We start from the raw sequence: 112,083 nt of genomic DNA on the forward strand, positions 1-112,083 counted from the left end.
TCGTAGCTGTCCATCGTCCAAGTATCACGGGGAGGTGCGCAGCCCGGCATCAGCGGTCCAGCCTCCGAGAGCACAAGATCGTGTTACAAGCTCTAGGCGCTGGGCTTCTCATCCTCTGGTTCCTCGTGCCATACGATCTCGATGAACTCGGGATCGAATCGCTTTCCTCGCCCGATCGGATGGATAATTACGGATCGGATGCTCTGAGTCAGCCGAGCGCGCTTCTCCGGCATCGTGAGATCTTTCCAGTCCGCGAGAGCGTCCGGAGACAGCAGCTTCTTGCGCTTCTTCTGAAGTGCCAGATTTCCGCGCTTCCCCAGCAGTTCGGTGCGCTCCTGCTCCAACTCCTCGATGGCGTCCAAGGATTCGGACATCGAAATCCGCTTCTCCTTGCGGCGGTTTCTGACATCCTCCATCTCGGCCGCGATTTGGTTGAGTCGCGCATCGTGAATGGTCTCGTCAATCTCGTCGGAAGTCTTCTCGATGGCCTCACCGAGCCCTTGACGCGTACCCAGGAGGAACGCAGCCTCCACGAGGTCGTCAACCGGTGGACCCACACGCGTCACGCCGCCACAACCACCTTGGTTGGTGAGGCAGGCGTACCGGAAGCCGTATTTCTCGTATGACGACGTTCCAGCCGTGTAGGGGTTGGACCACATCGGACTCAGGCACTTACCGCACCGTGCGATCCCTGACAGGAAGTACTTGGCCGTCGTGTCGTGGGCCTCTCCCTTCGAGCCCTCGCGGCGAGCGTCTTTGCGTCGCTTGATCTCGCTGACGCAAGCCCAGTACTCGTCAGGAGTGCACGCAGCGTCCCACTCGCCGATGATCGGGTTTCCCTTGGAGTCCCTGACGATGGTGTCTGGTAGCCAGAGACGGCCCGAGGCCCGGCGTTCGTCCTGCGGGGCGTACATGCGGAAGCCGGCGTTGCGAGGGTTGGTGAGAATCGCTTCAGCGGTTCCGTGCTGGATCTCGCGTCGCCCCTCACCTGACCGCTTTGTCTTCCTGGGATCCCGGCCGAACTCGACAAGCTGCTTGCGGAACGTCCCGACCTTGAGGCCGCCAGGGACAGCCTTGATCGCCTTCAGCAAGAACGGGTGCTCGTCGGGGTGGAGCGTCTTTCTGTCCTCGTTCCACCCGAAGGGGCGCGGCGCCCCGTGCATCGAACCCTTGTTGGCGATACGGCGGTTGGTCCGCTTGGTTCGGCGCTTGATGTTGCCGATCTCCATGTTCCCCATGGTGGCCTGCATGACGAACATGCCGCGGCCCTCCACGGTGGAGAGGTCGACGCTGCCCTCTACTGATCGCCCGATGTAGTCGGGGTTCATCTCGAAGGCACGGCAGACGCGGGCCGCGTCGTAGACGAGACGAGCCAACCGGTCTGAGTGAAGGAAGAGAACGCCTCGGATCACCCCGGCTTCAAGGTCCCTGAGCAGGGCCTCGAAGTCGTCACGAACGATGAACGGATCTGATGCCGGCGTGTCGTTGTCGCAGTAGTCGCGAACGATGACTGCACCCCGACGCTTGAGCTCGGGGTCATGCTCTGCAAGGAAGCGAATCGCATCCTCTTGTTCCTTGACCTGCTCCGCAACCTCTCGCCACGTCGACTCAACGCCGTTCAGGGCCTTGTCGAATGAAACGCGACGGTACATGCCGAGCGGTATGCACGTGTCCGAGTGGGCGACGTGTCGCAGCACTACCACGTGATGTTCCCCTGCCTGCTCGCTGCGCGCTGACGCAGTTGTCCATGCTGGTCAGCGGCCTACGAGCAGCCTCCCGGAAGACAAGAGTCACACAGAGGTTCGATCGCCTCAAAGTGTTTCTTGCTTGTCTTCAGTCAGGCGAAGACGATCTTCCACTGACCCTCGTAGGTCTTGTGGTTGATCGTCTCGAACTCCTTGCCCTTCTCCAGCGAGACGCAGGCGGTCAGTTCGAACTCGGGGAACTTGTCACCGACAGTGAGCACACGCTCTCCTTGCAGCGAAGAGACACCTGTTCGGACAGGTGTCTCCCTTTGGGTTGGACCTTACCGATCCTGGCACAGGGTGCATTGATACGGGAAATAGCTACACTCGGTCAGGTTGATCGGAGAGTGCTATCAGTGACAGTGAGTAAGAGGAAACAGCCCAGCCTCGCCCAGCTACGCGCCTTCGCCGCCGTCGCCGAGCATCTCCACTTCCGGGACGCCGCCGCGATCGGCATGAGTCAGCCCGCGCTGTCCGGTGCGGTGTCGGCGCTGGAGGAGTCACTGGGAGTGACGCTTCTGGAGCGCACCACGCGCAAGGTGCTGCTGTCGCCGGCCGGTGAGCGGCTGGCGGTGCGGGCGAAGGCGGTACTGGTGGAGGTCGGGGCGCTGATGGAGGAGGCGGAGGCGGTCCGGGCGCCGTTCACGGGCGCGTTGCGCCTCGGGGTGATCCCCACCGTCGCGCCGTACCTCCTGCCCACCGTGCTGCGGCTCGTCCACGACCGTTACCCGCACCTCGACCTCCAGGTGCACGAGGAGCAGACCGCGAGCCTCGTCGACGGCCTCACCTCCGGGCGCCTGGACCTGCTGCTGCTCGCCGTCCCGCTCGGCGTGCCCGGGGTCGCCGAACTGCCTCTCTTCGACGAGGACTTCGTGCTCGTCACGCCGCTCGACCACGGGCTCGGCGGCCGTGAGGGCATTCCCCGGGAGGCGCTGCGCGAGCTGAAGCTGCTGCTGCTCGACGAGGGCCACTGCCTGCGCGACCAGGCCCTGGACATCTGCCGGGAGGCGGGCCGCGCGGACGCGCCGGTGACCACGACGGCGGCGGGGCTGTCCACGCTGGTCCAACTGGTCGCCGGCGGCCTGGGCGTGACCCTCCTGCCGCGCACCGCTCTCAAGGTCGAGACCAGCCGCAGCAGCCAACTCCTCACGGGATACTTCGCGGACCCGGCCCCCACCCGCCGCGTAGCCCTCGCCATGCGAACGGGCGCGGCACGCGGGGCGGAGTACGAGGAACTGGCCGCAGCGCTGCGGGAGGCGCTGCGGCCGTTGCCGGTGCGGGTGGTGGACGAGGATGGATGAGGCCGAGCGGGCGCAACGGTGCTTTCGAGGGCGGATCGACGAACTGCGTGCCCACGGGCAGGGGTACCTCGAAGTCGCGTTGCCTGGCGGTGAGTTCCCGGTGCTCGCCCTCGGCTTCCGGCACGGCCATGCGGTCGTCCACCTGTTCCGCGACGCGGAGAGGGTGTCCCTCCTGGTGGGTGACGGCTCCGTCCCGACCGATGCCGCGGTCGAAGTCCCGATCATGGACGGTCTCGCGGAGTTCACGGGCGACTTCGTCCTGAGCGTCGATCACGCGTGCGCGGTCGCGGGCACCTTCGTCCGGACGGGGACGGCCGACGGCCTGGGCCAGTGGTGCGACCTCTAGGCACTCGATATCGGGGCCCCTGGCCGGGCTGACGGCCGCAGGCCGCCCGGACCCGTGTGGTTCGGACGGCCTGCGGCCGTGGTCGGGTGCGCGCCGGAGCTACTCCGTACGCAACCCGTCAGGCCGCATCAGCCGCAGCAGCGGAGGCAGGCTGAGCAGGGTCACTGTCAGGACCACGCCCGCGGCGACGCCCGTCATGGACAGGACGCTCGGCCAGTGGACGACGACCGGGGTGTTCGTCATGCGGAGCAGGACCGCGCCCAGGGTCAGGCCCACCACCGAGGACAGCAGCAGGCCAAGGGTGATCGGGATCGCCGTCTGCCACAGGACCGACAGGCTCAGGGTGCGGCGCCGGGTGCCGAAGGCGACCAGGGACGACAGCAGCTTCTTGCGGTCGCGCAGTTGCTCCAGCTGGGAGACCAGCAGGCTGGCGCCGATCAGCATCATGACGCAGACGGCGCCGACGAACAGGCCGGTGCGGATGGTGCTGTAGCGGTCGGCCGTCCGGGTGGAGGACCATGTCATGGGGTACGAGAGCGGGTCCGCGGCCGTCGCCGTGGTCCGTACGCGGTCGTACACGTCCGGGACCGAGCGGTCGAGCTTGAGGTACACCTGACCCTTCAGCGCCGGCGCGGCGGCCGCGGGCAGGGCCTTCGGGGTGACGAGGAAGCCACCTCGCTGCCGGCCCACGAAGTCCTCCTGCGTCCGGGCCTCCTTCAGCCCCTTCGGCACGGTCCAGGCGATCTCCTGCCGTGGCGGCCCGCCGTCGTACGACGGGTCCAGATACACCGTCCGGCCCGGCTGCTTCACCAGCTTCCGGGTGTCCTCGTCGTACTCGGAGTTCGACACGTAGAAGATGTCGCCGTCCCGGCACGAGGGAAGCTCGGCCGTCTGGCGCAGCGACGCGCAGTCGCCGACGGTCATCTCGGCACCCATCTCCGGGTCCTTGCGCCGTTCGCCCAGATAACCCTCGGCGTACGCGTAGACCTGCTGGACGCCCTTGGTGTCCCGGAACTTCGCGACCGCCGGATCCAGCGGGGTGTTCCGGGACAGGGCCACCTCCATCTGCGCCCGCTGCGTGTCGTACCGGGACTGCTTCGTGTATTTGCTCTCCACCCCGGCGAACAGCATCTGCAACGCGACGGCCCCGGCGACCGCGACCGCGACGCCGTTCACCATGCGGGCCGCCGTACCGCTGCTCAACTGGAGCCTGCGAACCGCGAGTTGCCAGGCGACACCGCCCGAGCCGAGCCGGGCGACGACCGCCTCGACGATCCACGGCAGGAGGGTCGTCACGCCGATGAGCAGCAGGAGGACACCGCCGATCACCAGGTACTCGTTGAAGGTGCCGTTGTCGCTGCCCTGGCCGATCATCGGATAGAGCATCGCGAGGCCGCCCAGCGGCAGCAGCAGCCGCCACCACAGCCGGCGCCGCGAGGGCTTCGCCGTACGCACCACACCGAGCGGCTCGATCACCACGCCGCGCATCGCGAACAGCGTGACCACGACCGCCGCCGCCGGGACCGCGAGGCCGACCAGCAGGGCCAGCCCGGGGGAGGGGTTGAGGTAGCTCGGGAAGACGCTGACCTCGAACACCTCGACAGAGCCCGCGATCTGACAGCCGACCAGGAAGAAGCCGGTCCCGAAGACCAGTCCGAGCACCGCGCCCGCCAGCGCCTCGCCGGCCGCGATCCGCCGGGTCATCCGGCTGTCGGAGCCGACCAGCCGCAGCGCCGCGAGCCGTCGGTCGCGCCGCTCGCCACCGAAGCGCACGGCCGCGGCGATGAACACGGCGACCGGCATCAGCAGCACCACGAAGACGACGATGACCAGCAGGAGCAGCACCGGGTCGGTCGTCGCCTCGCTGGGGCTGGTGTCCCCGAACCGTTCGATACGGGCGACCCGGGCGCCGTCGATGTACGGCGCGAGGTGGTCGCCGCCCCGGAAGAAGGCGAGTTCGTGCGAGCCGATCAGCCCGCTCTCCCCGATGGTCCCGACGATCCGCTCCGGCAGCCGCTCACGCAGCAGCTTCGCCCCGTCCGACTCCAGCAGCCGCTTCAGCGCGGGGGAGACGACCATCTCGCCCACCGCCGGGAACTTCTCCAGGCCCGGCGGCAGCGGTGCGCGGGATCCCTCGGGCTCCAGTACCCGGCCGCGGATGTCCTTGTCCCCGAAGTCGGTGTCGACGTCCGCGACGATCAGGGTGGCGTCCGACCGCTTGGTCTCCGTGTAGCTGTAGTCGATGTCGGCGCGGGCGCTCTCCCGGTCGTGCCGGACCTGCTGCATGTTCGGGATCGCGGTCGTCAGCAGCAGCAGCGCCACGCCGAGTCCGACACCGACGGCGGTCAGCAGGGCCCGGACCCAGCCCTCACGTCCGCCGGCGAAGGCGAACCGCACCCCCATGGCCAGATCCTTGGCCCACTGAGCCACGCTCATACGACGCGCTCCATGTCCCGGGATTTGCCGTCCCGTACGACGATCTCGCGGTCGGAGTAGGCGGCCACCCGCGCCTCGTGGGTGACGAGGACGACGGCGGCGTTGGTCGACCGGGCGGCGTCCGTCAGCAGCTCCATCACGCGCTCGCCGTTGAGGGAGTCGAGCGCGCCGGTCGGCTCGTCGGCGAACAGCACGCGCGGGTCGGTGACCAGCGCGCGGGCGACGGCGACGCGCTGTCCCTGACCGCCGGAGACCTCACCGGGCCGCTTCTTGCGCAGGTCGTCGACCTCCAGCCGCTCCATCCAGGTGAGCGCCGCCCGCTCGGCTTCCTTGCGGGAGGTGCCGTTCAGCCGCAGCGGAAGGGCGACGTTCTCGACGCACGTCAACTCCGGCACCAGCTGGCCGAACTGGAAGACGAACCCGAACTCCGACCGCCTGAGCGCACTGCGCTGGGCGTCGTTCATGGTGGCCAGCTCGCGCCCGTTGTAGGTGATCGACCCCGAGTCCGGCGGCACGATCCCGGCCAGGCAGTGCAACAACGTCGACTTGCCGGAGCCGGACGGCCCCATCACGGCGACGACCTCGCCGGGGTGGATGGAGAACTCCGCCCCGTCGAGCGCGACGGTCGGGCCGTAGGCCTTGCGCAGCTCCTGGGCCGCGAGCAGGGAACCGGGAGGAGGCGTCACTTGACCACCACCTCGGCCAGCTTGTCGAGGCGTGCGGCCGTGAGCTCCAGCCAGCGCAGGTCGGCCTCCAGGTGGAAGAGGGCGTGGTCGCAGATCAGCTGGTCGGCCAGGTCCCCCTTCCGCTTGCGGTCGGTGAGGATCCGCATCATGCGCAGATGCTCGGCACGCTGGGTGTCGAGGATGTCGGCCGCGTCGCGCCGGGTGAGCAGCGCGAGGACGACCTTGGTGTAGAGGGTCGACTGGAGGTACGGCTCCGGCTTCTCCGGCGTCGCGAGCCACCGCTGTACGTCGGTGATCCCGGCGTCCGTGATGGCGTACCGCTTCCGCTCGGGCCCGCCGCCGGGCTCGATCCCGTCGACCTCGACGAGCCCGTTCTTCAGCAGCCGGGACATCGTCGAGTAGACCTGGCCGTAGTGCAGCGGCCGGTCGTGACCGAACTTCTCGTCGAAGGCCCGCTTCAGGTCGTAGCCGTGGCGTGGCCCGGACTCCAGGAGCCCCAAGAGGGTGTGACCGATGGACATGAGCAGGACTCTACACGGGGTGTATACGCGGCATGTATACGCCGAGTGCGGAGACCATGGCGGTGGGTGTGGAGGGCCAGGTGGGGGCCCATTGTCACGGTTCTGCTACTGCGACTCGGGGGGCTGCGCGGGAGGTCGGCCGCGCCGCGGGATCGGCTTGGCCTCACCCGGCAGCCGCCCCGCCTCCGCGAGGGCGCGCCGCAGCAGGAACTCGATCTGCGCGTTGGCCGAGCGCAGCTCGTCGCCCGCCCACCGGGCGAGCGCCTCGTACACCGACGGGTCGAGCCGCAGCAGGACCTGCTTGCGCTGCTGCGGCCGACGCCGAGGTGCCGACTCGGCGGAGTCGTCGAACGGATCGGAGGGTGCCGTCACTGGTAGAGCGTCCCGGTGTTGAGGACCGGCTGCGGGGCCCGGTCGCCGCACAGCACCACCATCAGGTTGGACACCATCGCCGCCTTGCGCTCCTCGTCCAGCTCCACGATGTCCCGCTCGGAGATCCGCGCGAGTGCCGCCTCGACCATGCCCACCGCCCCGTCGACGATCTGCCGCCGCGCCGCGACGACCGCCCCGGCCTGCTGCCGCTGGAGCATCGCGGAGGCGATCTCGGGAGCGTACGCGAGATGTGTGAAGCGCGACTCGATGATCTGCACCCCGGCCGCCTCCACGCGCGCGTGCAGTTCGACGGCGAGCTTCTCGGTGATTTCCTCGGCGTTCCCGCGCAGCGAGAGGCCGTCCTCGTCATGGGCGTCGTACGGGTACTCGATGGCGATGTGCCGCACCGCCGCCTCGGTCTGGGTGGAGACGAACTCCAGGAAGTCGTCCACCTCGAACGTGGCCTGCGCGGTGTCCTCGACCTTCCACACCACGACCGCGGCGAGCTCGATCGGGTTGCCGTAGGCGTCGTTGACCTTGAGGACGGCCGTCTCGTGGTTGCGGACCCGGGTCGAGATCTTCGTACGCGAGGTGAAGGGGTTCACCCAGCGCAGTCCGTCCTCCCGGATGGTCCCCCGGTAGCGCCCGAAGAGCTGGACGACCCGCGCCTCGCCCGGCGCGACCATGTTCAGTCCGCACATGGCGAGGATCGCGGCGATGCCGACCAGGACGCCGGAGATGATCAGCGCCGCCTGGCCACCGGCTCCGGACACCGCCGAGGCGCTCACGATCAGCCCCGCCCCGACCAGCAGCCCGGCGAGGCCGAGCAGCAGGGCGAGCCCGCCGCCGATGCTGTGCGCGGTGAACTCGCGGACGCGCGGGGCGGGCATCTCGGGGACGTCGGGTGCGGCGTCGGTCTTGTGGTGCTGGTCCTTCTGCATGAGTGGTCCCCCGTCTTCTCCCGAAGCCGCAGGGGCGGCCTCGTCTATCAGCAGTCTATCTAACCGATATCAGATTACCCATTCCGAGCAACCCTATGCACGCCCCAGTCGTCGGTTCCGTTGGGACAGGTGCTGATTGTCACGTCCCCAAAAGCCCGGATCGACAGGGCTTTGTCACAACTTCCGGTGTTAGCTTTCTGAGCTGACCTGAGCGGCGAACTCGTGTGGCAGCAGTGCACACAAGACCGAAGCGGAGCGGAACGGACCCATGGGACGAGCGGAAGACAGACGAGCGCGACAGCGCGGTGGCCGCCGCGCGGCGCCCCGGCGTCCGTCCGGGTCGCCGTCGGCCGCCGGGGGAGACCAGTCGACCACTGTCATCGGCACGCCGTCGGCCGCCACCGGCGGCCGGGCGGCGGCCCGGCGGGCGGCCAGGTCCGGGGGCAAGGGCAAGGGGGCTGACGGCAAGGGCCGAATACGCCGGCTCTTCACCTGGAAGAAGATCCTCGGCACGTTCCTCGGTACCTGCCTGCTCGCCATCGGTGCCTTCATTGCGCTGTACCTGTACGTGGACATCCCGACGGACAACGCCGCCGCCCAAGCCGCCCAGCGACAGAGCAACATCTACAAGTACAGCGACGGCTCGCCCCTGGCCCGCGACGGCGAGGTCAACCGCGAGATCGTGGACCTGTCCAAGGTGCCGAAGGAAGTCCGGAACACCTTTGTCGCCGCCGAGAACAAGTCGTTCTACAACGACAACGGCATCGACCTGAAGGGCACGGCCCGCGGTGTGTTCAACACGCTGATGGGCAAGGGCGCGCAGGGTGGTTCGACGATCACCCAGCAGTACGTCAAGAACTACTACCTCAGCCAGGAGCAGACGGTCAGCCGCAAGCTCAGGGAGATCGTCATCTCCTTGAAGGTCGACCGGCAGATGTCGAAGGACGAGATCCTCGCCGGCTACATCAACACCAGCTACTACGGCCGTAACGCCTACGGCATCCAGGCCGCCGCCCAGGCCTACTACCGCGTCGACGCCGAGAAGCTCAGCGTCGCACAGGGCGCGTATCTCGCCGCGCTGCTCCAGGCGCCGAGCCAGTACGACTGGCAGGCCGCGTCCGACACCGGCAGGAAGCTGGTCACGGCCCGCTGGAACTACGTCCTGGACAACATGGTTGAGGAGGGCTGGCTGGACAAGTCCGAGCGCCAGGGCATGAAGTTCCCGACGCCGAAGGAACCGAAGCCCGCCGCGGGCAAGGAGGGCCAGAAGGGCTATCTGATCGAGCTCGCCAACCGTCAGCTGGAGGACCAGCTGATGAAGGAGCAGGGCCTCACCCGCTCCCAGGCCGAGGCGGCGGTCGTCGACCAGGGCTGGACCATCACCCTGAACATCGACAAGAAGAAGCAGGCGCAGCTGGAGAAGGCCGTCAAGGCACAGCTCACCAGCAAGCTGGACAAGAAGAAGCGGCCGGTCGACGCGGACGTCCAGGCCGGCGCGGTCTCCGTGGACCCCAAGACGGGCAAGGTCGTCGCGCTGTACGGCGGCGTGGACTACTTCGAGCACTACACCAGCAACGCGACCCGCACCGACTACCAGCCCGCGTCGACGTTCAAGCCGGTGATCCTTGCCGCCGCCCTGGAGGAGGGCGCGCAGACCCGGTCCGGCAAGCCGATCACCGCGAACACGATCTACGACGGCACCAGCAAGCGCCAGGTGGTGGACGCCGACGGCGACAAGGTCGGCTTCGCACCGGAGAACGAGGACGACCGGAACTACGGCCCCATCACCGTCCAGACGGCGATGAACAAGTCCGTCAACTCCGTCTTCGCGCAGATGGGCGTCGACATCGGCATGAAGAACGTCATGGACGTGGCCGGCAAGCTCGGCATGGACATCAGCGACGAGCAGGCCGTACCCGCGCAGACGCTCGGCTCCATGGGCGCGAGCCCGCTTCAGATGGCCGGTGTGTACGCGACCCTCGACAACCACGGCGAGAAGGTCACCCCGAGCATCCTGAAGAAGGCCGAGCACAACAGCCGTAAGGTCGAGATCCCGAACCCGATCGGCGAGCAGGTCATCAGCCGTGAGGCCGCCGACTCGGTGACCTCGGTGCTGACGGGCGTGGTCGACGACGGTACGGCGAGCGCGTCCGTGGCGAACAACCCCAAGCGCGACGGCCAGAAGGTCGCCGGCAAGACGGGTACGTCCGACGACAACAAGTCGGCCTGGTTCACCGGCTACACGCCGGACCTGGTCACCTCGGTGGGCCTGTTCGGCGAGGACGACAAGCCTCCGCACCCGCAGGTCAAGATGTACGGCGCGGGCGGCGAGCCCCGCGTCAACGGTGGTGGCTTCCCGGCGCAGATCTGGGCGGCCTACATGTTCGGCGTGACGGATCCGGACGCCAGGTTCGACCTGAACACCGACCAGGGCGCCGCCGTCGAGCCGACCTGGACCCCGACCCCGACGCCGAGCCAGGAGCCGACGACCCAGGAGCCGACGGAGGAACCGACGACCCAGGAGCCGACGGAGACCCCGACGACGGAGGAGCCGACGGAGGAACCGACGACGGAACCGCCGACGGAGGAGCCGACGACCGAGCCGGCGCCGACGGTACCGACGGACGAGCCGACGGATCCGATCACCCTGGACCCGGGCAGACCTGGAAACGAGGAGTAGGAAAGCGCCCCGTCAGGGGCGCGGGACTGTGCTGAATCCGCGGCTCCGCCGCGGGGGCGCGGGCAACCACGATGCACCCGCATCCCGGCGACGCGCAGTTCCCCTACGGCGCTCAGCCGCGATTCAACTCGAACCAGACGACCTTGCCGGTGCTCAACCTGGTCGCCCCCCACCGCCGAGCCAGCCGGTTCACGAGGTACAACCCCCGCCCACCCTCATCCGTGGCCCGAGCCTGCCTGAGCCGCGGCAACTGCGGCACATCGTCCCCGACCTCGCACCGCAGCACGTCGGTCCGCAGCAACCGCAACGTCACCGGCCGCGAGGCGTACCGCACCGCGTTGGTCACGACCTCGCTGACCAACAGCTCGACGGAATCCGTCATTTCCTCCAGCCCCCAGCGGGCCAGCGCGCGCCGAGCCAGCCGTCGGGCGCGGCTCGGCGCCGCGTCCTCCGGCTCCAGGAACCAGTACGCCACGTCGCTCGGCGCGATCCCGTCGAAGCGGGCGGCGAGCAGCGCGATGTCGTCGTCCCGGTCGCCCGGCCCGAGCATGTCGAGCACCTCGTCGCACAGGGCTTCCAGCGGCGGCGGATGGTCCGGCCCGGTCAGCTGCGCGGTCGCGGCGAGCTTCTCGCGCAGCTGCTCTATGCCGGTCCACACGTCACGCAGCCGGGACTCGACCAGACCGTCCGTGTAGAGGAGCAGCGTCGCTCCGGCCGGCGCGTCCAGCTCCACGGCCTCGAAGTCGACGCCACCGACGCCGATCGGCGCTCCCGCGGGAACCCGCAGGACCTCCGCGCGGCCGCCCAGGTGCAGCAGGACGGGCGGCGGATGGCCGGCGTTGGCGATGGTGATGCGGTGCGAGACCGGGTCGTAGACGGCGTACAGGCAGGTCGCCATGCGGTCGGTGCCCAGGCGCTGGGCCTGCTCGTCGAGATGGTGCAGGACCTCCTGCGGGGGCAGGTCGAGTCCGGCGAGCGTCTGGGCGGTCGTCCGCAGCTGGCCCATGATCGCGGCGGACGTCATGGAGTGGCCCATGACGTCACCGACGACCAGCGCCACGCGGCTGCCCGGCAGCGGGATCGCGTCGTACCAGTCGCCGCCGACCCGGGCCGTCTCGGCGGCCGGAAGATAGCGGGAGGCGAGCCGTACGCCCGTCGGGCGCGGCAGCGTCTCCGGCAGCATGGTGCGCTGGAGTTCGTCGGCGATGTACGCCTCACGGCCGTACAGCACCGCCTTGTCGATGCCGAGCGCGCTGTGCGTGGCGAGCTGGGCGGCGACGAGGAGGTCGTCGGGCTCGAAGGCCAGGCGGTCCGGGCGGCGCAGGAAGACGGCGGCGCCGATGACCCGGCGGCGGCCGCGCAGCGGGGCGAGGATCGCGCGCTGGCCGTCCGGGATGATCAACTCGCCGTCCTCGCCCAGGAGTTCGGGCAGCGCGGCACGGGCGGCCGGGGCGTCGGCGAAGACAGGGCGTACACCGCGCAGCACCTCGGCGAGCGCGCCGCCGGGCCGTACCTCGCACAGTTCGGCGGTGACCGTGGACAGTTCGGCCAGCTCGGGCGGTTCCGGCTGCTGCGGTGCGGGCAGGAAGCCGCCGCTTTCGGTGTCCCGCTCCTCCGGGATACGGTCGGTGCGGCGCAGCCGCAGCACGACGGGACCCGTGGGCCGCTCGTCGCCGACCGGCAGCGGGTCGCGCAGATAGACGAGGATCGCGTCGGAGAAGGTCGGCACGGTCGCCCGGCACAGCCCCATCACGATCTCGTCCAGGTCGATGCCGCGGGCGATCCGCCGGGTGGCGGCGCCCACGAAGCGCAGCCGGTCCCCGTCCCGTCGCATGGGCGTGGGCCGGCCGGGCACGACGCCCTGTCCGGTGCGCCGCTCGGCGGACGACTGCGGCGGCTCGGTGCCGGGCTGCGGCGGGATGGCCTCGGGGACGGGCCGCGGCCGGTGCGAGTCGGGCTCGGCGGCGACGGAGGGCTGCGAGTGCTCGGGGCCGTTGCCGGCGATGTCTGAGGGCTCCTTGCTCGGGCCGGACGGTGCTGTGGTGCCCGGCGTGGAAGGGGTCTCTCCGGTGCGCGCCTGCGCGGGTAAGGGTGTCCCCCCGCAGGCGTCGCCGCCAGGGGTGCGTGGCGGCGTGGAGTGCGTCGTCGACGGTGTCGAGGTACGCACGAGCGCCCCGCGGGCCTCCGCGGGGTCGACGCCCGTCTCGGGGCGTTCGAAGGAGATCGGCTGCTCCGTCACGCCTTTCGAATCCATCCGTCCGGGGCTGCGCGCCGCGCGTGCAGTTCGTCCCGCCGAAACTCCGATACCCGGAATACGTGCCCCAGGAACGGAATTCCCGCGTGACCAGAGGCAGTTCCTGTGCCGCCGGTGGAGCGTCTGCTGCCCCCGGCGTCGCCCTGGTAACCCTCGCTCACGTCCTGCCGCCCCTCGGTGACGATCGGTCAAGCCCGGCGCGCACTCCGGTAGTTGCTGCGGATGCGCGCCCTTGCGGAGGACGATCCTACGTTTCTTGCCCGGGGGCGCATCAAGGGTCTCATGAGGACATGTGCGCGGGCGTGCGATCCCAGTCCTCAGGCAAAGAAGGTACAGCCCAGGCGGGATCCGGTCGCCAGTGCTGCCAGCCGTCGGCGAACGGCGGCCCCCAGGCGCGGATCACCTCGACCGCGTCCTGCCCCGCCTCCCGCACCCGCGCGGCGAGCCGGTCGTCCACCAGTCCGTCCCGCCGGGCCTGCGCGAACTCGTCCTCGTCCCGCCAGTGCCAACTGCGGTCCGGGTGCACGGAGATGTCGAGGAAGTGGTCCTCGGAGTCCACCCCGCCCGCCCAACGGGCCAGGGGCTCCTCAAGGTTCACGTACCAGTTCTTGAACTGCCACCCAGGCTCCCAGAACAGCCACACCGACCACGGCTCACCGGGCCGCGCCAACTTCAGCACGCCGGTCCCGAACCAGCGGTCGCGCTGGACGGTACGCGGCTTGGTGTAGCGCGTCTCCAGCGGTTCCTCGTGCACGGACGTCCCGTCGGCGAGCACGGGTTTCACACACTCCGTGCCCGGGGCGAGCCATACGGCGAGGATCTCGTGGTCGTCCCGGACGACGGTGACGGGACGCGCGATGTGGAAGCGGCGGCCCGCGTTCTCCCGGTACCGCCACAGGATCTGTGCCCCGGGCGCCCAGAACCCCGTCGAGTCTCCCGCTTCCACTTCCGTCGTCACCGCTCCACCGTCTGCCATGTACAGATATTAGGTGCCACAGGCATACGACGCTGCGGCGAGCACCACGGTTCACCGCACCGAGACGATCGCGCGAGCAGTCGTCACGGCCGCGTCATCCGCAGGACATCGAGAGCCTCGTCCAACTGCTCCGTCGTGAGGTCTCCCCGCTCCACATACCCACCCTCCAGCACGACTTGGCGGATGGTCTTCCGCTCCGCCAGTGCCTTCTTGGCGACCTTGGCGGCCTCCTCGTACCCGATGTACTTGTTGAGCGGCGTCACGACGGAGGGCGACGACTCGGCGTACTCCAGCGCCCGTTCGCGATGGGCGACGATGCCGTCGACGGTCCGGTCGGCGAGCAGCCGGGAGCCGGCCGCGAGCAACCGGATGGATTCCAGGACGTTCTTCGCGATGACCGGCAGCATGACGTTCAGCTCGAAGTTGCCCGCGGCGCCTGCGGTGGCCACGGTGGCGTCGTTGCCGACGACCTGCGCGGCGACCATGAGGACGGCCTCGGGGATGACCGGGTTGACCTTGCCCGGCATGATCGAGGACCCCGGCTGAAGGTCGGGGAGCGAGATCTCGGCGAGCCCGGTACGCGGCCCGGAGGACATCCACCGCAGGTCGTTGGCGATCTTCGTCAGCCCGACCGCGATGGTCCGCAGCTGCCCACTGGTCTCCACGATCCCGTCCCGGGCGCCCTGCGCCTCGAAGTGGTCCCGCGCCTCGGTGAGCGGCAGCCCGGTGGCGCGGGCGACCTCCTCGATGACGGCGGCGGAGAAGCCGGGCGGCGTGTTGATGCCGGTGCCCACGGCCGTCCCCCCGAGGGGGAGTTCCGCGAGGCGGGGCAGAGAGGCGTGGAGCCGCTCGACGCCGTACCGCACCTGGGCGGCGTACCCGCCGAACTCCTGCCCCAGGGTCACGGGCGTGGCGTCCATGAGATGAGTCCGCCCCGACTTCACGACGTCCGCGAACTCCTCGGCCTTGCGTTCCAGGGAGGCGGCGAGGTGCTCCAGGGCCGGGACCAGGTCACGGGTGACGGCGGCGGTGGCGGCGATGTGGATGGAGGAGGGGAAGACGTCGTTGGACGACTGCGAGGCGTTCACATGGTCGTTGGGGTGGACGTCCCGGCCGAGGCGCTCGGTCGCGAGGGTGGCGATGACCTCGTTGGTGTTCATGTTGGACGAGGTGCCGGATCCGGTCTGGAACACGTCGACGGGGAAGTGCTCGTCCCACCGCCCCTCGGCGACCTCGCCCGCCGCCTCCTGAATGGCCTCGGCGATGTCCTTGTCGAGCACCCCGAGCCGCGCGTTCACCTTGGCGGCGGCGCTCTTGATGCGGGCGAGGGCCTCGATGTGGGCGCGTTCGATGCGCTGGCCGGAGATGGGGAAGTTCTCGACGGCACGCTGCGTCTGGGCCCGCCACTTGGCGTCCGCCGGGACGCGGACCTCGCCCATGGAGTCGTGCTCGATGCGGTAGTCGCTCATACCGGCTATAGCGATCGGGCGGCCGGGGATGTTCCGCCCGTTGACCCACGCGTGTTCCTCGCCCCCGCCGCCCCTACTCGTCCCATCCCCAGGGGCTCCGCCCCTTCGACCCCGGGTCGTCGTTCGGGTGCGGGCCCGCGGTGGCTGGTCGCGCCCACGCGGCGGAGCCGCAAATTGACACAGCCCCGCGCCCCTTCTGGGGCTCGGCCCCAGACCCCGCTCCTCAAACGCCGGAGGGGCTGGGTTGTTCAGCCCGTCCGGCGTTTGAGGACGAGGCCCGAAGGGCCGACAGCGGGGGTCTGGGGGCGCAGCCCCCAGGGACGGGACGGGTAGGGGCGGCGGGGGCGAGGAACCGTGTCGTGCCGGAGTCGCTACGCCAGGCCCGGACCCCGTACCGGAATGGACGTGAACGTCGGCGCCGGTGCCGGGTCCTGGAAGAAGTCGTTGCCCTTGTCGTCCACCACGATGAAGGCCGGGAAGTCCTCGACCTCGATCTTCCAGACCGCCTCCATGCCGAGCTCCTCGTACTCGACGACCTCGACCTTCTTGATGCAGTCCTGGGCGAGCCGGGCGGCCGGGCCGCCGATGGAGCCGAGGTAGAAGCCGCCGTGCGCGTCGCACGCGTCGGTGACCTGCTTGCTGCGGTTCCCCTTCGCCAGCATCACCTTGGAGCCCCCCGCCGCCTGGAACTGCTCGACGTAGGAGTCCATACGGCCGGCCGTGGTCGGCCCGAAGGAGCCGGATGCGTAGCCCTCGGGCGTCTTCGCCGGGCCGGCGTAGTACACCGGGTGGTCCTTCAGGTACTGCGGCATCCCCTCACCCGCGTCGAGCCGCTCCTTGATCTTGGCGTGCGCGATGTCGCGGGCCACGACCAGCGGGCCGGTGAGCGAAAGCCGGGTCTTCACCGGGTACTTGGTGAGCTCCGCGAGAATCGAGTCCATCGGCTGGTTGAGGTCGATCCTGACGACGTCGCCGTCCTGCTCCAGGTGCTCGTCGGTCGTCTCCGGCAGGAACCGCGCCGGGTCCGTCTCCAGCTGCTCCAGGAAGACGCCCTCGGCCGTGATCTTCGCGACGGCCTGGCGGTCGGCGGAGCAGGACACGGCGATGGCGACCGGGCAGGAGGCACCGTGCCGCGGCAGCCGCACCACCCGCACGTCGTGGCAGAAGTACTTGCCGCCGAACTGCGCCCCGATCCCGATCTTCTGCGTCAGCTCGAAGACCTTCTCCTCCAGCTCCTTGTCCCGGAACCCGTGCCCGAGCGGCGAGCCCTCGGCGGGGATCTCGTCCAGGTAGTGAGCGGAGGCGTACTTCGCGGTCTTCAGCGCGTACTCGGCGGACGTACCGCCGACGACGATCGCGAGGTGGTACGGCGGGCAGGCGGCCGTACCGAGCGAGCGGATCTTCTCCTCCAGGAACTTCATCATGGAGGCCTCGTTCAGGACGGCCTTCGTCTCCTGGTAGAGGAAGGACTTGTTGGCGGACCCGCCGCCCTTCGCCATGAACAGGAACTTGTACGCGCCGCCGTCCGTCGCGTACAGCTCGATCTGCGCCGGCAGGTTGGAACCGGTGTTCTTCTCCTCCCACATGGTGAGCGGAGCCATCTGCGAGTAGCGCAGGTTGAGGTTCAGGTAAGCGTCGTAGATGCCGCGGGAGAGGGCTTCCTCGTCGCCGCCCTCCGTCAGCACGTTCTGGCCGCGCTTGCCCATCACGATCGCCGTGCCGGTGTCCTGGCACATGGGGAGCACGCCCGCCGCCGCGATGTTCGCGTTCTTCAGCAGGTCCAGCGCCACGAACTTGTCGTTGCCCGACGCCTCGGGGTCGTCGATGATCCGGCGCAGCTGCGCGAGGTGGGCGGGGCGCAGGTAGTGCTGGATGTCGTGGATGGCCTCCTCGGCGAGCTTGCGCAGCGCCTCGGGCTCGACCTTGAGGAACGTCCGCCCGTCGGCCTCGAAGGTGGAGACACCTTCGGAGGTCACCAGCCGGTACGGGGTGGTGTCCTCTCCCATGGGGAGCAGATCGGTGTACGCGAACTCAGGCATGTCGCCCATTCCTCACTAAACAGACAGCGCGGCTGGCCTCCGTTGGCAGCGTCCACCAGCGTAGAACCTGCCGCTGACGGCGAGCTTGTGAGGTAAGGCTCAGTTCGTCGGCCAAGGCGTCGGCCAAGGCGTCGTCCAAGGCGTCGTCCACAGGGGTATCGCGATCTATCGTGTTTCGGTACGCTGCTGCCGTGGACCTTCAGAAGCAGACCGAACCCGCTGCCGCCACCGAACTCCGTGCCTCCGACGCCGACCGCGACCGGATCGCCGACATCCTTCGCGAGGCCCTGGCCGAGGGCCGCCTCACCGCCGACGAGCACGCCGAGCGCGTCGAGGGCGTGCTGGCGGCCAGGACGGTGGGTGAACTGGATGTCTTCATACGGGACCTGCCCGCCGCCCACGTGCGCCGCGCACCCCACATACCCGCCCCGAGCAGGCCCGCAGTCGGCGCGATACCGCCCGACCCCGACGACAACGTGGTCGCGGTCTTCAGCAGCGCCGTCCGCAAGGGCCGCTGGCGCGCCGGCCGGCGCATCCACGCGTACGCGATCTTCGGCAGCGTGGAGATAGACCTCAGCGAGGCCCTCTTCGAGTACCAGCAGGTCGTGATCCGGGCGATCTCGGTCTTCGGCAACGTCGAGGTCCGCGTCCCGGAGAACGTCTCGCTGCGCGGCACCGGCGGCGGCGTGCTCGGCAACTTCGAGGTGGACCACCTCGACGCGGAGGACCCCCAGGCACCGGTCGTCCATGTCGACGGCTGGGCCGTGCTGGGCAACATCGAGGGCCGGCCGAAGCGGGGGAAGGTGGTCGCCGACATCCTCGACCGTGTCCAGCGCAAGGTCGACAGGAGTTTGCGCAAGCATCTGGATCGTTGACGGTTGTGAATCGGGCCGGCTTCCACCGCGCCTTTCGGCCGTTGCGGACGCCCCGGGCAAGCGTGCCGAACCCCCCGAGATCCAGCGGATCGGAACTCCCTGCATAGGCGCGCGCACAGCGGGTAGACCTTGCTGCATCGTCTCTCGCTCGCGAAGCCGTCGTCAGGAGTAGACCGTGCTGCAACCGCCGCATTCGTCCCTGCAGGTAGCTGCCGTTCCGGCCCAGCGGGTGCCAGTGCGAGACAGGGACCAAGACGCCCCATGGCACACGGAAGCCGTGTGCCGCCGCGACGAGGCCGGCCTGTTCTTCGCGCCTTCGAAAGAGCCCACCGCGGCCCGACTCTCCCGCGAGGAGGCGGCCAAGCGGGTGTGTGCCCGCTGCCCGGTCATGGTCGAGTGCCGCGAACACGCCCTTCTCCAGCCCGAGCCCTACGGCGTCTGGGGCGGCCTGACCGCGGCCGAACGCCGAGTGGTCCTGGCCAGGCGCCGCCGTCGCGAGATGGAACTGAAGAAGACGGCCAGGGCGACGACGAACCGCATAGCGCAGGCGGGCTGAGCGGCAAGAGGAAGGGCGCCCCCTCCGCACCGGGGGCGCCCTGTCGGCTGCGCGGTTCAGCAACGGGCGGGTGACCGCCCCTTGTTCACTTCGCCCTGTCGAAGTCGATCGCGCTGTAGGCCCGCAGCTTGCTCAGCCGGTGCTCGGAGTCGATCCGCCGCACCGTCCCCGACTTCGAGCGCATCACGATCGAGTCGGTCGTCGCGTTCTCGGACCGGTACCGCACACCGCGCAGCAGTTCGCCGTCGGTGATGCCGGTCGCGACGAAGAACACGTTGTCCCCGGCGACCAGGTCGTCCGTCAGCAGTACCCGGTCGAGGTCGTGGCCGGCGTCGACGGCCCGCTGGCGCTCCTCGTCGTCCTTCGGCCACAGCTTGCCCTGGATCGTGCCGCCCAGGCACTTCACCGCACAGGCCGAGATGATCCCCTCCGGCGTACCGCCGATGCCCAGCAGCATGTCGACGCCGGTGCCCTCGCGCAGCGCGTAGATCGATCCCGCGACATCGCCGTCGGAGATCAGCTTGATGCGTGCACCGGCATCCCGGATCTCCTTGATGATGCCCTCGTGCCGGGGTCGGTCGAGGATGACGACGGTGACGTCCTCGGGCGTGGACCGCTTCGCCTTGGCGACCCGGCGGATGTTCACGGACACGGGCGCGTCGATGTCGACGAAGTCGGCCGCGTCGGGGCCGGTGACCAGCTTGTCCATGTAGAAGACGGCGGACGGGTCGAACATGGCCCCCCGGTCCGCCGCGGCGAGCACGGAGATCGCGTTGGGCATGCCCTTCGCGGTCAGCGTGGTCCCGTCGATCGGGTCGACGGCGATGTCGACCTCGGCCCCGGTGCCGTCGCCGACCCGCTCTCCGTTGAAGAGCATCGGCGCTTCGTCCTTCTCGCCCTCACCGATGACGACGACGCCGTTCATCGACACGGTGTGGACGAGGGTCCGCATGGCGCGCACCGCGGCACCGTCGGCGCCGTTCTTGTCGCCGCGCCCGACCCAGCGGCCCGCGGCCATCGCCGCCGCCTCGGTCACTCGGACCAGTTCCAGGGCGAGGTTGCGATCGGGGGCTTCGCTGGGTACTTCGAGCTCGGACGGCAAATGATGATGATTCTCGGTCATCGGAGCGCACCTTTCTGATACGACGACGGCCGGATGAGGGTGACCGCCCTGACTCTATCCCCGGGCGCGCAGAATGAGCAGGGGGCCCCACGGATGAGCAGGCCAGGGCACCTGCGACGATAGGGGGCGTGGCAGGTTCCAACGGCAAGCAGAAGTCGGTCCGCAACATGGTCCTCTCCCTGGGAGTGACCGTGCTGGCGGCGGGAGTCATCTATCTCTTCGTTCCCCATGAGGACGGCGCTCCCGACCTCCCGCGGGTCGACTACCGCGTCGAGCTGCTCACGGCCCGCCGCGCGGCGTCCTACCCCGTGGTCGCGCCCCAGGGCCTGCCCGACAGCTGGAAGCCGACATCCGTCCGCTTCAAGGGCGCCGACTTCGACGCCTGGCATCTGGGCTTCCACACCTCGGCCGGGGAGTACGTCCAGGTCGAGCAGTCGGCCGAGAAGCCGTCGACGTTCCTGGAGAAGGCCACCCAGGGCGGGCGGGCCACCGAGGTCACCGAGAAGATCGGCGACCGGACGTGGACGCGCTACACCGGCGGCCGTTACGACGCGCTCGTGCACCAGGAGAAGGGCGTGACCACGGTGGTGGCCGGCACGGGGTCGTTCGAGCAGTTGACGCAGATGGCGAAGGCCCTGAAGGCGGAGTGACCGTCCACGGATGACGAAAGGCCCCCGGCATACCGCCGGGGGCCTTTCGTCGTGCGGGCCGGTTCAGCTCAGACCGTGGTGATGACCTGGTCGTACTCCAGGCGCGGGGAGCGCGGGTACCAGGCGTCGGCGCCCGGCTTGCCGATGTTGACGACCATCAGCGGGGTGTGGTCGTCGTCGAGGAACTCCTTGCGGACGCCCTCGAAGTCGAAGCCGGTCATCGGGCCGGCGGCCAGCCCGGCGGCGCGGACGCCGACGATGAAGTACGCGGCCTGGAGGGCGGCGTTCATGCCGGCGGCGTTCTCGCGGGCCGCGCGCTCGCTGAAGAAGACGTCCTTGGCCTGCCGGAACGCCGGGAACAGGGTCGGCAGCTCCTCGTGGAACTCGTTGTCCGCGGAAAGGATCGCGACCAGCGGGGCGGCGGCGGTCTTGGCCTGGTTGCCCTCGGCCATGTGCTGCACCAGACGCTCACGGGCCTCGGCCGAGCGGACCAGGGTGATGCGCAGCGGGGTCTGGTTGAAGGCGGTGGGGCCGTACTTGACCAGGTCGTAGATCGCCTGGATCTGCTCCTCGGTCACCGGCTCGTCGGTGAAGGTGTTCGCGGTGCGGGCCTCGCGGAACAGCAGGTCCTGGGCGGCGGGGTCGAGAACGAGAGACATACGGGACTTCCTAGAGTGACGCCTGGGTCCTTACCGGACCGCGGTCCGGATCGGCTTACGTCACGAAGGTACGCGAAGGAAGGTTGATGCTTCAACAATAACCGGGGTGTAGTGATCCGCTTCACAGCAGAACGTCACCCGTGCGGCTACTCGCCGCCCTCTTCCTCGGCCTCTCGCTCCTCGGCCAGCGCCGCGTCCAGCCGCGCCCGCGCCCCGTCCAGCCAGCGCCTGCACACCTTGGCCAGCTCCTCGCCCCGCTCCCAGAGCGCCAGGGACTCCTCCAGCGTCGTACCGCCCGCCTCCAGCCGCCGTACGACCTCGATCAGCTCGTCCCGGGCCTGCTCGTAGCCGAGTGCCTCTTCCACCTTGCTGGTCATCCGCCCACCCTATGCATCGCTTCGTGCGTCGCTCAGCGCGTCGCTTCGGTCATCGACTCGTACGGAGAACTCGCCCTCGGCGACGCGCGCCCGCAGCGCCTCGTCCGCCGTCACCTCACCCGGGTCCCGGACCACATGCCCGTCGGCCCGCTGGAGCACCGCGTACCCCCGCTTCAGGGTCGCCGCGGGGGAGAGGGCCACCACGCGCGCGTGCGTGTGGGTCAGCTCCGACTCGGCGCGGTCGAGGAGGTGGCCGAGGCAGCGGCGGCCGCGGTCGAGAAGCGAGGCCACATGATCGGCGCGCTCGTCGATCATCCGGTGCGGATCCTCTATCGACGGCCGCGCGAGGGCGTGCGCGAGCCCTCGCTCCTCGCGCTCGACGAACGCCTCGACGCAGCGCCGGGCCCGGTCGCGCAGCATCCGCACCCGTTCGTACTCCTCACCCACATCCGGTACGACCTTCTTGGCGGCGTCGGTGGGGGTGGAGGCGCGCAGGTCGGCGACGTGGTCGAGGAGGGGGTTGTCGGGCTCGTGCCCGATCGCGGAGACGACGGGCGTACGGCAGGAGGCGACGGCCCGCACCAGCTGCTCGTCGGAGAAGGGCAGCAGGTCCTCGACGCTGCCGCCGCCGCGGGCGACGATGATCACGTCCACGGCGTCGATCTCGTCCAGCTCCTTCACCGCCTGCACGACCTGCGGCACGGCGTGCACGCCCTGCACCGGGACGTTGCGGACCTCGAAGCGGACGGCGGGCCAGCGGTGGCGGGCGTTCTCCAGGACGTCCCGCTCGGCGGCGGAGGCCCGGCCGCAGACCAGGCCGACGAGCTGAGGGAGGAAGGGGAGCGGCCTCTTGCGCTCGGGCGCGAAGAGCCCCTCGGCGGCGAGTGACTTCTTCAGCATCTCCAGCCGGGCGAGGAGCTCGCCGACGCCGACGGGCTTTATCTCGGTGGCGCGCAGGGAGAGCTGGCCGCGCGGGGCGTACCACTCGGGTTTGGCGAGGACGACGACGCGGGCGCCCTCGCTCACCACGTCGGCGACGGCGTCGAACACCTGCCGGTACGCCGTCACGCTCACGGAGATGTCGTACGACGGGTCCCGCAGCGTCAGGAACACGACGCCGGCGCCGGGCCGCCGCGACAGCTGGGTGATCTGCCCCTCGACCCACACCGCCCCGAGCCGGTCGATCCACCCCCCGATGAGCCGCGACACCTCGCCGACGGGCAGGGGCGATTCGGGGGACGTGTTCACAGCCATGCGCCGAGCGTAACGGCCCCCACCGACAACCCGGCCCAGCCAACGGGGTCCCGTCCCTGGGGGCTGCGCCCCCAGACCCCCGCTTCGGCCCTGAAGGGGCCTCGTCCTCAAACGCCGGACGGGCTGAACAACCCAACCCCTCCGGCGTTTGAGGAGCGGGGTCTGGGGCGGAGCCCCAGAAGGACGGGACGGGTAGGGGCGGCGGGGGCGAGGAAGCCGAGGTCACGCGTCCTTGGTCCGGCGTCCGGACATCACGCCTCCGCAGGTCCGCGCCCGTCACTTCGTTTCGCACCCCTCACAACCCACGGTCAGCCTGTGCACCAAGCCGTCACCCGCGCGATCTTCAACCCGCCGAACGCACCCTTACGATGGGACGCATGACTGCTTCGCCTGGCCGCCGTGTCCTGCTCGCCGCCCCCCGTGGCTACTGCGCGGGTGTGGACCGCGCCGTGATCGCCGTCGAGAAAGCCCTGGAGCAGTACGGCGCTCCGGTGTACGTCCGGCACGAGATCGTCCACAACAAGTACGTCGTACAGACCCTGGAGAAGAAGGGCGCCGTCTTCGTCGAGCGGACGGAGGAGGTCCCGCCGGGGAACATCGTGATGTTCTCCGCGCACGGTGTCGCCCCCGTCGTCCACGAGGAGGCCGCGCGCAGCAGGCTCGCCACCATCGACGCGACCTGCCCGCTGGTCACCAAGGTCCACAAGGAAGCCGTCCGCTTCGCGAACGAGGACTACGACATCCTCCTCATCGGGCACGAGGGCCATGAGGAGGTCATCGGCACGTCCGGCGAGGCACCGGACCACATCCAGCTCGTCGACGGCCCGGGCGACGTCGCCAAGGTCGAGGTCCGCGACGAGTCGAAGGTCGTCTGGCTCTCCCAGACCACCCTCTCCGTCGACGAGACCATGGAGACCGTCGACGCCCTGAAGGAGAAGTTCCCGCAGCTCATCTCCCCGCCCAGCGACGACATCTGCTACGCCACGCAGAACCGTCAGCTCGCCGTGAAGCAGATGGGTGCCGAGGCCGAGCTGGTCCTCGTGGTCGGCTCCCGCAACTCCTCCAACTCCAAGCGGCTCGTCGAGGTCGCCAAGCTCGCCGGCTCCCGCGAGGCCTACCTCGTGGACTTCGCGAGCGAGATCGACGAGGCCTGGCTGGAGGGCGTCACCACGGTCGGCGTCACCTCCGGCGCCTCCGTCCCGGAGGTGCTGGTGGAGGAGGTCCTGGAGTGGCTCGCCCAGCGTGGCTACGGCGATGTGGAGCTGGTGAAGGCGGCCGAGGAGTCGATCACCTTCTCGCTGCCCAAGGAACTCCGCCGTGACCTGCGCGACGAGGCGGCCGCGCTGATCGCCGAGCGCACCGGGGCCACGGGCTCCGCCGACTCCGGGGAGTGACTGTCGGTCCCGCGTCGTAACGTAGGGCCATGCAGATCTTCGGCTTGGACATCGGTGGATCCGGGATCAAGGGTGCCCCGGTGGACCTCGACAGAGGCGATCTCGCTCAGGAGCGCTTCAAGGTGCTCACTCCGCACCCGGCCACGCCCGACGGGGTGGCCGACGGTGTGAAGCAGGTCGTCGAGCACTACGGCTGGACCGGGCCGGTCGGGCTCACCTTCCCCGGCGTGGTCACCGACGGATCCACGATCCGTACGGCGGCGAACGTCGACAAGAGCTGGATCGACACGGATGCGCGCGCGTTGTTCAGTGACCGCCTCGGCGGCCTCCCGGTGACCGTGGTCAACGACGCGGACGCGGCCGGCGTCGCCGAGATGCACTTCGGCGCGGGCCGCGACCGCCGGGGCACCGTGATCCTCCTCACCTTCGGCACGGGCATCGGCAGCGCGGTCTTCATCGACGGCCGCCTGGTCCCCAACACAGAGCTGGGCCACCTCGAACTCCACGGCCACGACGCGGAGAAGCGAGCCTCCAGCAAGGCCAAGGAGGACGAGGACCTTTCCTGGGAGCACTGGGCACACCGGGTCCGGAAGTACCTCGCCCATGTCGAGATGCTGTTCTCCCCGGAGCTGTTCATCATCGGCGGCGGGGTGAGCCGCAAGTCCCACAAGTTCCTGCCCTACATCGAGGGCATCAAGGCGGAGATCGTCCCGGCGCAGTTGCAGAACAACGCGGGGATCGTGGGCGCGGCGATGCATGCCGCGGAGAAGGACGGCTGATCGATGACGGGCCGTCGGTGGACGTGGCACCGACGGCCGACGGTCGCGGCCACGGTCGCGGCGACGGCCACGATCGCGGTCACGTTGCGCGTCGTCGGACCGCCGCCCTGCGTGCCACCAGGCGGACCCTTCGTACGAGCACGATGAGACCGGCGATCAGCGTTCCCCCGTACAGCCATCCGGCCTGTGTGGCCAGGGCGGTGAACAGCCCCATCAGGTGACCGCCGATCCCTCCGCCCTCGTCGGCCACCGGAACGAGCCCCACGGCGAACGCGATCGGCAGGACCACCGGCGCGGTCATCAGGTCGCCCCGGCGCACCCAGACCGCGGTCAGCACGCACACCGGCACGAACAGCACGCTGTACACCGTGAGTGACGACCCGAGCAGCAGCGCGTCCAGGTGACCGAGCAGGAACATCACGGCACCGCAGAACAGGCCGCAGCCCAGGCCCGTGAGCCGGGGGTTGGGAAACCGGCGTACCGCCTGCTGCACGGGCGGCGGCCCGAACCGCCGTACGGCCGCCGCCGGGGCCGCTGCGCTCGGGCGGCGCTGGGCGACGGGCCGGGTGGCGCGGACGGGCTGGGCGGACGTGGACGGACGGGAAGGCCGGCCTTCCGGGCCGGGGCCGGACGACCGGGAGGCCCAGACGGACCGCCCGCCGCCCGGATCCCTCCCCCCGCTCACGCCCCTCGCACGGCTCGCACCGCTTGCACCGCTCACCTCCGGGGCCCACCCGCCCCCGTTGCGCCTCGCACGCCCCTCGCCCCGCTCCACACCGTCCCCGTCGCCGTTCCCGTACGGCGCGAACCCGCGCTCACCCCGCCCCGCACCACCCCGCACCGCCTGCGGCGGCAACGGCGGCGGAGTACCGCGTCGCGATCCGAACCCGGCAGGTCGCGCCCTGTCTTGCTCCACCGGTCCAACCTAGGTCGGTTTATGTGGCGAATTCGCCATCGGACACACCTTGGGGCGGACCTTGGCCAGGTGTTCGATACGGCGCCCTGGGCCCGGCCCGGTACGCCGTAGACTGGTGGATCGGCCCGTACATCTGCGTCGTCGGCATCGTGTGCAGCATCTGCAGCGAAGATCGAGGAAGGACCGGGCCCCAGCCCAGCCCCCTGAAGTCCTCTCACGTACGGGAAGTCGCAACGTGTCGCTCACGATCGGAATCGTCGGTCTGCCTAATGTCGGCAAATCGACCCTGTTCAACGCCCTGACCAAGAACGACGTGCTGGCGGCCAACTACCCGTTCGCCACGATCGAGCCGAACGTGGGCGTGGTCGGCGTCCCGGACCCGCGGCTGGCGAAACTGGCCGAGATCTTCTCCTCCCAGAAGATCCTCCCGGCGACCGTCGACTTCGTCGACATCGCCGGCATCGTGCGCGGCGCCTCCGAGGGCGAGGGCCTGGGCAACAAGTTCCTCGCCAACATCCGTGAGTCCGACGCGATCTGCCAGGTCATCCGCGCCTTCAAGGACGAGAACGTCGTCCACGTCGACGGCAAGGTCTCGCCCAAGGACGACATCGAGACGATCAACACCGAGCTGATCCTCGCCGACCTCCAGACCATCGAGAAGGTCCTGCCCCGGCTCCAGAAGGAGTCGCGGATCAAGAAGGACATCGCGCCGAAGGTGAAGGCCGTCGAGGAGGCCAAGGAGATCCTGGAGAAGGGCGACACCCTGTTCTCCGCGGGCATCGTCCAAGGCTCCGGCAACGAGGAGCTCCTGCACGACCTGCACCTGCTGACCACCAAGCCCTTCCTCTACGTCTTCAACGTCGACGAGGACGAGCTGGTCGACGACGACTTCAAGGCCGAGCAGCGCGCCCTGGTCGCCCCCGCCGAGGCGATCTTCCTCAACGCCAAGCTGGAGGCGGACCTCGCCGAGCTCGACGAGGAGGACGCGCTGGAGCTGCTGGAGTCGGTCGGCGCCGAGGAGCCCGGCCTCGCCACCCTCGCCCGCGTCGGCTTCAACACCCTCGGCCTCCAGACCTACCTCACGGCCGGCCCCAAGGAATCCCGCGCCTGGACCATCAAGAAGGGCGCCACCGCCCCCGAGGCCGCCGGCGTCATCCACACCGACTTCCAGAAGGGCTTCATCAAGGCGGAGGTCATCTCCTTCGCCGACCTGGTGGAGACCGGATCGGTGGCGGAGGCCCGCGCGAAGGGCAAGGCCCGCATGGAGGGCAAGGAGTATGTGATGCAGGACGGGGACGTCGTGGAGTTCCGCTTCAACGTCTAGTCGATCTTGCGGAAGGCCGTCTGACCTGCGACGGAGTGGGTTGGGCGGCCTTTGCGGTCCGCACAGAGTCCGCAGCGTGCTGGATGAGTCCGGCGCGCGGGGAGCGGCTACGCCGCTTCGTCGACCGCCGTCTCGCCGTCTGCAGGGCAGTCCGCGTACGCCTTGTCTACGGCGGCCCGGGTCCGCTCCTCGGAGTCGGGCCACAGGTGGTGTAGATGTTCAGCGTCATGGCCGCGTTGGTGTGGCCGAGGCGCTCGGAGACGGTCTTCACCGACTCGCCGTGCTTGATCAGCAGGCTGGCGTAGTGATGCCGCAGGGCATGAGGTCCGGTGCCCTTCGCTATGCCGGCCTTCGCGCAGGCGGGCCGCCAGGACCCGTCCATGAAGTGCGTGTAGACCACGGGTCCGCCTTGCGGCGCCGTGAAGATCCAGCTCTCGGGCCCATCGGCGGGGAAGTCCCGCAGGTGGGCCTTCATCGCATCCACTGCCATGCGGGGGAGCGGAACCGTGCGGTGTGAGCGTGCGGTCTTCGGCGGTCCGACGTACACGCCGTGCTTGGCGGTCTGCTGGATCTGCTGCTCGACCGAGACGGTCGCGTGCAGCAGGTCCATGTGCCGGAGCTGGAGGCCGAAGAGCTCGCCGGGGCGGAGCCCTGTGGCCGCGCCGAGCAGCACGAGGCCCTTGTATCGGGCGGGTATCTCCTCGGACAGTGTCCGCACCTGCTCGACGGCCAGTGGCACGATCTTCTTCCGCGGTACCGAGGGCAGCTTCGCCTCGGTGCACGGGTTGTGAGGGATCATCCGGTCACGGACGGCCGCCCGGAAGACGGCGTTGACCGTGTTGAAGACCGTCCGCGAGGTGCTGGCGGCCAGCCCGTGCGTGGTGGTCAGGCTGGTGACCCAGCTCTGTACGTCGCCGGGCTTGATGGCGCCGAGTGCCCGCTTCTCCCAGGCCGGATAGACATAGCAGCGCAGGTGCTGGGCCACCGCCTTGGCCGTGGAAGGCCGGTGCGGCTGGATGGCCCGCCATTCCTCCGCGTACTCCTTGAAGGGCTTCTTCGCCGACCGCGGGTCGACGTACTGCCCGGTGACCACGCTGGCCGTGACCTCGTCGAGCCAGCGCTGGGCGTCGACCTTGCGCTCGAAGTGGCGTGCGTGCTCCTTGCCGTCGAGGTCGCGGTAGCGAGCACGCCATTTGCCGTTGGGGCGCTTCTGGATGTTCGCCAAGTGGCTTCTCCTTCGCGTCGGTTGTCAGTAGTGGCCGCCGTCCTCGATGTCGCTGCTGAGGGTGCGAGCGTCCCGCTCGTCGCCCATGAGGCGGAGGCACTGCTCGTGGATCGCCCGAGAGCTGTCGGGATGGGCCTTGATGTGGTCGGCGATGGCGACGACTGAGTGGTGGAGGCGGTCGCGCGCGTCTCGGGCCTCGTAGAACGCCTCGACGGCTTCTTGGACGAGCCGTCGACTGTCGATGTCGAGCCCCTCCAGGGGCGGGGACATGAGCTCTTCGAGGGGGAGTTCGAAGACGCGGGAGAAGGCGAGGGCCTCGTCGAGGTTGATGCGCCGACGAGGGGTGCCGTTCTCGATGCGCCAGACCGCTGTCTGGTTCATCTTGATGCCGGCTCTGGTCACCCGCTCGGCCAGCTCGGGCGCGCAACGAGGTGGTCCAGGACGAACAGACGACGCTGAAGACGCGGCTGCTGCGCGACGTCCGTCCCGTGTTCGAGCAGGAGGGCCGCAAGGAGGCGCTGCGCAGCCAGGACCTGCTCGCGGCCCTCGTCCAGGACGCCGAGGCGCCGTGGGCCGAGTACGGGACGAAGGGCCTGAACGCCTACCACCTGGCCAACCTGCTGCGCGACTTCGGCATCAGCCCGGCCAACCACCGTTTCGAGAACGGCAGGCAGGCTAAGGCGTACGCCCGCAATCAGTTCCTCGACGTGTGGGCCCGCTACTGCCCCGACCCTGCCCAGTCGGCGCCCGCAGCCGGGGAGGTCGCGCTCATACGGCCAACCCACGGCAAGCCGCCCGCCCCTCCCACCGGGACGCTGCCTGCCGCCCCGCCCGGTGGGCCTGCCGGCCCCAAGCCCACTCGCTGACACCAGCTCCGTGGCAATCCGTCGCATCCGTCCCCGCGCAGGTCAGCGCGGGGACGGAGTTCCTTGCCGATACGGATCACTCCGTACCTGCGACCGCCTCCGTACCTACCCTGACCAGCTACGGGACGGATGCGACGGACGTGACGAAGCCCCCCACACGATTACCGGGAGCACCACCATGCCCGAAACGAGCCCCGACAACGCCCCCACCCGCCGCCGCAAGGGATTCTTCGGCCTGACCTGCCGATCAGCAGCAAGCTGGAGCGAACGAGCCTCTAACGAGGCTTCGTCCGCGCTTGCCCCCGCCCCAGGGGTGGCGGAGGAGAAGGCCGAGCGCCAGGGGGCGCCCGAGCCGGAAGGGGGCATAGCCGAGACCAGCTGCCCGCCCGCAGCCGACTCCGTCATCCCGCGCACTCAGCCGCCGGGCTATGTCCAACCGCCCGCCGAGCAGCCATCCTGGCCGGACCCCGACGCCCCCGCCCTGCCCGCGCTGATGAACCGCAAGCGCACCGTGGAGAAGCGCGACCAGGAGAAGACCATCCGCTTCACGCGGACCGCAGTCAGCGTGATCAGCGCCGCCGCTCACCAGCGCGGTCAGAAGTTCGCCGGATTCGTGGGGGACGCCGCCCTCGCCGTCGCCCTCGGCAAGGCAGGGCTGGTCGGCAGCCCGGAGGACGAGCCTCTCCGCCCCCTGATCGAGGCCGTCGAGGCACACACCGTCGCGCTGAACCGCATCGGCGGCAACCTCAACCAGATCACCGCAGCCATCCACCGAGGAACAGTGCCCGAGCGCGCCGAGACGGTGCTGGACCGCGTCGACCAAGCGGCCCAGATCAGCTACCGACTGATCGACCAGCTCCTGGCGGAGGGCACCACGCATGGTTCCTGACGTCTCCACCGGTTCCGACACCCGCGGACTGATCGTCTACCTCTTTGGCCCCGGCCGCCGCGACGAACACACCGACCCGCACATCGTCGCCGCCTGGGACATGGCCGGCGCCCCCGACCCCGGCCGCGACCCGGCAGCCACCTACTCCCAGCTCGCCAAGCGCCTCGACCACCACGTCGACCTGCGCACCCGCGAGCTGGGCGGCAAGAAACCACCTCAGCATGTCTGGCACTGTCCGGTCCGCACTGCGCCCGGCGACCGCTACCTCACCGACACCGAGTGGGCCGAGGTCGCCCGCCGCATCGTTCACGCCGCCGGCATCGCCCCCGAAGGCGACGAGAAGGCATGCCGATGGATCGCCGTGCGCCACGCCGACGACCACATCCACATCATGGCCACCACCGTCCGCGCCGACGGACGCCGCCCGCGCACCCACCGCGACGGACAGCGGGCCCAAGCGGAGTGCCGGAAGATTGAGGCCGAGTTCGGCCTGCGCTGCCTGAAGTCCGGTGACCTCACCGCTCCTCGCACTCCCACCGGCGCCGAACACGCCAAGGCGGAGCGCCAGGGCCAGACGGTCACGGCACGGCAGTGGCTGCGCGAGCAGGCGTACGCGGTCGCCGCAGCCGTACGCAACGAAGCCGACTACTTCACCGTGCTGCAGTCCCTCGGCATCAAGGTCAAAACGCGTCTCGGCCCCGAGACCGGCGACGTGATCGGCTACAGCCTCGCCGCACCCGGCGACACCAACGCAGCCGGCGAACCCATCTGGTACGGCGGCTCGAAGCTCGCCCCCGACCTCTCCATCAACCGCCTACGCGAACGCCTCCCCGACCAGGAGGTGCCCGACCATCACCGGCATGGGGCGGACCCCGCCGAGCCATGGCGACACACCACCACCGCCATCCAGACGGCGCACACCGTCCTCGACTCTGGTGATGATGCCGCCGCCCAGGGCTACCTGGCCGCCTTCGGCGACGCCCTGTACAACATCGCCAGCGCCATGACCAGCCCACACCGGGCGGAACTGCGGGCAGCGGCCATGGCGTTCAACCGCGCCCGCCGCTCCGCCACCCGCGCCGACCACCAAGCCGCCACCGCCCTGCGCAAGGCCGCCAAGGAACTCGCCTACGCCTCCAGCGAGCCGGGCGGGCTCGCCATCGCCCTGCTCTTCGCCACCGTGCATCTGGCCCGCGCCGCCGCCAAGTGGCACGAGCAGCGCGGACACGAACAGCAGGCCGCTGCGGCCGAAGAAGCCTTCCGCCACCTCCAGGCGGGCTACCAGCAGGCCGCCCCACCCGTCTTGGCGGACCTGGCCCGCCGTGCACCGCGAGCCTCAACCGCCCACCGCTACGAGCAGGACGTTCGCGTGGCCCTCCCCGCCCACGCCGACCGGATCCTCGCGGACCCCGCTTGGGCCGCCCTGACCACATCCCTCGCCCACGCCGAGACCGTCGGCCACAACCCCCGGCGTCTCCTGACCGAGGTGGGCGCCCAGCGGGAGCTCGACAGTGCCGAGCGCCCCGCCGAGGTCCTCAACTGGCGCATCACCGCTCAGCCGAACCGGCGAATACAAGCGGCGCTCAGGCGGAGTGCGGTCAGCGGCACGTCGTCCATGTCCGCCACGCCAAACCCGCAAGCCACACCAGTGGCCGATCGATCCCAGCCAGACTCCCTACGAAGGGGCCGGTAATGCGGAGACCGCCGCACCCCGTGCGACATGTTCCCCGAAGGAACAGCCGACGTGTTCCGGCGGGGAAATGCCCGACTCGCTGTCAGGACCACGGGTCGTCGCAGTCTTCGACATCAGCAATGCCGGGGTGCAGCATGGTGCGCAGGCAACGGTGAAGGCCGGTGACCCTGGCGGTCTCGACCGCGCGCATCCACGGCAACGGTGCCATCAACCGAGCAGTCTCGTCGGTAGCGAGGGTGACCAGCATGGCGCGCCGTTCGTCCGGGATCGGCAAGTCGGTGAGGCACATCCACCCCAGCGCGGCGCTCACGCGTACCTCGGGCGGTCGTGCCGGGTCGGACCAGCGGGCCCGCATCCACACCACCGTCCCCTGGTCCTGGTGCGCCCGGGCCAGCTGCGCGATCGCCAGGACCAAGCCCGCGCGTGCGGCCGGGTTGTGCTCGGAGAGCAGGCGGGAGTGGAACGCGGTGAGGATGTCCTGCGCACGGTCGGAGGCGGCCGCCAGCGCGTATGCGGTGGCGGTGCGCACTGCGGGGTCGGGGTCGTCGAGCAGGGGCAGGAGAAGATCGGTGTCCGCCGCGATCGCCTCGCGGGCGGCCTGCACCGACCAGTTCTGCAGGTAGCCGGTGACCTCGAAGAACCATTCGTCATCGTCGTGGAACCGCAGCATGTCGGCACGTGTGCACACGCCCTGGTGCCACATGCGCGCCACCTCGCCCACCACGGTCAGGGCCTCGGTATGGTGGCGGTCCTCCGGATCGGTACCCATTCGAATCAGGAAAGGCACCGCCGGCGCGGCCGCGGCCCTCATATCGTTGGCGCACAGGCCGATCAGCGTGCCGAGCGCACTAACAACGGCGGCGGCGTCGCCCGAGCGCAACCGCTCCATGGCCTCGCGGACCCTGGCCCCCTCTGGGAAGCGGTCCCATGGCACCTCCTCAAGCAGAAACCCGTCCTTGGCGCCCGGACGGATGCCCGCCACCACCGCGCGAACGTCAAGGGGCCCACCCACCTGGTCGAGCGGATCCCCGTCCACGAACGCCCGAACCACCGCCCGGTACGCCGGGTCGCTTTCCCACGAATTCACCCAGCAACCTTTGCGACGGCTCCTACGGCCCGACGGAACGATGCTGGAGGAAGGAGTCGAATCACGCAGCTGATCATGCCAGTCGCCACATACAACACACCGCGGCCGGCCAGCCTGGATGTCCCGTTGATGGCGCTTCCGCGGGGTGCGCTCGGAGTGGGAAACGATCACGCCCAGCGTGGGAACAGACTTCGCTCAGCGCTTACATGAGCGTTGATCCCCACAGCGCATCAGGCGTCAGGCGGCGCGGGCTCTGAGGAGCTGCGAGGCCCACGTTGCGACCTCGGTCAGGTGCTTGGGCTGCAGCCCGAGGTGTGGGTCGGGCTGAACGAGGAGGGTCGGCGTTCCCTTGGCGGTGCGCTCCGTGGCCCAGGCGTGATCGAGGCTGGTGAAGTCGTCGTCGATCCAGATGGCGGGAGCGTCTGCCAGCCAGGCGTCGACGTGGTCGCGCTTCCAGAGGTAGCCGTTGGGGTGGCTGGTGGTGATCTGCGGGCGCGGCAGGTCGACGTGCGGCAGGTCCGGGAGGCCGAGGAGCGGTCCGATGAGGGTGGTGGCGTCCTGCCGCCAGCTGGTGCACCAGACGGGGGTGACCAGGTCGGTACGGATCACGTCCATGAGCAGACGGCCGTGGTCGGGGTGGAGCCAGACAGTGACCGGGTTGTCGGCGCTCCGGCCGGTGGGGACGACGTTGTGGCAGGCGTGGGTGGCCGGGGTCGAGCCGTCCGCGTTGGGGAAGGGTATGAAGACGCCGTCGATGTCGAGGAGCAGGTAGGGCGGGCGCATCAGTTCCTCCGGGGAAGCCGGGGCGAATGGCTGGTCAGAGCTTGCGAGCGCGGATCAGCAAGGTGGTGGGCCAGTGGCCCATGCGGGGGTCGTGGAACTCCTGGGCCGAGGTGAGCCAGAAGCCGGCCTGGCTGAGATGCCTCTCCCAGCGGTCGGGGTCGAACTCCCAGCGGGCAATGGGTAGCCGGGTGCGGTCGGGGAGGGTGACGAAGTCGCGGCGGGGTCGGTCGTCGCCCGAGAGGCTTCGGCCGCCACGCTGCGGGTGGGGGACGGAGAAGGCGAGCACCCGGCCGGGTGTGAGGCGTTGGGCGATGGCCGGCAGCAGGAGCTCAGGGGCGACGAGCCCTACTGCGCCGAAGACGGAGTAGATCGCGTCGAACTGCTCGTCGGAGGCGTGCAGGTAGTGCAGGGCTTGGCCTGCGACGAAGGTGAGGTTGTTCAGCCGTCCGTAGTGGGAGCGGGCGCGGCGGACCTGGAGGCCGACCAGGTCGACGCCGGTGACGTGGGAGCCGTGGCGGGTGGCGAGGTGGGCGGCGTTGTGGCCGGGGCCGCAGCCGAGTTCAAGCAGTCGCTTGCCGCGCAGGTCGGGGCCGAGGATCTCGGCGCCGGGACCTTGGCCGGGTCTCGTGGTCCATTCCATCCGGGCCGGTACGGAGAGAGGTTCGGCGAGTCCGGCGGCGGTGCGTTGGAGGGCGTGGGCGTGCCATGGGGATGCCTGAGTGAGCACGTCAGATCTCCAGGAGGTGGAGGACGTCGGTGATGTGGCGGCGGACGGCCTTGATGTAGGCGGGGTCGGTGGCCGGGTCGTTGATCCACCGGATGGACTGCTCCATGAACCACTCGACGGCCCACATGCGGTGCCAGCCCAGGGCCCAGTTCTCGGCGGTGAGCCCGCCGCGCGGGGCGAGGGCGTCGGGGGTGCCGCCGGCGGTGACGTACTGCTCCAGGAAGACGCGCAGGCGCACGGGGTGCGGGGGCTCGAGGGTGCCGTGCCAGCTGGCGAGGTCGAGCAGTCCGGGGCCGGTGAAGGCGCGGGCGAAGTCGAGCAGCCGCCACCCATGCTTGCCGATGTGGAGGCTGGTGGGGTGGAACTCGGAGTGCACCCAACCGAACGGCGCCAGCGTCGCTCCGGCCGAGCTGGCCTCGGCAGCCTGGGCGATACGGTCGAGCGCGTCCTCGACGTCCTCGGCGTCCTGCCACCGGTCGACCTTGCGTAGCTGTCCGAGATGCTCCAGCGCCCGGGCCGGCAGCGTGCGCAGCCGCTCCTGGTCGAGGACGGGCAAGGGCGGAGCCGTACGGGCTCCGTGCAGGACCACGGCCGCGGCAACGCCGTCGAGGTCGTCGGCCTCGCGGACGGTCGGTCCGAAATCCTCCATGAGCATGCCGAGCCAGCCGTCCAGGACGGCGGAGGCGTGGACCTGGGGGACGGGAACGCCGAGGGTATGGGCCAGGCGGAGGGCCTGGTCCTCGCAGTCGAACGGTTTCTTGGCGTACTTGAAGATGGCCGTGACACCGTCGGGGAAGGTCACGCGCTCGACGCCGGACATGGACCACACGCGCACCTCGTCCCGTACGGCGGTGGCCTGACCGGCCATGGTGAGCAGGTTGTCGAGGAGTTCGGCGCTGGGGTTCGTGGTCACGTGGGCGCTCCGGGGAGGGGTGGTGGCGTCCGGGCCGGGCGAGGGATGTCGGCCCGCCCCGGAGCCTGATCGGGTTGTGGGTTACGCGGCGGGGTTCACGCGGTGGGCGTAGACCTGCTCGATCCAGCCCGCCTTGAACGCGGCGAGGTCGTCACGGAAGTTGGCCATCGAGGCACCATAGGGCGCGACCACGCCGCCGGACTGGTCTGGCACGGACTGGCAGCCATGCACGAGCCGGCCACCGAGGGCGGCGTGGGCCTTGATGGACTCGATCCGGCGGTGCTCGTTGAACCAGCCACCGTGGTAGACCTCGTCGAGCATCCCGCCCATCTCGTCGTCCAGGTCGAAGACGACGGAGGTGGCGGCGGGGAAGAACCAGCACGGGCCGACGTTGGAGATGTGCCCATCCAGCTCGACCTTGTTGAGCGCCATGAGCGTGGCGGCCTCGCGGAGCATCCGCAGGTGGTCGGCAGTGATCTGCGGCAGGCCGAGGCCGGCCAGGTGCTCGTCGCGGAAGAGGTAGGCGTACACCTCGTAGGCGGTGGCCAGGACGCGGGCCGCGTTGGAGGTGGACTCGCCGTGGTGCTTGATGAAGTCGAGCGCGAGCTGCTCGACCGCGCTCTCGGTCGTCTCGTCCACGTCCAGGAGCTGGGCCTTGACCAGCTCCCAGTCGGCGACGAGCCACGTGTTCGACTCGAAGCGGAAGAAGTACTCCGCCGGGTCGAGGGTGATGCGCCGGCCGTCGACCTGGATGCCGGGCAGGCGGCTCCAGCGCGGGTCGAACGCCTCGGGCAGCTCGACCGTGATGGCCGTGGTGTCGATGGTGGTCACCGTGTCTCCGTCTCTGTTCGTCCGGACGCGGGCACAGGAATGCCCGAGCCCGGTGTGGGCGTACGGAACTTCGGGGTGCCGCCCGGACCAAGGGGGAGCCTGGATCACGATCGCGCCGTTCCGGGCGGCTGCTGATAAGTGAACCCGTGGTCACGCTCAGTGGGTACGGTGGAAGGCAGTTGAAGCGGTATACGCGGTTTACAGCTCCAGGGCGGAGGCGATTGTGGCGGCGCAGAGAGACACCAACTCCCGTCTGCGCGACGTCATCGACGCGGTCGACTGCACCTACGAGGCCCTCGCCCGAGACGTGCGGCGCATCGCCGCCGAGAACGGCGAGATCCTCCAGACCAACAAGTCGGCCATCTCGCACTGGGTGAACGGCACCCGCACCCCTTCGGGCCGGGTAGGTCAGTACCTCGCTGAGGCGCTGTCCCGCCGAGCGGCACGCACGGTCACCCAGACCGAGATTGGCCTCCAGGCCAGTGATGACGAAGCGCCGGCGGGATCCGATCCCGTCCTCGCGGTCACGGACCTGGGCCGGGCCGACGTCGAACGCCGCCGCTTCCTCGCCATCGCGGCCTTCACCACCGCCGGCGTCGCCATGCCACTCAGCCACGACGACGAGGCCACCGCCCGCATGCTCCGCGCCCGCACCGGCACGTCCCTGGTCGGCGGAGAGGACGTGGACGTCGTACGCCAGATCACCGCGGCCTTCAGCGCCGCCGACGAGCGCCTCGGCGGAGGGCACGGCCTGACCACCGTCACCGCGTACCTCGCCGACACAGCCGCCCCCATGCTGCGCGGACGCTTCCCCAGCGAAGCCTTACGTCGGGCCGCCTTCGGCGCCGTCGCCGAACTTGCCTACCTCGCAGGGTGGAAGCACCACGACCTCGGCCAGGAAGGTGCCGCCCAGCGCTACTACCAGGTCGGCTATCAGCTCGCCTGCGAAGCCGATCCTCACGGCCACGCCGCCTGGATGATGCGCGCCCTCGCCCATCAGGCCCTGAGCCTCAAGCAGCCTCACCACTGCGTCGACCTCGTCGAAGGTGCCCTGCGGCGCGGCCTCGGCCACGTCGACGGCCAGACCGAGGCCCTCCTCCACATCACCCATGCCCGCGCCTACGCCGCCACCGACGAGAACCCGTCGGCCGCACGCGCCCTGCTCGCCGCCGAGGATGCCCTCCTACGGGACGACGGCCCCCAGCCCAGCTACTCCCGTGTGAGCGGCCCCGCCGCCGGCACCGTGGCCAGCCACACCGCCCGCACCCTGACCGACCTCGCCGACCACATCGGCACCGAGCAGCAGCACCGGGACGCCCTCACCCGCTGGGACCCCGAAAAGTACAAGCGCGTCCACGCCCTCACCCACGCCGACCTCGGCGACAGCCTCGCCGCCCAGGCCCGCGCCGACGAAGCCGTCGCCGCCTGGACCCAGGCCCTGGTGCTCACGGAAGGCATGACCTCCGACCGCACCCGCAAGGCGATCACCTCGATCCGCTCCACGCTCGCGGTCTACCAGCGCCGCCGCGTTCCCGGCGCCGCCGATCTCGCCCGCCGCGCCCGCGAGGCCCTCGCCTAACATGCCAACAACCTGCCCGACGAAGGGAACACCGTGGCCCAGCAGACCGACGATCAGCCGAAGGCCCTCAAGCCCGCGCTCGAATCCATGACCCTGCTGGTCGCTGCGGTCATCATCCACGACAAGGCCACCAACCGCGTCGTCCTCCTCCAGCGCAGCGAGAACGCCAAGTTCGCCCAGGGCATGTGGGACCTCCCCGTCGGCAAGAGCGAACCGGGTGAGCCCATCACCGAGACCGCGGTTCGCGAGCTCTACGAGGAGACCGGCGTGACGGTGAAGCCCGAGTCCCTCAAGGTCGCCCACATCATCCACGGCGCCTGGGGCGTCGAAGCCCCCAACGGCTTCCTCACGGTCGTCTTTGCCGCCCACGAATGGACCGGCGAACCCGAAAACCGCGAACCTCGCAAGCACTCACAGGTCCGCTGGGTCGATGCGGACGCCATCCCCGAGGCGTTTGTGGAAACCACTGCCAGCGCCCTCCACCAGTACCTGAATGACGGCTCGGAGGTCTCGCTGGACGGCTGGTCGGCAGCGTGAGCATCACACTGCTTCACCTCATACCCAAGGATCCGCACTTTTCGCCTGCGTCGGCCGCGAGCGAGGCTGCGCAGGCCCAGCTACAGCAACTGGTTCCTGAGGCGCTGGGCGGTTATAACGTCTGGGACATCCCCGGCGCAGCCTTCATTGACCCCGGGGAGAACTGGTGCGGTGTTCGGTGCCCCGTGTGCGGCTCTGACATCGAAGACTGGTGGGGCAACGCGATGGACACGGCAGCCCTTCCAGACGGCTATTTCGACTCACTTGCCGTGACGGTGCCCTGTTGCTCTGCCCAGACGGACTTGAACGCCCTCGACTACGTCGAGGCTGCGGGTTTCGCCAGATACAGCCTCGTGACCACGGATCCAGAATGCGAGCTACCGCTGCCGCCAGCCACCGTCAGAGTACTGGGGGACCTTCTTGGCACGGACCTACGACAGGTCATCGCCAGGTACTGACGTCAAGCGCCGGCTTCGCTACGCAGGACCACTCGGGAACAAAAGCTCGTACGGCAGGTAATCGTCGTCCGGTACGCGCGGCACGTAGTCGGGGGCCGTGCGTGCAGCCACGGCCAGCAGCCGAGCGGCAGCCTCTTCCTCGGAGATGGGAGCAAGCCCGAGGGCGTGCAGGAGGCGGTCGCGCTCGGCGTCGAAGTCCGGGTGGTCAGCCCGAAGGTCCGACCCGAGTTCGCTGATCACGAAGCCCTTCGCCATGTCGCGCCAGAAAGGCAGTACGGCTATGAGCATGATGGCCTCGACGAGGTCGGCGCCGATCAACGTGGCCTGGCCCTCGGAATCGGCATATAGGACAGGCCGCTCCTCGGCCCCGGCTTCGCCGCAGAGGAAGTACGTGCCGCCGGCGCCGCATCCGGCTACTGGGTGCAGCGGCCTGCCAGATGGGAGTACAAGATCCTCGATGGGATCCCTGCGATCTATGTCGAAGTCACCTGGCCAGGCCAGCGCGGCAGCCAGCGACGAGTCTTGCTCGAGGCGGCGAAGCAGAGCGTCTGATGCGGTCATGGGCGGAAGGTAACAGCCCCCTCGGACAGTGCGTCTGGTTGCCATGCTGCGTGACGCCGAAGGCACGCTGTCATTGGCGTATGGCACAGTGCGGCCATGAGCTACGACCTGGCAGTCTGGGAAGGCGACAAACCCGCTGACAATGCGATAGCGCGAGAGGTCTTCACCCAGTTGTACGACCGCTACATCGATACGGACGAAGAGTTTCCACCGTCACCACGTATCGCCGAGTACGTAGCCGCGCTCCTGGCGCGATGGGTGGATCTCACGGAGGACGAGGAAGACACCTCTCCCTGGTCGACCGGGCCATTGATCGGTGAGGCGGCGGGCCCGTTGATCTACTTCCCGATGCGCTACAGCATGGCCGAGGAGGCTTCGGCCTACGCTGCGGACCTTGCGGCATCGATGGGACTTGTCTGCTTCGACCCGCAGGCAGGGGGGCTGAGGCCATATCCGTCCCAAGAAGCTCAAGCGTGCGTAAGGGTGGAGAGATGAGAGATTCCCTGCGGGAGGGAGCATCGTCACCGATCCGGGGCGTATACCCCTTCAACATGCCAGGCGAATCAGTTGTATTGTACGACGGCCCCATAGGTGGTGTTGAGGAGGAAGACGCTGCTGGTCGCGTAGAGCTGAGTTGCTCGCCCAAGCTGAGCCTCGACTGGAGCCTGACAGGTGAGTCGGATTTCTCCTTTGAGCTTCGCGACGAGGTGTCGCTGCAGTTGCTGCGGCCCTATGGTGTGGCTGCCCTACGTGTCAGCTTCCGTGGACAACGCGATGGATGGACTAACGGGGCAGAACTTGGCGATCCTGCCGTACCGTTGAAGCGAGTCGTTGCGCACTGGTTCAATTTGCCGAAGTTCCAGGGGCAGTATCACCTGACCGAGAGGACAGGTGAGGGCGAGCGGCTTTGGTCAGGTGGGCGCTGGCTGCATGAGATCGGTGACTGGAAGATCGTCATCGACGTGAGGCCCGATCATAAAGACATCTGGGTGGATCTCCATAAGGTTCATGCGTACGTAATGACGCACGTCATGGAACTAAGCCGGGTCGACGGCAGTACGTTCACTGCTGCTGAGGCAGAGCACATCCTTAGGGCTCTCCATGTCGGGCTGTCGTTTGGTCTCGGCCGATGGGTGGCACCGCTCCTCCCGGTTGGAATAGATGCACATGGTGAGGTTGCGTGGGAGGAATGGCGATCCCTCCTCTGCGACCCTGCGCGCAAGATCAGTTCGGGATGGTGGGTACCATTCGATTCCGAGGCTTTCGCCAGTCTCCTCGACGTGCTGATCCCTGCATTCGCTGACCCTGACAGAGCGGAGCCGCTCCGTTTGCAGATCAACTATGCGGTCACCGCCACAAACGACACGGGGTTCGTCGAGCAGAGGGTCATGATTGGGGCCGCTGGCCTTGAGCATGTGATGTGGGAGCGACTCGTCCTCAGTGGTCGTCTCACTCGGAACCAGTACAAGGCGCGCCCAGCGCATTCGCTGCTACGCGAGGTCCTGCAAGACGCGGGGATTCCGACGTCAATCGATCCGAAACAGCTGCCTGCGCTCACAAGATTGGTCAGCATGAGGAGGCAAGAGTCCGGGGCAGACATGGATGGGCCTGATGTCGTGACGTGGGTTCGGAACAGGTTGGTGCACCCTGCGGGGTCCCAAGACGTCGTTTATCGCGTACCGGGAGTTGTGATGGAGACCTGGCTACTCACGCGCCATTATCTTTCTCTGCTGATCCTGGAGTCTTTGGGGTACCGAGGGTCATATCGCAACCTGGCCAAGAGGGGTGGGTGGGTTGGCGAGGCCGAGAGTGTGCCCTGGGCATGACGCGAGGCCCGCTCTGGCGCGCCTGGCATGAGGTGGGTAGTAGGCACGTTGGACAAGGGGCAACAGAGCAACAATCCTCGACGCGTCTCGCAGCGCTCCTCAACGTCAAGGACGTGTCCAGCCGTTGGCGAAATCGCAGTGGAGGTCGGTCCAGCGGCGCTGCTCCTCGGGTGTGTAGGAGGGGTGGTCGCGGAGGTGGGCCAGGGCCCGGACCCACCGGTCCCAGAGGCCGTCGGGCTCCGTGAAGCGGGCGGCGTGGTGGGTGCCGAGGTGGGCGTCGAGGTGGAGGAGGGCGCCGAGGGCGGCGGGCTGGTCGTAGCGGAGGTCGGTGCGGGGGAGGTAGTAGGCGAGGTAGGCGGTGAGGATCTCGGCGTCTGCGTGGGTGCCGAAGCGGGCCAGGGCGAAGCAGTAGCCGCGCCCGGAGAAGCAGAAGTCGCTGGCCAGGAGCAGGTCGCCGATGCGTTCGCGGAACGTGGCTCGTCGGCCTACGCCGATCAGCCAGGCACCGGTGAGACGTGAGCGCCACTCGTAGCCGAGGAGGGCCTCCAACTCGGCGTCGGTGATCGTGGCCGCGTCGTCGATGAGGTGACGGGCGAAGCGTTCGGCGTGTGGCCACCCGGGCCGCAGGACGCGACCGCTTTTCAGGTCGCGGTAGCGCGGGTGATCCGAGTCCTTCCTCGTCACGTAGCGCTCGATCACGTAGCCGTAGCCGCTCTCCTCGGGATGCTGGAACGGCATCGGTCACCTCTCGGGGTACAGGTCGGTACGGTCGATCCAGGTGGGGGCGACGAAGATGTTGTCGCCGACGGGGGCTTCGGAGGCTTCCAGTAGGGACCAGGTGCAGGACTCTTCGACCAGGTGCTCCCAGGGCGCGGTCCAGTCGAGTTCCCAGTCCAGGCCGGTGCCGGAGATGCCGTACGTGCGGCCGGCGTCCACCCGCCAGAATTGGGAGTAGAGGATCACCTGGGCGTGGTCGGCCAGGTCGTTGATGATCTCGGTGAAGTGGGCCGAGGGCCAGCCGGGGGCGTCGTCCGCTGCGGTGGCTCGTAGGCGCGCGGTGAGCGGTGGGACGACAGGGGTGCGTGCGCCGAGTTCGGTCAGGGCCCAGCGGATGCCGCCCGGCTCGGTCCAGTCGGGCGGGGTCGCACGTTCCAGGCATGCGCGGTAGGCGGGGCGCAGGGGCTCGACCGCACCGTCGATATCCAGGCTTGCCAAGGCCATGGCCGCCCATTCGCGGACGGTCGGGTTGTCGCTTTTCAGCAGCCCGATTAGGGCTGGACCGCAGTGGGGATCGCCCACCTCCTCGAAGACTTCGATGGCGGTCAGCTGTCCGAAGCCGCCGAGGGAGGGCAGTCCGTCGATGACGGCGGGGATGGCGTCGGAGCCGATGTCGATCAGTTCTGCGCGTGCGTCGTACGACGGGCCGGTCGAGTCATCGAGCTGCTGGATGAGTCTCTCGATGTGGGTGGTCATGAGTGGTCCCGGCGCCAGAAAGTGGGGAGCCACCAGCAGAGCACCGAGCGGTCGTCGGGCCACGGGGCCCGAGCGTCGGCGTCCCAGTCCTCGAAGGAGTCGCGTGTCAGGTCGATGGGGCGCCAGGCGGGGTCGAGCGGCTCGTCCTCGGCTGGCGGGCGGACGTGCCGCCGGCCGTGCTGGTCGCAGGCGCCGAAGTCCTGGAAGTTGCGCTGGGCCTCGATCAGGGAGACCTTGTTCGCGCCGCCGGGCATGGCCGGCCAGCGGAACTGGACCCCGTCGTCCTCCCAGAAGCAGACGGGGCAGATCTCGTACGAGCCGGGCATGGCGTCGAGCACGCGGTGCCCACAGCAAGGGCAGGGGTAGCGGTTGCTCACCTGCGCAGTCTCGTTGCAGGTCCGGCCGGTGCGCCATGGATTTCTCGGCCTCCGCACGACCGGCCAGTCCGCAGCCAGTCCGCAGGACACCCGTAAACGGCCGTCGGGAGCCAACGCATGCCAACGAGGAAATACCAGGTCAGAGCCCTGGAGGAGGCTCCGCCGCAGGTCAGGATCTGGCTTCAGGCATTCCGCTTCAACGTCTAGGTGCAAATCCACCACGTCGGCTTTGTTTAATGCGCAGGTCAGAGGGGCTCGGCTCATCGGAGTCGAGCCCCTCGCTCATTCCCGTGCCGGGAAGGCGCTGGGTTTCTGACGGGCTCTCACTCATTTGACTCGCCTCGGGCGGAAGGGCAACGACGATCACGGGGCCATCGAGATCGTGCCCCAGCACGGCAACGCCGTGCTCGTCTCGGCCGAGGACTACGCGGCACTGCGTGAGGGCTCGTATCTGCTGCGGTCGCCGGATCTCTCAGCGGAGACCAACCCCGGCTGGGTCTTGGACCAGGAGCCTGGTTCGTCATCTGGTGGCGGTCTGGGCGGGCGGAAGCGGGTGCACGGGGGAGGACACGGCGCTCCGCCCGCCGCGGTGGGCTGCCAGGCTGCCGGCAGTGATCCCGTCAGCAGTGTTCCCGGGCAGCCTTGAGATCCGCTGGAGTGTTCCTGACCGTGTACTCGGCATCCGCTGAAGAGCCCGGCTCCTGGCTGTCCGCTGCTTCTCCAACGTCTCTCGAGGAAGGCCACCTAGCCTCGTCGGACCCGGACTGCCCGGGCTGTCGTGGGCGAGGCGAAAGGAAGCCGTCGTGTGGCCTTGGCGTACGTGGCTGCGGCTGGTGGGACGGGATCTGGTGACGGGACTGTCCGCACTGGGGCAGGCGTTCGGCGCCTTCACGGCCCCCGAGTGCCATGGCTTCGGGCCGGTGGACGGGGCGGCGGCCCTCGACGCCGGGCGCGCTCCCGGGCCGGGGCATCCCGAGCAAGTGGTCGACGTCCCCCTGTCGGCACGGTCCGATGCGGAGCAAGCGGTCTGGCGGCAGCTCGAAGACGTATGGGAGTGAGCCGCGCCGACGCTCAGGACGAGGCGATCACCACGGCGGAGGCGACGTCGGCGTCATGAGTGAGGGACAGATGCCATGAGCGGATGCCCTGCCTGGCCGCCGCCGCGGAGACGCTCCCGCGAACTCGCAGAGTGGGGCGGCCGGAGGGATCCGTACGGATTTCGGCGTCGTGCCAGCGGAGCCCGCCCGGTGCGCCCAGCGACTTCGCCACGGCTTCCTTGGCGGCGAAGCGCGCGGCCAGGGAGGCCGGACCACGTCGGGCACCTGAGGGAAGGGTCAGTTCGGCCGGGGTGAAGAGCCGGTCGGCCAGGCCGGGGTTGCGGTCCAGCGCGAGGGCGAACCGCCCGATCGCCGCCACGTCGATACCGACCGCCACGACCTGCGGCGGCGTCACCGACACCGGCGCGGAGAGCGAGGGTGAGGACGAGGGTGGGGAGAGGCGCGAAGGGGCGAGCAGGTGCGGCAAAGGCCGCGTCAGCCGTCGGCCGACGGCGGCCAGAAGGCCGCTGAGCCCTGCGCGTTGGGCGTCGCCGTTCTGCACGTGTCGAGATCGCATGCGGGAGAGCCTCGCAGGTGCGGCTCGACGCATGCTCGAAGAGTTCCCGAGAGGCGGGCGCCCGTCCTCTTCGGGCAGCCGGATCGCCCCTTCCTGCTGCCGGTGCGCCTTTCGGCAGGCCGCTGCCGGCGCCTTGTCGGGCAACCCGGGCGGCGAATCCGTACGTGAGTCGGATGGTGGATCCGTACGACACGCCCGTCGCCAGGATCACGCTGTGCGCGGCGACCGCCGAGCGTGCGCGAGTCGGATGGTGGATCCGTGCGCGAGCCCGACGGCGAACCCGTGCGCGAGCCCGACGGCGAATACGTCCGCGAGCCCGACGGCGAATACGTGTGCGAGCCGCGCGGCATCGGGTGTGGTGGGTGCGGCATTGCCCACCGCACCCGTTTGACCGATGCCCTGGTCGGCGCCGTTTTACGCGGCCGCCCCGCACCGCGTTCCTAGGCGGCCGACACCGGACTCCCTCCCGATTTGCCCGGTTCTTCAGGCCCGCCCGGCCCCCCTGGTCCTCCCGGTCCTCCCGGCCCGCGGGACTCCAGCCGGATGTCCTTCAGCATCAGTGCCAGCACCAGCCCGGCCAGGAGCACGGGTACGGCGGAGAGGAAGACGGTCGACAGGGCGTTGCTGTAGACCTCGGCCACCGTCGTCGCGGTCCCGGGGTCGAGGGCCGCCGACTGTGTCGGATCCAAGGTGCCGGCCACTACTCGGTCCGCCGTGTCCGGGGGCAGCAGCTCTGCCGCCTCGGTGGCCAGCCGGGCGTTGAGCAGTGAGCCGAAGACCGTGGCGCCGAAGGCCGTACCGAGGTTCCGGGAGAGGCCGACGGTGGAGGTGCTGACGCCGATGTACCGGCGGGGTGCGGTGCTCTGTGCGACCAGCGTGGTCACCTGGGACGAGAGCCCCACGCCGATGCCCATGACGGCGAGCAGGGCAGCCACGGTGGTGGCACCGGTGTCCTGTGAGGTCGTCGACATCAGGGCGGCGGCGACGGCGGCCAGTGCGGTGCTGGCCACCGGGAACCACTTGTACCGTCCGGTCTTGCCGATCACCTGACCGGCCACCACGGTCGCCACGGCCATGCCGATCATGGCGGGGAGGAAGAGCAGCCCGGTCCGGGTGGCACTGACGCCCTGCGCCGCCTGGAAGAGCAGCGGTACGAAGTTGACGCACCCGAAAAAGGCGAAGCTGACGGCGAACGCCACGACCACGCAGATGGTGAACGTCCGGTCCCTGAACAGCCCGAGCGGCACGACCGGTTCGGCCGCGGAACGCTCGTGCCGCACCCATACGGCCCCCAGCAGCAGGGCCCCGGCGCCGAGGGCGATGACAGCGGGGTGGCCCCAGCCGTTGCGGCCGGCCAGGTCGGCGGCGAGGACCACGCAGGCGATGAGTCCGGCCAGCAGTGCCGTACCGGCGTAGTCGAGGCGGGGCCGGGACTTGCCACGGGCGTCGGCCGGGAGCAGGGCGCGGATGCCCGCCAGGGCGAGGAGTCCGAGCGGCAGGTTGATGTAGAAGATCCAGCGCCAGCCGAGCTGGTCGGTCAGGACACCGCCGGCCAGCGGGCCCGCCAGGTTGGCGATGACCATGACACCGGCGAACCATCCCTGGTACTTGGCGCGCTGCCGGGGCGGCATCAGATCACCGAGCACGGAGAACGCGCTCACCTGCAGTCCGCCGCCGCCGAGTCCCTGGAGCGCGCGGAAGGCGATGAGCTGGCCCATCGATCCGGCGGTGCCGCAGGCCACGGAACCCACCAAGAAGATCACCACGGCGGACAGATAGACCGCGCGGCGCCCGAAGAGATCGCCGAGCTTGCCGTAGACGGGCATGGCCACGCTGAACGTGAGCATGTACGCGGTGAAGGTCCAGCTGTACAGGTCCAGGGCGCCCAGGTCTGCCGTGAGCTCGGGGCCCGCTGTCGCGACGATCGACTGGTCGAGCATCGACATCGCGCTCGTCAGCAGCAGGGCGGCGAGGAGTAGGGGGAAGCGAGGCGGCAGCGGGGCGGTGGTGGCGGCTTCCCGCGGAGCGCCGGGGCCGGGTCCGGGCATTCTGACTCTCCTTGCAAGGAGGCATATAGAGGTTACGCGCAAGTACATGCTATTCGCATATATAGATCTTGTGTAGCCTACGGTCGCGCTCACGAGAATCGCGCAGGTGTCGGCATGGTTCTGGTCCAGACCGCCAGTCCCCGTCGAGCGCCGCTCAAGCAGAAGTCAAGTAATCGACCGCACGCTCACGACGTGCACCAGGCTGCGAATGGTGCAGAAAAAAACGGGAGGGTCAGTGCTGAAGATCGGTCTACTTGGGACCCTGCAAGTCGTCCATCACGGCGTTCACGTCACGCCGTCCGCACCGAAGGTCCGACAGGTTCTCGCATTGCTGGCCCTGCGGGCCAACACCACGGTCGGGCTGCATCAACTGGTGGAGGAACTCTGGGAGGAGCATCCCCCGTCCAGCGCGGCCACGACACTCCAGACGTACATCTACCAGCTGCGCAAGCTGCCCGGACTGTGCGACACACAGCACCCAGACCCTTGTGGCCGAACCCACGCACTGCTGACGACCCCCGGCGGCTACCGGCTGTCGGTCCCTGAGAACTGCCTGGACACCCAGGAGTTCGCCGAGCTCGCCCGGTGTGGCCGGGAGGCCCTGGAAAGAGGCGAGGTGGCGGAAGCAGCGGGACTGCTCCAGCGGGCCCTCGCCGTGTGGCGAGGGCCCGTTCTCAGTGATCTCGCCCATGGCCCGGTCGTCGGCATCGACCGGCTCCGTCTGGAGGAACAGGGCTACGAGGTGCTGGAGGAGCGCATCAACGCGGACCTGCTCCTCGGCCGCCATCACCGGCTGATCAGCGAACTGACCGCGCTGGCCGCCGGCGACCCCACCCGGGAGGGGCTGCATGCCAAGCTGATGCTGGCGCTGTACCGGGCGGGCCGCAGACCGGAGGCCCTGGAGGTCTTCCAGCGCATCCGCCGTGTGCTCACCCGGGAACTCGGTCTGGAGCCCTGCTCCGAACTCCAGCGGCTCCACCAGCAGATGCTGGCCGGAGACCGGGGACTGGATCTGCCGGGCGGACGGACAACCGTGCGAGGCCCCTCGGGCGGTGAGCCACCGGTGATGCTTCCCTCCGACGTCCCCCTGATCGGACGAGACGCCGAACTCGCCCGCGCTGCCAAGGCGTTGACGGAGAAGACCGGCGAGGAAGGGCCGCGGTGCGTCGCGGTGGCGGGACCGCCCGGCGCGGGCACCACCGCCTTCGTGGTGAGTCTCGCCCACAGCCTGAGTGACGCCTTCCCGGACGGGCGGCTGTATGTGTCACTCGGGGATCCGGCCGAGCGCCGGGGCATCGAGGATGTGCTGGCCGACTTGCTCGAGGCGATCGGCCACCGGCGCGAGGAGCTGCCGGCCGACCCGGCGGACCGCTCCCGGATGTTCCGGGCCTGGGCCGCGGACCGCAGGGTACTGCTGGTCGTCGACGATGTGGCGTCGGCCCACCATGTCGCGCCCCTGATGCCGATGGGCACCCGGTCGGCCGTACTCCTGGCCGGCTACCGGCGCCTGTACGGTTCCCTGTTGAGAACGCGCGTGGACCTCCAGCGCCTCGGCTCCCACGCGTCGCTCGACCTCTTCCTCACCGCGCTCGGCCGCGCACGTACCCTGGGCGACAACTCCGGGATGCATATGCTGCAGCAGCTCTGCGGTGATCTGCCGGGCCCGATGCTGGAGGCCGTGGGGGTGCTCATGCTGCGCCCGCACTGGCGGGTACGGCAGCTCATCGACTGGATGGGCCGCGACCGTCGGGGCGGCGTGGTCCTGCAGCGGCCGCACCCCTTCCACCATGTGCTGCGGCGCTGCGGGGGACTCGACCGCCGGCTCCGTGACGCGCTGGTCAGGCTCGCCTGGGAGGCCGACGGCACGCTGACCGTCGAGCGGGCGGCCCTGGCCCTGGAGCTGGATCCGGACGAGGCCGAGGACATGCTGGAGGAACTGGTCGAGTTCTTCCTCCTGGAGGTGGACGTCGCCACCGATCCGTCGACCGGGCGGTGCTTCCAGTACCGGGTGCCCGCCTTACTGCGCAACGCGCTGCGCGGGACACGGGAGCGGACTTTCGCTTGAACGGTCCGAAGTGCGCCACATGGTGAAGGGGAGCCCGTGCGGGCTCCCCTTCGCCATGTGGCCGGATCACACCATGTGGCCGGATCACACCGGATGACCGGTGTCCGACCGGATCACAGCTGCAGGCTCACCCCGTGTTCCCGCAGCCAGGTGTTGACCTGCAACGCCATCTCGACGTTCATCCGGTGCAGCCAGTCCTGCGCCGCCGCCTCGCCCGCGGGCGTGATGACATGGCGCGCCTTCTGCGGATCCAGCAGCGGCAGGACCGGAGCGGCCGGGTCGGCCAGCATCTCGGCGAACTCCTGGTGCAGCGCTTTGGTGTAAGTGGCGTCCTGGCTCACCGGGAAGGGTGCCTTGGGCCGTTCGAGAACCTGCTCGGGCAGCAGGTCGGCCGCTGCGGCGCGCAGCAGGCTCTTCTCCCGGCCGTCGAACGTCTTCATCTCCCAGGGGATGTTGTACGCGTACTGCACCAGCCGGTGGTCGCAGAAGGGTACCCGCACCTCCAGCCCGGAGATCATGCTGAGCCGGTCGTTGCGGTCCAGCAGCCTGGGCAGCCAGTGCGTCAGATGGAGGTGACAGATCTCGCGGGCCCGGCGCTGCTCGGGATCCTCGCCGGGCAGTCGGGGGATCTCCGCCATCGCCTGAACGTAGCGCTCCGCGTAGTAACCGTCCATGTCGAGGCGGGACTTGAAGGCCGCGGAGAGCAGCCCCTGGCCCAGCCCCTCGCGGGTGCCCGGATGCCACTGCTCGAACCCGACCCAGGGGAACTGCTCCTGGTCCGCCAGGTCGGGTATGTGCACCCAGCTGTAACCACCGAAGATCTCGTCGGCGCTCTCGCCGGTCAACGCGACCGTGGAGTGCCCGCGTACCCCCGCGAACGCCTGGTAGGTCGAGGTGTCCATGTCGCCGAACGGGGCCGGGACGTCCTGGGCGCGCAGTACGGTGCGCCGGGCCGCCGTGTCGATCAGGTCCGCGGTGGTGAGCTCGATCTCCAGGTGGTCCGCACCGATGTGCTCGGCGACGGCTCGTGCGTACGGTGCGTCCGGCGCGCTGCGCACCAGGTCGGGCTGGAAGTTGTCGCTGTAGCCGCGGTAGGTGACGGTCGTGGTGCGTACCCGGCCGCCGCCCTCGCGGGCCAGGGCGCGGGCGGCGAGCGCGGCGACGGTGCTGGAGTCGAGGCCGCCGGAGAGCAGCACGCTCAACGGTACGTCGGAGACCAGCTCGCGGGCCACGCTGCTCTCCAGCAGCCCGCGCACCTTGCGGATCGTCTCGTCGAGGCCGTCCTCGTGCGGGCGGGCCTGAAGCTGCCAGTACCTGCGCAGCACCAGGCCGCCCGGACCGTAGGTCAGGGTGTGGCCGGGCGGCAGCTCGCGGATGTCGCGGTACACGCTCTCGCCGGGAGCGCGGGCCATGGAGAAGAGCACCCGCAGCCCGTCGAGGTCGACGACCGGGCGGACGGCCGGGTGGGCGAGCAGGGCCTTGGGCTCTGATCCGAAGACCAGGCCGTCCTGGACCCGCGCGTACGACAGCGGCTTGATGCCGAAGCGGTCGCGGGCGAGGAACAGCGTACGGCGGCGTACGTCCCACACCGCGAAGGCGAACATGCCCTCCAGCCGTTCCACGCAGTCCTCGCCCCACTCCAGATAGGCGTGGAGCACCACTTCGGTGTCGCTGCGGGTGCGAAAACGGTGGCCGAGGGCGGTCAGCTCCTCGCGCAGTTCCCGGAAGTTGTAGACCTCGCCGTTGTAGGCGAGGACCGCGGGCGGCTCCTGGTCGTCGGCCGGGCCGTCCGCCGGGGCGGTCATGGGCTGGCGGCCGCCCTCGATGTCGATGACCGCCAGCCTGGTCTGCATCAGCGTTGCCTGCCGGTCCGCCCACACGCCCTGGTCGTCCGGGCCGCGGCAGGCCATCGCCCGCACCATGCCTGAGGCGACTGCGGGGTCCTCCCGGGCCGGACCGCTCTCGTGGCGGGCCCAGCCTGCGATGCCGCACATGACGGGTCTCCTTCCGTGGCCTGTCGGTTCCGTGATGCGCAACGATCTCCTGGGACGCTCGAAGCCTCATGGAGACGTGCTGGACCGCGGGCGGTGTACGGAGCCGGGATCACGCCCGCGCGCCCTCGCGGCGGTAGGCGGGGATGAGGATCGCGCCGACCGTGAGGTGGAGCAGTACCAGGGTGATCCGGTTGCCCGCGGTCAGGCCCTGCGCGAACAGGGGCGCGAACAGCGAGAGGACGAGTACGGCCACGGCGACCCCCGTCCACACGGCCCGGCCGCGGCTGCTCCTGCGCTCCAGGAGGGCCAGCAGGCCCCAGCCCAGCAGGGAGACGACCGCCACCGAGATCGGCACGGCGGGGAAGACGAGTTCGGTGGTGGTGGTCGAGCCGGGGCCGTCGGGGGTGCGCACGTCGATGTCGAGCACCGAGTGGGCGATGACCCAGATCAGCGAGCCGGCGACGACGGCGCCCACGACGGCGAGGACTCGGGTGCGGGCCGTGCTCGCGGTGCGGGTGGCGGTGCGGTTCTCGGGCATGTCCGGCCTCCTGGGGTCCTGAAGGGGATGGCCATCCGACGCGGTCGCGACGGCGACGGCCATTTTAATGTTCAAGAGCATATGCATGACGTTCGCATATAATGGTCGCACGGCAAGGAATGCTGAGTCCACAGGAATGCTGGAACCACACGATGTCGAGTAACCTCGCAGTGTGAACGGTGCAGACACCAAGCAGGGCAACAGCCGTCAGGAGAGCGGTTCTGAGGGGCCCCGCGAGGCTCCTGTGGAGGCGGACGTGCTGAGCGCCGTCGAACTGGCGATGATCCGGATCCGGCGCCGGCAGGCCAGACGCAGCCTGGCCCGGCCCGTCGTGAAGGGCATGGCAGAGCCCGTGGACCTCAACACACTCAGTGTCATCGACGCGGTCGACGAGGGACTGAGCGAGCAGGGCGGCGACGTCACCGTGGGGTTCGTCGCGGACCGGCTCAGCATCGACCCGTCACGGGCCAGCAGGATCGTCGCCGACGCGGTCAAGGCCGGCTTCGTGCGCAGGGTCGCCTCACAGGAGGACGGCCGGCGCAGCTGCCTGGAGCTGACCCGGGCGGGCCGTGACGCCGTCGCCGCCGCGCACCGTACCCGACAGGCCTTCTACAGCACCGTGCTCCAGGACTGGGGCGGCGACGAGCAGCGGGAGTTTGCCCGGCTGCTCACCAAGTTCGTGAGTTCGCTGGACAACTCCGCGGCGGCCGGCTGAACCGGGCCGGCCCCGCCGTGGGCGGCACCCTTCTCACCGTCCTATCGGACTTCGAGTGACCTTCGAGCCCGCCCGGCCAGTCTGATCGCGCCAGAACCCCGCATACCGACGGCGCGTCAGAGCCCCGCTGCCGCGGGAGGTCCGCGCCTGTCCCGAAGGAGGCGCGACGGTGAGTGCGACAGACCGGACAGACGGGCGGCGAGCCCCGCACGCAAGCGGCGACCGACGGCCGCCCACGGACACGGTCCGCCAAGCCGCCGCGGCCACGGCGCCGGTGGGGCCCCCGCCCGCCGTCGGCTGGGCCTACGCCATGGTGATCGTGGCGACACTCGCCGCGATCGCGAGCAACGTCTTCGAAATCGCCCATCAGATCGAGACCGGCGTCGCCGGTGCGGCCACCACCGGCGATCTGGCCCTGACCATCGCCTTCTGCGCGCTGTTCGGCTTCTTCGCCGAGATGCTACGGGCGGGCCGCCAGTGGGGGCGGGTGCTGCTCACCGTGTTCACCGCCCTGGGTCTGGTGTTCACCGGTCTCGGTCTCGCCCAGCTCGGCGGACGGCCCCTGGTCGGGCCGCTGCAGGCGAGCCTCGCCGTCGCCAGCCTGGTGCCCTCGGTCATCGGCCTGGTCCTGCTGTACGTCCCCTCCGTCAACCGGTGGATGGGGCAGGTGCGCGGGCGCAACCGCACCATCTCGCAGCGGATGCGCAAGGCGGTGCTCACCGCCCATGTGGCCATCTCCGTCGGCTGGCTGGGGCTGGTGACGGGCATGTTCGCCATGTCGGTCTCCGGGGCCACCACGAGCGATGCCGAGCAGCAGGCCGCGGTGTACCGCATCATGTCCATGCTCGATGAGATCTTCCTCGGAATGACCAGCATGTTCGCGCTGATCACCGGGATCATCGTGGGCGCCGGCACCAAGTGGGGGCTGCTGCAGCGCAGGTGGGTGGCCGTCAAGTTCTTCACCACGATGGGGGTGATGGTGCTCGGCTTCTCCGTGATCCACCAGCTGATCCTGCGCGCCAACGAACTGGTCGACCAGGGGGCCCCGGTGCGCGGTGGCGAACTGGACACGGTCGGCTGGTCCATGACCGCGGCGGCGGCGGTCGCCCTGCTCTCGCTGGTCTTCATGACGGCCGTGTCCACCTACAAGCCGTGGGGCCCCACGCGCCGGGGGCGCCGGCAATCCCCGCGGGCCGCGGCCCGCTGACCGCCGCCCCCGTCCCTCATCCGTTGCCCGGTCCACCCGTAGTCCGTCGCCCGGCCCCCGTACGCCTTGAAAGGATCACCATGACGCCGATTCAGGACACTCAGGTCCTGCGTCACAGCCGACTCCTGGGAGTCGGTGTGTACCGCCCCGAGCGCTCCGTGCCCAACACCGAGATCGCCGAGCGGACCGGACTCGACCCGGACTGGATCGAGCGCCGCTCGGGCATACGCTCGCGTCGTTACGCCTCCGTCGACGAGACCCTGCCCATGATGGCGACCGCCGCCGCCGAGAAGGCGCTCGCCGCGGCCGGTGTCGGGGCCGAGCAGATCGGTACGGTCATTCTGGCCACCATCACCTCCATGGAGCAGATGCCCGCTGTGGCGGTGGAGGTCGCGCACCGGCTGGGCGCCGGACAGGCGGCCGCCTTCGACATCTCGGCGGCCTGCGCCGGCTTCTGCCACGCCGTCGCGCTCGCCAGTGACCTGGTCCGCATGGGGCGCTCCGACCATGTGCTGGTCATCGGGGCCGAGCGGATGACCGACATCCTCGACCACTCCGACCGCGACACCGCGTTCCTGTTCGCCGACGGCGCCGGTGCGGTGGTCGTCGGCCCGTCCGACGAACCGGGGATCGGGCCGGTGGTCTGGCGGGCCGACGGCTCGCGCAACGCCGCACTGAAGATGACCGCACCCTGGCACGACGGGACCGGGGAGCGCTCCGACGACAGGCCCGCCATCACCATGTCGGGCTGGAAGGTCTACCGCTGGGCCACCAACGAACTGGTGCCCGCCACCCAGCGGATGCTGGAGCTGGCCGGTGTGACCGTGGACCAGTTGGACGCCTTCATTCCGCACCAGGCCAACATGCTCATCACCGACTTCGTCGTGGAGCAGCTGGGCCTCACCGAGCGCACGGCTGTCGCCCGTGACATCGTCACCAGCGGCAACAGCTCGGCCGCGTCCATACCGCTGGCCATGGAGGAACTCCTGGCCTCAGGGCAGGCCCCCAGCGGCGGCCTCGCGCTCCTGGCCGGCTTCGGCGCGGGACTGGTCTACGCGGGCCAGGTGGTGCGCCTGCCCTGACCTCCGTCGGCAAGGACCGCGCCAGCGCGAAGCGGGCATCCGCTCCCGAAGGGGGCGGGTGCCCGCTTGCGGTTGCGGTCCGGGAGTGCCGGGCCCACGTCACCGGCCGGGCGGACCGAGCTCTCGCGGACAAGCGCGAGGCGCCGGCTCCGGAGCGTGCCTTCCGCGGATGTGCCGACGCCGACGTCGACGCCGCCCGTCACCGGCGCAGCGGCTTCCCGGCGGGATCGCGCGGCGCGTGAGCCTGCCCGGCCGAGGCGCTGACAGGTGGAGCGGCATGCCGACGGCGGCGGTGCGGACTCCTCCCGCCGCCTGCCCCCGGCGGCGCGTCGGCATGCGGAAGTGCCGTGGGGAGTGAGCACCCCCACGGCACATGGCACATGGAACACGGAACACGGAACACACACAGCGCAAGGCACATGCCCCGGTGAGCCGCCGGACGGTCAGTACGCGGCGGTCACCTCGAACAGCGCGAACGGGCTGGTGCGTTCCCCGTCCTGGTACGGACGCAGCGGCGAGGTCGTGCCGCGGTGGGAGGAGCCCGCCTCCCAGTCGTGGAACGCGGCCATGCTCTCCCACTCGCTGAGCACCGCGTACGCACTGGGATCCGTGACGTCGCGCAGCAACTCGTTGCCCAGCAGTCCCGGCGTACCGGCCAGATCCTTGCTGATCCGGTGGTACGCCTCTGCCACCGCGGGCACGTCCGCCTCGGCGGCCCGCAGGTACAGCAGGATCCGCACCCGGCCGGCCGCGGCCGGCCCGGCCCCGTTCATCCGGCCACCTCCACCAGGTGCATCATCGCCAGCGAGCCGCCGGTCCGGTACGGGTGCAGCTTCTCGCGGTGGCGGACGTGCTCCGGGCTGCTCTCGAAGGAGAGGAAGGACTCGCGGTCCGTCCAGTCGCTCACCACGTAGTACACGGACTCCTCCTGCGCGCTGCGCGCCAGGGTGTGGCCCAGGTTCGCGGGCTGCGCCGTGACCTCCTTGCTGCCTTCGGCCCAGACCTTCTCGAACTCCGCCTGAAGGCCCGGCTTGACCTGGACGGTCAGCAGCACCCGGAATGAGCCGACCTGCTCCGCCATCTCAGACACCCCCGTCGACGTGCAGCGTCTCGCCGTTGACGTACGTGGACAGCTCGCTCGCGAGGAACAGCACGGCGCCGGCGATCTCGTCCGGCCGCCCGAAGCGGCCCAGCGCCATCATGCGCAGGTACCGCTCGTTGTACGCGGCGCGCTGCTCCTCGGTCAGCTCGTCCGGCTCCGAGGTGTCGATGACGCCCGGTGCCACGACGTTGAACCGGATGCCCCGGCCGCCGAGTTCCTTGCACAGCGAGCGGGTGAGCCCGACGAGACCGGCCTTGGAGGCGGTGTAGTGGCCGCGCAGCGGGATGCCCGCCATGGCGCCGCGGGAGCCGATGTTGATCACCGAGGAGCCCTCGCGCAGCAGCGGCAAGGCCTTGCTGATCACCATGAACGGGCCGGTGAGGTTGGTGGTGACGACCCGCTCCCACTCCTCGAACGGCAGCTCGGCGAACGGGACCTGGCTGATCACGCCCGCGTTGTTGACCAGTACGTCCAGCGTCTCGAACCGGCTGCGGCACTCCGACAGCAGCAGTTCGACCCCCTCGGCGGTGCCGACATCGGCCCGTACCAGCACATGGTCGCCACCGATCTCCTTCAGCTCACGGGCCAGGCTGTCCACCGCCTCGCCCTCCTGCCGGTAGCAGGTGACCACCGTGGCGCCGGCCTTGGCCAGTGCCAGGACGACGGCCCGCCCGATGCCCCGGCTGCCGCCGGTGACCAGCGCGTTCTTGCCCACCAGCCGAAGTTCCATACCAACCTCCGTCATTGTGCGGCCTGCGCCGCGTCGGATCGGTCCGTTCACCGGCCGGCCGGGACGGGACGGCACTCCAGGACCGCCCAGCGCCCGGCCACCGGCTCGTTCACCAGCTCGAAGCCCGCGGTCGCCAGCAGCGCACGCCACTGGTCCTCGCCGCGCTCGCGCCCGCCGAACCGGATGAGCATGTCCAGGTCGAGGAGCTTGCCGCGGTCCCACTGGTTGGCGGGGCCCACCAGGAACTCGCAGATCAGCAGACGCCCGTCGGGACGGTCCTGGAGCGCGGCGCGGATCCGGCCGAGGATCGCCGCCGCCCGCTCGTCGTCCCAGTCGTGCAGCACGGCCTTGAGCACGTACGCGTCCCGGCCCGCGGGCAGCTCCTCGAAGAAGTCGCCCGGGACCACCTCGACGCGGTCCGCGACCCCCGCCTCCTCGAAGATCTTGTGCGCCTCCTCGACCACGGCCGGGCGGTCGATGAGCGTGCCGCGCACCTGCGGATGGTCCCCCAGCAGCTCCGCGAGGAACCAGCCGCGCCCGCCGCCGACGTCGGCGATCCGCTCGAAGCGGCCGAAGTCGAAGCTGTCGAGCAGCATCCGCGCGGTGGCCCGGCTCATGCCCGTCATCGCGCGGTCGAACAGCGCACCCGCCTGCGGGACCTGCTCCAGATGCGCGAAGAAGCCGTGGCCGTAGGCGGCCTCGAACGCGGGCTCACCGGTCCGCACGGTGTGCATCAGCCGGCCGTACGAGCGCCACAGCATCTCGTCGCCGTTGTAGAGGACCATGTCCCGCTGGCTGCCGGGCACGTCGGAGCGCAGGGCCTGGCTCATGTCGGTGAGCGTGTACCGCCCGTCCTGCTGCTCGGCGAACACGCCGAAAGCGGCGGCGACCCGCAGTACGCGGCCCAGGGAGTCCGCGTGGGTGCTGGTCCGCGCGGCCAGCTCCGCCACCGTGAGCGGGCCGTCGGCCAGCTCGTCGGCGACGCCGAGTTCGGCGACCACGTGCAGCACACGGGATATCCGTTTGCCGTCCGTCAGCAGCAGAAGCCGTACATGGGGCGGCAGGGCGGCGGTCATCGCCGGGCCGACCACACCGGTCATGGTGTCCACACCTACTCCTAGGCCGAAGGGGTTGGATGACGGGGCGTCAGGTGACGGGCGTCAGATGAGTACGGCGGCGGCGCTCACGTTGGCCAGCAGCGCCGCGACGGCGAGCGCGCCCCGCACGCGGTTCCAGCGGATCCAGCGCTCGCGTGGGTCGCGGCGGTCGAAGTCGGCCGGCAGGTTCTGCGGGTCGAGGGTCGACAGCCAGCGATTGATCGGCACGTTCTTGGTGAGTGACACCGTCATGGCGGCGAGCAGCAGCAGCGCGCCCGCCGCGACGAGCGACCGCACAACGAGCCCGGGCGCGGTGATCGCCAGGGCCACGTCGCACAGCAGGCAGCTGAGCAGCGAGACCGGCATGAACGGGTCGAAGCGGGTGACCAGGCCCTTGTGCACCGGGACGTACATCCCGGTGGGCAGGGTCGTGAACAGCGGCGCCGCGAGGACCGAGATGGCCAGGCCGCCGGCCGCGAGTCCGCCGGCGAGCAGAGCCACAGGCATCAGTACCCGGACGAAGTCGACCACGAGTCACCTCCCGACCTGACCACCGCTCGGTGCGGTGGGCCGCTGCCTCGACTGTCGGAGCAGCGGGTCGAAGCGGACTCGAAGACCACTCGACGATCACCGGCGGCCGGGGTCCTGCCGCGCGCGGCCACGCCGTCGAGCCCTCCTCCACAGCGAATCGAGCAGCCGGCGGCACGGTGGCGGACACACACCGTCAGGACTGGGAGTCGTGATGCTTGAGGAAGTGCTGGCCGGGGTCGTGCTCACCGGGGCGGGGACCGTCACGGGTATTTTCGTGGCGGTACTCGTCAGTGTGGCCCCCGCAATGTCGGCCATGGGACGCGTGGACTATCTCCAGGCGCATGCCCTGCTGGGCAAGGGCTACCACCCGCTGATGCCGATTCTGGTCAACGTCGTGACGCTCAGCGGCTTCGCTCTCGGCTTTCTCGCCGAGGCGCCCGGCCAGGTGCTGTTCCCCGTGGCGTCCGTGCTGCTCATCGGCGTGCAGGCGGTATCGCACCTCGGGAACGTCCCGATCAACCGCTCGCTGAGCCGGCTCGCCGCCGACGGCCCGTGGCAGGACCCGAGGCCGCTGTGGCGCGCCTGGCACCGGCTGCGCACGGCGCTGGCCGCGCTCGCCCTGCTCGTCGACACCGTCGCGGTGCTCGCCACCCGCTGAAGCCCCGCAAGAGGAGGAGAACCGCCATGCCACTGGACGCGATCACGTACCGTGTCCGTCCCGGCCACGAGGACGAACTCACCGAGGTCTTCGCGCCGCACAACTTCACCCGGGTCGACTCGCCCGTCATCAAGGACGGCTCGGGGGAAACCATCGGAATGCTGCTCGGAACCGGCCTCTTCGTCCAGGGAGACACCCTGGTCAGGGTGATCCACCACGACGGTGCGGGCGCCGCCCAGATCGCCCGGCACATGTCTGTGCAGAAGGGCGTCCACGAGGCCGAGCGGGCGATCCTGCCCTACCTCGTCGAGCCGCGTGACACCGAGACCCCGGAAGGCTTCAGGGATCACTTCCACCGCAGCCTGATGACCGTACTGGAACAGCACAGCCCCGACGAGCGGCCCGCGGCCGGCACCGTGGCCGTGCGGTATCCGCTGCGCCCGGGAGCGGGGGACGAACTGGCCGCTGCCCGCGCGACCGCGAACCGCAGGGCGTCCCTGCCCCTGTCCGAGGACCACCCGACGATCGTCCGCACGGCGCTGTTCCTGCACGAGGACACCCTGGTCCGCGTCGTGCAGTACGACGGCCACCCCTACGACGTCGTCAGCTTCCTGACGGACCGTTGCTTCGGCCAGGACGCCGACCGGTGGCTGGAGCCGTATCTGCGCAACTCCGAGCGGCCCTCCCACCCGGACGCCTATCTGGCGCTCGTCCACGAGCAGGCCATGCTGTCGATCGCGCACATGTCGGTGCTGGGCGTGGACTGACCCGCCGGGCGGCGAGATCCGCGCCGCCGAACGGCGAAACCGCCGCCGTGCCCAGGGCACGGCGGCGGTTTCCGGTTGCGGCTGTCGCGCCCGTCGTCACACCTCGGGGTGGTCGAACCACTCGCCCAGCTTGGTGCCCATGAGCGGGCTGCCGCGCAGCTTCAGCTTCCCGGTGAGGAACGCCTTGGCCCCGGGCAGCTTGCCGACACCCATGGCCAGCATGTCGGGGAGCTTGATCCCGATGGTGATGTCGGGGGCCTCGTGCAGGCCCTTGTCGGTCCGGCAGGTGCCGGACTCGACGTGCACATAGTGCAGCTTCTGGCCCTCACCGGAGGCGATGTCGAACTGGAAGACGCCCTTTTGCCCCTTCGCCTTCTCCGGGTTGAACTCGGAGACGAGCAGGTCGAATATCAGCGTCAGCGCGGCGTCCAGACCGCCCTCGCGCCCGGCCACGGCGGCTTCGAGCTCCTTGGCGGGCACCGACTCGACCAGCTCGATCAGCTCGGCGACCTGTTCCTGCTGCAGACTCATCGTTTCCTCCCGTTTCCTCAGGCTTCGGCCGTGGCGGCCGGTGACAGTTCATGGAGTGGTTCGAGCAGCTGCATCTCGCCGTCCGCCCGCATGGGCCACAGCCGCTGCAGATACGCCTGCTGCTCGGGGCTGCGCTCGAATGCCCGGAAGGACGGCTCGTCGGTCCAGTCGGTCAGCACCGTGTAGTGACCGCTCTCCCCGCTCAGCCGCAGCAGCTGCTGACCGTGGTTGTCCGGGAACCGCCGGACGGTGCGCGCATGGGTGCGCCACAACTGCTCGAACTCCGCCTCGCGCCCCGGCACGATCCGGATCCTCAGCAGCACCCGCAGTCCGGGCGTCATCGGCCCACCGCCGCGCGTTGTGCGGCGGCCTTCTCCACCAGCTCCTTGATCCGGGCCATCTCCCGGCGGGTGTTGGTGTTCAGCCGCTCGGCCATCTCCGCGTTGCCGAACGGCAGCCCCGGCCGGACCTCGAACTCCTGCCGCCAGCGCATCTCCACACCGCCGTCGGTCTCGGCGTAAGTCCAGTGGAGGTTCATGAACTCGAAGGGGCCCGTCTCGATCCGCCGCGCCCGCACCGTACGGCTGACGGGGTCGGGCGTGCGCTCGGAGACCCAGCTCCAGACGTTGCCGTCGTCGTCGGGGCGGAGCGTGAGCCGGAAGCGGACCGTGTCACCGTCGCGTTCGAGGATCTCCGCGGCGGCGTACTCGGAGAACAGCTCCGGCCAGGACGCGACGTCGTTGGTCATCTCCCACACCAGCTCCATGGGTGCGTCGACGACGATGCTGTTGTCGGTGACTGCCATGTCAGGCCGCCGCGAGGCTGTTGTTGACGTAGTCGATCACGGCCTTCGGGCTGTCCATCGTCTCGATGGCCTCGTCCGGTATCTGCAGCCCGTACTCCCGCTGGATCTGGCTGGCGATCTCGAGCACCGCGAGGGAGTCGTAGCCGATCTCGGTGAAGGCCGTGGCGAGGTCGGTCTCGGCGAGGTCGAGTTCGTCGAGCTCGCCGACGCAGCGGCTGACGATGGCCTTGAGGTCCTCGAAGGTCATGGTGTTGCTCATCTGTTCCTCCTGCAGGGTGCGTCAGGGTCGGTGGCTGAACGGGTGGTGCGGTCGACGACATGTGTTCTGGGCCCCGTGGACGGCGGCCGGCCGGCGACGCGCGGTGCGGGTGCGGGTGTCACACGGACTTGAGGACCACGGCCGCGTTGAAACCTCCGTATCCACGGGCCAGGACCAGCGCGGTCCGCAGCCGGGCCTCCCGTGGCTGCCCGGTGACCAGGTCGAGGCCGTGTGCCGCGGACGGCCGGGAATGGACCGTCGGCGGGATCACCTGGTCACGCAGGGCCAGGACGGCGGCCGCGGTGTCGAGCGCCGCGCCACCGGCGTAGAGGCGGCCCGTCATGGTCTTGGGGACCGTGACCGGGACCCCTCCCGGGCCGAAGACCGCGCTGAGGGCCTCGGCCTCCTGCCGGTCGAGTTCCGGCACGCCGTAGCCGTCGGCGAAGACGACGTCGACGTCCGGGGCCGCCATCCGGGCGTCCGCCAGGGCGAGTTCGGCCGCGCGACGCAGTCCGGGCGGGCGGCCTGAGCCGGGCCGTGGATCGAAGGCGGCCGCATAGCCCGCGAGTTCGGCGTAGATCCGCCGCGCCCCCCGGGCCCGCGCGTCGTCCCTGCTCTCCAGGAGGAGAATCGCGCCCCCCTCGCCGGGTACGTAGCCGCTCGCCTCCTCGTCGAAGGGCACATACGCGCGGTCGGGCCGCGACTCCTCGCTGACCCGGCCGTTCGCCATCTGGCAGACCAGTCCGTACGGGGACAGCGAGGCGTCCGTGCCGCCGGAGACCACCAGCCGGGTGCCCTTGGCCAGGACCCGGCGGGACTGGCCCAGCGCGTCCAGAGCGCCGGCCTGCTCGGAGCAGACCACACCGCAGGGCCCCCGCATGCCGTGCCGGATGGACAGCTGGCCGGTCGTCGCCGCGTAGAACCACGCGATGGACATGTACGCGCCCACGGCCTGCGGGCCCTCCGTGTACAGCTTCTGCAATTCACGCTGGCCGAACTCGACACCGCCCGAGGAGTTGGCGGTGATGACGGCCATGTCCAGGTCGGCGAGCGAGCCCGGGTCCACCGCCGCGTCCGCCAGCGCCTCGTTGGTCGCGGCGAAGGCGTACTGCGTCATGGCGTCGGTCTCGCTGACCAGCCGCTGCGGCGCGTGGTCCGCCGGGTCGAACCCGACGGCCTCGCCGGCGACCTGCACCGGATAGCGGTCCGGGTCGAACCGGGAGATCCGGCCGAGCCCCGACTTTCCGTCCAGGGTCGCCTGCCACCACGCCTCGCGGTCCAGGCCGTTGGGGGCGACCACGCCCACCCCGGTGATGACCGGCGCGCTCATGCGATCCTCCTCGGCGACGTGAGCACCACGGCGCTCTGGAACCCGCCGAACCCGCTGCCCACGCTGAGGACGACGTCCAGCTCCGCCTCGCGCGCGATGCCCGGCACATAGTCCAGATCGCACTCGGGGTCCGGTTCCTCGTAGTTGGCGGTCGGCGGGATGGTGCCCCGGTCGATGGCCAGCGCGCTGGCCGCGATCTCGATCGAGCCGATCGAGCCGAGCGAGTGCCCGACCATCGACTTGATCGAGCTGACCGGGATGTCGTACGCGTGCTCGCCCAGGCTGCGCTTGTACGCGGCGGTCTCGTGGCGGTCGTTCTGCTTGGTGCCGGAGCCGTGCGCGTTGGCGTAGTCGATCTCGTCGGGGTTGATCCTGGCCTCGTCGAGCGCCGCGGTGATCGCCTCGCCCATCTCGCGGCCGTCGGGACGCAGACCCGTCATGTGGTAGCCGTTGGCGCGCGCCGCGTAGCCGGCCACCTCGCAGTAGATCCGGGCGCCGCGGCGGCGGGCGTGCTCCAGCTCCTCGATCACGAACACGGCGGAGCCCTCGCCCAGGACCAGGCCGTTGCGCCGCCGGTCGAACGGGCGGCAGGCGTGTTCCGGGTCGTCGTTGCTGGTGGACGAGGCGCGCAGGGTGTCGAAGCAGGACACCGTGATCGGGTAGATCGGCGCGTCCGTGGCCCCCGCCACCATCACGTCGGCGGAGCCCTCACGGATCAGGTCGACGGCGTACCCGACGGCGTCGATGCCCGCGCAGCAGCCGGAGCTGACCACGGTCGCCGGCCCCTCGGCCCCCGAGGCCCAGGCCACCTCGGTCGCCAGCGAACTCGACATCACATACGAGTACAGGTGAGGCACCATGTACGACGGGTCGACGAGCCACTCACGGCCGTTGTCGCTGACCGTGCGGTACTCCTGCTCCATGGAGATGGCGTTGCCGACCCCGTTGCCGACGCTCACGCCGATCCGGTGCGGGTCCTCGGCGTCCGTGTCCAGGCCGCTGTCGGCCATCGCCTCGCGGGCCGCGACCAGCGCGAACTGGCCCGCCCGGTCGGTGCGCCGGATCTCCTGGAAGGACAGTCCGGCCTGCTCGGGGTCGAAGTCGCACTCCGCTCCGATGCGGCTGCGAAACGGCGTCGGGTCGAACAGGGTGATACGGCGGGTGGCCGTACGGCCCTTGACGATCATCTCCCAGAACGCCTCCCGGCCGGGCCGGCCCGGGGCGACGACACCGATGCCGGTGATCACCGCGCGTCGGGTCATCGCACGTCCCCCACTTCCGGCAGGGTGCCCTCGCCGGGCAGCGGCTCGCAGTCGACGTGGCCGAGTTCCGGACGCGGGGCGAGCGGACTGAGGAAGAAGGCGACGAAGGCCTGCTCGTCGTAGGGGTTCTCGATGCGGTGCCGCACGCCGATCGGGACCATGAAGGACTCGCCCGGCTCCAGCGTCAGCTCCCTCCCCTCGATGCGGAGCAGGATCCGGCCGCGGATGGTGTGGAAGAACTCCTCGGAGTGCGGATGGTAGTGCTCGGAGACGAACTCGCCCGGCTCCAGCGTGCCTACGCCCATGAACCCCGAGGTGGCTCCACAGGTCTTGGGGCTGAGCAGGACACGCAGATCGCCGCCCCGCTTGCGGTTGGGCGGCACGTCGTCGATGGTGACCTTCGTCAGGTCCGTGGTCTGCATGGGTGCTCCACATATGGGGAGTGGGGACGGACGTCCCGGGAGCCGGGACGGGATGCGGCGGTGTGAATTCAGGGCGTCCAGCTGTAGAAGGACTCGGCCATGGAGTCCTTGGGCTCGCGCCATGACGGGTCGTAGGGCGTCATGTACTGCTGGAGGCGGGTGTTGATGTCCTGGTAGAGCGGGTGGCTGCGGGCCTTGTAGAGGTTGTCGTTGATGCCCTCCTCGGCCTCCACGAGGTGGAAGTACAGGCCGTGGAAGCGGAACAGCGTGCGCCGCTGGACGCCGATCATGTGCGGCAGGTCGGTCGCGTCGGACTCGGCGAACAGAGCGGCCACGTTGTCCGCGTCGTCGTGCTGCATCCGCGCGACGATGAGAGTGCGATGAGCCATGGGACTCCTTCGGTCAGCTGCCCGGAGCGGCCGGGCGGGTGGAGACCAGGCTGTACGGGGCGACTTGAGGCGGAGTCCAGACGAACTCGACGTCAGATTTGAGTCGTTCTGAGGACGAGGAGCACTGCCGTGACGGCGGCGACCACGGCGAAACCTCCCAGGTAGACCCACAGAGGCAGGACACCCACGAGATGCGACAACTGGCCACCCGTGCCGCCGCCGAGTGCCGCGCCCAGGTAGAAGAGGCCCATCATCCGGCTGTTGTGCCCCTTCGGCGTCGACTCCGCGGTGGTGCTCAGCCCGACGGGGCCGTACACCAGCTCACCGCACGTCATGCACAGGAACGCGGCGAGCAGCCACAGCGCGGACACGCGTGCGGCCCCGTCGCCCGTGAACCAGGCGCCCACCGAGAGGACGGCGAAGCCCCCCGCCGCGCAGAACAGGCCCACGGCGAACTTCCGTACCACGACGACCCTGCTGCCGACCCGCAGCCACAGCCAGGCGAACAGCGGCGCGAGCAGCAGCAGGAACAGCGGGTGGGCGGACTGGAACCAGCTGGCGGGAACCGTGAAGCCCGCGATCTCCCGGTCGGTGTGCTCACGCGCGAACAGGCTGAAGACCGAGCCGAGTTGGCTGTACATCGCCCAGAACAGCACGGACGGCACGAAGATCCGCCTGAAGGCCCGGACCCGGGCCCGCTCCGCCTCCGCCACGTCCCGGCCCCGCGTCAGCCGCCGGAAGTACCAGACGGGCGCGACGAGCGCGGCAAGCCCGCAGACCGCGAGCACGGGCCGCAACGGCAGCCCACCCGCCGCCGCGACCCCACAGACGAGCAGCACCGCGCCGGCCAGGGCCACCCAGGCGCCGCGCACCAGCCGGCGCAGTGCGGCCGGCGGCAGCGGACGGCTGGGCCCCGTCCGGGCCCCGCGCAGCGACGGGGCGCCGTGCAGATACTGCAGCACGCCGAAGGCCATGCCGACCGCCGCGGCGCCGAACCCCAGATGCCAGTTGACGCGCTCGCCCAGCAACCCGGTGACCAGCGGGCCGAGCAGGGCACTGACCTGGACGCTCATGTAGAACAGTGAGAAGGCCGCCTGCCGCTGCGGGCTGCTGGCACCCGGGTTCATCTGGTCGAACATCACGGGCAGGTTGGGCTTGAGCAGCCCGGTGCCGCAGGCGACCAGAAGCAGCCCGAGATAGAAGGTGGTGTGTGCGGGTACGGCCATGCAGACGTGGCCGGCCATGATGACCAGAGCCCCGCTCAGCATCGCCCGGTGGGTGCCCAGCACCCGGTCGCCGAGCCAGCCACCGGGCATGGCGGCCAGGAACGACACCGAGATGTAGAGGCCGAACAGTGCCCCTGCCGTGCCGTCGGAGAGCCCGAGGCCGCCTTGGGCGGCGGGTGCTGTCGCGTAGAGGAACAGCAGTGCCTGCATGCCGTAGAAGCTGAACCGCTCCCACATGTCCGTCATGAACAGGGTGCTGAACCAGCGCTCGCGGAACAGCGCCCGCACCGGCCGGGCGGAACCGGCCTGAGGCGCCGCGGCGGCGGAGGCGGGCGCCATGCTGTCCGAGGTCATCGCGTCGTCCTCCTCACAGCGCTATCCCGCCGTCTATCTGCACCACTTGTCCCGTGACGTAGTCGGCGTCGTCGGACAGCAGGAACGCGACCAGGGCGGCGACCGACTCCGCGGTGCCGAAGCGGCCCATCGCGACCTTCCCCACGGCGGCGTCGCGGGCCTTGGCCGTCATGCCGTCCAGCATGTCGGTCTCGATGAACCCGGGCGCCACGGCGTTGACCCGCACCCCGTAAGGCGCGACCTCCTTCGCGAGCGCCCGCGTGAGGCCGTTCAGCCCGGCCTTGGCCGTCGCGTAGTTGGTCTGCCCCGGGTTGCCGTAGACACCGATGACCGACGACACGTTCACGATCGCACCGGCCCTGCGGGTGATCAGCCCGCGCAACACCGAGCGGCTGACGTGGAACGCGCCGTCCAGACTGGTGCCGACCACGGCGGACCAGTCCTGCGCCGACATCAGCGCCATCGGGCGGTCCCGGAGCACACCGGCGCAGTTGACGACGGCGTACGGCGCGCCCAGCTTCTCCTGAGCCGCGCCGACGAACGCGCGCACGGCCTCGGCGTCGGTGACATCACAGACGGCGTGGTGGACCGCGGCCCCGGCCTCGGCGACCAGGCGGGCCGTCTCCAGGGCCGCCTCGTCGGCGGACCGCGAGCAGAATCCGATGTCGTAGCTCTCCCGCGCCAACCGGACCGCGATCGCACGGCCGATGCCCCGCGACCCGCCCGTGACCAGCGCACAACGCCTCTCCTGCATCATGTGGCCCTCTCTGTCGCTCACTTGGGCCGGGCGGCTGCCACGGCCCAGGCGAGCATGGTCGAGCCGCCTCGAGGGAGGCTCGACGAACGCGGGCCACGCTGACCGCATGGTGGAGAACCTCTTCGAACAGAACGTGCTGTGGGCCGTGCTGGCCGCTGTCTTCTGGGGCTTCGCGGCCCGCGGCGCGCGGCTCCTCGCGCTGCGCGCCGCGCCGCGCTCGATCCGGCGCAGGGCCCGGCTCGGTCTGGTCCTGCTGGGCGTATGCCTGCTGGTGCTCGCGCTGCGGGTCGCCCTCGCCCTCGCCCTCGCCGGCGCCGCGGGGTGGCGGGCCGCCGCTGACTTCGTGCTGTTCGCGGCAGTGCCGCCGGCCCTGGCCGCCGTCGCGGTGGCGGTGCTCGCGGCCCCCGCGTACTGGCGGCTGGCCCGCCCGAAGCCCCCGGCCCACGCGGACACGGCCGACGCCATACGCACACGGGCGGCGCACCCGGATGTGCCGGACATGGGGGTGACGGACGCGGGCGTGCCGGACATGGGGGTGACGGACGCGGATGAGACCGCGCGCACGCGGGCGGCGCGCACGGGTGTGCCGGACATGAAGGTGACGGACGCGGGTGTGCCGGACATGGAGGTGATGCACACGGGTGTGACGGACGCGGGCGTGGCAAACCCGCATGTGGACGGCGCGGCGCCGGCCGACGGCCGCGTGGGCAGGGACGTGGACGAGACCGCGCGCACGCGGGCGGCGCACAGGGACGTGACGAACATGGAGGTGACGGACGCGGGTGTGCCGGACATGGGGGCGCCGGACGCGGTCCTGGCGGACGTGCGTGTGGGCGGCGTGGCGGCGGCCGACGGCCGGCTGCGCACGGACGCGGATGAGATCGCGCTGCGCCGTGCCGCCGCACAGGCCCGGCTGGTCGTCCCGGTGCGGGCCTGCTTCGTGACCGTGCTCGCCGGTGCGCTGTTCACCCTGCATCCGCCCGCCCCGCCGTACACGGGCGTCCTGGTGCTCCAGACAGCGGTGCTGGCCGTGGCCGCGGGCGCGCTGCTCCTGCTCCAGCAGTCCCGTCAGGCCGCCATGACGGCCCCTGGCTGGCGGCCGCCCGGCCGGGCCAGGCGACTGCTGCGGTCCACCGCCGTGGTGACCTGCGTCGCCATGCTGTCCGTCGGCGGCTGCACCCTCATGGCGCAGCAGAGCCGGGTGCCGGGCCGCATGGACGAGTCCCACCACCTGCACGCGTACGACGCGGGCGGCGGCCCGGCTGCCGGACAGGCGCCCGTGCGCGACCTGACCACCCTCACCGGGCCGCGGGCCGGCGAGCCGGACCGGCGCTTCACGCTCACCGCGACCGAGCGCACCCTGCGCCTCGCCTCGGGCGAGAAGGTGGATGCCCTCGCCTTCAACGGCCGGCTGCCCGGCCCCGAACTCCGGGTGCGCCGGGGCGAACTGGTGGAGGTGGTCCTGGTCAACCGGAACGTCCCGGACGGAGTGACCCTGCACTGGCACGGCGTGGACGTACCCAACGCCGAGGACGGGGTGGCCGGGGTCACCCAGGACGCCGTACGGCCGGGCGGACGTCATGTGTACCGCTTCCGGCCGGACCGCGCGGGCACCTTCTGGTACCACTCGCACCAGCAGTCCAGTGAGGCCGTGGCGCGCGGCTTGTTCGGCGCGCTGATCGTGGAGGAGCCGGACACGCGGCCACCGGGCCTGGACCGGACCGTCGTCGCGCACGCCTGGGCCGTCGACGGAGGGAAAGTGCAGGCCGGGCCCCCTCGGGGAGGCGGAGGCGGCGCGCTCAGCGGCCGCAACGGCCGGCTCGGCGGCCCGCTGCGCACCGCGTTCGGCGACGACACCCGGGCCCGGCGCGAGAAGGTGCCCGCCGGCACCCCGGTCCGGCTGCGACTGGTCAACGCCGACAACTGCCCCCGTACCTACTCGGTCGCCGGAACCGCCTTCAAGGTCGTCGCGATCGACGGCAATGACGTCATCGGCCCCACGGACGTCAGGGACCGGCGGCTGCGCGTCGCGGGCGGCGGCCGCTACGACGTCACCTTCCGCCAGCCGGCCGGGCCCGTACAGCTGACCGTGGTCGGTGACGCCAACGCCGCGGGCGGCTCAGGCGGCTTCGAGGGCTGCGGCGAGGACGGGGCGTACGGGGAGGGAGGGACGCAGACGGCGTCCCTGCTGCTCGATCCCACCGGCGCAGCATCACCCCCGCCCGCCGTCACCGGCCCGCTCTTCGACCCGCTGCGGTACGGCTCCCGCGCGGGCACCCCGTTCGGCCCCGGGACGGCCTACGACCGCGACTTCCATCTCGTGCTCGGCAACAGCTTCGGGTTCTTCGACGGCGACCCGATGGTGCTGTGGACCGTCAACAACGCCGTCTACCCCGACATCCCCGCCCTGCTCGTCCGGGAGGGGGACCGGGTGCGCACCACCTTCGTCAACCGAAGCCTCGACGACCATCCCATGCATCTGCACGGCCACCGCATGCTCGTCCTGTCCCGCGACGGCGAGCGCGCGACCGGCAGCCCGTGGTGGACCGACACGCTGAACGTGGCGCCCGGTGAGCGGTACGAGGTCGCGTTCACGGCCGACAACCCCGGTCTGTGGATGGACCACTGCCACAACCTCGACCACGCCCGCGACGGAATGGTGCTCCACCTGGCCTACGACGGCGTGCGCACCCCCTACGTGGCGGGCAGATCCACCGGCAACCTTCCGGAGTGACCGCGTCCGGGGCCCCGGCGAGCTCCGGTCTCCCGGGGCTCTGCGGTCTCCCGGGGATCCTCCCCGGCCCCGGACGATGCCCGCCCCTGCTCCGCCAGCAGCCGCTCCCGCGCCGCGCGCACGCTCTGCCGGTCCGCCTCGGGGCCCCGAGCGCGGGGCGGCAGCGAGGTGACGACCGCACTGCGACCCGAGCGCACAGCCTCGTGCCCCCGCGCCAGCACGGCCAGGGTCTGCGCCGGGCCCGCCTCGACCAGCAGCCGGTCCTCGTCCCGCAACACCCGCTCCAGCGTCGGCCAGAACATCACCGCGGCAGTCGGTTGTACCGCCCAGAACGCGGGGCTGACCGCTTCCTGAGGGGTGATCGGCCGCGCGGTGTAGGCGGAGTAGAGGGGGACTCGCGGCGGGCACAGGCGCATGGTGCGGATCAGGGCCTCGGTCTTCGACACCACCGGCGCCAGCGCGGGACTGTGGTACGGACTGCGCGTGGCGAGCCGCCTGCACGTCCTGCCGTCCGCCGCGAGCCGGCGTGCCACCGCGCGCAACGGCTCCCGCGGGCCGGAGAGCACCGTGTGCCGCGGCGCGTTCACCGCGCCGACCACCACACCGTCCCGCAGGTATCCGGCCAGTTCCTCCGGGGCCGCCGCCACCGCGAGCATCCCGCCCGCAGGGGTGTCCCGCTGCATCAGGACGCGCTCCCACAGCAGCCGCACCGCGTCCTCCAGCTTGAACACGCCGGCGAGCACGGCGGCCGTGAACTCGCCCATGCTGTGCCCGAGATAGGCGTCCGGTTGGACGCCCCAGCCGGCGAGCAGGCGTCCCAAGCCGTAGTTCACGGCGAACAGCAGGGGAGCGGCGCGCGCGTCGGCGTCCATCGGCACGACCGGCTCGTCGGCCAGCCAGTCGGACCGTACGGCCTCGCCCTCCGCGCCGAGCAGGGCCAGGACTGTGTCGACCGCGTCCGTGAAGACCGGCTCGTGACCGTAGAGCCCGGCTGCCATCCGCGCGTGCTGGGCACCCGTTCCCGGGAACATGACGACGATCGAGCGCCGGTGAAGGTCTGTCATGACCCAAGGCTGGACGGCCCGGGTCGAGTCGGACTCCACCCGGGTGTACAGAGGCCGTTGAGGCTGCCTTGAGCGGGCGCACGCACGCTGGGAGCCATGAGCGTTGCCGAGACAGAGACGCCGACAGCGGCGGCCGGCGAGGACGGGCACCTGCGTGACCGTGCCGCCGAACTCGCCGAACTGCACGAGAGCGTACGCCGCGGCCCGAGCGAGCGGGCGACCGAGGCGCAGCACGCCAAAGGGAAACTGACCGCGCGCGAACGCATCGCACTGCTCTTCGACGACGGTACGTTCACCGAGATCGAAGAGCTGCGACGGCACCGGGCCACCGGCTTCGGCCTGGAGGACCGCCGTCCGCACACGGACGGAGTCGTCACCGGCTGGGGCCAGGTGCACGGCCGCACGGTGTTCGCGTACACCCACGATTTCCGGATCTTCGGCGGTGCCCTGGGGGAGGCCCACGCGGAGAAGATCCACAAGCTGATGGATCTGGCGGAGGCCGCCGGCTGTCCGATCGTCGGCCTGTGCGACGGCGCCGGCGCCCGGATCCAGGAAGGTGTCACCGCGCTCGCCGGCTATGGCGGCATCTTCTCCCGCAACGTCCGCAACTCCGGGGTGATCCCGCAGATCAGTGTGATCCTCGGGCCGTGTGCGGGCGGCGCCGCCTACTCCCCGGCACTGACCGACTTCGTCTTCATGGTCCGGGGCATCGCCCAGATGTTCATCACCGGACCCGACGTGGTGCAGGCGGTGACCGGCGAGGTCATCTCGCACGACGCACTCGGCGGCGCCGACACCCATGCGACGCTCTCCGGGGTGGCTCACTTCGCCTACGACGACGAGGAGTCCTGCCTCGAGGACGTCCGCCACCTGCTCTCCCTGCTGCCGTCCAACAACCGCGAACTGGCCCCGGCCGAGCCCGCCACCGACCCGGCGGACCGCCGCACCGAGGCGTTGCTCGACCTGGTTCCGGCCGACCCCGGCCACGCGTACGACATACGGCCGGTGATCGCGGAGATCGTCGACGACGGCGACTTCTTCGAGATCCAGGAGGCCTGGGCGCGCAACGTCGTCTGCGCCCTGGCCCGCCTGGACGGTCGGGTGACCGGAATCGTCGCCAACCAGCCCGCCTCGTACGCGGGCGTGCTGGACATCCACGCGTCGGAAAAAGCCGCGCGCTTCGTCCAGACCTGCGACTCCTTCAACATCCCGCTCGTCACCCTCGTGGACGTCCCCGGCTTCCTGCCCGGCGTCGACCAGGAGCACGGCGGGATCATCCGCCACGGCGCCAAGCTGCTCTACGCCTACTGCAACGCCACGGTGCCGCGCGTCCAGCTGATCCTGCGCAAGGCGTACGGCGGGGCCTACATCGTCATGGACTCCCGTTCCATCGGCGCCGACATCTCCCTGGCCTGGCCCAGCAACGAGATCGCTGTGATGGGGGCCGAGGGCGCGGCGAACGTCGTCTTCCGCCGCGAGATCGCGAACGCACCCGACCCGGACGCGGCCCGCGCGCGCCTGGTCAAGGAGTACCGCGCGGAGCTGATGCACCCCTACTACGCGGCCGAGCGCGGTCTCGTGGACAGTGTGATCGACCCGGCCGAGACCCGGATCCGGCTCATCGGGGCCCTGGAGATGCTCCGCACCAAGCAGGCCCCTCTCCCCAGCCGCAAGCACGGGAACCAACCGCAGTGAGCGGCACGCCCGACACCGGCGGGCTCCTGCGGATCACCCGCGGGACCCCGGAACCGGAGGAACTGGCGGCCCTGCTGCTGGCCCTGTACGCCCGGTCCGCGGCCGCCCGGCACGCCGCCGCCGGCCCCCAGGAGGCCCTGCCCCCGGCTCCGGGCTGGTCCGCCCGCCGCACCCCGACCCGCCGGGAGCCACGAACCGGCCACCACCAAGTGTGGCCACCGGCCACCGCCTGGGACCCCGGCCGTGACATGGTGCGCCGAACGACAGCCCCATGACCGGGCCCGGGGCGGCGCGCGGTCGCGGACGGTCAGGAAAGGTGCGGCAACCGTGCTGGTGGTCCGTGCACGTGGCCGACATGGTCGACGTCCACCTCGCCCCCGCCACCTGGCCGTGACGGGGGCGAGGCCCCGTCATCGTCTGCCGCGCACAGCGGCCGGGCCGTGGGACCGGAGGTCCCGCACAAGGCTTGTGCGTCCCACTCCGGCGAACTCTCAGCGCCGCACGGCCCCTCGCCTTCGCCGGCCCCCTTGTTGAAGGTTCCGCCGCAAACGTAGTTCTCGTCGGACAGGTCCCGGGAGCCGTCACACTCGGCAATCCCGAGGTGTCGAGCAGAGCCCTTTTCCACGCCCGCCGTCATGCGGCTGCGGTACTCAGCCAAGCGCGATGGCGGTCCACGACACCGGTGGCAGTTCGACGGTGAGCACGCCATCGGCGAGTTTCGCGGTCGTGTTCGCCGCCGGGGTCACGCGGTTCTGCTCCGTGAGTGTGTTCTTCGCGTACACGTCGGGGTCGGCGAGCGTGGCCGCCTCGGTGACCTGCGACGAGCCGAGGCCGCGGACGTCGATCGTGACCTGCGCCGCCTCCGCCAGGTCGCGGTTGACGAGGAAGACCGCGGCCCGGTCCTCGTCCACGGTGGCGACGGCGTCGATCACGGATGCCTCGCCGTGGCGCGCCGTCTCGTACACGGGCGCCTCGATCACGGGCCAAGGAGTTCGTCCGGGACGGACGCCGCGGCGAAGATCCGGCACAGGTGGACGCCGAACGGGCTGACACAGCTGGGCAGCAGCACCGACCAGTAGGAGTTGGTGATGTCGAGCTTGGCCATGAGCAGGAACAACGGCAGGGCGAACATCGGCGCCGGGATGAGAACCGAGGCGAGGACGACGTTGAACACGCTTTGCGTCTTCAGCCCCGGAAGGCCCCACAGGCAGGCGGCGGTGACGGCGGAGTGGATCACCGAGCCGGCCATGGAGCCCGACTGGTCGACCGGCAGGACGAGTTGCCACTGCTCAAGGCGGCGGCCGGTACCGCCAACCTCGCCCACGACCAGCCCGAGGGACGCCGGATCCTCATCCAGTGTCGGCACTTCCACGCCCCCCGGCCGGTGATCGTTCGATCAAGTGGCGGCACAGTAACGGGGCCCACTGACAACGGGCCGCGGACCGGCCCTCGGACCTGCCCGCACCTGGATGGCAGGATGCGAGGACGCGACGGGAGGGGCGGGAAGGGGCGGGGGAGCGATGGGGCGGAGCGAACGGGAGACGGTGGCCCGGGGCGGGCGGCTGTACGAGGCGGCACAGGCGTTGGCCGGCGACCACGCGCGCGCCGTGGAAGCCGTACGGGAGGCCCTGGCGCCGATCCACGACGACCTGGCAAGGCGCGAGCTGGACGTCATCCCGGTGGCCCGGCTCAAGGACGTCACCGAGGGCAGGCTGCGGCTCGGCGAGGTGGAGAAGGGCGGGTTCCGGACGGTCGGGCAGGTCCTCGACGCCGGGCCCTACCGGCTGCGTCAACTGCCCGGCGTCGGACAGCAGACCGCCGACCAGACGGTGGCGGCGGCCCGGCGGATCGCCGACGCCGTACGGGACACCGTCGCCGTACACATCGACGTGGACCGGCCCGACCCGCGGACCACCGCCCTGGTCATGGCGCTCGGCGTCCTGGTGGAGGCGGGTCCCGAGGCACGCCGGGCCGTCGACGCGGCCGGGGTACTGACCCGCCGCCTCGGCCCGCTGCTGGACGAGGCGGCGCCGCTGGCGGGACGGCTGCGCATGCTGTTCGCCGGGCAGGCCAGACGGGAACGCGCGCTCGCGGCCGCCGCCGAGATCCGCGCCCTGACCGAACAGGCCGACCAGGACGGCGTACCCGAACTGCTCGCGCAGGCCTGTGTCGACCTGCTGCGCCGCCCGGAGTCCGAACCGGCCGCCCTGGTCGACTTCGAGCTGCGCTCCGCCGAGTACTACGGCCTGCTCGCCGAGGTCTCCGGCCGCGCCCCCGACCCCGCCGCGGCCGAGGGATTCCTGCCGGACGAGGTGGCCGAGCGGGTCCGGACCCAGACGCTCGACGACACGCACCGCCGGGTCTCCCTGCGCGGCTACCAGGCCTTCGGCACCCGCTTCGCCCTCGCCCAGCGCCGCACGATCCTCGGCGACGAGATGGGGCTCGGCAAGACGATCCAGGCCATCGCGGCCCTCGCGCATCTCGCCGCCGCCGGACAGAGCCACTTCCTGGTCGTCAGCCCGGCCAGCGTGCTGATCAACTGGACCCGGGAGGTCGAGAAGCGCAGCACGCTGCGCGTGGCACCGCTGCACGGCCCCGACCGGCAGGAGGCGTTCGCCGACTGGAAGGACCGCGGCGGGGTCGCGGTCACCACCTTCGACGCACTGCGCGGCTTCCCGGCGCCGGGCGGGGGCGAGCTGGGCATGCTCGTCGTCGACGAGGCGCACTACGTGAAGAACCCCGACACCCTCCGCTCCAGGACCGTCTCCGCATGGGCCGAGCACTGCGACCGGGTGCTGTTCCTGACCGGTACGCCCATGGAGAACCGCGTGGAGGAGTTCCGCAGCCTGGTGCGGATCCTGCGGCCCGACCTGGCCGAGACCGTCGACGACCGCGACTCGGTGGCCGGCTCGAAGGCGTTCCGCAAGGCGGTCGCGCCGGTCTACCTGCGCCGCAACCAGCAGGACGTCCTCACCGAACTCCCCGCCCTCCAGCACACGGACGAGTGGGAGGAGCCCAGCGCGGCGGACGAGGAGGCCTACCGCGAGGCCGTCCGCGCGGGCAACTTCATGGCGATGCGCAGGGCGGCGTACGCCCGTCCCGAGCGGTCGGCGAAGCTGGACCGGCTGCGCGAGATAGCCGGGGAGGCCGCCGAGAACGGGCTGAAGGTCGTGGTGTTCTCCGGTTTCCGGGACGTGCTGGGGGTGGTGCGGGACGCACTGGCGGACGCTTCAGGAGGGGCGGCGGGTGCGCGTCCGGCGCACGGGCGCGTCTTCGGGCCGATCTCCGGCAGCGTGCCGCCCGCCCGTCGGCAGCGGCTCGTCGACGACTTCGCCGCCGCGCCCGGCCACGCGGTCCTTCTCGCGCAGATCGAGGCCGGGGGAGTGGGCCTCAACATGCAGGCCGCCTCCGTAGTGATCCTCTGCGAGCCCCAGCTCAAGCCGACCGTCGAACACCAGGCCGTCGCCCGCGCCCACCGCATGGGCCAGGTCCGCTCGGTCCAGGTGCACCGCCTGCTCTGCACCGGCGGGGTGGACGAGCGGCTCGTGCGACTGCTGGAGAACAAGTCCCGCCTGTTCGACGCGTACGCCCGGCGCAGCGCGGTCGCCGAGTCGACACCGGACGCCGTCGACATCTCCGACCTCGCCCTGGCCCGCCGCATCGTCGAGGAGGAGCAGGCCCGGCTGGGCGAGACCACCGCCGAGCCCGCGGCGGAACAGGCGTGAGCGCGGCCCCGTACGGGGATCACGGCCGCCCGGTCGCCCGCCGGCAGGCCTGCGCGTAAGCCCGTACGAGGGGACGGTGGGCGTCCGCACGGCGCCAGGCCAGCGCGTAACGGCTCGGCGAGAGCCCGCGGACCGGACGGGTCACGACCCCGCCCAGGGTGATCAGCGGGGCGTTGCCCGTCGCGACCAGGCAGATGCCGAGGCCCGCGACCAGGGCCTCGTACGTCTCCTCGGTGCCGGCGATCTCCGCGCCGACACGCGGCGTCCGGCCGCCCCGCTCCTCCAGGGCGAGCCAGTGGTCGCGCAACGGGCCGGCGCTCGACGGCAGCGCGAGGAACGGCTCGTCCACCAGGTCCGTGAAGTCGATCTCGGCGCGGGTGGCGAGCGGGTGGGACTCCGGGAGGGCGACCAGGCGGGGCTCCTCCGCGAGCACCGTCCAGGCGTAGCGGCCGGCGTCGGGCAGGGGTAGCCAGACGAAGGCGACGTCGGCGGTGCCGTCCGCCAGGCCCGCCGTGGGGTCCTCCCAGCTCATCTGGCGCAGCCGCAGGGCGGTGTCCGGGTGTGCGGCGGTGAAGCGGGAGCGGATCGCCGGGAGCAGGCCGCCGCGCCCCGGACTGGTGCTCATCCCGACCACCAGCGTGCCGCGCGCCGCCGCGCGGGCGGCCGCCAGCGCCCCGGACCCCGCCGACCAGGCGTCCAGCACCTGCCGCGCATACGGCAGCAGCGCGGTTCCGGCCTCGGTCAGCCGTACGCCCTGCGGACCGCGCCGGAACAGCTCGACGCCCAACTGCCGCTCCAGCGCCCGTACCTGCTTGCTGAGCGCGGGCTGCGAGACGTACAACCGCTCGGCCGCCCGGGTGAAGTGCAGTTCCTCGGCCACCGCCACGAAGTAGCGCAGGTCGCGCACATGAACGTCCATGGTCATAACCATCGGTTATCAGCGTGGGTCTTGGACGGGCGACCCCGGCCCGCCGCACGCTGGGCAGTGGGCCGATGCGAGGCCGATGCGACGACTAGGAGCTGTCATGAACAAGGTGTGGCTGATCACCGGCGCGACCAGCGGTTTCGGCCGGGCGCTCGCGGAGGCGGCGCTAGCGGAGGGTGACGTGGTGGTCGGCGCGGCCCGCCGGCCCGAGGGCCTGGACGACCTGGTGGCCGCGCACCCCGACCAGGTGGAGGCGCTGCGGCTGGACGTCACGCAGACGGGCGCGGCGGAAGCGGCCGTACACGACGTCGTCGCGCGGCACGGACGGATCGACGTCCTGGTCAACAACGCGGGCCGCACCCACGTCGGCGCCTTCGAGGAGACGACGGAGCGGGAACTGCGCGAGCTGTTCGACGTGCATGTCTTCGGGCCTGCCGCCCTGACCCGGGCTGTGCTGCCGCACATGCGCGAACGCCGCTCCGGGGCGATCGTGCAGATGAGCAGCATGGGCGGGCAGATGTCCTTCGCGGGCTTCTCGGCGTACAGCGGCACGAAGTTCGCCCTGGAGGGCCTGTCCGAGGGGCTCGCCGACGAGGTCGCCGAGTACGGCATCAAGGTGCTGATCGTCGAGCCGGGTTCCTTCCGCACGGCACTGTTCGAGACCGGGCGGGCGGGAACCAGCACGGACAGCGGCCTGTACGCCAAGGTGGCGCGGACCCGCGAGTCCGTCTCCGCGGGTGACGGCACCCAGCCCGGCGACCCGGCGAAGGCGGCGGCCCTGATCCGGGCCGCTCTGGAGGCCGAACGGACCCCCCTGCGGCTGCCCCTGGGCGACGACGGGGTCACGGCCGTACTCGGCCATCTGGACCAGGTGCGCGAGGACATCGGAGCGTGGGAGAAGTCGACGAGGGCGACGGGGTTCGACGACTGACACCGTCCTGCCGTCGCGCGAGAATGTTTGCGCGAGAACGTTCCGCGCGAACGGGGACAGGCCGCGACGCCAGGTCCACGGCCTGTCCTCGCTCAGGAAGCGATTACCAGCAGAGCTTGCTGAGGGTGTGGATGTCGCACGGCATGGGTGCGGCGGGGGCGGCCGAAGCGGCGGGGGCGGCGACAGCCGCGAGTATGGCGGCGATGAAAAGGGCAGCTGCGTAGCGCATGTGAACGTCCTTCCTGGGGGGTCCGCGAGGACACGTCGTCCTGGCGGAATGCCCCCAGGCTTGCGTAAACCCGCACAGCCTGCATGTCGAAGGTTCACGGAAAGTAATCGGTCACCCGGTCGCCGCACCGGTCGGCCGACGGGGCGCGGGGCCGTGAAACCCAGGCCGGGCGGGCGGAGTTCGCCGTGCACGACCCTTGTGCAATTCCTGTGGAGGCCTCAATCTTTCGGCTGACGCACAGGAGTGGCACAGGAAATTGACATGCCCCTGTCCACTTCGGAGTTGCCCCCACCAACGCACCACCGATCGAGGAGGACCCCTCAGATGGCAGTGATGCGTAACTCCCGAAGAGACACCCGGCGAAGACTGTCCGCGCTCAGCGTGGCGGCCACCGCGGCCCTCACCGCGGGCCTCGTCTCCGCTCTCCCCGCCGCGGCCGCACCCGAGGGCCGCATCCAGTACGCGGGCGCCGCCAACGCCGTCGCCGGCAGCTACATCGTGAACCTCAAGGCCGACCAGGCCCGTTCGGGTTCCCAGGCCGGGCGCGCCCTGGTCGAGAAGTACGGCGCCGGCATCGAGCGGACGTACCGGAAGGCCCTCAACGGCTACGCGATCGAGGCCTCCGAGGCCGAGGCCAAGCGCCTCGCCGCCGACCCGGCCGTCGCCTCCGTCGTCCAGAACCGCACGTTCAGCATCGACGCGACCCAGACCAACCCGCCCTCCTGGGGCCTGGACCGCATCGACCAGAAGAACCTGCCGCTGAACAGGTCATACACCTACCCGGACTCGGCCGGGCAGGGCGTGACGGCGTACGTCATCGACACCGGCGTCCGCATCACCCACAGCGACTTCGGCGGCCGTGCCTCCTACGGCTACGACGCCATCGACAACGACAACACCGCCCAGGACGGCCACGGCCACGGCACGCACGTGGCCGGCACGGTCGCCGGGACGTCGTACGGCGTCGCCAAGAAGGCGAAGATCGTCGGCGTCCGGGTGCTGAACAACTCCGGGCAGGGCACCACCGACCAGGTCGTCGCCGGCATCGACTGGGTCGCCCAGAACGCCGTCAAGCCGGCCGTCGCCAACATGTCCCTCGGCGGCGGCGCCGACTCCGCCCTCGACACGGCCGTACGCAACGCCATCGCCTCCGGCATCACCTTCGCGGTGGCTGCGGGCAACGAGTCGACGAACGCCTCCACCAAGTCCCCCGCACGCGTCACCGAGGCCATCACGGTCGGCGCGACCACGAGCTCGGACGCCAAGGCGAGCTACTCCAACTACGGCTCGGTGCTCGACCTGTTCGCCCCGGGCTCGTCCATCACCTCGGCCTGGAACTCCGGCGACTCGGCGACCAACACCATCTCCGGTACGTCGATGGCGAGCCCGCACGTGGCGGGCGCGGCCGCGCTCTACCTGGCCGACAACCCCTCGGCCACCCCGGCCCAGGTCTCCTCGGCCCTGACGTCCGCCGCCACGACCGGCGTCGTCACCAGCCCCGGCACGGGCTCGCCCAACCGGCTCCTGTACGTGGGCGGCGGTACGACGACCCCTCCGGGCCCACGCTTCGAGAACACCGGTGACTACACGATCAGCGACAACGCCACGGTCGAGTCCCCGGTGACGGTCTCCGGCGTCACCGGCAACGCGCCCTCCTCCCTGGCCGTCGAGGTCCACATCGTGCACACGTACATCGGCGACCTCCAGGTCCAGCTGATCGCCCCCGACGGCACCGCGTACACACTGAAGTCGTACGGCACGGGCGGCAGTTCGGACAACATCAACACCACGTACTCGGTGAACGCCTCCGCGGAGGCCGCCAACGGCACGTGGAAGCTGCGCGTCAGCGACAACGCGAACTGGGACACCGGACGGATCGACGCCTGGGCGCTCCAGTTCTAGCCCGCCGTCAGTAGTCCTCCTCGTCCTCGCGGAACGGCTCCGGGTCCGTGACCCAGCCGGCCGCGAGGACGAGCCGTGTGTGCCGGTGCACGGCGAGGAATCCGAAGGGACGGTCGAAGGCGGCCTTGACCGTGGTGGTCACCCAGCGGGGCTTCGGCACCCCCGCCCCGGCCATGCCGAAGGCCGTCACCGCAGCCGCCTCGAAGCCCCGGGCACCGAACCTCGCCACGGCCAACTGCCGGGCCGATCCGACGTACAGGGGAAAGTCGCTGATGCCGGGAAAGCTGCCGGGGCCGCCCTGCTCCCGCGACGCTGCCGTGAGTCCGAACACCTCGTGGTGATCGAGGAGATCATGGTCCGCGCGCACGGCGTAGGCCACGGTCCGGACCTCCAGCGTCGGAGGCTCGGGCGTCGTGGCGCGCTCCTTCACGACGCACAGCCCGGGGCCCACGTCGCCGTAGGGGAGCCGGTGCCCCGGCACGACGGGATGCCGACGCTCCAGGATGCCCACCCCCGCCGCCACCACCTGCCCCGGCGTCATCCCCTCCTCGCCCAGCAGCAGATGAACGTCGATCGCACCGTTGCCGAGCACCGTCAGCCGGGTGACATGGCCCTGCGGGGTGTCCGCAACGCCGATCCGGTCCAGCAACGTGCTCTCGCGCCACAGCCCCAGCAGTTCCCGCCCGGACCACGGCCCGGCCTCCGGCATCCAGCACGACTCCCGGAACGGCCGCAGCCACGCGGTCCGCAACGCCAGAGCGGCGGCCAGCACCATCTCGGTGTCCTCGTCGAGCAGGACGGGCATCGACTCGATCAGCCCACCCGTCCGCTTGGCCGCCCAGGCGTCCAACGCCGCCTTGTCCGCCGCCGCGTCCCCCGTCAGCACCCCGTGTGCCTCCGCGGGCAGCCCCGCCTCCCAGCGCTCCCGCAGCTCCAGCGTCCGCCTGGTCCACAGCCCGAGCGCCGAGTCCAGCCCGCGCATCGCCCCCATCGCCCCGAGCAACTCCCGCGCCGCGCCCGCCGCCTCGTCCGCCGGCAATCCCACCCCGTCGGCCAGCTCCGCCCGCGCCGCGCCCCCGGCCCCGTCCGCCAGAAACGCGAGCAGCGGCCACACGCCCGCCGCCGAGAGGACCGTGCCGCCCGCACCGCCTCCCGAGTCCCGCACCGCCCCCGCCCACCGGACGGTCAACGCGTTGACCGTCCGGATCGTCGTATTCGTAACCCGCATGACATCCCCCCTCGTCCCCCGCTTACCATTCGCCAAGTCGTACGCCCGTTCCCACTCCTCGGCACCGCCGTCCGAACCAGGAGCACGGTACTCGTGTCCATACCTCCGCCTCCCGGCCCGGAGCAGCCCCAAGGGCCGTACGGGCAGGGCCAGTACCCGCCGCCGTCGGCGTACCCGCACCCGTACCAGCCCTATGGCCCCTACGGTCCCTACGGCCGTCCCGTCCCTGTCAACGGCCTGGCGATCAGCTCCCTCGTGCTCGGCATCCTCTGCTTCGTGCCGGCCGTCGGACTGGTGCTGGGGCTGATCGCGCTGGCGCAGATCAAGAAGCGGGGCGAGCACGGCAAGGGGATGGCGGTGGCCGGTTCCGTGCTGTCCTCGGTCGGGCTCGCGCTGTGGGCGCTGGTGCTGTCCACGGGGTCCGTCTCGGACTTCTGGGACGGCTTCAGGGGCGCCGCGAACGGCGAGGGCACCGCCTACGCGCTCGCCAAGGGCGACTGCTTCGACACGCCGACCGGCGACCTGGAGGGCGACGCCTACGACGTAGACGAGGTGCCCTGCGCCGGCGAGCACGACGCCGAGGTGTTCGCCGTGGTCACGCTCCCGGGCGGCGCCTTCCCGGGCGACGGCGAGATCGAGCGGACCGCGGACGACAAGTGCTACGCGCTCCAGGACGGCTACGCCATGGACACCTGGGCCGTACCGGACGACGTGGACGTCTACTACCTCGTCCCGTCCCGGCAGAGCTGGCGCGTCGGCGACCGGGAGATCACCTGCATGTTCGGCAGCACGGCCGACGACGTCAGGCTGACCGGCTCGCTGCGCTCCGACCCCACGACGCTCGACGCCGACCAGACCGCGCTCCTCACCGCGACCAACGCCATCGACACGGTCCTGTACGAGGAACCGGAGGAATACCCCGAGGAGGACCTGGCGGCCAACCAGGCCTGGGCGAAGGACGTCCACACCGTGCTCGGCGAGCAGATCGAGGCGCTGCGCGGGCACGACTGGCCGGCCGATGCCAAGGAGCCGGTGGCGGATCTGGTCGAGGAGATGGAGGCCGCCCGCAAGGAGTGGTCGCGGGCGGCCGCGACGAAGGACGCGGACACGTACTACACGCACTACGAGAACGGGTACGAGTACGTCGACGGCCCCACCACCGTCACCGCGCGCAAGGCTCTGGGCCTGGACACCACGGTGCCGACCTACGAGGACGATTTCGGCAGCGGCGACGACAGCGGGAGCGGGGACGGCCTGGCCGTGTGAGCCAGGTGTGAACGCGGCTATAGCGGGGAGAAAGTGCCTGCGTAAAGCCCTCTGCGGACACAAGTCATCACATCGAGTGATTCTCTGGCCTTTGCTTGCACGGGACAACCCACGGTTGCCACGCTGTTGCTGTCTGTACAAGCTGATGGGAGCGGCCAGTGACTTTCGGTGAGCAGCCGGCGTATCTGCGCGTCGCGGGTGATCTCCGCAAGAAGATCGTCGACGGTTCGCTGCCACCGCACACCCGCCTCCCGTCCCAGGCCCGCATCCGCGAGGAGTACGGCGTCTCGGACACCGTCGCCCTCGAGGCCCGCAAGGTGTTGATGGCCGAGGGGCTGGTCGAAGGCCGCTCCGGCTCCGGGACGTACGTCCGTGAGCGCCCGGTGCCCCGCCGTATCTCCCGCTCCGGCTTCCGCCCGCCGAGCGGGGCCACCCCCTTCCGCCAGGAGCAGGCCGACGGCGAGACGCGCGGCACCTGGGAGTCCAGCAGCAGGCAGGTCGAGGCGAGCGTCGCCGTCGCCGAGCGGCTCGGCATCCGGCCCGGCGACCGCGTCATGTGCACCAAGTACCTCTTCCGGGACGCCGGTGAGGCGATGATGCTCTCCACCTCCTGGGAGCCGCTCGCCGTCACCGGCCGTACGCCCGTGATGCTGCCCGAGGAGGGCCCGCTCGGCGGCATGGGTGTCGTCGAGCGCATGGCGGCCATCGACATCGTCGTGGACAACGTCACCGAGGAGGTGGGCGCCCGCCCCGGCCTCGCGGAGGAGCTGCTGACGCTGGGCGGCGTCCCCGGTCATGTGGTCGTGGTCATCCAGCGCACCTACTACGCCTCCGGGCGTCCGGTGGAGACGGCGGACGTCGTGATCCCGGCGGACCGCTACCGGGTCGCGTACCACCTCCCGGTGAAGTAGCGCACTTGTTCGTGAAGTAGCGCACACCTTCACCGCAGTTACCTCCGGCAGGGCCTCAACTCCCGCCCCTTCGCCCGCCGTTTGAATCTAGCCGTTTTCGCAGGTCGTCGCGGGCGTGTGTGCCATGCCCGTGACCGGATGCATCGACGTCCGCGCACGGCGCGTTCGATGCCGTGCGCCCCCTCCGACTTGGCTGGTTGCGTACCTCTTTGTGAAAAGCCGTATTCGCAGCGTAAAGGTTAGGCGTAGGCTCGGGCATATGCGGATTGCGGTTTCCTTAGCGGGCGGGGCACGGCACAGGCCGCGAGCGGTATCCGGGCGGCTGTGGGCGGGAAGGAGCGGTGGGGCTCGATGAACGACAGCACGATCACTCTTCCTTGGCTCGTGATTCGACAGGACGACAACGGCAATCGCTACCGCGTCGGCCGGTACGCGACCCGCGCCGAGGCCCAGAAGATCGCAGACAGCCTCGACAGCCGCGGACACAAGCAGCTGTACTGGGTCGAACGGCTCGCTCAGAACGGCGACTAGCCCCGCCACGACCCTGTAGGGGCGGGGGGAACTGCGCGACCAGCCGCGACGCGCCGCAGCCGAAGTCGGCGCCCCGAGCGGAGCGCCTAGGCTCTGGCGCATGACGGAACGGATCGTGGTCGGGGCCGCGTTGGTGCGGCGGGGCCGCCTGCTCGCGGCGCGTCGTAGCGCTCCCGAGGAACTGGCCGGGCGCTGGGAGCTGCCCGGAGGCAAGGTCGAGCCCGGTGAGGCGCCCGAGGTGGCGCTCGTGCGGGAGCTGCGGGAGGAACTCGGCGTGGACGCCGAGGTGATCGAGCGCCTGCCGGGGGAGTGGCCCCTGAAGCCCCCTTACGTCCTACAGGTGTGGACGACCCGGCTCCTCCCCGGCTCCGGGGACCCCGAGCCCCTCCAGGACCACGACGCCCTGCGCTGGCTCGGTGCCGGGGAACTCTGGGACGTCGACTGGCTGGACCCGGACGTGCCGGCGGTCCGGGAGGTGGCGGGGCGGCTTCGTTCCTGAGGAAATTTCCCGGATTCCTACCCGTTCGCATACCTTGCGCGCGGTACCGCCCCCCGAATATCGGGTATGTGGTCACTAACCCTGAGAAACCGGACATGAGCGAACCCGCTGGCCTGGGAAGTGATCGGCGTGATCGACACCGGCGGCGACTGCGCCGACTGGACCTTTCCCGCGGAGGCGGGCGCGGTGCGCGCGGCCCGTGCCGCCGTGCGCGGGCGGCTGCGCGACTGGGGGCTCGACAGCCTCGCCGACCTCACGGCGCTGCTGGTCAGCGAGCTGGTGACCAACTCCCTGCGACACGCCACGGGCCCCATCGGGGTACGTCTGGTACGCCCCGCCGACCTCGACGGCGTCCTTCTGGTCGAGGTCTCCGACCCGCTCCCGGATCCGCCCCGCGAACGCGCTCCCCAGCTCGAGGACGAGAGCGGCCGCGGACTCCAGCTCGTGGCGCACTCCTCGCGTCGTTGGGGCACCCGGCCGGGCCGGAACACGGGTAAGACGGTGTGGTTCGAACTCGCGGTCCCAGGGTGACCGCGGCGGTGTGGGCGGTGTACGCCCACCCCCACCCTGTCGAGCGACTGGTTCAGGCCAGTGGCAGTTGTCGAACCGCGTGATTCGACTGCGTGTCCGCTGGTTAGAAGACTGGAAGTGTTTCCGGTGCCGGGACCGAAAACCATCGGGAACGTGCTGTGATCGTGAACACCGTGTTGTGCGGGGCCGTAGTGCTGGATACTGCGGGCAGCCGCCCCCGGTGACCGGTGCCGGGCGCGGTGAGCTGGAGGGGACGGTTCGCGTGAGCGAGATACCAGCGAAGGCCACGGAGTCCGAGGACCCGTCGGACGGCGCGGCGAGGGCGAGGGCCGCGGGCCGGCGGGCCCACGACCCACAGGCCTCCGACGACACACGGGCCTCCCACGGCGCCTCCCGGGGCACACGCGCCTCTCACGACACGCAGGACTCGCGAGCCGTCGCACAGGACGCGCAGGACGCACAGGACGCACAGGAATCCCTCGCTCCCCGCCACTCCGGCTTCGCCTCCGACGAGCCCCGCCCCGGCGACCCCGTCTGGCAGAGCAGTCCACCCGGCTCGATCTACGACTACATCAAGGTCGCGTCCTTCTCCATCGGCCCCGACGGCCTGGTGGACCAGTGGAGCCTGCGCGCCGAGCAGTTGTTCGGCATCCCGGCCCAGCGGGCCGTCGGCATGGACCCCATCGAGGCGTTCATCGACCCCGACCTGCGCGAGCAGGGGCAGCGCAAGATGGCCGAGATCCTGGACGGGCGGGAGTGGACCGGTGTGGTCCCCTTCCGGGCGCCGGACGATGTGGACGGGCGGCGCGGTCAGGACGGTCTCGCCGAGGTGTACGTCATGCCGACGCGGACCGAGGAGGGCGAGAAGGCCGCCGTCTGCATCGTCGTCGACGTCCGCACGCTCCGTCGGATGGAGACCGACCTCGCCGCCTCGCAGTCGATATTCGGTCAATCTCCGTTCGGCTTCCTGCTGATCGACCTCGACCTGCGGGTGCGCCGCGTCAACCACCGGTTCGCCTCCCTCTTCGGCGGCTCCCCGGACGACCATCGCGGCCGGGGCGTTCACGACTATCTGCCGCGCCCCGAGGCCGACCGCGTCGCGGCGACCCTGCGCCGTGTCCTGGACAGCGGTGACTCCATCACCGACATGCACGTCACCGGCTTCCTGCCCGGCTCCGACGAGCGCCGCCACTGGTCTGTCAACCTCTACCGGGTGCACAGCGGCAGCGGTCGCCCGATCGGCATCGCCTGGCTCGGAATCGACATCACCGCGCGCCGCGCCGCCGCCCGCGAGGCCGCCGCCGCCCGGCGCAATCTCGCCCTGCTGAACGAGGCCGGTGCCCGTATAGGCAACTCCCTCGACCTGGAGACCACGGCCCGCGAACTCCTCGACGTCGTGGTCCCCGGCTTCTGCGACCTGGCCACGGTCGACCTCTACCAGGGCCTGCTGGCCGGCGACGAGACCCCGCCCGGCCTCGCCGACGGCAGCGCGGAACTGCGCCGGGTCGCCTTCTCCAGCGCCGTGTCCGACGCGCCCTTCGTCGGTGGCGGCGTGCCCGTCGCGGTCGGCGCCGTCCACCACTACCCGTTCAACTCGCCCTGCGCGGACGCCCTGCGTACCGCCCGGCCGCAGTTCGTGCCCGGCGAGGAGGGCGGCCTCGTGCAGTCCACGCTCGCGGTGCCGATGGTCGCGCACGACACCGTCGTAGGACTGGCGCAGTTCGCCCGGACGAAGGGCAGCGAGCCCTTCGGCGACCGGGACCGCGACCTCGCGGTGGAGCTGGCGGCGCGGGCGGCGGTGTGCATCGACAACGCCCGCCTGTACCGGCGTGAGCACGAGCGGGCGCTCATACTGCAACGGTCCCTGCTGCCGCCCGGGGACCCGGTCGCGTCCGGCCTCGACATCGCGTGCCGCTATCTGCCGGGCAACTCCTCCGCCGACCGGCCCAGCGAGGTGGGCGGCGACTGGTTCGACGTCATCGAACTCCCCGGCCACCGTACGGCGTTGGTCGTCGGGGACGTCATGGGCCGGGGCCTGCGGGCGGCAGTCGCGATGGGCGAACTCCGTTCGGCCGTACGAACGCTGGCGTTGCTGGACCTCGAACCGGCCGAGGTCCTCTCGGCGCTGGACGAGATCGCGCGCGGCCTCGGCGCCCCCGGAGGTGTCCAGCAGGCCACCCGCGCGGCCCGCCGGCCGCGGGAGGCGGACCTGTCCGAGGTGTACCTCGCGACCTGCGTGTACGCGGTCTACGACTCCGTCACGCGCCGCTGTACCTTCGCCAACGCCGGTCACCTCCCGCCGGTCCTCGTCGAACCAGGCGAGGCGGCTCTGATGCTGGACGTGCCGCCCGGGATGCCACTGGGGGTGGGCGGGGAACCGTTCGAGGAGGTGGAGGTCGAGCTGCCGGAGGGTGCGCTGCTGGCGCTCTACACGGACGGTCTGGTCGAGTCCCGCGACCATCCCCTGGACGAGGGCCTCCAGGCCTTCGTGGGCGCGCTCACCGACCCCACGCGGCCGTTGGAGGACGTCTGCGATCACGTCCTCAACACCCTCGACAGTCATCACGGCGAGGACGACATCGCGTTGCTGATGGCACGTGTCCAGGGGCTCCCCGCGGAGTCGGTCGGCGACTGGACGCTGCCGCGCGAGCCGCGCAGTGTGGGGCGGGCCCGGGAGTACGCCCGCGGGCAGTTGCTGTCCTGGGATCTGGAACCGCTGGTCGACACCACTGAGCTGTTGGTCAGCGAACTGGTCACGAACGCGCTGCGGTACGGGGAGGGCGAGATCCGGCTGCGGTTGCTGCTGGACCGCACGCTGGTGTGCGAGGTCTGGGACTCGGGGTTGGTCCAGCCGCGTCGGCGTCGTGCCCGGGACACGGACGAGGGTGGTCGAGGGCTGCAACTGGTCGGGCTGCTCAGCGCGGCGTGGGGCTCGCGGCGGACGCCGCGCGGCAAGACGGTGTGGTTCGAACTCCCGCTGCCGGACGGCGAGAACGGGTTGACGGACCCGGCGGAGGCGTTGCTGAGCCTCTTCTGACGCCCGGCCTCGGCTCCGCCTTCGGCCGGATCGTTTCCCACCCGCACCGCCAGTGCGGCTCTCGTCGCCGGGTGCGGGTGGGGGCCCGTCCGTGGGCGTCGCCCGACAGAGGTCGTCGGGGCCCGCTCCGCGATGCCACCGGTCCGTCGGCCGGCTTGCGTCGTCCGGTGCGGGTGGCTCCGGTTGGGGTCCGACGGCGGGGGCTCGATCGTTGGTTTCGCCCGGCAGGAGGCCGTGGGGGGAGGCTCCGCCGCCACGGTCCGTCGGCCCGTTGGACGGCTGCTTCTCCCATGGGGCCGTGTGGTTGTCGTGCTCAGGGGTCTGGCGTGCTTCCGCGTCGGTGCCGGGTGTGCGGGCCGCCGTAGCTTGCCGGGGGGCCGGTGGTGGGCTGGATGCCGCCCAGGAGGGCTCCGGTGAGGCCGTGGGTGGTGTCGGTGGGGGTGGTCGTGGGGTGGCCGTGGAGGCGGATGTTCTGTTCGGCGACGTCCTGGGCCTGTTGGGCGAGGGCGTCGGCGGACAGGAGGTCGGCGAGGGGGGCCGGGGAAGCGAGCAGGCGGCGGGCCTCGGCGAGGTGGGTGCGGGGCTCGCTGCCCACCGCGGCCCGGTGGGTCGCGACCACGTCGTCCGCGCCGGCCACCGCGGCGCGGGCGCACAGCAGCGCGGCGGCCGGCAGCACCCCGGCCCGCCCCGCGGCGACGGGCGAGACCGCCCGTACGATCCGGCGCAGCAGGTCCAGGGGGTCGTACGGCCGTCCCGAGGTCAGCTCCTCGCGTACGCCCGCCAGGGCGAGGTCGGCGTGGGTGAGGCGGGCGCGTAGCTCGCCGGGGGGTATGGACGAGTACGACGGGTCTCCGACGCCGGGAGGTGAACCCCGTGCGCCGGCGATCTCCGCCTCGCCGCCGGTCAGCGCGGCCGACACCATCGTCGAGGCCTTGGCGAGGACGTCGGCGAGACGTTCCACGCCGTCGATGAAGACGGCGGCCTGGCTGATCGCGCCCTCGGCGGCACGCAACCGGGCCGCCGCCCGCGTATGGTCGCCCGAGTCGGCGGACTGGCGGGCCTGGTTGAGGCGGGTGGTGGCGAAGACGAGCCGGTCCTTGGCCTGCTCGACATGGCCCACGACGGTGGTGGTGGCCGAGGGGGCGTACCGCTCGCCGAGCTCCCGCAGCACCGCATCGGCACCTCCGGTACGTCCCGTCAGTTCCCGGAACCGGCCCTCCGCGACGACCAGGGCCTGCCCCAGCCCGCCGCCCAGGCCCTCCTCCAACCCCCGTACCTGATCGAACGCGGCGGCCTGCGCGTCCAGCAGCCGTCCCGCCTCCTCGCACCGACCGACGATGCCGGCGAGCGCATGCTGCCGCGCCGCGCCCTCCTCCGGCACCCCGCCCTCGTACTGCCACCGCATCCGGAAGGCGACCGCCAACTCGCCCCGGGCGTCCCGCAGTGCCCGGACGAAGGGCTCGATGAGCTCGGCGTCCGCGGTCTTCTCCGCGACGAACCCGAGCTCCTCCGCGCTGACCCGCACCCAGTCGTCCGCCTCGACCAGCAGCGCCCGGGCCCGCTCGTCGAGTTCACCGGCGGGTGGCTCGGCGACCTCGACCGGCGCTCCACCGGGTGTCGTACGCCCCCGTGCCCGCCGCCTGCGCCGCAGAAACCCGTAGCCGCCGACCACCGCCGCCGTGACGACCGCCAGCACCGGCAGCACCAGATCGAAGTCCGATGTCCCCTCGCCCTCCCCCTGGGCCGCCGCACCGGCCATAGGCCGATCCGCCCCGCCCGCGACCGCACCCCCGCCCAGCAGCGTCATCGCGGGCAGCACCAGCCACGCCACCCCGACCAGCCCGCCCACCAGCGCGTGCACCACCCGCGCCCGTATGTGCGAGCTGCCCCGCCGCGGCCGGCCCCGTATCAAGGATGACGTCACATTTCGGAGCGTATGAGGTGGAAAGCCCCGCCGCGACCGGGATGAGCCGACCTGGCTCGGCCGGAGGCGGACTCAGCCCGACGAGGTCCGCCGCATGATCTTGTCGCCGAGCCACACCAGCGGGTCGTACTTGCGGTCGACCGCCCGCTCCTTCAGAGGAATCAGCGCGTTGTCCGTGATCTTGATGCCCTCGGGGCAGACCTCCGTGCAGCACTTGGTGATGTTGCAGTAGCCGAGGCCGTGTTCCTCCTGGGCCGTGGCCTTGCGGTCCAGGCCGGTCTCCGCCGCGGCGTCCAGCGGGTGCATGTCCAGTTCGGCGACCCGCATCAGGAAGCGGGGGCCCGCGAAGGCCGTCTTGTTCTCCTCGTGGTCGCGGACGACATGGCAGGTGTCCTGGCACAGGAAGCACTCGATGCACTTGCGGAACTCCTGCGAGCGGTCCACGTCCTCCTGCATCATCCGGTACTCGCCGGGGCCGAGCTCGGCGGGCGGGACGAAGGCGGGGACCTCGCGCGCCTTGGTGTAGTTGAAGCCGACGTCCGTGACGAGATCGCGGACCACCGGGAACGCCCGTAGCGGCGTCACCGTGATCGTCTCCTCCCGGGTGAACACCGACATCCGCGTCATGCACATCAGCCGCGGCCGCCCGTTGATCTCCGCGGAGCACGAACCGCACTTGCCGGCCTTGCAGTTCCAGCGGACGGCCAGATCGGGGGCCTGGGTGGCCTGGAGGCGGTGAATGATGTCGAGGACGACCTCGCCGTCGTTCACCTCGACCTCGAAGTCCTCCAGGCCGCCGCCCCGCACATCGCCCCGCCACACCTTGAAACGGGCCTCGTAGCTGCTCACTGGTGGAGCTCCTCTTCGGGGAGGTACTTGACCAGCTCTTCCTTGTCGAAGAGAGCCAGCAGGTCCTGGCGGACGGGGTCGGTGGTCTCGCGTAGGAGATTGATCTGGCCGCGTTCCGGGTCCGTGGCCGCGAGGCCGCCCGTCGGGTCGGCCAACCGGCACAGCAGGTTGATGTTGCGCCACTTGCGGTCCATCGTCGGATGGTCCTCGCGGGTGTGCCCGCCGCGCGACTCGGTGCGCTCCAGCGCCGCCCGCGCCACGCACTCGCTGACCAGCAGCATGTTGCGCAGGTCGAGCGCGAGGTGCCAGCCGGGGTTGAACTGGCGGTGGCCCTCGACACCGGCCCGGCGGGCCCGTACGCGCAGATCCGCCAGCTTCTCCAGGGCCTGCTCCATCTCGGCCTCGCGTCGGATGATGCCGACCAGGTCGTTCATGGTCTGCTGGAGCTCCTGGTGGAGGGTGTACGGGTTCTCCGGTGGACGCCCGTCGTCCGCGCCTCCGGCCGGACCCTCCGCCGAGAACGGCCGCAGTGCCTCCGCCGCGGCCGTGTCGACCTGCAGGTCGCTGACCTCGGGGCGCTCGAAGGCCTGCGCGGCCGCGTACTCGGCGGCGTGCCAGCCCGCACGGCGGCCGAAGACCAGCAGGTCGGACAGGGAGTTCCCGCCGAGCCGGTTCGAGCCGTGCATGCCGCCCGCGACCTCGCCGGCCGCGTACAGGCCGGGCACGCCGCGCGCCGCCGCCGTGTCCGACTCGACCGCGATGCCGCCCATGACGTAGTGACAGGTCGGCCCGACCTCCATCGCCTCCGCCGTGATGTCCACGTCCGCCAGCTCCTTGAACTGGTGGTACATGGAGGGCAGACGGCGGCGGATCACCTCGGCCGGCATACGCGTCGACACGTCGAGGAAGACCCCGCCGTGCGGAGAGCCGCGGCCCGCCTTCACCTCGGCGTTGATGGCCCGCGCCACCTCGTCACGCGGCAACAGCTCCGGAGGACGCCGGTTGTTGTCCGGGTCCTCGTACCAGCGGTCGCCCTCCTCCTCCGACTGGGCGTACTTCTCCTTGAAGACGTCGGGGATGTAGTCGAACATGAACCGCTTGCCCTCGGAGTTGCGCAGCACCCCTCCGTCGCCACGCACCGACTCCGTGACCAGGATCCCCTTCACCGACGGCGGCCAGACCATGCCCGTCGGATGGAACTGCACGAACTCCATGTTGAGCAGCGGCGCGCCCGCCAGCAGCGCCAGCGCGTGGCCGTCACCCGTGTACTCCCACGAGTTCGACGTCACCTTGAAGGACTTGCCGATGCCGCCGGTCGCGATCACCACGGCGGGGGCGTCCAGGACGAAGAAGCGGCCGGTCTCGCGCTCGTAGGCGAAGACCCCCGAGACCCGGCTGCCCGCGGCGGAGCCGCTATCGGACTCAGCCTTCAGGATCCGGGTGACCGTGCACTCCTGGTAGATCTTCAGCCGGGACTCGTAGTCCCCGGTCTCCTTCTTGTCCTCCTGCTGCAAGGAAACGATCTTCTGTTGCAGCGTCCGGATCAGTTCCAGTCCGGTGCGGTCGCCGACGTGCGCGAGGCGCGGGTACTCGTGGCCGCCGAAGTTGCGCTGGGAGATACGGCCGTCCTTCGTCCGGTCGAAGAGCGCCCCCCAGGTCTCCAGCTCCCACACCCGGTCCGGGGCCTCCCGCGCGTGCAGCTCGGCCATCCGCCACTGGTTGAGGAACTTGCCGCCGCGCATGGTGTCGCGGAAGTGGACCTGCCAGTTGTCGTGCTCGTTGGCGTTGGCCATGGCCGCCGCGATGCCGCCCTCGGCCATCACCGTGTGCGCCTTGCCGAACAGCGACTTGCAGATCACGGCCGTACGGGCGCCCCGCTCGCGTGCCTCGATCGCCGCACGCAGGCCCGCGCCTCCGGCGCCGACCACGACGACGTCCCACTCCTGCCGTTCGACCACGGACATCTGTTCAGTCCCCACCCAATCTAGAAGAAGCGCGGATCGTCGAAGACCCCGGACGCGACGAGATAGACGTAGAAGTCGGCGAGCGCCACGCTCACCAGTGACGCCCACGCCAGCTGCATGTGCCGGGCGTTGAGCTTCCCGACCCACTGCCACATGCGGTAGCGCACGGGGTGTTTGGAGAAGTGCTTGAGCTTGCCGCCGACGATGTGCCGGCAGGAGTGACAGGAGACGGTGTACGCCCAGATCAGCACGATGTTGACGAGGAACACGAGGGTGCCGAGGCCCATATGGCCCCACTCGTAGTTCTCGTCGCGGAAGGCGAGCACCGTGTCGTACGTCAGGATCCCGGCGACCAGCAGCGCGGCGTAGAAGAAGTACCGGTGGATGTTCTGCAGGATCAGCGGGAAGCGGGTCTCACCGGAGTACTTCTTGTGCGGCTCCGCCACCGCGCAGGCCGGGGGCGACATCCAGAAGCCGCGGTAGTAGGCCTTGCGGTAGTAGTAGCAGGTCAGGCGAAAGCCGAGCGGGAAGATCAGGATGATGATCGCGGGGGAGATGCCCCACCAGCTCCCGAACAGGTCCCAGTTCGGCCCGGCGCGCATCGGCTCGCAGTTCTCCGCCAGACAGGGCGAGTAGAACGGGGAGACGTACGGCGCCGCGTAGTAGTCCGCGTTGGCGAAGGCCCGCCAGGTCGAGTACACGATGAACGCCAGCAGACCGGCCGCGGTGGCGGCCGGGGCCAGCCACCAGCGGTCGGTCCGCAGATGCGGGGCGGAGATCGCGGCGCGCGTATCGGTGTGTACGCCGCCGCTGTTCAGATGGGGTTCCGTACCAGTGGCCAATGCATGACTCCGGTCGGGTCAGGGGGACTGCGGGTTCTAGGGTGCGCGGCGGTCCCGGGCGCCGAGACCCTCGTCATCCGTGTCGATCCACAGAGAGTCGTCGTACGGCGTGTCGGGGATGGTGACGAGCTCCGGTTTGCGCTGGGTGGCGGCGGGGGCCGCGGCGGCGTCCCGCAGCAGCGCGACGCTCTCGCGGAGATGGTTGGCGTCGGTGCGGACGCGGCGCATCTCGATTCCGCCGGTGCCCAGCTGCTTCTCCAGCCGGCCCACGGACCGGGCCAGCTCGTCGAGGCAGCGCTGGACAGCTGTCAGGTCGTCTTGCACGGACATGACGTGACCTCACTTCCGTGGGCCCTACGGCCCTGGGTGGCAACGTTCATGCGCCTGCGAGTGTTGCGCGTCACACCTATCGCTGTGAAGGGATGTGCAGCGATTGGCGGATTGCACGCCTCCATTGCACGCTCGCAAGCGCTCTGTGCACGCCGGGGAGCCGAATGGTTGCGAGGTGTGCGTAGTGCGGAGCACGTTGCTCCGCACGGGTGGCCTTGTACGCCCCTGCCGCCGTGTCGCCTCCGCCTGGCGAACCCTTTCCTCTTCAGTGGGGTGCCTTAGATCTGATCAGCTCCAAAATAACGCCAAATGTGATCAGAACGCACTTATTGTCACCGGCGGGAGCCGCTCCCCGGAGGTACCTGAGATGTCCCACGTCGGCATCGGACCCAGCGCCGGACCCAGGCCTGGCCGCAGCGCGGTCCTGCGCTCGGCCACCTTCCTCGTCGCGGGTGCGCTGGCGCTGCCCGCGCTCGCCGGTTGCAGCGACCCGGATCCGGCCGGAAAGCCGCTGGCCGGGCAGGACATCGCCCCGGCCGCCCGGGCCCAGCTCCGCGACGGCGGCACGCTGCGGTGGGCCGTGGACGCCGTACCGGAGACGCTGAACACCTTCCAGTCGGACGCGGACGCGGCCACGACCCGGATCGCGCAGGCCACGCTGCCCTCGATGTTCCGGCTCGACGAGAACGGGCGGCCGCAGCGCAACCCGGAGTACCTGGAGTCCGCGAAGATCGTCGAGACCGAGCCCAAGCAGGTCGTGCTGTACAAGCTCAACCAGCAGGCCGTCTGGAGCGACGGCCGGGAGATCGGCGCCGCCGACTTCGCCGCCCAGTGGCGGGCCCTGTCCGGCAAGGACAGCGCCTACTGGACCGCCCGCAACGCCGGCTACGACCGCATCGAGAAGATCGAGCGCGGCGACAACGACCTGGAGGTGCGGGTCACCTTCGGGCGCCCGTACGCGGACTGGCGCTCCCTCTTCTCGCCGCTGTACCCGAAGGAGGTCATGGGCACGCCGGACTCGTTCAACGACGGGGCGCGGAGCAAGCTCAAGGTCACCGCCGGGCCGTTCACCGTGCAGAAGATCGACCGCAAGGGCGGCGACGTCACGCTCACCCGCAACCCCCGCTGGTGGGGGGAGCCGGCCAAGCTGAACGAGATCGTGCTGCGCGCCGTGCCTCGTGACCAGCGGGCCGCCGCGCTGGCCGCCGGCGATCTCGACCTCGCCGAGATCGACTCCGCCGCGGCCCGGCGTATCGCGCTCGCCGCGCCGCCGCGGGCCGCGACCGCCAGCCCCTCCGGCACGCCGCTGATGGGCCCCGACCGGCGCAACCTCACCGCCAAGCAGCGGCAGGACCGGGCGAAGTTCCGGGGCTTCGAGGTACGGAAGTCCCTGGAGCCGGCGTACACCCAGCTGGCCCTCAACGGCGGCGACAGCGTGCTCGCCGACGAGCGGATCCGGCGGGCTGTGGCCCGGGCCATCGACCGGGAGGAACTGGCGAAGCTGGTCCTGTCCCCGCTGGGCCTGCCCGCCAAGCCGGTCGGCAGCCATCTCGCCCTGTCCGGGCAGGCCGCGTACGCCGACAACAGTGGCGCGATCGGCGACCAGGACACGGCGGAGGCGCGGGCGCTGCTCGCGGATGCGGGGTGGGTGCCGGGCGGGCCGGTCAAGGAGAAGAAGAAGGGGGAGGAGGCGGCGGGGAGCAAGGGGGAGAAGGCCGACAAGGCCGACAAGGCCGAGAAGACTGCGGGGAGTGAGGGGAAGAGGGCCGACAAGGCCGAGAAGGCTGACGAGGCCCGGAAGGACTCCGAGTCGAAGTCCAAGTCCAAGTCCGAATCCGAGCCCAAGTCCAAGTCCAAGTCCGATGACGAGGGGACGTACATCGTCGGGGAGGACAACAAGGCGCCCCGGCACGAGGGCCACAAGCACGAGGGCCACAAGGGGGAGGACGCCGATCACGACGGTGCGCGGCACCTCGCCCAGGACGGCAAGCAGTACGGCACCAATCAGGTGCAGCAGGGCGGGGCGCCCGGGGCGTACGCGCCGCAGGGCACTCCCGCGCCGGCGGGTGCGGCGTCTCGGCCGCTGGCCAAGGACGGCAAGGCGTTGACGTTGCGGTTCGTGGTGCCGGAGGGGGAGGGGTCGCAGACGCTGCGGACGGTGGCGGACCGGATCGGCGTGATGCTGGAGCGGGTCGGGATCCGTACCGAGATCATGAAGGTGTCGGACGAGAGTTACTTCAAGGACCACATCGCGTCCGGTCAGTACGATCTCGCGCTGTATTCCTGGCCCGCCTCCGCCTACCCCGCCACCGACGCACGGCCGATCTACGCCAAGCCCGTCCCGGCCGCCGACGGGTCCCTGAACGTCGAGCAGAACTACACGCGTATCGGGACCGATCAGGTGGACCAGCTGTTCGACCAGGCGGTCGCCACGTTGGACGAGTCCGAGTCGCGGTCGCTGATCCGGAAGGCCGACTCCCGGATCTGGGCGGCGGCGGGTTCCATCCCTCTCTTCCAGCGCCCGCAGCTGATGGCCACGCGGTCGAACGTGGCCAACGCCGGGGCCTTCGGGTTCGGCACGCCGGTGTACGAGGACATGGGCTTCCTGAAGAAGAGCCCGAAGCCCGCAGCGAGCGCGTCGACCAACTGACGTCCTTCACCCCCACCGCCCCAGACCCCGCTCCTCAAACGCCGGAGGGGCTGAGTACTCCCGAACCCCCACCCACCCGCAGGGAGCTACCCCGGAGGGGCTGGATCTTTCAGCCCGTCCGGCGTTTGAGGACGAGGCCCGCAGGGCCGATGGCGGGGGTCTGGGGGCGGCAGCCCCCAGGGATGGGACGGGTAGGGGCGGCGGGGGCGAAGAAAAGGGGTTTCACCTGCGGGTTCGTAGCCCGGCGAGCCCCAGTGGGGACGGACACGTACCATGGGGTGAGGCCGTGGCGTGTCAAGCCCGGCAGGGCCCGCGTAACACAGACGTACGCGAGAGCCGTCCTCACCACTCCGGGAGTACGCCGCAATATGGCCACGCGCCACGACATCCGCAACGTCGCCATCGTCGCCCACGTCGACCACGGCAAGACCACCATCGTCGACGGCATGCTGAAGCAGGCCGGTGCCTTCGCCGCCCACCAGCTCGAAGGCGTCGACGACCGCATGATGGACTCGAACGACCTGGAGCGTGAGAAGGGCATCACGATCCTGGCCAAGAACACGGCGGTGAAGTACCACCCGAAGGACGGGGGGGACGTCATCACCATCAACATCATCGACACCCCCGGCCACGCCGACTTCGGTGGCGAGGTGGAGCGCGGCCTGTCGATGGTCGACGGTGTCGTTCTGCTCGTCGACGCCTCCGAGGGGCCGCTGCCGCAGACCCGCTTCGTGCTGCGCAAGGCTCTGCAGCAGCGCCTGCCCGTCATCCTGTGCATCAACAAGACGGACCGTCCGGACTCCCGGATCGACGAGGTCGTCAACGAGACGTACGACCTCTTCCTCGACCTGGACGCGGACGAGGAGCAGATCGAGTTCCCGATCGTCTACGCCTGTGGCCGTGACGGCATCGCCTCGCTGACCAAGCCGGAGAACGGCACGGTCCCGGCCGACTCCACCAGCCTGGAGCCGTTCTTCTCCACGATCCTGCAGCACATTCCGGCCCCGACCTACGACGAGGAGGCCCCGCTCCAGGCGCACGTCACCAACCTGGACGCGGACAACTTCCTCGGCCGTATCGCGCTGCTCCGTGTCGAGCAGGGCGAGCTGCGCAAGGGCCAGACGGTCGCGTGGATCAAGCGTGACGGGTCCGTCAGCAACGTCCGCATCACCGAGCTGATGATGACCGAGGCGCTCACCCGCAAGCCCGCCGAGAAGGCCGGCCCGGGTGACATCTGTGCTGTCGCCGGTATCCCGGACATCATGATCGGCGAGACCCTCGCCGACACCGAGAACCCGATCCCGCTGCCGCTGATCACGGTCGACGAGCCCGCGATCTCCATGACCATCGGCACGAACACCTCGCCGCTGGTCGGCCGTGGCGGCACCGGCAAGGGTGCCGACAACAAGGCGGCCGTCAAGGACCGCAAGGTCACCGCCCGCCAGGTCAAGGACCGTCTCGACCGCGAGCTGATCGGTAACGTCTCGCTCCGCGTCATCGACACCGAGCGTCCCGACGCCTGGGAGGTCCAGGGCCGTGGTGAGCTCGCGCTCGCCATCCTGGTCGAGCAGATGCGCCGCGAGGGCTTCGAGCTGACCATCGGCAAGCCCCAGGTCGTCACCAAGGACGTCGACGGCAAGGTCTACGAGCCCGTCGAGCGCATGACCATCGACGTGCCCGAGGAGCACATGGGTGCCGTCACGCAGCTCATGGGTGTCCGCAAGGGCCGTATGGACAACATGTCCAACCACGGGTCCGGCTGGGTCCGTATGGAGTTCGTCGTGCCCTCGCGTGGCCTCATCGGGTTCCGGACCGAGTTCCTGACCCAGACCCGCGGCACCGGCATCGGCCACTCCATCCACGAGGGCTTCGAGCCCTGGTTCGGCGCCCTGCAGACCCGTAACAACGGATCGCTGGTCGCCGACCGCGCCGGTGCCGTCACCGCGTTCGCGATGACCAACCTGCAGGAGCGCGGCGTGCTGTTCACCGAGCCGGGCACCGAGGTGTACGAGGGCATGATCGTCGGCGAGAACTCGCGCTCCGACGACATGGACGTGAACATCACCAAGGAGAAGAAGCTCACGAACATGCGGTCTTCGTCGGCCGACTCGTTCGAGGCGATCGTCCCGCCGCGCAAGCTGTCCCTGGAGCAGTCCCTCGAGTTCTGCCGCGACGACGAGTGCGTGGAGGTCACCCCGGAGGCCGTGCGTATCCGCAAGGTGAACCTGGACGCCCGCGAGCGCGCCCGCGCCGCGAGCCGCGCCAAGCACGGCTGAGGACGCGCCGAGCACGGCTGAACCACGCCCAGGACGGCACCGGGTACCCCGCCAGCGGGTGCCCGGTGCCGTTTTGCGCGAGAGGGGGCGCGGCGGACCGCGGCGGCGCCCGAAGGAGCGTAGGGAAAACCCTTGAATCTGTTGTGAGAGGCCGTTGTGCGGGCCGGATCCTATTAACCTGCCCGGAGCAACTCGCCTGACGGCCCTTCGACGGTTCCGTGAAGCGTGTTGCGCACGACACAGCCCGGCAGGGCACTCTGCACAGTGAGTGCGCGACAGGCAACCGTTTTTCCGGCGTAGAACGTCCGGTAAACGGACACCTCCCCCCGATAGATGTGTAACAAGTCCGTTTCGCAGCGATCTCTCACCAAACCCTTTGTCCGGGTTTTGGAAGACCTAGCCCCTATCTGTGATCGAACCGAGACCTCGAGAGTGTGGTTCGTCCCCTGGGCGATAGCAGATAGTTAGGCGCGTAGAGCTCGGAAGAACGGGTCACGCGCTGACGGGGCGCCGACTCGAGAGCGTGGGGGCACCTGGCGAACCTGGGCACCGGAGACGGGCCCGGACGTGTCGCGTGCTGCCCCTTTGCAGTGAACCAGCGGATTCATGAGGAGGAACCCATGCGAGGTGCCACAAGCGCCATATGGGTCACGTCGTCCCGGATGGCAGATGTAGGCCCCGCGGGTACGTGGAGTCCTGTTGCGGCGGTCGTGACCGCGGCCAGGCGTCGCGAACTTCCCTGACGGCACGTTCCGTCGGCGGTCGGTTCCGATCGCGAGCCAGGGTTCCTCAGGGGGTTCACCCCCAACCGTTGTTGTTCTCCTCGCGCGCTGCGAAAGATGTACGCCGTGCGAAGGCCGTCGGGCACTGTGCAGTGCAGACGACCTCCAACATCTGTGAAACGGACGAATCATGACGAGTCCAATCGAGCTCGAGGGTGCTGAAACCCCTTCCCTCGTGGACAAGGAGAGCGCGCCCCAGAGCGACGCCAAGGAGTCGAAGAAGCTTGAGGGACGCAGCCCCGGGCAGTTGATGTGGGGCCGCTTCAAGCGCGACCGAACCGGTGTGATCTCCGCCGTCGTCGTCCTGTTCTTCTTCACGATCGCGGCAGCGGCGCCGCTGATCTCCATGGCGTACGGCAAGGACCCGTACACCCTCTACGGGCAGGAGCGGCCGGAACTCCTGGACATGTTCACCATGCCGGCGGGGCCCGCCGGCGGCATGGACGGGGAGTTCTGGTTCGGCATCGAGCCGGGCCTCGGCCGCGACGTCTTCACGCAGCTGCTCTACGGCATGCGGACGTCGATGTTCACGGCGCTGGCCGCGACGGTGCTGATGACCGTGGTGGGTGTGCTGATCGGCCTCGCCGGCGGCTACTTCGGCGGGAAGACCGACTACTGGCTCGGCCGCGTCACCGACTTCTTCATGGCCCTGCCCAACCAGCTCTTCTTCGTCGCGGCGATGCCCGTCATCACCACGGTCTTCGTCGCGCCGGACGAGGAGACGCCCACCTACGTGCGTACCTGCGCGATCATCATCGTCCTCTCCTTCCTGGGCTGGATGAGCATGGCGCGACTCATCCGGGCCGCCACCCTGTCGCTGCGTGACCGGGAGTTCATCGAGGCGGCACGGATCTCCGGGGCCTCGCCCTGGCGGATCATCCGCAAGGAGCTGCTGCCCAACATCGTCACCCCGGTGCTGGTGCAGGCCACGCTCACGCTGCCGAGCACCATCCTGAGCATCGCCTTCCTCTCCTTCGTGGGAGTGGGCTACGTCGAACCCACCCCGGACTGGGGGCGGATGTTCGCCATCGGCGCCAACATCGTCGAGCAGGACCCGTACTACATGCTCTTCCCCGGCGTGGCCATGGTGGTCTTCGTCGTGGCCTTCAACCTCCTCGGTGACTCGGTCCGGGACGCCTTCGATCCCAAGACCGGCCGCTGAGAGCCCCCCCACTCACGGGCAGGCCACACCCCTTGCCCATGTCGGCCTCGGTCCCCACGGCCCGGCTCCGGCCAGCTACCAGCACTGCTCACTACTCACAGGCAGGTGGATTCAACTCCATGAGCATCTTCCGTAACCGCACCACGACAGCCGCGCTTGTCGCGGTGGCAGCCGGCGCCCTGACCCTCACCGCCTGCGGCGGCGGCAGCGACAACGCGGCTCAGGACAACAGCAAGAAGAAGGAGGACGCCAAGGCGCAGTCCAAGCCGGTGCAGATCGGCGATGCCAAGGCGTCCACCGGCCCCGCTCCCGAGGTTCCCGGTGCCAAGGCGGGCGGCACCGCGAACGTCTATCAGGAGGCGGACTTCTCGCACCTGGACCCGGGCCAGATCTACGTCTCGGACGGCAAGCTGCTCAGCCGCCTCATCTTCCGCGGTCTGACCCAGTACTCCGAGGACGACCAGGGCAACCTGACCGTCGTGGGCGACCTCGCCACCGACGCCGGCAAGGTCTCCGACGGCGGCAAGACCTGGACGTACACCCTGAAGTCCGGCCTGAAGGACGAGAACGGCAACCCGATCAACTCGGCGGACATCCGTCACACGGTCGAGCGCCTGTACGCGTCGTACATCACCGACGGCCCGACCTACCTCCAGCAGTGGCTGTCCGGTGCCGGCACCACCTACCGCAAGGCCTACGCGGGTCCGGACAAGGGCAAGCACCTGCCGGACAACGTCCTGGAGACGCCGGACGACAAGACGATCGTCTTCCACTTCAAGGACGCGCAGCCCGACCTCCCGCAGATGCTGACCATGCCCGGTTACAGCGTCGTCCCGGAGGAGACGGACACCAAGGAGAAGTACGACAACGCCCCGGTCTCGGTCGGCCCGTACAAGATCGCCGACTTCAAGCCGGGCAAGTCGATGAAGCTCGTCAAGAACACCCAGTGGGACCCGAAGTCCGACTCGGTGCGTCACCAGTACGTCGACGGCTTCAACATCGAGATGAACCACGACGACGAGGACCAGACCAAGACCCTCCTCGCCGACCAGGGCGACGCCAAGAACGCGATGATGTTCACGGGCCAGGTCGCCACCACGCAGCTCCAGGCCGTCGTGAGCAACAAGGCCGCGATGAAGCGCACCATCCAGGGCTACGCGCCCTACGTGTGGCAGCTCAACTTCAACATGGACCGCGTCAAGGACAAGAAGCTCCGCGACGCCATCACCCTGGCACTGCCGGCCACCTCGGTCTTCAAGGCCGACGGTGGCGCGTACGGCGGCGAGGCGGCCAACTCGCTGATGTCGCCCACCACTCCGGGCTACGACGAGAAGTACGACCCGTTCAACCGGGCCAAGAAGCCCAACGGTGACATCGCGGCCGCCAAGAAGCTGATCGACGAAGGCGGCTTCAAGGGCAAGAAGCTCGTCTACGCCTACGGCAACACGCCGGTCCGTCAGCAGCAGGCCGTCCTGATCGCCGACGCGCTGGAGAAGATCGGCCTCGACGTCCAGAAGAAGGAGATCGACTCCGCCACCTGGTACGAGCAGGTCGGCAAGGTCAAGAACGGCTACGACCTGTACATGACCGGTTGGGGTCAGGACTGGCCGTCCGCGTCCACGGTCTTCCCGCCGCTGTACGACGGCACCACGATCCAGGACGGCGCGTCGAACTACTCGCACATCAACGACGAGCACGTCAACTCCGAGATCGCGCGCATCGTGAAGATCACCGACACCGCTGAGGCCACCAAGGCCTGGGACGCGCTGAACAAGTACATCACCGAGAAGGTCAACCCGGCCGCCCCGATCTACTACACCAAGGTCTTCCAGATCTTCGGTTCGAACATCGGCGGCATCCGCTACAGCTCCGACTCGAGCTACGTGGACGTCACCCGGATCTTCCTCAAGAAGTAACCCGGTTCGTCGGGAGACCGGTGGTGGGCGCGTGGCGGAGCGCCCACCACCGGGGCCCGGATCTTCCAGACCTCACCATCGACTGCCGCCGTCCTGAGAGCAGCTGCCTGCCATGCTTCAATTCCTCATTCGCCGGACCTTCGGCGCGGCGCTGATCCTGCTGTTGATCAGCGCGTTCACGTTCTTCATGTTCTTCGCCATCCCGCAGGACCCGGCCCTGCTGGCCTGTGGCAAGAACTGCACTCCGGACGCGTTGGCGATCATCCACAAGAACCTCGGCCTCGACTCGCCGGTCCCGGTGCAGTACTGGAACTTCCTCGTCGGCATCTTCGCCGGCCGGGACTTCGCCGTCGGCCACTGCGCCGCCCCCTGCTTCGGTGTCTCCTTCGCCAACAACCAGAACGTCTGGGACACGATCCTCGACCGCTTCCCGCTGACCCTCTCGCTGACCCTCGGCAGCCTGCTGGTCTTCCTCACGCTCGGCCTCGGTGCCGGCCTGCTGGCGGCCAAGTACCGCGGCACCTGGGTGGACAAGACGTTCAGCTCGGCCTCACTGGTCGTCAGCTCGATGCAGATCTACTTCCTCGGCCCGCTGGTCCTGCTCGCGCTGGTCTACAGCACCGGCTGGCTCGAGAAGCCGAAGTACGTGCCGTTCTCCGAGGACCTCGGCGGCTGGTTCATGGGCCTGCTGATCCCCTGGGTCGTCATGGCGACCATCTTCACCGCCAACTACACCCGTATGAGCCGCTCCTCGATGATCGAGCAACTACAGGAAGAACACGTGAAGGCGGCCCGCGCCAAGGGCATGTCGGCCAACTTCGTGTTCTTCCGCTACGCCTGGCGGGGCTCGCTCATCCCCATCGTCACCATCCTCGGCATCGACCTGTCCTCACTGCTGGCCGGCGGCATGGTGACGGAGTTCACGTTCGGTCTGGCCGGTCTCGGCCGGCTCGCGCTGGAGTCCGTCACCAACAAGGACCTGCCGATGCTGATGGGTGTCATGCTGGTCAGCGCCGCGCTCATCATCGTCTTCAACCTGATCGTGGACGCCTTGTACGCCGTCATCGACCCGCGCGTGCGACTGTCCTAGGAGAACCACCGTGACCACTCAGACCAAGCCCGAACAGGCCGCGGCCACCGCTGCGGAGCGGGCCTTCCTCTCGGTACGTGACCTCAAGGTCCACTTCTCCACCGAGGACGGCGTCGTCAAGGCGGTGGACGGGCTCTCCTTCGACCTGGAGCGCGGCAAGACTCTCGGCATCGTCGGTGAGTCCGGCTCCGGCAAGTCGGTGACCAACCTCGCCGTCCTCGGCCTGCACAACCGCAAGAACACCGCCATCGACGGGTCGATCACGCTGGACGGTCAGGAGCTGACCGACGCCGGCGAGAAGCAGTTGGAGACGCTGCGCGGCAAGAAGATGGCCATGATCTTCCAGGACGCGCTGACCGCGCTGTCGCCGTACTACACGGTCGGCCGGCAGATCGGCGAGCCGTTCATGAAGCACACCGGCGCCTCCAAGCGGGACGCCCGGGTGCGCGCCATCGACCTGTTGGAGAAGGTCGGCATCCCGCACCCGCAGCAGCGGGTCGACGACTACCCGCACCAGTTCTCCGGCGGTATGCGCCAGCGCGCCATGATCGCGATGGCGCTCTCCTGCGACCCGGACCTGCTCATCGCCGACGAGCCCACCACGGCGCTCGACGTGACGGTGCAGGCGCAGATCCTCGACCTGCTCAAGGACCTCCAGCAGGAGTTCGGCTCCGCGATCATCATGATCACGCACGACCTCGGCGTGGTCGCCAACATGGCCGACGACATCCTGGTGATGTACGCGGGCCGGGCGGTCGAGCGGGGCACGGTGCGCGAGGTGCTCAAGACGCCTCAGCACCCGTACACCTGGGGCCTGCTGGGATCGATGCCGAGGCTCACCTCGGATGTCGACGAGCCGCTGGTGCCGATCCCCGGATCGCCGCCCTCGCTGCTCAACCCGCCGTCGGGCTGCGCCTTCCACCCGCGGTGCGCGTTCACCAAGAACGTGTCCGCAGGCCGTTGCTCCAGCGAGCGGCCGCTGCTCGCCCCGGGGCGCGCAGCCGCGTGCCATCTGACGGGGGATCAGCGACAGCAGCTGTTCATCGAGACGATTCAGCCCCGGCTGGGCTGAGCCAAACCGGGACTGGGGCATCACCATGAGCGACAACAGCAAGACCACCACGGCGGTCGCCGACGCGATCCCGCAGAAGCGGGGCGACGACAGCGCGCCGCTCCTTCGGGTCACCGGCCTGAAGAAACACTTCCCGATCAAAGGCGGCTTCCCGATCCGGCGCACCGTCGGCCACGTCAAGGCCGTCGACGGCGTCGACCTCGAGGTCTTCCCGGGCGAGAGCCTCGGGCTCGTCGGCGAGTCCGGCTGCGGCAAGTCGACGACCGGTCGGCTGCTGACCCGGCTGTACGAGCCGACCGAGGGCACCATCGAGTACAAGGGGCGGGACATCAGTCGCGCCAGCCGGTCGAAGATGGCGCCGATCAGGTCCGAGATCCAGATGATCTTCCAGGACCCGTACGCCTCGCTGAACCCGCGGCAGACGGTCGGCAAGATCATCTCGGGTCCGATGGAGATCAACGGGATCAACCCGCCCGGCGGCCGGGAGAAGCGGGTCCGGGAGCTCCTGGAGATCGTCGGTCTCAACCCCGAGCACTACAACCGCTTCCCGCACGAGTTCTCCGGCGGCCAGCGCCAGCGCATCGGTGTCGCGCGGGCCGTCGCCCTGGAGCCGAAGCTGATCATCGCGGACGAGCCGGTCTCGGCCCTCGACGTGTCGATCCAGGCCCAGGTGGTGAACCTGCTGCAGGAGGTGCAGCGGGAGATGAGCATCGCGTTCGTCTTCATCGCCCACGACCTGGCGATCGTGCGGCACTTCTCGCAGCGCATCGCGGTGATGTACCTCGGCAAGGTCGTGGAGATCGCGGACCGCGACTCGCTCTACAACCGGCCCCGTCACCCCTACACGCACGCGCTGCTGTCGGCGGTGCCGGACGCGGACATCGACGCGGCCAAGCGGGAGCGGATCCGGCTCGCGGGCGACGTGCCCTCGCCGATCAGCCCGCCGTCCGGCTGCCGGTTCCGTACGCGCTGCTGGAAGGCGCAGGACAAGTGCGCGACGCAGGAGCCGCCGCTGGTCCGTATCGAGGGCAGCAAGCCGGGGCACCTGACGGCGTGCCACTTCCCGGAGGAGCCGACCATCGCGGACCGGGGCGAGGACGTGGTGCTGGACCAGGGTCTGAAGGCCCTGGAGGACAGCGCCGACGGTGACACGGCGGTCTCGAAGGGCTGACCGGCGCAATCGTCAGGAGACCGGGGGCGGGAGAGCGAAATCTCCCGCCCCCGGTCTCTCACCTTTCCAGCGCGGCCCTCACGCTGTGATCCGCGCCCGCGCCCAGTGACACGCCACCTGCGCCCGCGCGTCCCCGCCGAGCACCTCCGGATCCTCGTTCCGGCAGGCGTCCGCCACTCCCGCGCGCTCCGCCTCCCCACTCGCCAGCACCTGGCAACGGGCGTGGAAACGGCACCCGGCGGGGATCCGGGTCGGGTCCGGAGGTTCGCCGGTCAGCACCACCGGGTCGCCCGGTGCCTCCGGCAGGACCGACAGCAGAGCCCGGGTGTACGGATGCCGGGGTGCCGTGAGCACCTGCTCCACGTCCCCCGTCTCCACGATCCGGCCCAGGTACATCACCGCCACCCGGTCCGCGATGTTCCAGGCCAGCCCCAGGTCGTGCGTCACGACCAGCGCCGACAGACCGAGGTCGGCGCGCAGCCGCAGCAGCAGGGCGAGGATCTCGCCGCGTACGGAGGCGTCCAGGGAGGCCACCGGCTCGTCGGCGACGAGCAGTTCGGGTTCGAGCACCAACGCGCCCGCGATGACCACGCGTTGGCGCTGCCCGCCGGACAGCTCGTGCGGATACCGCAGGAAGAAGCGCTCCGGAGGCCGCAGGCCGGCCCGCGCCAGCGCCTCGGCCACCGCCGTGCGCTCGTCGCCACCGTGCCCGTGGATCCGCAGCCCCTCCGCCACCGCCTCGTACACCGTGTGCCGAGGGTTCAGCGACCCCGTCGGGTCCTGGAGCACCAGCTGGACGCGCCGCCGGTACGCCTTCAGCGCCCGCGACGAGTACCGCAGCGGCTGCCCGTCGAAGACGACCCGGCCCCCGGTCGGCGGCTCCAGGCCGAGCAGAGCACGCGCCAGCGTCGTCTTGCCGCAGCCCGACTCACCGACCAGGGCCACGATCTCCCCGGCGCCGATGTCGAGTTCGACACCGTCCACCGCGCGGGCGGGCGGGGCGCTGTGGCGGCCGGGGTAGGTGATGTGCAGGGCCTGTGCGCTCAGGAGGGTCATGGTCGGTTCCTCGCGGCTCGCGTCGCCGGCACGTGGGGCGGGGGCATCGGTCGGTCCTGTGTCCTTGGGGCCGGCGCGTGCCGGGCTGACTCGCCGACCAGGGTCACGATCTCTCCGGCATCGATGTCGAGTCGGACACCGTCCACCGCGCGGGCGGGCGGGGCGCCGTGGCGGCCGGGGTAGGTGATGTGCAGGGCCTGTGCGCTCAGGAGGGTCATGATCCGCTCCCCGGTTCCCGCGTCGTCGGCACGTGCACACAGGCCGCCCGGCGGTCCTCGTCGGCCGTGCGCAGCTCCTGGTCGTCCACCGCGCAGGAGCCCAGGGCGACCGGGCAGCGCGGGTGGAAGGCGCATCCGGGAGGCACGGCGGACGGGTCGGGTGGATCGCCGGGCAGGCCGCGCGGGGCGAAGCGCGACGCCGGGTCGCCGATTCTCGGGAACGCCTCCGACAGGGCCCTGCCGTAGGGGTGCCGGGCGTCCTCGTAGACCCGGCGGGCCGGGCCCTCCTCGACCACCCGGCCGGCGTACATCACCGCCAGCCGGTCACAGGTGTCGGCGAGCACGGCCAGGTCGTGGCTGATCGCGATCAGGCCCAGTTCCTGCTCCGCGACGAGCTGTTCGATGAGGCGGAGGATCTGCGCCTGGATCATCACGTCCAGGGCGGTGGTCGGCTCGTCGGCGACGATCAGCCGTGGGTCGCAGGCGAGCGCCATGGCGATCATGACGCGCTGACGCTGGCCGCCGGAGAGTTCGTGCGGATACGCAGACGCCCGCGCCGCCGGCAGCCCCACCTGCTCCAGCAGCTCGCCGGCCCGCTTCCGGGCGCCCGCCGGGGTCGCCTTCCGATGCAGCAGGATCGGCTCGGCGATCTGGTCGCCGACGCGGTGCACGGCGTTGAGCGAGTGCATCGCGCCCTGGAAGACGATGGACGCCCCGGCCCAGCGCACCGCGCGCAGCCGGCCCCACTTCATGGTGAGGACGTCCTCGCCGTCCAGCAGGACCTGCCCGCCGATCCGCGTCCCGGCCGGCAGCAGCCGCAGCAGCGCGAGGGCGAGCGTGGACTTTCCGCAGCCCGACTCGCCCGCGATACCGAGCTTCTGCCCGGCCGCGACCGTCAGGTCGACGCCCCGCACGGCGGCGGCCCCGCCGGGGTAGGTGACGGTGAGGTCTCTGACGTCGAGCAGGCTCAAGATGTCACCCCCGGGGCTGGAGCGTGGTTCTTCAGGTCCGCACGGACGGCCGCTCTCAACGCCCCACCCCCAGCCTGGGATTCAGCACCGACTCCACCGCGCGCCCGCACAGCGTGAACGCCAGCGCCACCACCGCGATCGCGATGCCCGGCGGTACCAGGTACCACCAGTTCCCCGAGCTGACCGCCCCCGCCTCCCGGGCGTCCTGGAGCAGCCCGCCCCAGGACAGGACGGTCGGATCGCTGACCCCCAGGAAGGCGAGGGTCGCCTCGGCGAGGACGGAGGACGAGATCATCAGGGTCGTCTGCGCCAGGACCAGCGGCATCACATTGGGCAGTACATGCCGGGACATGACGTGCCAGTGCCCACCGCCCAGCGCCTTCGCGCGTTCGATGTACGGCCGTGACTCCACCGCCAGGGTCTGCGCCCGCACCAGCCGGGCCGTGGTCGGCCAGGAGGTCACACCGATGGCCAGCACGACGGTGCCCAGCGAGCGGGGCAGCACGGTGGCCAGCGCGATGGCGAGGACCAGGGTGGGCATCACCAGGAACCAGTCGGTGATCCGCATCAGCACGGTGGCGTACGCCCCCTTGAAGTGCCCCGCGGTGACCCCGACCGTCGTGCCGATCGCCACCGACAGCGCCGCCGCGAGCAGTCCGACCAGCAGCGACACCCGCGACCCCCACACCAGCAGGCCCAGCAGATCCCGCCCGAACCGGTCCGTCCCCAGCGGGAACTCGGCGCTCGGGCCATCCATCGGCCGCCCCGGCGCCCCGGTCACGCTGGACACGTCGGTGCCGACGGTGAACGGGGCGGTCAGGGCGACCAGCGCGAACAGGGCGAGCCCGACCAGGCCGACGAGTCCCGCCCGATGGGTGCGGTACTGCTGCCAGAATCGCTGGGCGGAGCGGCGTCGCCTCTGCCGGGCCAGCGCGCGCGGGCCGGCCGCCCCGGCCTTGGTATCGGTCGTCGTCCCGGTCGTCATCGGCCCACCCTCGGGTCAAGCAGCGGATAGACCAGGTCGGCCAGGGTGTTCATGACGATCACCGCCGCGGCGAAGAAGAGGAACAGGCCCTGCACCAACGGCAGGTCGGGCACGCTCAGCGCCTGGTAGAACAGCCCGCCGAGCCCCGGCCAGGAGAACACCGTCTCGACCAGGATCACGCCCGCGACCGTCCGGCCCAGATTGACGAAGACCAGCGTCACCGTCGGCAGCAGCGCGTTCGGCACGGCATGCCGGCGGCGGACCAGGTCGTCCCTGAGGCCCTTGGCGCGGGCGGTCGTCAGATAGTCGCCGCCCATCTCGTCCAGCAGCGCCGAGCGGGCCACCAGCAGGGTCTGGCCGTACTCCACCGCGACCAGCGTGACGACGGGCAGGATCAGATGGTGGGCGACGTCGAGGACGTACCCGAAGCCCTCCTCACCGCCCGACTCCATGCCACCGGTCGGGAACAGTCCGGGAATCGGGCCCATCCCCACCGAGAACACGATGATCAGCAGCAGGCCCAGCCAGAAGGACGGGATCGAGTACAGGGTCAGGGCCAGGCCCGTGTTCAGACGGTCCCCGAGCCCGCCGTGCCGCCAGGCCGAGCGGGTGCCCAGCACGATGCCGAGCAGCGTGTACAGGACGAACGCGGTGCCGGTGAGCAGCAGCGTGTTGGGCAGCGCCTCGGCGATCTTGTCGACGACGGGTGCCCGGAACTGGTACGACGTCCCCAGGTCCCCGGTGAGCGCCTTGCCGCAATAGTCGGTGAACTGCTGCCACAGCGGCAGGTCGAGCCCGAACTCCTCGCGGTAGGCGGCGAGTTGCTCCGCCGAGATGGGCCGGCCGCCCGTCATGGTCTTGACCGGGTCGCCGGGGATCAGCCGGAACAGGAAGAACCCGGTGACGAGGACGGCGAGCAGGGAGACGGCGGCGCCGCCCACCTTGCCGGCGCCGTAGCGCAGATAGCCCGTGGCGGTGCGCGCCCGCTGTCCCCGGACAGCGGGCGCGGCGGCCTTGACGGCCGAGGCGGAGGGTGCGTCGGCGGTCATCGGCGGCTACTCGCGGTCCTCGGCGGTCGCCCGGCGCCGCAGCGCGAAGAACACGCCCGCGGCGACGAGGACGGCGGCGCCGGCGACCACCCCGATGACGACGCCTGCCGAGCCGGAGCCGTCGGAGGAGCCGTCGGAGTCCGCCGGGGTCGCCGACCACCAGCTCCAGTAACCGTCCTGACCGTAGATGTTGCCCGCCTTCTCGGGCATCGTCGTGATCGACTTGATGTGGTCCGTGCGGTAGGCCTCGACCGCGTTCGGATACGCCATGACGTTCATGTACCCGAGGTCGTACAGCCGGGACTGCATCTGCTTGACGATGTCCGCCCGTTCGGCCGGGTCGTACTCGGCGAGCTGGCGCGCGTACAGCTCGTCGTACCGCTTGTCGCAGATGAAGTTGTCGGTCGCGCCCGTGTCCTTCGGGGTCGCGGGCAGTGCGGCGCAGGTGTGGATGGACAGCACGAAGTCCGGGTCGGGGTTGACGGACCAGCCGTCGAAGGCGAGGTCGTAGGTGCCCGCGAGCCAGGGGTCGGTGACGTTGTCCAGGCAGTCGAGGGTCACACCGATGCCGAGTTCGCCCCACCACTCCTTCAGGTACTGGCCGATCGCCTTGTCGTTGGGGTCGGTGGCATGGCACAGCACGCGGTAGGTGATCGGCTTGCCGTCCTTGCCGAGGCGCCTGCCGTCGCCGTTCTTCTCGTAGCCGGCCTGGTCGAGGAGCCGGGCGGCCTCGGCGGGGTCGTAGGAGAGTTCCTGCCCGTCCGCCGGTTTCCAGAAGTACGTGGAGAATCGCGGCGGGATATAGCCTTCGCCCCGCACGGCGTGCCCCTGGAACACCCGGTCGATGATGGTCTCGCGGTCGACGGCCCTGAACAGGGCGTGCCGTACCCGCTCGTCCAGCAGGGAGGGGTGGCCGTCGCCGAACTTCTGGCCGTTCGCTGCCCGCGCCCCCGGGTTGGTGGCGAGCGCGTAGAAACGGCGGCCGGGCGCGTCGTTGACGTGGATGTTCTCCTCGCCCTTGAGCGACTCAGCCTGAGCGGGCGTCAGGGACGGCGACCCGGCGACGAAGGAGACCTCGCCCTTGCGCAGGGCGGCGACCGCGGCGTCCTGGTCCTTGTAGTACCGGAAGACCAGCTCGTCGAACTTGGGGGCGCCGCGCCAGAAGTCCTTGTTGGCCTTGAGGCGGACGTAGCTGTCGGGCTTGTAGTCGGTGAGGATGAACGGCCCGTTCCCGACGACGGGGAAGTCCTTGTCGTTGTTGAACTTCGAGAAGTCGCCGACCTTCTCCCAGACGTGCTTCGGCACGATCGGCACGTCCAGGGCCGTCATCGTGGCCTGCGGCTTCTTCAGCTGGATGACCAGCTCGGTGGGGCTCGGGGCGGTCACCTCGCGGAAGTTGCCGACGAAGCTGCCGTTGGCGGTGGCCGCTCCCTCGTCGGTCATCATCTTCTCGAACGTCCACGCGGCGTCCTGCGCGGTGACCCGCTCACCGTCCGACCACTTGGAGTCGGAACGGATCGTGTACGTCCAGGTCAGCTTGTCCGGCGACGACTTCCACCCGGTAGCCAGGGCCGGGACGGCGTGGGC

At 70.2% G+C, this 112,083-nt stretch carries 105 protein-coding genes and 3 pseudogenes (1 of these 108 only partly in view); 45 read left to right on the plus strand and 63 right to left on the minus strand.

All coding sequences use genetic code 11. The features are described from left to right. Positions 1-92: 92 nt before the first annotated feature. On the minus strand, positions 93-1,703 hold the full coding sequence (locus ACZ4UU_RS24410) for a recombinase family protein (protein WP_471905497.1): 1,611 nt from the start codon (positions 1,701-1,703) through the stop codon (positions 93-95). A gap of 134 nt (positions 1,704-1,837) precedes the next feature. Then, positions 1,838-1,966, minus strand: coding sequence for a hypothetical protein (locus ACZ4UU_RS24415; protein ID WP_471905865.1), 129 nt, complete (start codon positions 1,964-1,966; stop codon positions 1,838-1,840). A 135-nt stretch (positions 1,967-2,101) separates the two neighbouring features. On the opposite strand from ACZ4UU_RS24415, the gene ACZ4UU_RS24420 reads away from it, so the two are divergent. Together ACZ4UU_RS24420 and ACZ4UU_RS24425 are read left to right on the plus strand one after the other, a co-directional pair. Further along, on the plus strand, positions 2,102-3,046 hold the full coding sequence (locus ACZ4UU_RS24420) for a LysR substrate-binding domain-containing protein (RefSeq protein ID WP_471905498.1): 945 nt from the start codon (positions 2,102-2,104) through the stop codon (positions 3,044-3,046). Continuing rightward, entirely contained in the window at positions 3,039-3,392 is a 354-nt protein-coding gene (locus ACZ4UU_RS24425; protein ID WP_471905499.1) for a hypothetical protein, read from the plus strand. Before ACZ4UU_RS24420 ends, ACZ4UU_RS24425 begins: the two co-directional genes overlap by 8 nt. Positions 3,393-3,491: 99 nt before the next feature. On the opposite strand, the gene ACZ4UU_RS24430 is transcribed toward ACZ4UU_RS24425, so the two are convergent. The 5 genes from ACZ4UU_RS24430 to ACZ4UU_RS24450 all read right to left on the minus strand — a co-directional run bounded on the left by ACZ4UU_RS24430 (position 3,492) and on the right by ACZ4UU_RS24450 (position 8,348). Next, positions 3,492-5,828 (minus strand): ABC transporter permease, encoded by a 2,337-nt coding sequence (locus tag ACZ4UU_RS24430; RefSeq protein ID WP_471905500.1) that lies wholly within the window; start codon positions 5,826-5,828, stop codon positions 3,492-3,494. Then, positions 5,825-6,514 (minus strand): ABC transporter ATP-binding protein, encoded by a 690-nt coding sequence (locus ACZ4UU_RS24435; RefSeq protein ID WP_471905501.1) that lies wholly within the window; start codon positions 6,512-6,514, stop codon positions 5,825-5,827. Before ACZ4UU_RS24435 ends, ACZ4UU_RS24430 begins: the two co-directional genes overlap by 4 nt. Continuing rightward, a complete protein-coding gene (locus ACZ4UU_RS24440; protein ID WP_234766647.1) occupies positions 6,511-7,035 on the minus strand; it encodes a PadR family transcriptional regulator in 525 nt (174 codons plus the stop codon). Before ACZ4UU_RS24440 ends, ACZ4UU_RS24435 begins: the two co-directional genes overlap by 4 nt. A 105-nt stretch (positions 7,036-7,140) precedes the next feature. Beyond that, positions 7,141-7,407: a type II toxin-antitoxin system antitoxin gene (locus ACZ4UU_RS24445; protein ID WP_383458045.1), complete on the minus strand. Its 267-nt coding sequence runs from the start codon at positions 7,405-7,407 to the stop codon at positions 7,141-7,143. Next, positions 7,404-8,348 carry an SPFH domain-containing protein gene (locus ACZ4UU_RS24450; RefSeq protein ID WP_471905502.1) on the minus strand — a complete coding sequence of 315 codons (945 nt, stop codon included), beginning with the start codon at positions 8,346-8,348 and terminating at the stop codon, positions 7,404-7,406. Before ACZ4UU_RS24450 ends, ACZ4UU_RS24445 begins: the two co-directional genes overlap by 4 nt. 268 nt (positions 8,349-8,616) lie before the next feature. Here ACZ4UU_RS24450 and ACZ4UU_RS24455 point away from each other — a divergent pair, with 268 nt between their 5' ends. Continuing rightward, entirely contained in the window at positions 8,617-11,028 is a 2,412-nt protein-coding gene (locus ACZ4UU_RS24455; RefSeq protein ID WP_471905503.1) for a transglycosylase domain-containing protein, read from the plus strand. A gap of 112 nt (positions 11,029-11,140) precedes the next feature. Here the strand turns inward: ACZ4UU_RS24455 and ACZ4UU_RS24460 are convergent, their stop codons facing one another. The 4 genes from ACZ4UU_RS24460 to ACZ4UU_RS24475 all read right to left on the minus strand — a co-directional run bounded on the left by ACZ4UU_RS24460 (position 11,141) and on the right by ACZ4UU_RS24475 (position 17,766). Beyond that, complete coding sequence (locus ACZ4UU_RS24460; protein WP_471905504.1) at positions 11,141-13,267, minus strand: SpoIIE family protein phosphatase; 2,127 nt, start codon at positions 13,265-13,267, stop codon at positions 11,141-11,143. Positions 13,268-13,562: 295 nt separating this feature from the next. After that, positions 13,563-14,258: a cytidylyl-2-hydroxypropylphosphonate hydrolase gene (gene fomD, locus ACZ4UU_RS24465; protein ID WP_471905505.1), complete on the minus strand. Its 696-nt coding sequence runs from the start codon at positions 14,256-14,258 to the stop codon at positions 13,563-13,565. A gap of 83 nt (positions 14,259-14,341) precedes the next feature. After that, a complete protein-coding gene (locus ACZ4UU_RS24470) occupies positions 14,342-15,727 on the minus strand; it encodes a class II fumarate hydratase (protein WP_471905506.1) in 1,386 nt (461 codons plus the stop codon). A 371-nt stretch (positions 15,728-16,098) separates the two neighbouring features. Further along, positions 16,099-17,766 (minus strand): fumarate hydratase, encoded by a 1,668-nt coding sequence (locus ACZ4UU_RS24475; RefSeq protein ID WP_471905507.1) that lies wholly within the window; start codon positions 17,764-17,766, stop codon positions 16,099-16,101. Positions 17,767-17,957: 191 nt separating this feature from the next. Here ACZ4UU_RS24475 and ACZ4UU_RS24480 point away from each other — a divergent pair, with 191 nt between their 5' ends. Next, positions 17,958-18,641, plus strand: coding sequence for a DUF1707 SHOCT-like domain-containing protein (locus tag ACZ4UU_RS24480; RefSeq protein WP_471905508.1), 684 nt, complete (start codon positions 17,958-17,960; stop codon positions 18,639-18,641). A 175-nt stretch (positions 18,642-18,816) separates the two neighbouring features. Further along, complete coding sequence (locus tag ACZ4UU_RS24485; RefSeq protein ID WP_471905509.1) at positions 18,817-19,197, plus strand: WhiB family transcriptional regulator; 381 nt, start codon at positions 18,817-18,819, stop codon at positions 19,195-19,197. Positions 19,198-19,282: 85 nt separating this feature from the next. On the opposite strand, the gene glpX is transcribed toward ACZ4UU_RS24485, so the two are convergent. Continuing rightward, the gene (glpX, locus tag ACZ4UU_RS24490; RefSeq protein WP_471905510.1) at positions 19,283-20,320 is read right to left on the minus strand and encodes a class II fructose-bisphosphatase; all 1,038 of its coding nucleotides are present in this window, start codon (positions 20,318-20,320) and stop codon (positions 19,283-19,285) included. Between the two features lie 128 nt (positions 20,321-20,448). Here glpX and ACZ4UU_RS24495 point away from each other — a divergent pair, with 128 nt between their 5' ends. Continuing rightward, positions 20,449-20,970 carry a DUF4245 domain-containing protein gene (locus tag ACZ4UU_RS24495; RefSeq protein ID WP_471905511.1) on the plus strand — a complete coding sequence of 174 codons (522 nt, stop codon included), beginning with the start codon at positions 20,449-20,451 and terminating at the stop codon, positions 20,968-20,970. A gap of 68 nt (positions 20,971-21,038) precedes the next feature. Here the strand turns inward: ACZ4UU_RS24495 and ACZ4UU_RS24500 are convergent, their stop codons facing one another. The 3 genes from ACZ4UU_RS24500 to xseA form a co-directional block, all read right to left on the minus strand. After that, on the minus strand, positions 21,039-21,629 hold the full coding sequence (locus ACZ4UU_RS24500; RefSeq protein WP_471905512.1) for a malonic semialdehyde reductase: 591 nt from the start codon (positions 21,627-21,629) through the stop codon (positions 21,039-21,041). Positions 21,630-21,775: 146 nt separating this feature from the next. Continuing rightward, the gene (locus tag ACZ4UU_RS24505) at positions 21,776-22,006 is read right to left on the minus strand and encodes an exodeoxyribonuclease VII small subunit (protein ID WP_471905513.1); all 231 of its coding nucleotides are present in this window, start codon (positions 22,004-22,006) and stop codon (positions 21,776-21,778) included. Positions 22,007-22,015: 9 nt separating this feature from the next. Beyond that, positions 22,016-23,260, minus strand: a complete 1,245-nt coding sequence (gene xseA, locus ACZ4UU_RS24510) for an exodeoxyribonuclease VII large subunit (protein WP_471905514.1) — start codon at positions 23,258-23,260, stop codon at positions 22,016-22,018. Positions 23,261-23,628: 368 nt separating this feature from the next. On the opposite strand from xseA, the gene ACZ4UU_RS24515 reads away from it, so the two are divergent. Both ACZ4UU_RS24515 and ppgK read left to right on the plus strand, forming a co-directional pair. Continuing rightward, positions 23,629-24,654 carry a 4-hydroxy-3-methylbut-2-enyl diphosphate reductase gene (locus ACZ4UU_RS24515; RefSeq protein WP_471905515.1) on the plus strand — a complete coding sequence of 342 codons (1,026 nt, stop codon included), beginning with the start codon at positions 23,629-23,631 and terminating at the stop codon, positions 24,652-24,654. A gap of 29 nt (positions 24,655-24,683) precedes the next feature. Next, positions 24,684-25,433: a polyphosphate--glucose phosphotransferase gene (gene ppgK, locus ACZ4UU_RS24520; protein WP_471905516.1), complete on the plus strand. Its 750-nt coding sequence runs from the start codon at positions 24,684-24,686 to the stop codon at positions 25,431-25,433. A gap of 79 nt (positions 25,434-25,512) precedes the next feature. Here the strand turns inward: ppgK and ACZ4UU_RS24525 are convergent, their stop codons facing one another. Then, positions 25,513-26,118: a DUF6542 domain-containing protein gene (locus ACZ4UU_RS24525; protein WP_471905517.1), complete on the minus strand. Its 606-nt coding sequence runs from the start codon at positions 26,116-26,118 to the stop codon at positions 25,513-25,515. A 466-nt stretch (positions 26,119-26,584) separates the two neighbouring features. Between ACZ4UU_RS24525 and ychF the strand changes: the two genes are divergently transcribed. Beyond that, on the plus strand, positions 26,585-27,673 hold the full coding sequence (gene ychF / locus ACZ4UU_RS24530) for a redox-regulated ATPase YchF (protein ID WP_471905518.1): 1,089 nt from the start codon (positions 26,585-26,587) through the stop codon (positions 27,671-27,673). Positions 27,674-27,839: 166 nt separating this feature from the next. On the opposite strand, the gene ACZ4UU_RS24535 is transcribed toward ychF, so the two are convergent. Then, positions 27,840-28,898 carry a tyrosine-type recombinase/integrase gene (locus ACZ4UU_RS24535; RefSeq protein ID WP_471905519.1) on the minus strand — a complete coding sequence of 353 codons (1,059 nt, stop codon included), beginning with the start codon at positions 28,896-28,898 and terminating at the stop codon, positions 27,840-27,842. A gap of 24 nt (positions 28,899-28,922) precedes the next feature. Next, positions 28,923-29,315 (minus strand): annotated as a pseudogene (locus tag ACZ4UU_RS24540) (XRE family transcriptional regulator); the annotation flags it as partial. On the opposite strand from ACZ4UU_RS24540, the pseudogene ACZ4UU_RS24545 reads away from it, so the two are divergent. From ACZ4UU_RS24545 to ACZ4UU_RS24555, 3 genes and pseudogenes are all read left to right on the plus strand, one after another. Further along, positions 29,312-29,764 (plus strand): annotated as a pseudogene (locus ACZ4UU_RS24545) (DUF3631 domain-containing protein); the annotation flags it as partial. The pseudogenes ACZ4UU_RS24540 and ACZ4UU_RS24545 overlap by 4 nt on opposite strands. A gap of 313 nt (positions 29,765-30,077) precedes the next feature. Further along, positions 30,078-30,653 (plus strand): hypothetical protein, encoded by a 576-nt coding sequence (locus ACZ4UU_RS24550; RefSeq protein ID WP_471905848.1) that lies wholly within the window; start codon positions 30,078-30,080, stop codon positions 30,651-30,653. Then, positions 30,643-32,346 (plus strand): relaxase/mobilization nuclease domain-containing protein, encoded by a 1,704-nt coding sequence (locus ACZ4UU_RS24555; RefSeq protein ID WP_471905520.1) that lies wholly within the window; start codon positions 30,643-30,645, stop codon positions 32,344-32,346. Before ACZ4UU_RS24550 ends, ACZ4UU_RS24555 begins: the two co-directional genes overlap by 11 nt. Positions 32,347-32,428: 82 nt before the next feature. On the opposite strand, the gene ACZ4UU_RS24560 is transcribed toward ACZ4UU_RS24555, so the two are convergent. The 5 genes from ACZ4UU_RS24560 to ACZ4UU_RS24580 all read right to left on the minus strand — a co-directional run bounded on the left by ACZ4UU_RS24560 (position 32,429) and on the right by ACZ4UU_RS24580 (position 36,687). Continuing rightward, on the minus strand, positions 32,429-33,331 hold the full coding sequence (locus ACZ4UU_RS24560) for a hypothetical protein (protein WP_471905521.1): 903 nt from the start codon (positions 33,329-33,331) through the stop codon (positions 32,429-32,431). Between the two features lie 339 nt (positions 33,332-33,670). Beyond that, the gene (locus ACZ4UU_RS24565) at positions 33,671-34,216 is read right to left on the minus strand and encodes an HAD domain-containing protein (RefSeq protein ID WP_471905522.1); all 546 of its coding nucleotides are present in this window, start codon (positions 34,214-34,216) and stop codon (positions 33,671-33,673) included. Positions 34,217-34,250: 34 nt separating this feature from the next. Continuing rightward, on the minus strand, positions 34,251-34,943 hold the full coding sequence (locus tag ACZ4UU_RS24570; RefSeq protein ID WP_471905523.1) for a class I SAM-dependent methyltransferase: 693 nt from the start codon (positions 34,941-34,943) through the stop codon (positions 34,251-34,253). A 1-nt stretch (position 34,944) separates the two neighbouring features. Next, complete coding sequence (locus ACZ4UU_RS24575; RefSeq protein WP_471905524.1) at positions 34,945-35,856, minus strand: phosphotransferase family protein; 912 nt, start codon at positions 35,854-35,856, stop codon at positions 34,945-34,947. 81 nt (positions 35,857-35,937) lie between these two features. Further along, on the minus strand, positions 35,938-36,687 hold the full coding sequence (locus ACZ4UU_RS24580; RefSeq protein ID WP_471905525.1) for a hypothetical protein: 750 nt from the start codon (positions 36,685-36,687) through the stop codon (positions 35,938-35,940). Between the two features lie 223 nt (positions 36,688-36,910). On the opposite strand from ACZ4UU_RS24580, the gene ACZ4UU_RS24585 reads away from it, so the two are divergent. Genes ACZ4UU_RS24585 through ACZ4UU_RS24595 form a run of 3 tightly spaced genes read left to right on the plus strand, consistent with a single transcriptional unit; the run spans position 36,911 to position 39,261 of the window. After that, complete coding sequence (locus ACZ4UU_RS24585) at positions 36,911-38,266, plus strand: tetratricopeptide repeat protein (RefSeq protein WP_471905526.1); 1,356 nt, start codon at positions 36,911-36,913, stop codon at positions 38,264-38,266. Between the two features lie 33 nt (positions 38,267-38,299). Next, positions 38,300-38,803: an NUDIX domain-containing protein gene (locus tag ACZ4UU_RS24590; protein ID WP_471905527.1), complete on the plus strand. Its 504-nt coding sequence runs from the start codon at positions 38,300-38,302 to the stop codon at positions 38,801-38,803. Beyond that, positions 38,800-39,261: a hypothetical protein gene (locus ACZ4UU_RS24595; RefSeq protein WP_471905528.1), complete on the plus strand. Its 462-nt coding sequence runs from the start codon at positions 38,800-38,802 to the stop codon at positions 39,259-39,261. Before ACZ4UU_RS24590 ends, ACZ4UU_RS24595 begins: the two co-directional genes overlap by 4 nt. A gap of 18 nt (positions 39,262-39,279) precedes the next feature. On the opposite strand, the gene ACZ4UU_RS24600 is transcribed toward ACZ4UU_RS24595, so the two are convergent. Beyond that, the gene (locus ACZ4UU_RS24600; protein ID WP_471905529.1) at positions 39,280-39,822 is read right to left on the minus strand and encodes a hypothetical protein; all 543 of its coding nucleotides are present in this window, start codon (positions 39,820-39,822) and stop codon (positions 39,280-39,282) included. Between the two features lie 96 nt (positions 39,823-39,918). Between ACZ4UU_RS24600 and ACZ4UU_RS24605 the strand changes: the two genes are divergently transcribed. Beyond that, on the plus strand, positions 39,919-40,317 hold the full coding sequence (locus tag ACZ4UU_RS24605) for a hypothetical protein (protein ID WP_471905530.1): 399 nt from the start codon (positions 39,919-39,921) through the stop codon (positions 40,315-40,317). After that, on the plus strand, positions 40,314-41,648 hold the full coding sequence (locus tag ACZ4UU_RS24610) for a hypothetical protein (RefSeq protein WP_471905531.1): 1,335 nt from the start codon (positions 40,314-40,316) through the stop codon (positions 41,646-41,648). The genes ACZ4UU_RS24605 and ACZ4UU_RS24610 overlap by 4 nt, the downstream gene beginning before the upstream one ends. 105 nt (positions 41,649-41,753) lie before the next feature. Here ACZ4UU_RS24610 and ACZ4UU_RS24615 read toward each other — a convergent pair whose 3' ends face one another. Genes ACZ4UU_RS24615 through ACZ4UU_RS24625 form a run of 3 tightly spaced genes read right to left on the minus strand, consistent with a single transcriptional unit; the run spans position 41,754 to position 43,498 of the window. Then, complete coding sequence (locus ACZ4UU_RS24615; RefSeq protein ID WP_471905532.1) at positions 41,754-42,386, minus strand: DUF6000 family protein; 633 nt, start codon at positions 42,384-42,386, stop codon at positions 41,754-41,756. Positions 42,387-42,389: 3 nt separating this feature from the next. Beyond that, positions 42,390-43,121 (minus strand): HEAT repeat domain-containing protein, encoded by a 732-nt coding sequence (locus ACZ4UU_RS24620; protein ID WP_471905533.1) that lies wholly within the window; start codon positions 43,119-43,121, stop codon positions 42,390-42,392. Then, entirely contained in the window at positions 43,118-43,498 is a 381-nt protein-coding gene (locus ACZ4UU_RS24625; RefSeq protein WP_471905534.1) for a CPCC family cysteine-rich protein, read from the minus strand. Before ACZ4UU_RS24625 ends, ACZ4UU_RS24620 begins: the two co-directional genes overlap by 4 nt. Positions 43,499-43,829: 331 nt before the next feature. Here ACZ4UU_RS24625 and ACZ4UU_RS24630 point away from each other — a divergent pair, with 331 nt between their 5' ends. Then, positions 43,830-44,144, plus strand: a complete 315-nt coding sequence (locus ACZ4UU_RS24630) for a type II toxin-antitoxin system Phd/YefM family antitoxin (protein ID WP_471905535.1) — start codon at positions 43,830-43,832, stop codon at positions 44,142-44,144. Positions 44,145-44,301: 157 nt separating this feature from the next. Beyond that, the gene (locus ACZ4UU_RS24635; protein WP_471905536.1) at positions 44,302-44,556 is read left to right on the plus strand and encodes a DUF6059 family protein; all 255 of its coding nucleotides are present in this window, start codon (positions 44,302-44,304) and stop codon (positions 44,554-44,556) included. A 13-nt stretch (positions 44,557-44,569) separates the two neighbouring features. Here ACZ4UU_RS24635 and ACZ4UU_RS24640 read toward each other — a convergent pair whose 3' ends face one another. Further along, on the minus strand, positions 44,570-44,950 hold the full coding sequence (locus tag ACZ4UU_RS24640) for a holo-ACP synthase (RefSeq protein WP_471905849.1): 381 nt from the start codon (positions 44,948-44,950) through the stop codon (positions 44,570-44,572). Between the two features lie 420 nt (positions 44,951-45,370). On the opposite strand from ACZ4UU_RS24640, the gene ACZ4UU_RS24645 reads away from it, so the two are divergent. After that, on the plus strand, positions 45,371-45,556 hold the full coding sequence (locus ACZ4UU_RS24645; protein ID WP_471905537.1) for a hypothetical protein: 186 nt from the start codon (positions 45,371-45,373) through the stop codon (positions 45,554-45,556). On the opposite strand, the gene ACZ4UU_RS24650 is transcribed toward ACZ4UU_RS24645, so the two are convergent. Then, on the minus strand, positions 45,553-47,160 hold the full coding sequence (locus tag ACZ4UU_RS24650) for an MDR family MFS transporter (protein ID WP_471905538.1): 1,608 nt from the start codon (positions 47,158-47,160) through the stop codon (positions 45,553-45,555). The two genes, ACZ4UU_RS24645 and ACZ4UU_RS24650, sit on opposite strands and share 4 nt — an antisense overlap. Positions 47,161-47,368: 208 nt before the next feature. Between ACZ4UU_RS24650 and ACZ4UU_RS24655 the strand changes: the two genes are divergently transcribed. Beyond that, complete coding sequence (locus tag ACZ4UU_RS24655) at positions 47,369-49,225, plus strand: AfsR/SARP family transcriptional regulator (RefSeq protein ID WP_471905539.1); 1,857 nt, start codon at positions 47,369-47,371, stop codon at positions 49,223-49,225. A 113-nt stretch (positions 49,226-49,338) separates the two neighbouring features. Here the strand turns inward: ACZ4UU_RS24655 and asnB are convergent, their stop codons facing one another. Next, on the minus strand, positions 49,339-51,219 hold the full coding sequence (gene asnB, locus ACZ4UU_RS24660) for an asparagine synthase (glutamine-hydrolyzing) (protein ID WP_471905540.1): 1,881 nt from the start codon (positions 51,217-51,219) through the stop codon (positions 49,339-49,341). A 109-nt stretch (positions 51,220-51,328) separates the two neighbouring features. Beyond that, on the minus strand, positions 51,329-51,757 hold the full coding sequence (locus tag ACZ4UU_RS24665) for a DUF6069 family protein (RefSeq protein WP_471905541.1): 429 nt from the start codon (positions 51,755-51,757) through the stop codon (positions 51,329-51,331). Between the two features lie 244 nt (positions 51,758-52,001). Here ACZ4UU_RS24665 and ACZ4UU_RS24670 point away from each other — a divergent pair, with 244 nt between their 5' ends. The 3 genes from ACZ4UU_RS24670 to ACZ4UU_RS24680 all read left to right on the plus strand — a co-directional run bounded on the left by ACZ4UU_RS24670 (position 52,002) and on the right by ACZ4UU_RS24680 (position 54,761). Continuing rightward, positions 52,002-52,472, plus strand: coding sequence for a MarR family winged helix-turn-helix transcriptional regulator (locus ACZ4UU_RS24670; protein WP_471905850.1), 471 nt, complete (start codon positions 52,002-52,004; stop codon positions 52,470-52,472). A gap of 169 nt (positions 52,473-52,641) precedes the next feature. Next, positions 52,642-53,679: a hypothetical protein gene (locus ACZ4UU_RS24675; protein ID WP_471905542.1), complete on the plus strand. Its 1,038-nt coding sequence runs from the start codon at positions 52,642-52,644 to the stop codon at positions 53,677-53,679. Positions 53,680-53,759: 80 nt separating this feature from the next. After that, positions 53,760-54,761 (plus strand): beta-ketoacyl-ACP synthase 3, encoded by a 1,002-nt coding sequence (locus ACZ4UU_RS24680; RefSeq protein WP_471905543.1) that lies wholly within the window; start codon positions 53,760-53,762, stop codon positions 54,759-54,761. A 443-nt stretch (positions 54,762-55,204) separates the two neighbouring features. On the opposite strand, the gene ACZ4UU_RS24685 is transcribed toward ACZ4UU_RS24680, so the two are convergent. From ACZ4UU_RS24685 to ACZ4UU_RS24705, 5 genes are read right to left on the minus strand one after another with little or no spacing between them, the layout of a single operon-like run. Continuing rightward, entirely contained in the window at positions 55,205-55,534 is a 330-nt protein-coding gene (locus ACZ4UU_RS24685) for an antibiotic biosynthesis monooxygenase family protein (protein WP_471905544.1), read from the minus strand. After that, entirely contained in the window at positions 55,531-55,842 is a 312-nt protein-coding gene (locus ACZ4UU_RS24690; protein ID WP_471905545.1) for an antibiotic biosynthesis monooxygenase family protein, read from the minus strand. Before ACZ4UU_RS24690 ends, ACZ4UU_RS24685 begins: the two co-directional genes overlap by 4 nt. A gap of 1 nt (position 55,843) precedes the next feature. After that, complete coding sequence (locus ACZ4UU_RS24695) at positions 55,844-56,593, minus strand: SDR family NAD(P)-dependent oxidoreductase (RefSeq protein ID WP_471905546.1); 750 nt, start codon at positions 56,591-56,593, stop codon at positions 55,844-55,846. A gap of 47 nt (positions 56,594-56,640) precedes the next feature. Further along, positions 56,641-57,693: a methyltransferase gene (locus ACZ4UU_RS24700; RefSeq protein ID WP_471905851.1), complete on the minus strand. Its 1,053-nt coding sequence runs from the start codon at positions 57,691-57,693 to the stop codon at positions 56,641-56,643. A 60-nt stretch (positions 57,694-57,753) separates the two neighbouring features. Continuing rightward, a complete protein-coding gene (locus ACZ4UU_RS24705; protein ID WP_471905547.1) occupies positions 57,754-58,221 on the minus strand; it encodes an anthrone oxygenase family protein in 468 nt (155 codons plus the stop codon). Between the two features lie 211 nt (positions 58,222-58,432). Here ACZ4UU_RS24705 and ACZ4UU_RS24710 point away from each other — a divergent pair, with 211 nt between their 5' ends. Both ACZ4UU_RS24710 and ACZ4UU_RS24715 read left to right on the plus strand, forming a co-directional pair. Then, positions 58,433-58,879, plus strand: a complete 447-nt coding sequence (locus ACZ4UU_RS24710; protein ID WP_471905548.1) for an anthrone oxygenase family protein — start codon at positions 58,433-58,435, stop codon at positions 58,877-58,879. Positions 58,880-58,905: 26 nt separating this feature from the next. Further along, positions 58,906-59,646, plus strand: coding sequence for a SchA/CurD-like domain-containing protein (locus tag ACZ4UU_RS24715; protein WP_471905549.1), 741 nt, complete (start codon positions 58,906-58,908; stop codon positions 59,644-59,646). A gap of 96 nt (positions 59,647-59,742) precedes the next feature. On the opposite strand, the gene ACZ4UU_RS24720 is transcribed toward ACZ4UU_RS24715, so the two are convergent. From ACZ4UU_RS24720 to fabG, 10 genes are all read right to left on the minus strand, one after another. Continuing rightward, positions 59,743-60,177 (minus strand): SCP2 sterol-binding domain-containing protein, encoded by a 435-nt coding sequence (locus tag ACZ4UU_RS24720; RefSeq protein WP_471905550.1) that lies wholly within the window; start codon positions 60,175-60,177, stop codon positions 59,743-59,745. A gap of 17 nt (positions 60,178-60,194) precedes the next feature. Continuing rightward, on the minus strand, positions 60,195-60,518 hold the full coding sequence (locus ACZ4UU_RS24725) for an antibiotic biosynthesis monooxygenase family protein (protein WP_471905551.1): 324 nt from the start codon (positions 60,516-60,518) through the stop codon (positions 60,195-60,197). After that, a complete protein-coding gene (locus ACZ4UU_RS24730) occupies positions 60,515-60,982 on the minus strand; it encodes an SRPBCC family protein (RefSeq protein WP_471905552.1) in 468 nt (155 codons plus the stop codon). The genes ACZ4UU_RS24725 and ACZ4UU_RS24730 overlap by 4 nt, the downstream gene beginning before the upstream one ends. A gap of 1 nt (position 60,983) precedes the next feature. Beyond that, positions 60,984-61,241: an acyl carrier protein gene (locus ACZ4UU_RS24735; protein WP_471905553.1), complete on the minus strand. Its 258-nt coding sequence runs from the start codon at positions 61,239-61,241 to the stop codon at positions 60,984-60,986. Between the two features lie 118 nt (positions 61,242-61,359). Beyond that, positions 61,360-62,571 (minus strand): ketosynthase chain-length factor, encoded by a 1,212-nt coding sequence (locus tag ACZ4UU_RS24740; RefSeq protein WP_471905554.1) that lies wholly within the window; start codon positions 62,569-62,571, stop codon positions 61,360-61,362. After that, on the minus strand, positions 62,568-63,833 hold the full coding sequence (locus ACZ4UU_RS24745) for a beta-ketoacyl-[acyl-carrier-protein] synthase family protein (RefSeq protein ID WP_471905555.1): 1,266 nt from the start codon (positions 63,831-63,833) through the stop codon (positions 62,568-62,570). Before ACZ4UU_RS24745 ends, ACZ4UU_RS24740 begins: the two co-directional genes overlap by 4 nt. Continuing rightward, a complete protein-coding gene (locus ACZ4UU_RS24750) occupies positions 63,830-64,255 on the minus strand; it encodes a cupin domain-containing protein (protein ID WP_471905556.1) in 426 nt (141 codons plus the stop codon). The genes ACZ4UU_RS24745 and ACZ4UU_RS24750 overlap by 4 nt, the downstream gene beginning before the upstream one ends. A 68-nt stretch (positions 64,256-64,323) precedes the next feature. Further along, entirely contained in the window at positions 64,324-64,644 is a 321-nt protein-coding gene (locus ACZ4UU_RS24755; protein WP_471905557.1) for a TcmI family type II polyketide cyclase, read from the minus strand. 92 nt (positions 64,645-64,736) lie between these two features. After that, positions 64,737-66,224, minus strand: coding sequence for a peptide MFS transporter (locus ACZ4UU_RS24760; RefSeq protein WP_471905558.1), 1,488 nt, complete (start codon positions 66,222-66,224; stop codon positions 64,737-64,739). A gap of 13 nt (positions 66,225-66,237) precedes the next feature. Continuing rightward, complete coding sequence (gene fabG, locus ACZ4UU_RS24765; RefSeq protein WP_471905852.1) at positions 66,238-66,978, minus strand: 3-oxoacyl-ACP reductase FabG; 741 nt, start codon at positions 66,976-66,978, stop codon at positions 66,238-66,240. Between the two features lie 109 nt (positions 66,979-67,087). On the opposite strand from fabG, the gene ACZ4UU_RS24770 reads away from it, so the two are divergent. Next, positions 67,088-69,715, plus strand: coding sequence for a multicopper oxidase family protein (locus ACZ4UU_RS24770; RefSeq protein ID WP_471905559.1), 2,628 nt, complete (start codon positions 67,088-67,090; stop codon positions 69,713-69,715). On the opposite strand, the gene ACZ4UU_RS24775 is transcribed toward ACZ4UU_RS24770, so the two are convergent. Continuing rightward, the gene (locus ACZ4UU_RS24775) at positions 69,676-70,779 is read right to left on the minus strand and encodes an acyltransferase domain-containing protein (protein WP_471905560.1); all 1,104 of its coding nucleotides are present in this window, start codon (positions 70,777-70,779) and stop codon (positions 69,676-69,678) included. The two genes, ACZ4UU_RS24770 and ACZ4UU_RS24775, sit on opposite strands and share 40 nt — an antisense overlap. A 96-nt stretch (positions 70,780-70,875) precedes the next feature. Here ACZ4UU_RS24775 and ACZ4UU_RS24780 point away from each other — a divergent pair, with 96 nt between their 5' ends. Both ACZ4UU_RS24780 and ACZ4UU_RS24785 read left to right on the plus strand, forming a co-directional pair. After that, positions 70,876-72,474, plus strand: a complete 1,599-nt coding sequence (locus tag ACZ4UU_RS24780) for an acyl-CoA carboxylase subunit beta (protein ID WP_471905561.1) — start codon at positions 70,876-70,878, stop codon at positions 72,472-72,474. Continuing rightward, complete coding sequence (locus ACZ4UU_RS24785; RefSeq protein ID WP_471905562.1) at positions 72,471-72,749, plus strand: acyl-CoA carboxylase epsilon subunit; 279 nt, start codon at positions 72,471-72,473, stop codon at positions 72,747-72,749. The genes ACZ4UU_RS24780 and ACZ4UU_RS24785 overlap by 4 nt, the downstream gene beginning before the upstream one ends. A gap of 375 nt (positions 72,750-73,124) precedes the next feature. On the opposite strand, the gene ACZ4UU_RS24790 is transcribed toward ACZ4UU_RS24785, so the two are convergent. After that, on the minus strand, positions 73,125-73,454 hold the full coding sequence (locus ACZ4UU_RS24790) for an alpha-L-arabinofuranosidase C-terminal domain-containing protein (protein WP_471905563.1): 330 nt from the start codon (positions 73,452-73,454) through the stop codon (positions 73,125-73,127). Continuing rightward, positions 73,451-73,840 (minus strand): VWA domain-containing protein, encoded by a 390-nt coding sequence (locus ACZ4UU_RS24795; protein ID WP_471905564.1) that lies wholly within the window; start codon positions 73,838-73,840, stop codon positions 73,451-73,453. Before ACZ4UU_RS24795 ends, ACZ4UU_RS24790 begins: the two co-directional genes overlap by 4 nt. Before the next feature lie 154 nt (positions 73,841-73,994). Here ACZ4UU_RS24795 and ACZ4UU_RS24800 point away from each other — a divergent pair, with 154 nt between their 5' ends. Continuing rightward, positions 73,995-76,199 carry a DEAD/DEAH box helicase gene (locus ACZ4UU_RS24800; protein WP_471905565.1) on the plus strand — a complete coding sequence of 735 codons (2,205 nt, stop codon included), beginning with the start codon at positions 73,995-73,997 and terminating at the stop codon, positions 76,197-76,199. A 19-nt stretch (positions 76,200-76,218) separates the two neighbouring features. On the opposite strand, the gene ACZ4UU_RS24805 is transcribed toward ACZ4UU_RS24800, so the two are convergent. Then, positions 76,219-77,124 (minus strand): LysR family transcriptional regulator, encoded by a 906-nt coding sequence (locus tag ACZ4UU_RS24805; RefSeq protein WP_471905566.1) that lies wholly within the window; start codon positions 77,122-77,124, stop codon positions 76,219-76,221. Positions 77,125-77,224: 100 nt separating this feature from the next. On the opposite strand from ACZ4UU_RS24805, the gene ACZ4UU_RS24810 reads away from it, so the two are divergent. Then, a complete protein-coding gene (locus ACZ4UU_RS24810) occupies positions 77,225-78,055 on the plus strand; it encodes an oxidoreductase (protein WP_471905567.1) in 831 nt (276 codons plus the stop codon). Between the two features lie 103 nt (positions 78,056-78,158). Here the strand turns inward: ACZ4UU_RS24810 and ACZ4UU_RS24815 are convergent, their stop codons facing one another. After that, complete coding sequence (locus ACZ4UU_RS24815) at positions 78,159-78,284, minus strand: hypothetical protein (protein WP_471905568.1); 126 nt, start codon at positions 78,282-78,284, stop codon at positions 78,159-78,161. Positions 78,285-78,608: 324 nt separating this feature from the next. Between ACZ4UU_RS24815 and ACZ4UU_RS24820 the strand changes: the two genes are divergently transcribed. Continuing rightward, positions 78,609-80,186, plus strand: coding sequence for a S8 family peptidase (locus ACZ4UU_RS24820; protein WP_471905569.1), 1,578 nt, complete (start codon positions 78,609-78,611; stop codon positions 80,184-80,186). Between the two features lie 7 nt (positions 80,187-80,193). On the opposite strand, the gene ACZ4UU_RS24825 is transcribed toward ACZ4UU_RS24820, so the two are convergent. Next, positions 80,194-81,414 carry a serpin family protein gene (locus ACZ4UU_RS24825; protein ID WP_471905570.1) on the minus strand — a complete coding sequence of 407 codons (1,221 nt, stop codon included), beginning with the start codon at positions 81,412-81,414 and terminating at the stop codon, positions 80,194-80,196. A gap of 93 nt (positions 81,415-81,507) precedes the next feature. Here ACZ4UU_RS24825 and ACZ4UU_RS24830 point away from each other — a divergent pair, with 93 nt between their 5' ends. From ACZ4UU_RS24830 to ACZ4UU_RS24855, 6 genes are all read left to right on the plus strand, one after another. Next, complete coding sequence (locus tag ACZ4UU_RS24830; protein ID WP_471905571.1) at positions 81,508-82,680, plus strand: DUF4190 domain-containing protein; 1,173 nt, start codon at positions 81,508-81,510, stop codon at positions 82,678-82,680. A gap of 158 nt (positions 82,681-82,838) precedes the next feature. After that, a complete protein-coding gene (locus ACZ4UU_RS24835; RefSeq protein ID WP_471905572.1) occupies positions 82,839-83,591 on the plus strand; it encodes a GntR family transcriptional regulator in 753 nt (250 codons plus the stop codon). Positions 83,592-83,942: 351 nt separating this feature from the next. Then, entirely contained in the window at positions 83,943-84,122 is a 180-nt protein-coding gene (locus ACZ4UU_RS24840; protein ID WP_471905573.1) for an SPOR domain-containing protein, read from the plus strand. Between the two features lie 100 nt (positions 84,123-84,222). Beyond that, entirely contained in the window at positions 84,223-84,621 is a 399-nt protein-coding gene (locus ACZ4UU_RS24845) for an NUDIX domain-containing protein (protein WP_471905574.1), read from the plus strand. A gap of 129 nt (positions 84,622-84,750) precedes the next feature. Then, the gene (locus ACZ4UU_RS24850) at positions 84,751-85,152 is read left to right on the plus strand and encodes an ATP-binding protein (protein WP_471905575.1); all 402 of its coding nucleotides are present in this window, start codon (positions 84,751-84,753) and stop codon (positions 85,150-85,152) included. Between the two features lie 262 nt (positions 85,153-85,414). Further along, positions 85,415-88,189, plus strand: a complete 2,775-nt coding sequence (locus tag ACZ4UU_RS24855) for a SpoIIE family protein phosphatase (protein WP_471905576.1) — start codon at positions 85,415-85,417, stop codon at positions 88,187-88,189. A 313-nt stretch (positions 88,190-88,502) separates the two neighbouring features. On the opposite strand, the gene ACZ4UU_RS24860 is transcribed toward ACZ4UU_RS24855, so the two are convergent. The 5 genes from ACZ4UU_RS24860 to ACZ4UU_RS24880 all read right to left on the minus strand — a co-directional run bounded on the left by ACZ4UU_RS24860 (position 88,503) and on the right by ACZ4UU_RS24880 (position 94,098). Beyond that, positions 88,503-90,113: a hypothetical protein gene (locus ACZ4UU_RS24860; protein WP_471905577.1), complete on the minus strand. Its 1,611-nt coding sequence runs from the start codon at positions 90,111-90,113 to the stop codon at positions 88,503-88,505. 72 nt (positions 90,114-90,185) lie between these two features. Continuing rightward, positions 90,186-90,962, minus strand: a complete 777-nt coding sequence (locus tag ACZ4UU_RS24865; protein ID WP_471905578.1) for a succinate dehydrogenase/fumarate reductase iron-sulfur subunit — start codon at positions 90,960-90,962, stop codon at positions 90,186-90,188. Continuing rightward, positions 90,959-92,926 (minus strand): fumarate reductase/succinate dehydrogenase flavoprotein subunit, encoded by a 1,968-nt coding sequence (locus ACZ4UU_RS24870; RefSeq protein WP_471905579.1) that lies wholly within the window; start codon positions 92,924-92,926, stop codon positions 90,959-90,961. The genes ACZ4UU_RS24865 and ACZ4UU_RS24870 overlap by 4 nt, the downstream gene beginning before the upstream one ends. A gap of 20 nt (positions 92,927-92,946) precedes the next feature. After that, the gene (locus ACZ4UU_RS24875; protein WP_471905580.1) at positions 92,947-93,768 is read right to left on the minus strand and encodes a hypothetical protein; all 822 of its coding nucleotides are present in this window, start codon (positions 93,766-93,768) and stop codon (positions 92,947-92,949) included. A 36-nt stretch (positions 93,769-93,804) separates the two neighbouring features. Next, complete coding sequence (locus ACZ4UU_RS24880; protein WP_471905581.1) at positions 93,805-94,098, minus strand: hypothetical protein; 294 nt, start codon at positions 94,096-94,098, stop codon at positions 93,805-93,807. A gap of 367 nt (positions 94,099-94,465) precedes the next feature. Here ACZ4UU_RS24880 and ACZ4UU_RS24885 point away from each other — a divergent pair, with 367 nt between their 5' ends. From ACZ4UU_RS24885 to ACZ4UU_RS24915, 7 genes are all read left to right on the plus strand, one after another. Beyond that, positions 94,466-96,748, plus strand: coding sequence for an ABC transporter family substrate-binding protein (locus tag ACZ4UU_RS24885; protein ID WP_471905582.1), 2,283 nt, complete (start codon positions 94,466-94,468; stop codon positions 96,746-96,748). Between the two features lie 368 nt (positions 96,749-97,116). After that, positions 97,117-99,024: a translational GTPase TypA gene (typA, locus tag ACZ4UU_RS24890; RefSeq protein WP_471905583.1), complete on the plus strand. Its 1,908-nt coding sequence runs from the start codon at positions 97,117-97,119 to the stop codon at positions 99,022-99,024. A 912-nt stretch (positions 99,025-99,936) separates the two neighbouring features. Further along, positions 99,937-100,968, plus strand: a complete 1,032-nt coding sequence (locus tag ACZ4UU_RS24895; protein WP_471905584.1) for an ABC transporter permease — start codon at positions 99,937-99,939, stop codon at positions 100,966-100,968. Between the two features lie 119 nt (positions 100,969-101,087). Continuing rightward, on the plus strand, positions 101,088-102,884 hold the full coding sequence (locus tag ACZ4UU_RS24900; protein ID WP_471905585.1) for an ABC transporter substrate-binding protein: 1,797 nt from the start codon (positions 101,088-101,090) through the stop codon (positions 102,882-102,884). Positions 102,885-102,996: 112 nt separating this feature from the next. Further along, the gene (locus ACZ4UU_RS24905) at positions 102,997-103,974 is read left to right on the plus strand and encodes an ABC transporter permease (RefSeq protein WP_471905586.1); all 978 of its coding nucleotides are present in this window, start codon (positions 102,997-102,999) and stop codon (positions 103,972-103,974) included. Between the two features lie 10 nt (positions 103,975-103,984). Continuing rightward, positions 103,985-105,046 carry an ABC transporter ATP-binding protein gene (locus ACZ4UU_RS24910; protein ID WP_471905587.1) on the plus strand — a complete coding sequence of 354 codons (1,062 nt, stop codon included), beginning with the start codon at positions 103,985-103,987 and terminating at the stop codon, positions 105,044-105,046. A gap of 25 nt (positions 105,047-105,071) precedes the next feature. Then, positions 105,072-106,217: an ABC transporter ATP-binding protein gene (locus ACZ4UU_RS24915; protein WP_471905588.1), complete on the plus strand. Its 1,146-nt coding sequence runs from the start codon at positions 105,072-105,074 to the stop codon at positions 106,215-106,217. 78 nt (positions 106,218-106,295) lie between these two features. On the opposite strand, the gene ACZ4UU_RS24920 is transcribed toward ACZ4UU_RS24915, so the two are convergent. From ACZ4UU_RS24920 to ACZ4UU_RS24945, 6 genes and pseudogenes are all read right to left on the minus strand, one after another. Beyond that, positions 106,296-107,273, minus strand: coding sequence for an ABC transporter ATP-binding protein (locus tag ACZ4UU_RS24920; RefSeq protein ID WP_471905589.1), 978 nt, complete (start codon positions 107,271-107,273; stop codon positions 106,296-106,298). 86 nt (positions 107,274-107,359) lie between these two features. Next, positions 107,360-107,491: pseudogene (locus tag ACZ4UU_RS24925) on the minus strand (ABC transporter ATP-binding protein); the annotation flags it as partial. Continuing rightward, on the minus strand, positions 107,488-108,462 hold the full coding sequence (locus ACZ4UU_RS24930; RefSeq protein WP_471905590.1) for an ABC transporter ATP-binding protein: 975 nt from the start codon (positions 108,460-108,462) through the stop codon (positions 107,488-107,490). The gene ACZ4UU_RS24930 and the pseudogene ACZ4UU_RS24925, both read right to left, overlap by 4 nt. A gap of 55 nt (positions 108,463-108,517) precedes the next feature. Then, positions 108,518-109,447, minus strand: coding sequence for an ABC transporter permease (locus tag ACZ4UU_RS24935; protein ID WP_471905591.1), 930 nt, complete (start codon positions 109,445-109,447; stop codon positions 108,518-108,520). Then, a complete protein-coding gene (locus ACZ4UU_RS24940; protein WP_471905592.1) occupies positions 109,444-110,496 on the minus strand; it encodes an ABC transporter permease in 1,053 nt (350 codons plus the stop codon). Before ACZ4UU_RS24940 ends, ACZ4UU_RS24935 begins: the two co-directional genes overlap by 4 nt. Before the next feature lie 6 nt (positions 110,497-110,502). Further along, positions 110,503-112,083: the 3' portion of an ABC transporter substrate-binding protein gene (locus ACZ4UU_RS24945; RefSeq protein WP_471905593.1), read on the minus strand. The gene runs 240 nt beyond the window's last position; 1,581 of the gene's 1,821 nt are visible here — the last part of the coding sequence; its start codon lies off the right edge, out of view — the gene reads right to left on this strand; its stop codon occupies positions 110,503-110,505.

It is taken from the genome of Streptomyces sp. NPDC028907 (genome assembly GCF_055564995.1).

What these genes read in the sequence shown, in the direction of transcription:
- ACZ4UU_RS24870 (WP_471905579.1), bottom strand. Translation starts at nt 92,926, where the DNA reads ATGTCCGTGGTCGAACGGCAGGAGTGGGACGTCGTCGTGGTCGGCGCC.
- ACZ4UU_RS24805 (WP_471905566.1), bottom strand. Translation starts at nt 77,124, where the DNA reads ATGACCATGGACGTTCATGTGCGCGACCTGCGCTACTTCGTGGCGGTG.
- ACZ4UU_RS24840 (WP_471905573.1), top strand. Translation starts at nt 83,943, where the DNA reads ATGAACGACAGCACGATCACTCTTCCTTGGCTCGTGATTCGACAGGAC.
- ACZ4UU_RS24760 (WP_471905558.1), bottom strand. Translation starts at nt 66,224, where the DNA reads ATGACCTCGGACAGCATGGCGCCCGCCTCCGCCGCCGCGGCGCCTCAG.
- ACZ4UU_RS24615 (WP_471905532.1), bottom strand. Translation starts at nt 42,386, where the DNA reads ATGCCGTTCCAGCATCCCGAGGAGAGCGGCTACGGCTACGTGATCGAG.
- ACZ4UU_RS24665 (WP_471905541.1), bottom strand. Translation starts at nt 51,757, where the DNA reads ATGCCCGAGAACCGCACCGCCACCCGCACCGCGAGCACGGCCCGCACC.
- ACZ4UU_RS24680 (WP_471905543.1), top strand. Translation starts at nt 53,760, where the DNA reads ATGACGCCGATTCAGGACACTCAGGTCCTGCGTCACAGCCGACTCCTG.
- ACZ4UU_RS24450 (WP_471905502.1), bottom strand. Translation starts at nt 8,348, where the DNA reads ATGCAGAAGGACCAGCACCACAAGACCGACGCCGCACCCGACGTCCCC.
- ACZ4UU_RS24740 (WP_471905554.1), bottom strand. Translation starts at nt 62,571, where the DNA reads ATGAGCGCGCCGGTCATCACCGGGGTGGGCGTGGTCGCCCCCAACGGC.
- ACZ4UU_RS24610 (WP_471905531.1), top strand. Translation starts at nt 40,314, where the DNA reads ATGAGAGATTCCCTGCGGGAGGGAGCATCGTCACCGATCCGGGGCGTA.
- ACZ4UU_RS24730 (WP_471905552.1), bottom strand. Translation starts at nt 60,982, where the DNA reads ATGGCAGTCACCGACAACAGCATCGTCGTCGACGCACCCATGGAGCTG.
- ACZ4UU_RS24845 (WP_471905574.1), top strand. Translation starts at nt 84,223, where the DNA reads ATGACGGAACGGATCGTGGTCGGGGCCGCGTTGGTGCGGCGGGGCCGC.
- ACZ4UU_RS24505 (WP_471905513.1), bottom strand. Translation starts at nt 22,006, where the DNA reads ATGACCAGCAAGGTGGAAGAGGCACTCGGCTACGAGCAGGCCCGGGAC.
- asnB (WP_471905540.1), bottom strand. Translation starts at nt 51,219, where the DNA reads ATGTGCGGCATCGCAGGCTGGGCCCGCCACGAGAGCGGTCCGGCCCGG.
- ACZ4UU_RS24710 (WP_471905548.1), top strand. Translation starts at nt 58,433, where the DNA reads ATGCTTGAGGAAGTGCTGGCCGGGGTCGTGCTCACCGGGGCGGGGACC.
- ACZ4UU_RS24515 (WP_471905515.1), top strand. Translation starts at nt 23,629, where the DNA reads ATGGGACGCATGACTGCTTCGCCTGGCCGCCGTGTCCTGCTCGCCGCC.
- ACZ4UU_RS24820 (WP_471905569.1), top strand. Translation starts at nt 78,609, where the DNA reads ATGGCAGTGATGCGTAACTCCCGAAGAGACACCCGGCGAAGACTGTCC.
- ACZ4UU_RS24915 (WP_471905588.1), top strand. Translation starts at nt 105,072, where the DNA reads ATGAGCGACAACAGCAAGACCACCACGGCGGTCGCCGACGCGATCCCG.
- ACZ4UU_RS24780 (WP_471905561.1), top strand. Translation starts at nt 70,876, where the DNA reads ATGAGCGTTGCCGAGACAGAGACGCCGACAGCGGCGGCCGGCGAGGAC.
- ACZ4UU_RS24555 (WP_471905520.1), top strand. Translation starts at nt 30,643, where the DNA reads ATGGTTCCTGACGTCTCCACCGGTTCCGACACCCGCGGACTGATCGTC.
- ACZ4UU_RS24920 (WP_471905589.1), bottom strand. Translation starts at nt 107,273, where the DNA reads ATGACCCTCCTGAGCGCACAGGCCCTGCACATCACCTACCCCGGCCGC.
- ACZ4UU_RS24935 (WP_471905591.1), bottom strand. Translation starts at nt 109,447, where the DNA reads ATGACGACCGGGACGACGACCGATACCAAGGCCGGGGCGGCCGGCCCG.
- xseA (WP_471905514.1), bottom strand. Translation starts at nt 23,260, where the DNA reads ATGGCTGTGAACACGTCCCCCGAATCGCCCCTGCCCGTCGGCGAGGTG.
- fabG (WP_471905852.1), bottom strand. Translation starts at nt 66,978, where the DNA reads ATGCAGGAGAGGCGTTGTGCGCTGGTCACGGGCGGGTCGCGGGGCATC.
- fomD (WP_471905505.1), bottom strand. Translation starts at nt 14,258, where the DNA reads ATGGCAGACGGTGGAGCGGTGACGACGGAAGTGGAAGCGGGAGACTCG.
- ACZ4UU_RS24455 (WP_471905503.1), top strand. Translation starts at nt 8,617, where the DNA reads ATGGGACGAGCGGAAGACAGACGAGCGCGACAGCGCGGTGGCCGCCGC.
- ACZ4UU_RS24895 (WP_471905584.1), top strand. Translation starts at nt 99,937, where the DNA reads ATGACGAGTCCAATCGAGCTCGAGGGTGCTGAAACCCCTTCCCTCGTG.
- ACZ4UU_RS24620 (WP_471905533.1), bottom strand. Translation starts at nt 43,121, where the DNA reads ATGACCACCCACATCGAGAGACTCATCCAGCAGCTCGATGACTCGACC.
- ACZ4UU_RS24430 (WP_471905500.1), bottom strand. Translation starts at nt 5,828, where the DNA reads ATGAGCGTGGCTCAGTGGGCCAAGGATCTGGCCATGGGGGTGCGGTTC.
- ACZ4UU_RS24750 (WP_471905556.1), bottom strand. Translation starts at nt 64,255, where the DNA reads ATGCAGACCACGGACCTGACGAAGGTCACCATCGACGACGTGCCGCCC.
- ACZ4UU_RS24940 (WP_471905592.1), bottom strand. Translation starts at nt 110,496, where the DNA reads ATGACCGCCGACGCACCCTCCGCCTCGGCCGTCAAGGCCGCCGCGCCC.
- ACZ4UU_RS24655 (WP_471905539.1), top strand. Translation starts at nt 47,369, where the DNA reads ATGGTGCAGAAAAAAACGGGAGGGTCAGTGCTGAAGATCGGTCTACTT.
- ACZ4UU_RS24745 (WP_471905555.1), bottom strand. Translation starts at nt 63,833, where the DNA reads ATGACCCGACGCGCGGTGATCACCGGCATCGGTGTCGTCGCCCCGGGC.
- ACZ4UU_RS24700 (WP_471905851.1), bottom strand. Translation starts at nt 57,693, where the DNA reads ATGACCGGTGTGGTCGGCCCGGCGATGACCGCCGCCCTGCCGCCCCAT.
- ACZ4UU_RS24725 (WP_471905551.1), bottom strand. Translation starts at nt 60,518, where the DNA reads ATGACGCCCGGACTGCGGGTGCTGCTGAGGATCCGGATCGTGCCGGGG.
- ACZ4UU_RS24720 (WP_471905550.1), bottom strand. Translation starts at nt 60,177, where the DNA reads ATGAGTCTGCAGCAGGAACAGGTCGCCGAGCTGATCGAGCTGGTCGAG.
- ACZ4UU_RS24470 (WP_471905506.1), bottom strand. Translation starts at nt 15,727, where the DNA reads ATGAGCGACTACCGCATCGAGCACGACTCCATGGGCGAGGTCCGCGTC.
- ACZ4UU_RS24900 (WP_471905585.1), top strand. Translation starts at nt 101,088, where the DNA reads ATGAGCATCTTCCGTAACCGCACCACGACAGCCGCGCTTGTCGCGGTG.
- ACZ4UU_RS24500 (WP_471905512.1), bottom strand. Translation starts at nt 21,629, where the DNA reads ATGTCTCTCGTTCTCGACCCCGCCGCCCAGGACCTGCTGTTCCGCGAG.
- ACZ4UU_RS24755 (WP_471905557.1), bottom strand. Translation starts at nt 64,644, where the DNA reads ATGGCTCATCGCACTCTCATCGTCGCGCGGATGCAGCACGACGACGCG.
- ACZ4UU_RS24425 (WP_471905499.1), top strand. Translation starts at nt 3,039, where the DNA reads ATGGATGAGGCCGAGCGGGCGCAACGGTGCTTTCGAGGGCGGATCGAC.
- ACZ4UU_RS24880 (WP_471905581.1), bottom strand. Translation starts at nt 94,098, where the DNA reads ATGTCCGTGCAAGACGACCTGACAGCTGTCCAGCGCTGCCTCGACGAG.
- typA (WP_471905583.1), top strand. Translation starts at nt 97,117, where the DNA reads ATGGCCACGCGCCACGACATCCGCAACGTCGCCATCGTCGCCCACGTC.
- ACZ4UU_RS24690 (WP_471905545.1), bottom strand. Translation starts at nt 55,842, where the DNA reads ATGGCGGAGCAGGTCGGCTCATTCCGGGTGCTGCTGACCGTCCAGGTC.
- ACZ4UU_RS24810 (WP_471905567.1), top strand. Translation starts at nt 77,225, where the DNA reads ATGAACAAGGTGTGGCTGATCACCGGCGCGACCAGCGGTTTCGGCCGG.
- ACZ4UU_RS24600 (WP_471905529.1), bottom strand. Translation starts at nt 39,822, where the DNA reads ATGACCGCATCAGACGCTCTGCTTCGCCGCCTCGAGCAAGACTCGTCG.
- ACZ4UU_RS24775 (WP_471905560.1), bottom strand. Translation starts at nt 70,779, where the DNA reads ATGACAGACCTTCACCGGCGCTCGATCGTCGTCATGTTCCCGGGAACG.
- ACZ4UU_RS24905 (WP_471905586.1), top strand. Translation starts at nt 102,997, where the DNA reads ATGCTTCAATTCCTCATTCGCCGGACCTTCGGCGCGGCGCTGATCCTG.
- ACZ4UU_RS24695 (WP_471905546.1), bottom strand. Translation starts at nt 56,593, where the DNA reads ATGGAACTTCGGCTGGTGGGCAAGAACGCGCTGGTCACCGGCGGCAGC.
- glpX (WP_471905510.1), bottom strand. Translation starts at nt 20,320, where the DNA reads ATGACCGAGAATCATCATCATTTGCCGTCCGAGCTCGAAGTACCCAGC.
- ACZ4UU_RS24475 (WP_471905507.1), bottom strand. Translation starts at nt 17,766, where the DNA reads ATGCCTGAGTTCGCGTACACCGATCTGCTCCCCATGGGAGAGGACACC.
- ACZ4UU_RS24885 (WP_471905582.1), top strand. Translation starts at nt 94,466, where the DNA reads ATGTCCCACGTCGGCATCGGACCCAGCGCCGGACCCAGGCCTGGCCGC.
- ACZ4UU_RS24605 (WP_471905530.1), top strand. Translation starts at nt 39,919, where the DNA reads ATGAGCTACGACCTGGCAGTCTGGGAAGGCGACAAACCCGCTGACAAT.
- ACZ4UU_RS24825 (WP_471905570.1), bottom strand. Translation starts at nt 81,414, where the DNA reads ATGCGGGTTACGAATACGACGATCCGGACGGTCAACGCGTTGACCGTC.
- ACZ4UU_RS24650 (WP_471905538.1), bottom strand. Translation starts at nt 47,160, where the DNA reads ATGCCCGGACCCGGCCCCGGCGCTCCGCGGGAAGCCGCCACCACCGCC.
- ACZ4UU_RS24815 (WP_471905568.1), bottom strand. Translation starts at nt 78,284, where the DNA reads ATGCGCTACGCAGCTGCCCTTTTCATCGCCGCCATACTCGCGGCTGTC.
- ACZ4UU_RS24800 (WP_471905565.1), top strand. Translation starts at nt 73,995, where the DNA reads ATGGGGCGGAGCGAACGGGAGACGGTGGCCCGGGGCGGGCGGCTGTAC.
- ACZ4UU_RS24735 (WP_471905553.1), bottom strand. Translation starts at nt 61,241, where the DNA reads ATGAGCAACACCATGACCTTCGAGGACCTCAAGGCCATCGTCAGCCGC.
- ACZ4UU_RS24770 (WP_471905559.1), top strand. Translation starts at nt 67,088, where the DNA reads ATGGTGGAGAACCTCTTCGAACAGAACGTGCTGTGGGCCGTGCTGGCC.
- ACZ4UU_RS24685 (WP_471905544.1), bottom strand. Translation starts at nt 55,534, where the DNA reads ATGAACGGGGCCGGGCCGGCCGCGGCCGGCCGGGTGCGGATCCTGCTG.
- ACZ4UU_RS24440 (WP_234766647.1), bottom strand. Translation starts at nt 7,035, where the DNA reads ATGTCCATCGGTCACACCCTCTTGGGGCTCCTGGAGTCCGGGCCACGC.
- ACZ4UU_RS24715 (WP_471905549.1), top strand. Translation starts at nt 58,906, where the DNA reads ATGCCACTGGACGCGATCACGTACCGTGTCCGTCCCGGCCACGAGGAC.
- ACZ4UU_RS24565 (WP_471905522.1), bottom strand. Translation starts at nt 34,216, where the DNA reads ATGCGCCCGCCCTACCTGCTCCTCGACATCGACGGCGTCTTCATACCC.
- ppgK (WP_471905516.1), top strand. Translation starts at nt 24,684, where the DNA reads ATGCAGATCTTCGGCTTGGACATCGGTGGATCCGGGATCAAGGGTGCC.